Below are 84,373 nucleotides of genomic sequence, written 5' to 3' on the forward strand. Positions count from 1 at the left end.
CAGATCACCGATGCTTTCCAGAATATTGGCGGCGGGTTCTGCCAGATAGTTTATACCGGCGTGCAGGTCCGTATGGATGGTGGTTACGGAAATATACGGACGAAGGGGGTCGTGATGTCCGGTGGTAATGTCAGGTCAGCCTACAACAAAGTCTTTGCTAACCACAACTCCGGTTCATGGGATATGAGCCGGAACAGAAATATCAACATGCCCATTCTCATTATTCCGAACATGTACTGAGGAAACCCCATGTCAGCAGGAACCTTAACCCTTAACAATAACTCAGCCTCGGTTGCCGGAACTGACACCACTTTCACCACTGAGTTAGCTGCAGGTGATTTTATTGTGGTTGTCGTGGGTGGTGTGCCTTTCACACTTCCCGTACTGGAAGTTAACAGCAATACACGGCTGACGCTGGTCAGTAATTACACCGGGCCGCGAGCGACAGGAGCCGCCTGGTCTGCCGTTCCCCGCGTGGCGCTGAATATGGTCACTGCCGCAATGGTCGTTCAGAATACCCAGGCGCTTCTCGGTCTGAACTACGACAAACAGAACTGGCAGCAGGTATTCAGTGGTACCGGGACAATAACTGTAAAGTTACCCGACCAATCAACGTTTACAGGCCCATCCTGGAAATACCTTGCTGATAATATGGCCACAAAAGTTGACGGCGTGGTGCCAAAAGCACAGGGCGGGACGGGGCTGTCCAGTCCCTTTGGGGCAGGGTCAGGTTCTTTCTGTGAGGGGAATGATGTCCGCCTAAACACCATTGGCGGCAAATCCGGAGGCCAGATAACCAGCCCGTTTGGAAAGGTCAACGCATTGCCGGGAAGCTTTGACTCCCTCTATGCCGGAAACCGCAACTACGGTCTCTACCAGGAACAGATGAATGTACAAGGTGCAGGCTATCTGTATCCTCACTCCAGCTTCAAACTGTACTGGCCTGGCAACTATGGCGGAGTGTTTACATGGTCCGCGTGGGCTAACAGCAATAATCCGGAGTATGTGCTCTCCTGGACTTATGAAGCGGGAACCACGCCACATATGTGGCGGTTTAATGGCACTAATGGTAACGCCACCGCTACCGGAAACTGGGTTAACGGCGGCTCGACAGTCAAAATTAAAGAGAAAGTCGAAGACATCCAGAATCCGCGCGAAACGATGCGGATAATCCGCGCATGTACCTGGCGACTGAAAACAAAAAATGCTGACGGGCGTTTCGGTATCGGTGTTCTGGCTGAAGGGCTGTATGAGGCGTACCCGGAGGCGAAAGTCACTGCCGGCGATATTGAACTTCGGGACGGGACTGTTGTTAAGGATGCCTTATCTGTACAGGCTGGCGATTCCGGCGTACTGGCCGCTGTTCACCACGCAACCATTATTTCTCTGATGGATGAAAACGAAGCGCAGCAGAAAGAAATCAATCAACTGAAAGCAGACATGGAGGCGCTGAAGAAAATGGTTGAACAACTCGCCGCCAGATAATTCTGCTCCGGACCATCAGCGTGCAATGTCATAAAGCGAAATAACATGGGGGAGCTGCCACAACCATACCGTATGCATGAGCATGGCTGCGGCCGACTGGCGGACGTCCGATAGTGCGAGTATTGAATGATTGCCAGCCGTGAAGGATTTTATCAGTCTAAAACCAACTGACAATAAACAGTTATACAACGTTACGTACAATTTTCGTTGCTGCTGTTATGGCATGAGCCGGTTCTTTATAAAATGCAGATGAAGCCAGTTCCCACCTTCCTTCGCGGTGAATCAATAACAGATATTCTTTAATAGTATCGGCGTCACGCACTACGGCGAATGTGAGCATATCTGAAGATGGCGAGGGCAACTGGTTATCCGGAGGAAAGTAAATCCGGGCACCAGAAATGATAATGTTATCCATGCTCATCATTCGTTCACCAGCCACATATCAGCCTCTTCAAACATTTCCTGAACAGTACGGCTTATCTGTTCCTTCTCATGCTTGCTGGCGTCTGTATTGATTGCCGGCAGTGTCATCATCGGTTTAACCCGAACATCAGCATCTGGGAAAATCCGGTGAACCCTCCTGGTCAACTCGCCCAGAATGATATCTTTTGCCCCGGGCAGACCATCAAAATTCCTTTTGTCATAAACGAGTTCCACGAACATTGCTCATTGCCTCTTTACTGGATGGATGTACAGTATTTATACTGTGTTTTTTTCCTGTATTCAAGAGGGGCTAAATGATGCCACGACGTAGCGATATTGAAATGGCCTGGCATGCTTCGATACAGCAAGAACCGAATGGCCGGAAGACCGTCACCACACAAAGGTTTGTTCAGGAACTGAGCAAGGTTAACTGGAACTGGACGATGAAACAGGCCAACGAATGGGTCGAGTGGTATGTGACAACATTCCGCGATGTATCAACGCAGGAAGGGGAGAACCGTACCTTCCAGCTTTTCAATCCAAACGGAGGACTATAGCCATGGGCTTCCCTTCACCTGCCAGTGATTACGTTGAAACAAGGATCTCCCTCGATCAGCAGCTAATCAGCCAGCCCGCAGCGACTTATTTCATGCGGGCATCGCGTTCACATTTCAGGGAAGGGATAATCCAGGGGGCGCTACTTGTTGTGGACGCGTCACTTACTGCCTGTGATGGCTCCCTGCTGATATGTGTTATAGACGGGGAATTCCAGATCAAGCGATATCGAACTCACCCTCAACCCCATCTGATAAATCTGGAGAACGGGAGAAGGGAAGCGCACCCTATTGATGATGGCTTCACGTTATTTGGAGTGATCACCTATATCATTAATGATGCTAGGAACGCCGAGTATGATGACTTCCCTGTTATGAGGTGACAAAAAAGCCCGCACGGGCGGGCAATGATATGCTTATTTTGTATTCAATTTTTTTATAGACGAGTTGAGTATCGGCATTAACAATGGCTAATTTAGTGTTGAGTAAAAATTATTAGCGAAGAAATTAATTTTAAGTGATTACGGAGAGTGACAGTTTCTATGTCTGAAGTGTTTTACTTTTTCAAGAGCAATGCCTTCGCAAAAGCAGCAAAGAAAAGAAGTAGTCCATCTGATTTAAGGATTGGTTTTTTTTAAATCCATTTAAAAACAGATGGTTATTGAGATTAAAAAAAATAGTAAAGTTTAATTGATTGATGACGATAACTTGAATGACACAGGCAAGCCTGGCGTAATAACCCAAAAGGAATATTTTATGGCACAAGTTATCAATACAAACAGCCTGTCGCTGTTGACCCAGAACAACCTGAACAAATCTCAGTCTTCTCTGAGCTCCGCTATCGAGCGTTTGTCTTCCGGTCTGCGTATCAACAGCGCGAAAGACGATGCTGCAGGTCAGGCGATTGCTAACCGTTTCACCTCTAACATCAAAGGTCTGACTCAGGCGTCCCGTAACGCCAACGATGGTATCTCCATCGCGCAGACCACTGAAGGTTCTCTGTCTGAAATCAACAACAACCTGCAGCGTGTTCGTGAGCTGGCGGTTCAGTCTTCTACTGGTACCAACTCCCAGTCTGACCTCGACTCTATCCAGGCTGAAATCACTCAGCGTCTGAACGAAATCGACCGCGTATCCGGTCAGACCCAGTTCAACGGCGTGAAAGTGCTGGCGAAAGACAACACCCTGACCATCCAGGTCGGTGCCAACGATGGCGAAACCATCGATATCAACCTGAAAGAAATCAACTCCAAAACGCTGGGTCTGGATAGCCTGAGCGTGCAGAATGCTTATACTCCTAAAACAACTGATGTCGGCACTCCTGCAGTTACTAAAGATGTTGCTATTGTAGCACCTAACCAGGCAGCAATTAATACCGCAGCAACAGGTACTACCGGGAAAATTGATAGCTTCGAATTAAAAGATGGCAAGTATTACGCCAATATTACGGGTACCGGTGTTACTGCTACTGATACTGAAGGCGATGGTCTGTATGAAGTTGATATCGATGATACTGCCGGTACAGTAACCATCAAAACTAAAGACAAAGATATCACCACTGCTGACACCACTGCTGTAACAGCTAAACAAGTAGAAGTTACGCCTGCAGTGAAACCGTCTACTGAAAAAGCTGCTGAAGCATTAGTGGCCGCAGGTGTTGCTGGCGCAACGAAAGACAATACCACTCTGGTCAAAATGTCTTTCGAAGACAAAAATGGCAAAGCGATCGACGGTGGTTATGCTCTCAAAGTTGGTGACAAATACTACGCTGCTGATTATAAAGACGGCAAAATCACTGCTAAAACTGTTGCATATACCGACGATAAAGGTGTTAGCAAAGAAGCTGCTGTTCAGTTTGGTGGTGTAAACGGCAAAACTGAAGTGGCAACTGTTGGCGACAAACAGTATCTGGCGTCCAGCGTTAAAGGTCACGACTTCAAATCTGGTGCAGCGCTGAACGAAGTGGCTACCACCAAAACCGAAAGCCCGCTGGCTAAAATCGACGCGGCGCTGGCGAAAGTTGCTGACCTGCGTTCTGACCTGGGTGCGGTACAGAACCGTTTCAACTCTACCATCACCAACCTGGGTAACACCGTAAACAACCTGTCTGAAGCACGTAGCCGTATCGAAGATGCTGACTACGCGACCGAAGTGTCCAACATGTCTCGTGCAAACATTCTGCAACAGGCGGGTACTTCTGTTCTGGCGCAGGCAAACCAGACCACGCAGAACGTTCTGTCTCTGCTGCGTTAATTTACATTTATCGCGCAAACCCCGCTACGGCGGGGTTTTTTTCGTTTAGAATAATGCTTTCAGGATTGAATGGATGTTCTGGTAATGAATGATATTTCTTATGGGCGAGTGGCTGAAAAGTGGCCACGTGACTATTCAATGCTCGCTCGTCGGATACAGTTTCTGCGTTTTCATGATTGTCCGGTTAAGATGGTTAGCTGCAATGGGCAGTCGATCATTGGTTACATCTCAAAATTCAATCAGAATGAGAACTTAATTCTGGCGTCAGATGTTCCCAAAGGAAGCAACAGAATCGAAGTAAAACTCGAGTCTCTTGCCTCTCTTGAAGAGCTAAACGATAACTCTGATATTTGTATGGCGTTAGTGATGAATGGGGTATTCAATACCCAGCCATATGAGCCAACAAAGCAGGATTTCTTTTCAATATGCAATAAGTGTTTCAAGCAAGGGGTAGGCATCAGGGTTAATATGCTCGATGGCAGAATTATTGTAGGGGATACCACAGGGGTTAATGCTTGTCATGTTGGAATTAAAGTACCTGAAGGCAACCATATGCAAATCATGTTTGATTGGGTTAGCAGGATTACTTCATCAGATTATGTTGAATAGGGCGCAGGTAGTCACGCACAATGGATCTTCACGACTGTAAAAACTTCACCATTGGGGCTAGGTAACTAACGGTAACCTTTTGAATATTCTGATAAGAAAAAAATAAAATAATGGTGAAATAATCCTTTAACTTTTTGATTTATTTCGATAACACGCATGATTTAAAATCCCTCGGCGTTCGCGCTGTGTGGGTTCAAGTCCCACTCCGGGTACCATGGGAAAGAACAGAATAATCAAAGCAATAAGCAGTGTCGTGAAACCACCTACGGGTGGTTTTTTTGTGCCTGTTTTTTACGAACCACCGTTACCTTGCGTCAAGTCACCCGCCAGATACGTAAATTGTCCTCTACACACTCACTATTGCCAGTCATTCTATCGACGAATCGGTGCGTTAAACATAAAGCTCCCTCGGGCAGGGTTGTTAATAAACCCATCGCGGGCGGGATTATAGTTGTGGTCCTGGAAACTATTCATCAGGATGGGATCGCCAAAGCCATCCTGTATCGCCAAATGTCTGTGGATTCGGTTTCGTGCCCTGAGCGTGAAAGCGAAATCATCCGTCCCGCCAATGATGATGACGCCATTACCGGCTCGGAGTGCCGCGCTTAACTCTTGCTCTCTGACGGCCTGGTTTTGTAACGCGCTGGCTGTGGCAGACGATGACGCCAGCAGCAGTAATATGAGCACGGTGCATGAAAATACCGATGGCAGTTTCATGATTAATACCTGTTAAATGTATGGCTATTAAAGTATAGCTTTATGGTGTCATCTCAACTGAAAAGAAAACCAACTTTAAACCTGCTGCCCATACTGATTCAGTGGGGCCGGGAGAGTAGTGCCGCGCAGTTAAGAACTATAATAAAAACAGTCGACAGGTGATGGCTTCTGTTTACAGATAGTACAGATACAGGGGGCGGTCATGCGCGTCTCATTTTCTCCGCTAGTTGCGTTCACCGCTTTGCTCGTTTTTAGCTGCACAATATGCCCGGCGGAAAAGAGAGGGGCATTTTTGCCGGATGTTGGGACCGCGGATCCAATTGCGTTTGCACAGCAGTCATTTAATAACATGGCCTCTTATCAGGTGATGATGCGATCCTCATCTGCACAGGGTGAGAATAAAATCATTCGCTACAGCTATCAGAAACCCGGCTATGTACGAATGGATTTTACCCAGCCGCATTCAGGCGCGGTGCTTATCTTTAATCCTGTCAGCGGTAAAGTGACGTTATGGCCATTTGGTGTGGGTACGTTGCCCATTTTGCACCTGTCGCCCACCAATTCATTGATCCAGGATGAGCGCGGTCATCGGGTGGATTGCTCTGATATCGGCGTGTTGTTGGGCAATATTCGCTATCTGCAACGTGGGGGAACAACGACGGTTGTCGCTAAGGAGCGCCTTGCGAGGCGGGAGACGACGCTCGTGTCCGTGGTTGGACAGGGAAGACTGGCCGTTGATGGCGTTCACCGTTACGACGTCTGGCTGGATAATTACCACGGATTCCCTGCCAAAGTGATCAGCTATGCCCCAGATGGGCAGCGATTAGAAACCGTTATTCTGGAAGCGATGGTTATCAACATCCATTTTCCCACTCATTTCTTTACGCCTTGAGGGGGCCTTTATTGTGGCTGAGTATCAGTTTTCCACCGTCTGGCGGGTTGAGGCCTCAATCCAGGAGGTATGGGATATTTTTTCCCATCCGGACCAGTGGCCGGAATGGTGGGGAAGTCTGGAACGCATCGTTGAGCTAAAGAAAGGCGATCTACAGGGGATTGGGGCGCGGCATCGTTATACCTGGAAAGGGGCGCTTCCTTATCGCTTAACCTTTGATATCAACGTACTGAATATAGCACCTTACTCGCTGCTTGAAGGACAAGCCAGTGGCGCGGTGGAAGGGCGAGGCGTGTGGTCTTTTTCTGCAAGTGGTGCAGAAACTATCGTCAGATATGACTGGAATGTGCGTACCACGATCCGCTGGATGAATTATCTTGCCCCGCTGGCAGCGCCTGTATTTCGCTGGAATCACAATACGGTCATGCGCGAGGGGGCAAGAGGGTTAGCCCGCAAACTGGCTACGCATGTGTATATATACTGAACTCGTTCCCACTGCTGTACTTTTTTGCCTGTAAATGGCTTAATAGCAACCTTGTAGTATCTCATTTCATTCACAGTTAACAGGTCTGTTATTGATGAATAGCCTCCATCGACTCGCCTTATTATGCCAGCCTCTGTCTGCTGTGATGATCGCATGCGGCTTCCCATTTAGCCGTAGCTCAACTCTTACAACATGGACAGACAGCAATGCAACGTCGACAGTTTCTCAAAAATAGCGTTCTCCTTTCCGCCGCCGGTTTAGTCGGTCCTGCCGTCATTAGTCAGACGGTCCGTGCCGCTGAGCCATCCGTTGCGCCAGTCGCTCGTCGACGTTTTGTCTTATCTCAAACGTATAAACTCAATCCTCCTAAGGGATCGAGCGGCGTAGTGAAACTGTGGATCCCGCTGCCGGTAGATACCGCATTTCAACAAATGACGGCGCTTGCCTTTAGCGGAAACTTTAAGCAAGCATACGTCACCACCAATAATACCTATGGTGCGAAAACGCTGTTTGCCACCTGGCCTGACTCGCAGGGCGAATTGTTGATTAACGTTGATATCGACATTGAAACCGCCGACTGGGAACCTCTGAAGCAGGATGCGCTGAAAACCTGGCAGGCACCCGAGCAGATTATTTATCCGCTGGATGTAAAACCGTATCTGTTGCCAACAGCACATACCCCAGTTGATGGGCTTGTTCTGGAAACTGCGCGTAAAATCACCGGTAATGAGCAGGATCCGCTGAAAAAAGCGCGCCTGATTTACGAATGGGTCAGCAGCCATATGGAGCGCGATAACGACGTCATTGGCTGCGGCACGGGGGATGTGGCGGAGATCTTAAAAAGCGGTAAGCTCAAAGGAAAATGCACCGACATGAGCTCCGTTTTTGTGGCTCTGGCGCGGGCCAGCGGTATTCCGGCGCGCGAACTGTTTGGCATCCGTCTGGGCAAAGCCAATAAACTCGAACGTTACTCGAAAAGCGCTTTTGGCAAAGCAGACGGTGCAGGCGTCGCCGATGTGAGCGGTGGACAACATTGCCGAGCCGAATTCTATCTTGCTGGTTACGGTTGGTTACCGTGCGATCCCGCTGACGTGACCAAAATGCGTCTGGCAGAGAAAAAATCGCATCAGGACGCCGATGTCCAGGCGGTAAACACTTACCTGTTTGGTAACTGGGAAATGAACTGGGTTGGATTCAACTACGGGCGTGATTTCGAGTTGTATCCGGCAACGGAGCAGGGAGCCATGAACAACTTTGGCTATCCTTACGCTGAAGTCGATGGCGACCCGATCAATTTCTATGATCCTAAAGCGTTCTCCTACAGCTATGTCGCCACAGAACAACGCTAAAGGGGCGGGACTCACCCTGTTGACGGCCGCTGCGGCTGCCGTCACCGCGGGCTTGTGCTGTATTGGACCGCTGCTCTACCTGCTGTTTGGTATTTCTGCGGCAAGCTTTGCTGTTTTCACCCGGTTTGAGTTTTTGCGAATGCCTTTGATGCTGCTGTCCCTGGGCTTATTGCTGCGGGTCTTCTGGCGGCTCTATTTTTCCAAACGGTTGTGGTGCTCCGGATGGCTAACGCTGAAGCAGGCGCGCATTCTCTACTGGTGTGCACTGGCGTTGATTTTGCCAGTGTTATTTTACCCAACGCTCGTCGCCTGGTTTTATGAGGTATTTGAATGAAGATCTTCACGTTAGTTGTATGTTTGCTGCTGCCGGTGTGGGCTCAGGCGACCAATCAAAAAGTGGTGCTGGATATACAAAATATGACCTGCTCGCTATGCGTTATTTCAGTCAATCAGGCGCTGCGTGAAACCGACGGCGTGATAAAAGCAAAATCCTCCCTAAAAACCCGGCAGGCAGAAGCGATCGTGCCAGAAGGTTTCCCAACCGATACTTTACTAAATGCTGTAGCGAAAACGGGCTATACCGCAACGCTCAACCGCATTGAGCAACAGTAAACCACCTGCGGGTGGTTTTATTGTGTTTTCCCGGTATGATGCCCGGCGGCTTAGTGTTCTCTTTTGTGCGTTAACTACCGGAATTCCCCTCGTTTCCTGTTAACCTGAACAGGCGGCAACTGATGCCGCATATGCCCATTTGTATCTGTTATCCCTCCAGCCATGTAGGATGATCACAGGCAAGATTTTTTGACTAAGGAAAAGCGTTATGAAAACGGGACCATTAAACGAGAGCGAACTGGAATGGCTGGATGATGTATTGACTAAGTACAATACGGACAAGGCTATTCTGGATGTATCAGAACTGGATGGTTTACTGACGGCGGTGCTGAGTTCTCCGTATGAAATTGAACCGGAGCAGTGGCTGGTCGCTATTTGGGGCGGCGCGCAGTATGTTCCTCGCTGGTCCTCCGAAAAAGAAATGACGCGTTTCATGAACCTGGCGTTTCAACATATGGCGGATACGGCCGACCGTCTGGATGAATATCCTGAGCAGTTTGAGCCGCTGTTTGGTTTACGTGAAATTGACGAACATGAACTGACTATCGTTGAAGAGTGGTGCTTCGGCTATATGCGCGGCGTTGCTTTGTCAGACTGGTCCGCGTTACCAGACACGTTAAAACCTGCGCTTGAGGCTATTGCGCTGCACGGTACGGAAGAGAACTTTGCGGTGGTTGAGAAGCTGACGCCAGAAGCGTTTGAAGAGAGCGTGGATGCCATTCGCCTGGCGGCGCTGGATCTGCATGCTTACTGGATGGCGCATCCCCAGGAAACGCCGGTCAAGGTACCGGTAAAAGTGGATGCCAAAGTAGGGCGTAATGACCCTTGTCCGTGTGGTAGCGGCAAGAAATATAAGCAGTGCTGTTTGCATTAACAGAAAGGGGCGAAAGCCCCTTTTGTTTTAACCCACTTCCGGTAGTAGTCCTGCAGCAATAGAAAACTGTACTGCTATCACCACAATGCCGCACAAAAATACCAGCGCCAGCGCCGGAGCTCCGCCCGCCACACGGTAGGTAGCCTGCGGATTTTGTTTTCTGCTCTGCCAGACCAGCATCGAGGGAATGAGCAGCGCCAGCACAGCCAGGGCAACGCCTGCATACCCCAGCGCCATGACGAAACCACGCGGATAGAACAGTGCAAATGCCAGCGGTGGCAGGAAGGTCACCACGCCAGTTTGTACTCTTCCCGCAGCGGTATTACGGCGTTGGAAGAGGTCGGCCAGGTAGTCAAATAATCCCAGCGCCACGCCGAGGAAAGAGGTCGCCAAAGCGAGGTCGGCAAACAGATGCACCGCCAGCTCGACGTGCGGCGAAGCCACGACTTCACGCAATGCCTGCAATAAACCGTTTAAGCCAGCGTGGTTGGCTAACAGCCCCATGAACGTGGACGAGTTAATACTGCCAAGCGTGGCCAGTTGCCAGAAGATATAAGCGACCAGCGGAATGGCGCTACCGGTGATAAACACCCAACGCAATTTACGGATGTTGCCATTCATATAGCTGACGATACTGGGGACGCTACCGTGAAAACCGAACGAAGTGAAGATAACCGGGATTGCGGACAATGCCAGTCCCTGCTGAAGCGGTAGCGTAAGCAGGTTTACTTTATGGATATGCGGCATCAACAGAGCCAGCATCGCCACCAGGAAGATTATCTTGGCGCTGAATAACAAACGGTTGAACAGATCGACCAGCGAGGTTCCTACGCAAACCACACCACCGGCAACAAAGGTGAACAGCAGCACGCCTGTTGTCGGTGATAGAGTTGTTCCGGTCCAGTCGCTGATGCTGGAAGCCAGCAATTCACCCGCGCCACTGATATACGCCGCCGTCAGCGCGTACATTAAAAACATCATGCTAAAACCCGTTACCCATTGTCCGTAACGACCAAGATAACGTTTTGCCAGCGTACCCAGCCCGGTATCAGCCGGTACGTGTTGATACACTTCAAGCAGCAACAGCGCGGTGTAGCACATCAACGCCCAAAGACTCACTAACAACACCAGCGTGACGCTAAACCCCACGCCTGCCGCAGCCAGCGGCATTGCCAACATACCGGCACCAATCGTGGTTCCCGCCACGATAAAAATACTACCCAGGGTTCTGTTTTTCACGCTTTCCTCTGTCCCAGAGATAATCAACGGTTATATCTGCGGCGCAGGTTAAGGCAAAACGCTATTTTCGTCAAATCACCGTTACAATGTATGTACATTAATCTTTACGATACTTCGCGCCTTAAGATGTATGACAAATGACATTTATCTGCGACTAAACCTGCGTTAGCGCAAAGCAGCGCCGTGCGGTTCACATTAGGCTACGGACTTTATTGAGGAGGTAGTATGGAATCTATTCACGGTCACGAAGTGCTCAACATGATGATTGAATCTGGCGAGCAGTATTCGAATGCCAGCCTTGAGGCGGCGATTACGGCACGGTTTGGCGAGCAGGCGCGTTTTCACACCTGTTCTGCTGCGGATATGACGGCAGCCGAGCTGGTGGCGTTTTTAGCGGCGAAGGGAAAGTTTATTGCACAAGAAGACGGCTTCTCTACGCACGAAAGCAAGATCTGCCGTCACTAATTGTCACGGGTAATGATGGCGGGTTGCCTTCATTACCCAGAGACATTAATTCTGTGTATCAAGCGTAGCCAGTTCTTTATCGATGAAATAAAGACCTTCGCCACTTTTCCCTGCCAGTGATAACTTATCAATAACAGATTTAAATAATTTCTCTTCTTCATGCTGCTCGGCAACATACCATTGCAGGAAATTAAACGTCGGGTAATCCTGGTGAGTCATTGCCGCGTGTGCCAGCTCATTAATTTTCTGGGTGATCAGTTGCTCGTGTTCGTAAGTGACACGGAACAATTCGTCCAGAGACGCATATTCAGCAAAAGGGGAAGAGACGGTATTAATACACGGCAAGCTGCCTGTATCGGTCAGGTAGTCAAACAGACGCTGCATATGCGTCATCTCTTCCTGGGCGTGACGGCGCAAAAACGCAGCGGCACCTTCGAAGCTGTGATAGCTGCACCACGCGCTCATCTGTTGGTAGAGCAGAGAAGAATATAATTCAAGGTTCATCTGCTCATTCAGTTGGTCGATCATTTCTGTTTTCAGCATGGTTCTGCTCCACAAACGTTATTATATATTGACGTGGCGCCACTATAATTTGTTATTTAATTATTTGCAAAAGGTAAAATAATAAATTTATTTATTAAAAATGCGAATGGGAATAAAACGCATTAACGCTATTAATCGGAGAATAAATAACGAGAAGGCAGAAGACCAGCAATAATGTGCTGGTCGAAAATATTAATAATTAAAGGAAGTGGATGGTGATACCGCGACGCCGTGACACTGCCAGGCGAGGGTGATTTTGGTATTTAAGCACAAAGAACCGGCGTACAGGCTACAGGTTGACACCGGCTGACCAAACGCCATTGCGCTGGCATAACCCAGGCGCTGACACTCTTTGGTGGCTGTCCCCTGGGTAACGTAGTCATCGGTACGCGCCGACTGTAACATGGCCTGGTTGTAGGTCAGGCGAACCACGCCGGTGATGGCGCTGGCTTCACTGACCTGCGCCTGTTTAGTTATAGTGCATCCTGTCAGCACGAGCGGCAAAAGGGCAAGGATAAAGGTCTTCATGTGATCGCTCTGAGAGTTCTGAGATAAACTATCATGGCATACGTGTTGACGTATCAATGGCTTGAATAACCTGAAAATCACCTGCGATTAATCGCAACGACGTCAATTTCTTGAGGCCATTCTCAGCTTTCGAAGGAAAAATGTGAGCACTTCATTATTTTATAAAACAAAATTTCATTAAATTTGAAAGTGAGTTTGCAAAATAGTAATGTGGCCTGAATGTTATGACTTTCTGCGGGCCCCCGCAGCGCATTCAGGAGATTACAGAATGAAAATTGCATTGATGATGGAAAACAGCCAGGCAAGCAAAAACGCCATCATTCATAACGAGCTTAAAGCCGTCGCGGATGAGAAAGGTTTTCCAGTGTACAACGTCGGGATGAGCGACGAAAATGACCATCATCTGACCTACATCCATTTAGGGATTATGGCCAGCATCCTGCTCAATTCCAAAGCCGTGGATTTTGTTGTCACGGGTTGCGGTACGGGTCAGGGGGCAATGATGTCGCTGAATATTCATCCGGGCGTGGTGTGTGGTTACTGTCTTGATCCGGCTGACGCGTTCTTATTCTCTCAGATCAACAACGGTAATGCGCTTTCTCTGGCATTCGCCAAAGGTTTTGGTTGGGGCGCTGAGTTAAATGTGCGCTATATGTTTGAAAAAGCGTTCACTGGTCGTAACGGCGAGGGTTATCCGCCTGAGCGTAAAGAGCCACAGGTGCGTAACGCTGGTATTCTGAACCAGGTGAAAGCGGCGGTGGTAAAAGAAAACTATCTGGATACGCTGCGCGCTATCGATCCTGAGCTGGTGAAAACCGCCGTATCGGGTCCGCGCTTCCAGCAGTGTTTCTTTGACAACTGCCAGGACAAAGCGATCGAAGCGTTTGTTCGCGAGATAATTGGCTAACCCCTGTTGGCCCGGCGGTGTTCACCTGTCGGGCTATCTGTTCTTATCAGACACCGCGCTTCCAGCATCACGGGCAAGCCGCAGCGTATCCACCATGCCGACCAGGCAAATAATGGCAATAGCGACAAAGGCTAGCCGGAAACTGATTCCTGGAATATTCCCCAATGTCAGCCACTTACTCACCTCATCGCCGATACGGATCCCGATAGCGGCCAATGAAATGCCTAAGCCTACCGCTAATTGTGTTGCCGTACTGAACAACGTATTGGCGTAGCTCATTTGTGACGCGGGGACATCCGCAAAAGCAAGCGTGCTGACGCCGGTAAACTGAATTGAGCGGAATACGCCGCCCAGATACAACACCAGCAAAATAACCCACACGGGAGTCTGTGGCGTAATTAATGCGCAGGCCAGCAGCGCCAGGACGTTAAGCGCACCATTGATTAATAGCAGTCTCTTAAAGCCGAGCCAGCGTATTAACGGCGTAGTGGCAGGTTTTATCGTCAGATTGCCCACAAAAACCGCCAGTACCAGCGAGCCTGCATGAAAAGCATTCATGCCAAAACCGACCTGGAACATTAACGGCAGCAGAAATGGCACCGCGCTGATAGAAGCGCGAAACAGCGACCCGCCGTACATGGTGACGCGAAAAGTTGGGACGCTCATGGCATCAAGACGAATCATCGGCCAGGTAGCACGACGAAAATGATGCAGGGCAAAAAGGAAGGTCACCGTCCCTAGCGCCAGAAGCCCGGCGGTTAGCCAGCCCTGCGGCTGCCGGGTTCCCAGTAACTCCATGGCATACACCAGACTTACCATCGCAACAGAGGTCGCGATAAAACCCGCTATATCAAACGGACGACGCTCGTCGTCATGAATATCCGGGATAAACCTTAGCGCCAGCGCGATCGCCAGTATTCCCAGCGGTACGTTAATAAAGAATATCCAACGCCAGTTGGCATAGCTGGTAATGAATCCCCCAAGGGGAGGCCCAATGATCGGTGCGACTAATGCGGGCCAGGTCAGGGTGGCAATAGCGGTGATCAACTGATGTTTAGGCGTGGTGCGCAGTACCGCAAGACGGCCAACAGGAACCATTAATGCGCCACCGACGCCCTGCAAGATTCGCATGGCGACAAAACCCTCAAGGCTTTCGGACAAACCGCATAAAACCGACGCGAGGGTGAAAATCGCCAGCGCCAGGGTAAACACCTTTCTTGCACCGAAGCGATCCGCAATCCAGCCGCTGGCGGGGATAAGCACCGCAAGGGTTATCAGGTAGGCGCTGATGCCAATGTTCAGGTCTACCGCCTGCACACCAAAGCTTTTAGCCATATCAGGCAGGGCGGTGGCAATCACCGTGCCGTCAATAAATTCCATAAAGAAAGCCCCGGCAACAAGTAATGCCGCCGGTGAAAGACCGCGTTTGTTCTCGACCGCTAACTGTTCACTCATGTTGTGCTTGCCATCTCAAAAGAAACTGACTGGAACTATTTTTATTTCCAACGCATTCGTTATGCGTGAGCGGCTATCGTTTCGAGCGCTGAATGGGTACTATGACGACCTTTCAATAAGGAGCTCACCATGTCCCAAACACTGAATGCCGATCAGGAACTGCTCTCGGACGTTGTTGCCTGTCAGCTGGTTATCAAGCAAATTCTGGATGTTCTTGATGTTATTGCCCCAGTAGAAGTTCGGGAAAAAATGTCCAGCCAGCTGAAAAGCATCGATTTTTCCAGCCACCCTGCAGGTGCCGATCCGGTCACTATGCGCGCAATACAAAAAGCGGTTGCCTTGATCGAGCTGAAATTCACGCCGCAGAATGAATCCCACTAAAATAAACCGTTGTTTCAGGTTTTAGAAAGGTTTTTTTGCGCCTCGCAGAATGGAGGCGCGTGCATAGGGAAAATCAGAGGTTGGCCGGATAAGGCGCATCACATTACTATCCGGCATTAACGCTTTGAAAACTGAAGATTAGTGATGCTGGTAATTCACGACGTTGAGCAAGTGCTTATCGGTTTGCGCCATGCACAGCCCCGCGCGTTTGGCGCTGCGGACTTCGTCAAGTATCGTCTGTAACAGCACGCCATCCTGCTGCTGCTCTTTTTCCAGGTCGTGAAGAAAATCGATGGTTGGCGCATCGTTTAACGCTTCTGCTTCATTGGTTAAACGTGAGAGCCTACTCGAGCGCTGTTGATATTCATCCAGCGTTTTCTGAAACAATTCTTCAAGGGAAGTCAGTTCATCACCCGGAACATCAATGGCCTTGACGATGGGGTTAGCCCCGGCACTTTTCATAAAATTGAACATCCGCATCATTTGAGTCACGTTACCTTGTGCCTGAGTGCGAAGAAACGTGGCGGTACCCGTCAGGCTATGCTCGTAGCACCATTCGCTCAGATGCAGGTAAAGATTCGATGCGTAGAACTCGAGGTTCATTTGCGTGTTGAGTTTATGAACAATTCCAACTGCAGCCATATCAATATCCTTATTTCCAGAAAGGGGAATGTACGTTACTAACGCCAGTACAGCGGGCTGCCGCTGCACTTCACCTCTACGTACAATTAAAACTGTTAGCAGAATAAATCCGTTCCGCCGGTCCTTTAGTGATCACGAATTATATTCGCTCCCGATCGAGATTCAGCATAACGCTTGCTATGACATAAGAAAATCCTTAAATCCGTGTATTTATGTTTTTTTACATATTGTCATAACAGTACTTGTGCTTCTGCCGTTTTGGCATATAGGTGATATGAATATAACGAATTGATATTTATGCCATTAAACACACTTGCTCAATAATGAAATGGTGTTTTAAATCACAAAATTAATTTCCACAATAAGGTATTGTCTGGCACCTGATGATTATCTGCTCATGTTGTGAAGCAATTTCACGATTGGGCTGAATCAGTACTAATTATCTGATGACTAATTTTTTGCGCCAGATCAGTTTTAATCAAATTAAGAAAATTAACGGCCTGAACTATTCGTCATTAATTGTGTTGTGAATTTGGATAACGCGAGGAGTTACATATGAAGAAGGTTGCGGTGCTGCTGGCACCTGGTTTTGAAGAGGCGGAGGCGATTGTTACCATTGATATTCTGCGTCGTCTGAATATCGAAGTCGAAACGCTGGCCTGTGCAGAGTCACGTGCAGTGGTGAGTTATCATGACGTACCGATGGTGACAGACAGCACGCTGGCCGCGCGCCAGGCATATCTCTACGACGCCATCGTGCTGCCCGGCGGGCCGCAGGGCAGCGTTAATCTTGCTGCCAGTGAGATGGTCATCCAGTTTGTCGCCCGACATGATCAGGCGGGGAAACTCATTTGTCCGGTGTGTTCTGCGGCTGCGCGCGTGCTGGGCGGCAACGGCCTGCTGAAAGGACGTCGCTACGTGTGCTCGGGAGATCTGTGGCAAAACGTCACGGATGGGGAATATATTGATGCGCCGGTAGTTGAAGATGGCAATCTGATTAGCGGCAAAGGGCTGGGGCATATTTTTGATTTTGCATTAACACTTTCGGCACGTCTGCTGGGAGATGACATTCCGGTCCGCGATCACGCTGACCATATTTATTATCGATGGTAATCATTTTCCCGAATGCTTCGGTATTCGGGAACAAGGATTCGTTGGCTGACGTTATGGACTAATCTGCTATTTCTCTTTTTTCCCGTCGACAAAATCGCGTTTTTTTATGTCATTTCCCGCTGAATTTATGTACGCAATTACTGTAATTCTGTGGTGTGATGCCGCTCTCTTATGGAGAATCAATTTCCCGCTAAAAATACTCTCAGCACTGGCATTGATCTTATCAATAAAAGGTAATGCCTTGTTTTACGTCAGAATTACAAAAAATCGTCTGATTTTACCCTACATAAAAGAACGTTAAAGCTGGAGTTAACCATGCACAAATTCACTAAAGCGTTGGCTGCCATCGGTCTGGCTGCCATTATGTCACAATCCGCTATCGCTGAATCCATGAAGCTCGGTTTCCTGGTCAAACAGCCGGAAGAACCGTGGTTCCAGACTGAATGGAAATTTGCCGATAAAGCCGGTAAAGACCTTGGTTTTGAGGTGATTAAAATTGCCGTCCCGGATGGTGAGAAAACCCTCAATGCCATCGACAGCCTGGCTGCAAGTGGAGCAAAAGGGTTTGTGATTTGTACGCCGGACCCCAAACTCGGGCCTGCCATTATGGCTAAGGCGCGAGGCTACGATATGAAAGTCATTGCCGTCGATGACCAGTTTGCCAACGCCAAAGGTAAGCCGATGGATACCGTGCCGCTGGTGATGATGGCTGCAACCAAAATTGGTGAGCGCCAGGGCCAGGAGCTGTATAAGGAGATGCAAAAGCGCGGTTGGGATGTGAAATCCAGCGCCGTCATGGCCATTACCGCCAACGAACTTGATACCGCGCGTCGCCGTACGTCAGGTTCAATGGAAGCGCTTAAAGCCGCAGGCTTCCCGGAAAAACAGATCTACCAGGTTCCAACAAAATCAAATGATATCCCCGGTGCATTCGATGCCGCTAACTCCATGCTGGTTCAACATCCTGAAGTCAAACACTGGCTGATTGTCGGCATGAACGACAACACCGTGCTGGGCGGCGTACGTGCGACTGAAGGGCAGGGCTTCAAAGCGCCAAACGTAATTGGTATCGGTATTAATGGCGTTGATGCCGTGAGTGAACTGTCCAAAGGCGAAGCGACCGGGTTCTACGGCTCACTGCTGCCAAGCCCGGACGTTCACGGCTACAAATCAAGTGAAATGCTTTACAACTGGGTAACGAAAGGTGCAGAGCCACCGGCGTTTACTGAAGTGACGGATGTGGTGCTGATTACCCGCGATAACTTCAAAGAAGAGCTGGCGAAGAAAGGCTTAGGCGGTAAGTAACATAAATGCCGGATGCGACGTCAAAGCGTCTTATCCGGCCTACGAATCGCGTCCTCAGAAGGCCGGATGAGGCAAAGCCGCCATCCGGCTTAAAGATCTGACTCACGGAGACGTTATGCAACAGTCTACCCCGTATCTCTCATTCCGCGGCATTGGCAAAACATTCCCGGGCGTTAAAGCGCTTACGGATATCAGTTTCGACTGTTACGCCGGTCAGGTGCATGCGCTGATGGGCGAAAATGGCGCCGGAAAATCAACACTCTTAAAAATTCTCAGCGGTAACTATGCGCCAACGACGGGATCTTTGACGATCCGCGGACAGGAAGTTTCGTTTGCAGACACCACGGCCGCGCTCAACGCCGGTGTCGCCATTATTTACCAGGAGCTGCATCTCGTCCCGGAAATGACCGTTGCCGAGAATATTTATTTAGGCCAGTTGCCGCACAAAGGTGGGATTGTAAATCGCTCGCTGCTGAACTATGAAGCGGGGCTACAGCTTAAGCATCTGGGCATGGATATCGATCCCGACACGCCATTGAAATATCTCTCCATCGGTCAATGGCAGATGGTGGAGATAGCAAAAGCGCTGGCGCGTAATGCCAAAATTATCGCGTTTGATGAACCGACCAGCTCCCTGTCTGCACGCGAAATTGAGAATCTGTTTCGCGTCATCCGTGAGCTGCGCAACGAAGGACGCATCATCCTGTACGTATCGCACCGTATGGAGGAAATTTTTGCTCTCAGCGATGCCATCACCGTGTTTAAAGATGGGCATTACGTCACAACGTTCACGGATATGCAGCAGGTCGATCACGATGCGTTGGTGCAGGCGATGGTTGGACGCGACCTCGGTGATATTTATGGATGGAAATCCAGACCGTATGGCGCAGAGCGGCTGCGTTTGCATGAGGTCAAAGCTCCCGGTGTGCGTACGCCGATCAGTTTATCGGTACGCAGCGGTGAAATTGTCGGATTGTTTGGCCTGGTAGGCGCCGGGCGTAGCGAATTGATGAAAGGACTGTTTGGCGGCACACGCATCACGGCAGGCCAGGTGTTTATTGATGAGCAGCCTATTGATATTCGTAAACCGAGCCATGCCATTGAAGCGGGAATGATGCTGTGCCCGGAGGACCGCAAAGCGGAAGGGATCATTCCGGTCCATTCGGTGCGTAACAACATCAACATTAGCGCCCGTCGTAAACATGTTCTGGGCGGATGCGTGATCAACAACGGCTGGGAAGAGACCAATGCCGATCACCATATTCGCTCACTCAATATTAAAACGCCGGGTGCGGAACAGCTGATTATGAACCTCTCCGGCGGTAATCAGCAGAAGGCTATTCTTGGCCGCTGGTTATCGGAAGAGATGAAGGTGATTTTGCTGGACGAACCTACACGCGGCATTGATGTAGGCGCCAAGCATGAAATTTATAACGTGATTTATGCCCTCGCGGCGCGCGGCGTGGCCGTGCTGTTTGCTTCCAGTGACCTGCCAGAAGTGCTCGGTGTCGCCGATCGTATCGTGGTGATGAGAGAAGGCGAAATTGCCGGTGAGTTGCTTCATGAACAGGCGGATGAGCGCCAGGCCTTGAGCCTTGCTATGCCTAAAGTCAGCCAGGCTGTAGCCTGAATAAGGAGAGAATGATGTCTTCCGTTTCTACATCGGGTTCTGGCGCAGCAAAATCGGCGCTAAATCTTGGTCGCATTTGGGATCAGTACGGGATGCTGGTGGTGTTCGCCGTGCTGTTCCTGGTTTGTTCCCTCTTTGTGCCAAACTTTGCCACTTTCATCAATATGAAAGGGCTGGGGCTGGCGGTATCGATGTCGGGTATGGTCGCGTGTGGGATGCTGTTTTGCCTGGCATCCGGTGACTTCGACCTGTCCGTTGCGTCCGTGATTGCCTGCGCCGGGGTCACGACTGCCGTGGTCATTAACATGACTGAAAGCCTGTGGATTGGCGTGGCTGCCGGGCTGCTGCTCGGTATTCTCTGTGGTCTGGTCAATGGGTTTGTGATTGCGCGTTTAAAAATTAACGCCCTGATCACCACCCTTGCGACGATGCAGATTGTACGTGGTCTGGCCTATATTATTTCCGACGGTAAGGCGGTGGGGATTGAAGATGAGCGCTTCTTTACCCTCGGCTACGCGAACTGGTTTGGTCTGCCGGCACCTATCTGGATCACGGTTGTCTGTTTTATCGTCTTCGGTTTACTGCTGAATAAAACTACGTTTGGTCGCAACACGCTGGCTATTGGGGGCAATGAAGAGGCGGCACGTCTGGCTGGGGTTCCGGTCGTTCGTACCAAGATTATTATCTTTATTTTGTCTGGGCTGGTATCCGCCATTGCCGGGATCATCCTCGCATCACGTATGACCAGCGGCCAACCAATGACCTCAATCGGCTATGAGCTGATCGTGATTTCCGCCTGCGTGTTAGGGGGCGTTTCGCTCAAAGGCGGCATCGGAAAAATCTCATATGTAGTGGCCGGGGTGTTAATTCTGGGAACGGTTGAGAATGCGATGAACCTGCTGAACATCTCTCCGTTCGCCCAGTATGTCGTACGTGGTCTAATCCTGCTGGCGGCGGTGATCTTCGACCGTTACAAGCAAAAAGCGAAGCGTACCGTTTGATGATTTAAACCCCAACTTTTTAGTCTAGCTTTAGCTCATCGCCAGCCGCTACCCGGCTGGCGATTGTTTTTGCAAATGGCGAGCATGGTCACACTGTCTATACTTATATCCGTCGTACATCATATATACGGCGCGATCCGCGCGGCGTACAGACCATGATGAGGAGGATAACCGGGTGACAGCATCACTGATCATACCCCCTGAACAATCTGCAAACTGTGCTTATTTTTTTGATCTCGATGGGACATTGGCTGAGATCAAACCTTATCCAGACCAGGTCGTCGTCCCTAAGACAATCCTGCAGTTATTACATCAGCTGGCTACGCGTAATGCGGGGGCGCTGGCATTGATTTCAGGGCGCTCGATGGCTGAGCTTGATGCGCTTACCACTCCCTTACGTTTTCCGCTCGCCGGAGTGCATGGGGCTGAGCGCCGTGATATCAATGGCCAAACTCATATAGTGCGCCTGGCTGAGGCAATAGAGCGCGAAGCAGGAGAGTTATTACAAACCGCGCTGGCGACGATGCCGGGTACAACGCTTGAAGCAAAAGGAATGGCTTTCGCGCTGCATTACCGCCAGGCCCCGGAACATGAAGCGGCGCTAATTAATCTGGCTGAGCGTATCACGCACAGATGGCCGCAACTGGCTTTACAGCATGGAAAATGCGTTGTGGAGATAAAACCAAAGGGGACCAATAAAGGCGATGCAATTGCCGCATTTATGCAGGAAGCCCCTTTTGCCGGTCGGATCCCCGTTTTTTTCGGAGACGATCTGACGGACGAAACAGGGTTTGGCGTGGTTAATCGCGCTGGCGGGATTTCCGTGAAGGTGGGGAACGGAGCGACGCAGGCGACATGGCGTCTGGATGGCGTGAGTGATGTCTGGCACTGGCTGGAACAAATTAACTCTTCGCAGCAAGAATCGAAAGCAACGAATAACAGAAGAGGTGGCTATGAGTCGTTTAGTCGTAGTATCTAATCGTATCGCCTCACCAGATGACAAAGGGAGCGCAGGTGGGCTTGCTGTCGGCGTGCTGGGCGCGTTGAAGGCTGCTGGTGGCCTGTGGTTTGGCTGGAGTGGCGATACGGGTAATGAGGACAAACCATTAAAAAAAGTCACGCGTGGCAATATTACCTGGGCTTCGTTTAATTTGAGTGAGCAGGACTACGAAGAGTATTACTGCCAGTTTTCAAATGCTGTTCTATGGCCTGCGTTTCATTATCGTCTGGACCTGGTACAGTTTCAGCGTCCTGCATGGGAAGGCTATCAGCGGGTGAATGCCTTACTGGTAGATAAACTGCTGCCGCTGCTTAGCGATGACGACATCATCTGGATTCATGATTACCATCTGCTGCCGTTTGCCAGCGAACTGCGTAAACGCGGTGTGAATAACCGTATCGGCTTTTTCCTGCATATTCCATTTCCGACGCCGGAAATTTTTAATGCGCTACCTCCACATCAGGCGCTACTTGAGCAGATGTGCGATTTTGATTTGCTCGGTTTCCAGACCGAAAACGACCGTCAGGCTTTTCTGGATTGCCTGGCAGCCCAGACGCAGGTATCCACGCAGAGCGATAATCACCACCGGGCATGGGGAAAAGCGTTTCGCACCCAGGTGTATCCTATTGGTATTGAGCCAGATGAGATCGCCCGGCAGGCCTCCGGACCTTTGCCGCCGAAGCTGGCGCAACTGAAAGCGGAACTCAAAAATGTGCAGAATATATTTTCAGTTGAGCGTCTGGATTACTCTAAAGGGTTGCCAGAGCGATTTCAGGCCTATGAGGCTCTGCTGGAACACTATCCGCAGCACCACGGTAAAATTCGCTACACGCAGATAGCGCCAACGTCGCGTGAAGAGGTACAGGCCTACCAGGATATTCGTCACCAACTGGAGACTGAAGCGGGGAGGATTAACGGTAAATATGGCCAACTGGGCTGGACGCCGCTCTATTATCTGAATCAGTACTTTGATCGTAAATTGCTGATGAAGATCTTCCGCTACTCTGATGTAGGACTGGTGACCCCGCTGCGCGATGGTATGAACCTGGTGGCGAAAGAGTTCGTGGCCGCGCAGGATCCTGCCAACCCTGGCGTGCTGGTGTTATCACAATTTGCCGGGGCCGCAAACGAGCTAACTGCCGCCCTTATTGTTAATCCTTACGATCGCGATGAAGTCGCTGGCGCATTAAACCAGGCGCTGACGATGCCGCTTGCCGAGCGTATCTCTCGCCACGCTGAGATGCTCGAGACTATCATTAAAAACGATATCGACAACTGGCAGGCGATGTTCATTTGCGATCTGGAAAAAGTCATCCCGCGCCAGAGTAAACAGCCATTGCCAGACAACGTTTCATCCTGCTCTAAGCTGGCGTAACGCTCAGAAAGTGAAGATCAATCTCCAGCCAGTGGAACCAACAGAACATCCACCTGGCTGGCACCGATCACGCTTTTCGCTGAGCAGGACGCGCGTGAAAAGAAACTGTGGTTATGGTTGCCATAAATGACCAGATCGACCGCGTGCTTCCGGCATACGTCCAGAATATGTTCATTCAGGGCCCCATAGGTGATAAAGGTATGCTCAATGGGGTACTGCGCGTCTTTGCTGAGCTTGTCGATAAAATCCTGAGTCTCTTCTTGCATCACTTCTCGCAGGTCTTCAAGCATAGGCGCTGCAAACTGATTATACAGTTCTGGGTCTGAGACCAGGGTTATCAGGCTAATACGGGCATTAACAGGACGAGCGATTGATACCGCCCTGGCTAACAACTGCTGGCTTTCTGGAGTCGCGGCAACGGCCACAAGAATGTGTGTATAGCTCATAACTCGCTCCTTTTTTTCAAGAATTATGAGAGGATTTTTCAGCATTACTTAGCTTACTCCATACTGCAACGTTTCCTTCCCTGATAGTGTGAATGTCATCATGGTTATTCATTAATTATTCTTATAAATAGAATAATTGCTTCATATAACTTCTAATTACGTTCAGCTTCCTTAAGTAAAACTCACTGCTAATGAAAACAATGTGTTAATAAAAAATAAACATATTTTAACATTTGAGCGGTTATCACAGCCTGGTATTAATTAATCACCCTTAATATTTAAGTCTTTGTTTATAAAGCGTTTAATCAAAATGATGTTTTACATTAAATATGTGATCAAGCTCGCTATTTCACGACGTGATATTAACGTTCGTGAACAAAATACTATTCGCTTTTAATGCAAGAATATTCGTACGCCAGGAATTGAAATGGAGAATATGGGGTTAAAAAACATGCAAAGTAAAAGCTGTGCTGATGGATTTATGTTAAGTGTTTAGCTGGTTTATGTGATCTGTGTCACATATTCTTCAAATTCGCAGCATAGCTACGTTGTATGTGTAACTTGTGGCGGGTAGAGTTGCGTCGAATTAGGAAAAATCTTAGACAATTGTAAGAATTGATGTGAGCTTGTAAGGAGCGCGGCCTTCTGAAAAGGGAATGTTTAGACAACGCGTAAGTGCCGTCACGCTGCTATGTATTTGACCTTTTGCTTTTTTTTACCGGGCCTTCCCGGCGACATCACGGGGTGCGGTTTCACCGCATGAAAACAATGTTGGTTATTATGGATGCAAATAATGCATACATCCGAGTTGCTGAAACACATTTATGACATCAATCTGTCATATTTATTGCTTGCACAACGTTTGATCGTTCAGGACAAAGCATCTGCGATGTTTCGCCTTGGTATCAGCGAAGAGATGGCGGACACGTTGGCAACATTAACACTTCCTCAAATGGTCAAACTGGCTGAAACAAACCAACTGGTATGTCATTTCCGCTTCGACGATCACCAGACGGTTACTCGCCTGACGCAAGACTCCCGCGTTGACGATCTTCAGCAAATTCATACCGGTATCATGCTTTCAACGCGGCTGTTAAGCGACATCGATGATGCAGCGCGCAAGAAAAGGGCTTGATGATGAGCGAAAAAAGCATTGTTCAGGAAGCGCGTGATATCCAGCTAGCGATGGAATTAATCACATTGGGCGCCCGTTTGCAAATGCTGGAAAGCGAAACGCAATTAAGCCGTGGCCGACTTATCAAGTTGTACAAAGAATTACGCGGTAGTCCTCCGCCAAAAGGGATGCTGCCTTTTTCCACCGACTGGTTTATGACGTGGGAACAAAACATTCATGCTTCGATGTTTTGCAACGCCTGGCAATTCCTGCTCAAAACCGGTTTGTGCAGCGGCGTGGATGCCGTAATCAAAGCGTATCGTTTATACCTTGAGCAGTGTCCGCAGCCGGAAGAGGGGCCGCTGCTGGCGCTAACTCGCGCATGGACGCTGGTACGTTTTGTCGACAGCGGATTGCTGGAGTTATCCCAATGCAATTGCTGCGGTGGGAATTTTATCACCCACGCACACCAACCCGCAGGTAGCTTTGCCTGCAGTTTATGCCAACCGCCATCACGGGCCGTAAAAAGACGTAAACTTTCCCAGAATGCTGCCGATATTATTCCACAACTGCTGGATGAACAGATCGAACAGGCTGTTTAACTGATACGGTGTGGACAAACACTCCAGCAGCGGTAAGCGATTACCGCTGCTTTTTTTTGTCCTGACCTTAAGTTAACTGCCCGACTGCGCATCCTGTCATAGTCAATTGCGAAAGGATGATGTCGTGCTTATCTTATTAGGTTACCTGGTTGTTATTGGTACAGTTTTCGGCGGGTATATGATGACCGGCGGACACCTTGGGGCACTCTATCAACCGGCTGAGCTGGTGATTATCGGTGGCGCGGGTATTGGGGCATTCATCGTCGGCAATAACGGAAAAGCCATTAAGGGGACGATGAAAGCGATCCCGATGCTTTTTCGTCGTTCAAAATATACCAAAGCGATGTATATGGATCTGCTGGCGCTGCTGTATCGCCTGATGGCCAAGTCACGTCAGCAGGGCATGTTCTCGCTTGAACGCGACATTGAAAACCCTAAAGAGAGTGAAATCTTCGCCAGCTATCCGCGCATTCTTGCGGATGCCGTAATGCTTGATTTCATTGTCGATTATCTGCGTTTGATCATCAGCGGCAACATGAACACGTTTGAAATTGAAGCGCTGATGGACGAAGAAATTGAGACTCACGAAAGTGAGGCCGAAGTCCCGGCTAACAGTCTGGCGATGGTGGGTGATTCATTACCGGCGTTCGGGATCGTGGCGGCGGTCATGGGGGTTGTTCATGCGCTGGCTTCTGCCGATCGTCCGGCGGCTGAACTGGGTTCGCTGATTGCTCATGCGATGGTAGGGACATTCCTCGGTATTTTACTGGCCTATGGATTTATTTCTCCGCTTGCCAGCGTTCTGCGGCAGAAAAGCGCTGAAACCACCAAAATGATGCAGTGTGTGAAGATAACACTGCTCTCCAATCTGAATGGTTACGCGCCGCCAATTGCCGTCGAATTTGGTCGTAAGACTCTGTATTCCAGCGAACGTCCATCGTTTATCGAGCTGGAAGAGCATGTGCGTGCGGTAAGAAATCCAACTGCGCAGCAGACGACCGAGGACGCATGAAAAATCAGGCCCATCCCATTATCGTTGTAAAGCGACGCAAACATAAAGGTCACGGTGGTGGGGCGCATGGTTCGTGGAAAATCGCCTACGCCGATTTTATGACCGCGATGATGGCCTTCTTTCTGGTGATGTGGCTCATTTCCATCTCCAGCCCTAAAGAATTGATCCAGATTGCCGAATATTTCCGTACGCCGTTGGCTACCGCGGTGACTGGGGGAAATCGAATTTCGAATAGCCAAAGTCCAATTCCAGGCGGTGGGGACGACTACACCCAGCAGCAGGGAGAAGTGAACAAGCAGCCGAATATCGACGATCTGAGAAAACGCATGGAACAAAGCCGGTTGAGCAAACTTCGCGGCGATCTCGATCAGTTGATTGAATCTGACCCTAAACTGCGTGCGCTGCGCCCGCACTTGAAAATTGATTTAGTGCAGGAAGGACTACGGATACAGATTATCGACAGTCAGAACCGCCCAATGTTTAAAACCGGTAGCGCTGAGGTTGAGCCGTATATGCGCGACATCCTGCGAGCCATCGCGCCAGTGCTTAACGGCATTCCTAACCGAATCAGCCTTTCCGGCCATACGGATGATTACCCTTACGCCAATGGTGAAAAAGGGTATAGCAACTGGGAGTTGTCCGCCGATCGCGCTAACGCGTCGCGTCGCGAACTGGTTAGCGGCGGTCTGGATGATGGAAAAGTATTACGAGTGGTCGGTATGGCCGCCACGATGCGTCTGAGCGATCGCGGTCCCGAAGACGCAATCAACCGCCGTATTAGCCTGCTGGTTCTTAATAAGCAGGCGGAAGAGGCCATTTTGCATGAAAACGCTGAAAGCCAGAATGAGCCGGTAAGTGTCTTACAACAGCCAGCGGAACTTCCGCCGGCAAGCGTTCCCACATCGCCACCAGCCAATCCGAGGTGATAGCGTGAGCATGGATATAAGCGATTTTTATCAAACATTTTTTGATGAAGCTGACGAACTGTTGGCTGATATGGAGCAACACCTGCTTGATTTGGTTCCTGAAGCCCCGGATTCCGAACAGCTGAATGCGATTTTTCGTGCCGCGCACTCGATAAAAGGCGGGGCGGGCACCTTCGGCTTTACCATTTTGCAGGAAACGACCCATCTGATGGAAAACCTGTTGGATGAAGCGCGGCGTGGCGAAATGCAGCTTAATGCCGACATTATCAACCTGTTTTTGGAAACGAAAGATATTATGCAGGAACAGCTCGACGCCTATAAAAACTCAGAAGAGCCGGATGCCGCTAGCTTTGAGTACATTTGTAATGCGTTACGACAGTTAGCGCTCGAAGCGAAAGGTGAAACCGCACCGGCAGTCGTCAACACCGCAAAATTGAGCGTTGTTGACAGCGCTGCAATGCAGGAAGAGGCGGTTGCCATTTCTGAATCCGCCAGTGAGGAGAGCAAGAAACGCATTATTCTCTCGCGCCTGAAAGCCAGTGAAGTCGATTTACTGGAAGAGGAACTGGGGAATCTGGCGACCTTAACCGATGTGGTGAAAGGAAGCGACACGCTGTCGGCAACGCTTGATGGCAATCTCGCAGAAGATGACATCATTGCAGTGCTTTGTTTCGTGATTGAAGCTGACCAGATTGAATTTGAAACCGTCAGCGCAGCGCCCGTAACCGTTGAAACTGAAGCCGAGGCCGAAGCCGAAGCGGTAGCCGTTGTCGCGAAGCCGCAGCCGGCCGCCGTTGCGCCAGTGGTGAAAGCCGCCGCCAGTGAAGCGCCACACGGACGCGCGGAACGTGACAAACCCGCCCGCGCCAGCGAGTCGACCAGCATCCGCGTAGCGGTTGAGAAGGTCGATCAGCTCATTAACCTGGTTGGTGAGTTGGTGATCACCCAGTCAATGTTGGCACAACGCTCAAACGAACTGGATCCCGTTAATCACGGCGATCTGATCACCAGTATGGGTCAGTTACAACGTAACGCCCGCGATTTGCAAGAGTCGGTGATGTCGATTCGTATGATGCCGATGGAGTACGTGTTCAGCCGTTTCCCACGCCTGGTCCGCGACCTGGCCGGTAAATTGGGTAAACAGGTTGAGCTGACGCAGGTGGGGAGTTCAACAGAACTCGATAAAAGCCTGATTGAACGCATCATCGATCCGTTGACGCATCTGGTGCGTAACAGCCTGGACCACGGCATTGAACTGCCGGAAAAACGCATGGAAGCGGGGAAAAGCCCGGTCGGTAACCTGACGCTTTCCGCAGAGCACCAGGGCGGGAATATCTGTATTGAAGTGACCGATGATGGCGCTGGTCTGAACCGCGAACGCATCCTCGCCAAAGCGATCTCTCAGGGGATGCCGATCCACGAAAACATGAGCGATGACGAAGTGGGTATGCTGATCTTCGCGCCAGGCTTTTCGACCGCCGAACAGGTGACGGATGTCTCCGGACGCGGCGTGGGTATGGATGTAGTGAAGCGAAATATCCAGGAGATGGGCGGCCATGTTGAGATCCAGTCCAGACAGGGACAAGGGACAACGATTCGAATTCTGCTGCCGCTGACGCTGGCGATCCTCGACGGGATGTCGGTGCGCGTAGCGGATGAAGTCTTTATTCTGCCGCTGAATGCCGTTATGGAATCACTGCAACCGCGTGAAGAAGATTTGCATCCGCTGGCCGGAGGAGAGCGCGTTCTGGAAGTGCGCGGCGAGTATTTACCGCTGGTTGAGTTGTGGAAAGTCTTCGAAGTTGAAGGCGCAAAAACTGAAGCGACTCAAGGGATTGTGGTGATTTTACAGAGTGCAGGGCGTCGCTACGCGCTGCTGGTCGATCAGTTAATTGGCCAACACCAGGTGGTGGTCAAAAACCTGGAAAGTAACTACCGCAAAGTGCCAGGCATTTCTGCAGCAACGATCCTCGGCGACGGCAGCGTCGCGCTGATTGTCGATGTCTCTGCATTGCAGGGATTGAACCGCGAACAACGTGTGGCGATCACAGCCGCCTGATTGAGTGAGAAGGGAATAATATGACCGGTATGAGTAATGTAACTAAACTGGCCGGCGAACCGTCAGGTCAGGAATTCCTCGTGTTTACGCTGGGGGATGAAGAGTACGGTATCGATATCCTGAAAGTGCAGGAAATCCGCGGCTATGATCAGGTGACGCGCATTGCTAACACGCCTGCGTTTATCAAAGGCGTTACGAACCTGCGCGGTGTGATTGTGCCGATTGTTGACCTGCGCGTGAAGTTTAGCCAGAGCGATGTGGATTACAACGAAAACACCGTGGTGATTGTGCTGAACCTGGGTCAGCGCGTAGTCGGGATTGTAGTAGATGGCGTCTCGGATGTGCTGTCGCTGACGACGGATCAAATCCGTCCGGCGCCGGAGTTTGCGGTAACGCTGTCGACGGAATACCTGACGGGACTGGGGGCGCTGGGTGACCGGATGCTGATTCTGGTCAACATTGAGAAGCTGCTGAACAGCGAAGAAATGGCGCTGCTGGATATTGCCGCTTCCCACGTCGCATAATCTTTAAACATGTTATCCGGCCTACAATGCTCGCTGTTGTAGGCCGGATAAGCGTAACGCATCCGGCAGATTTCCCTCTTATGCTTCCCGCTCAACCAGGTCCGGCTCTTCTTCCAGTAAACCTTCATCCTGTGCCAGCATCGCCGTTGCAATCCCGTTTCCTAATACGTTGATCGCAGATCGTCCCATATCCAGGAAGTGGTCAATCCCCATTAGTAACAGGATCCCGGCGACCGGAATGTTAAAGCTCGGAATGGTTGCCGCCAGCACCACCAGCGCTGAACGCGGCACGCCGGCAATCCCTTTGGACGCCAGCATCAGCGTCAGCATCAGGACGGTGATTTGGGCAAAGGAGAGGTGAATATTATAGGCCTGCGCGATAAACATAGAGGCAAATGAACAGTAGACCATCGAGCCGACCAGGTTAAACGAATAACCGATAGGCAGCACGAAAGACACGATGTTGGGTGAGCAACCAAATTTGGTTAATTGCTCCAGCGTTTTCGGATAAGCGGCTTCAGAGCTGCTGGTGGTGAATGCGACCAGGACCGGATCCTTCAGCATGCTCAGCAGGCGAAATACCTCTTTTTTCAGCATCACATAACCCACCGCCAGCAACGCCAGGCAGGTCAGCAAAATAGCCACATAGTAGCCGCCGATGAACGATGCATAGTTGAGCAGGATCCCCAGACCCTGGGTAGAGATAACGGAGGAAATGGCGGCAAAAATAGCCAGCGGCGCGACGTACATCACATAGCCAGTCACCTTCAGCATAATGTGGGAGACCACATCCAGCGCGGCAACCAGCGGGGCGTTGAATTTCTCACCAAGCGATGCTCCGCCAATACCGAAGAACATCGAGAACACCACAATTTGCAGGATCTCATTATTGGCCATCGCCTCGGCGATGCTGGTTGGAATGGTATGCGTCAGAAAACCTTTCAGGCTCATGCCGCCCACGGCCAGGCCGGTATCTGCGGCCTCCAGCGGGATCGCCAGGTTCAGTCCGCTGCCGGGTTGCTCAAGAGAAACCACAAACAGACCGACCAGGATAGACAGTATGGAAGAGCTGATAAACCAAATCATTGCTTTCCCGCCTACGCGCCCGATGGTGGATGTTTCTCCCAGGCGCATAATTCCGACGGTCAGGGTACTGAATACTAAAGGCGCGATGACCATTTTAATCAGGCGCAAAAAGATGTCGGTGAGAAGCGTAATATTATCGGCCCAGGCGGTCACAACGCCGGGGGAGGCATAAGAGTGGATCACCGCACCCGACAGGATCCCCGCCAGCATGAAGATCACGATAAACAACGTGAGTTTGTTTGCATTTGCCACTAAAAAGCCCTCAGTAAAGATTTAACATTTATTGATCGGTTACTCATTTTTTATACTTATTAAGTGGTAACGAAGTATTCATCATATAAATTGAATTAAAGCGCCAGCTGATACAACTTTTTTTAATTTTTTATCCATTTTGTTGTGGTATTTACGATGAGTATGTGTGATCTCAATCACACATAATTAAGTGTTTCGGCCATTCTGAGCATGCTGACCGATGAAAATAAATGTTATTCACATGATAATTATGGTGTTTTTATGTGAATGACTTGTGGTTGCCGTACACCCGTTTTGCCGCCCTCCCGCCAGGCTGCACGCCCCTTGAGGATTTCCTTTTCGCAAACGTAAAGTTATCTCAGCGACTGCCGATAACGTTGATAACTCGTTTTCAGGAAGGTGCCTTATGTTTAACCGTATCCGCGTTGTCACAATGCTGATGATGGTGCTGGGGGTTTTCGCACTGCTACAGCTTGTTTCCGGTGGTCTGTTGTTTTCCTCATTGCAGCAGAATCAGCAAAGTTTTGTTATCTCTAACGATCTACGACAGCAGCAAAGTGAACTCACCTCAACATGGGATCTGATGCTGCAAACACGAATCAATTTAAGCCGTTCTTCTGCACGCATGATGATGGATGCGTCAAACCAGCAAAGCAGCGCGAAAAACGATCTGCTGAAGAATGCCAAAGCATCGCTGGCGCAGGCTGAAACGCATTACGCAAAATTTAAAAACATGACACCGTTGCCGGAGATGGTAGAGGCCAGCGGCAACGTTGAGGAGAAATATCAGCAATACCATGCGGCCTTAGCAGAGCTGGTTCAGTTTCTGGAAAATGGCAATATGGACGCCTATTTTGCGCAACCTACCCAGGGAATGCAAAACGCGCTCGGCGAGGCGTTGGGCAAATACGCCAGCGTTAGCGAAAAGCTTTACGTTCAGGCATTTGATCAAAGCGCGCGGGATTACCATTTCGCCCAATGGCAGCTTGGCGTGCTGGCTGTCGTGCTGGTGCTGATTCTGGTAGTGGTGTGGTACGGCATCCGCCATACCCTGCTTAATCCTCTGTCTCGGGTCATTGCCCATATTCGCGAAATCGCCAGCGGTAACCTGACCGCCACCCTGGCCGTTAGTGGCCGTAACGAAATCGGCGAGTTGGCCAGTACCGTTGATCATATGCAGCGTTCGCTGACAGAAACCGTCACCCTGGTGCGTGAAGGCTCTGATGCGATTTATTCCGGTACCAGTGAAATTGCCAGCGGGAACACTGACCTTTCATCTCGCACGGAACAGCAGGCGTCTGCGCTGGAAGAAACCGCAGCCAGCATGGAACAGTTGACCGCAACCGTTAAGCAAAATGCGGACAACGCGCGTCAGGCCTCGCAACTGGCAAAAAGCGCCTCCGACACTGCACAACATGGCGGCAAAGTGGTTGATAGCGTGGTGAATACCATGCACGAAATCGCCGATAGCTCGAAGAAAATCGCCGATATCATCAGCGTCATCGATGGCATTGCCTTTCAGACCAATATTCTCGCACTGAACGCAGCGGTTGAAGCCGCACGCGCCGGTGAGCAAGGCCGCGGCTTTGCTGTGGTTGCGGGCGAAGTGCGTAATCTGGCAAGCCGCAGTGCGCAGGCGGCGAAAGAGATTAAAGCGTTGATTGAAGATTCTGTTTCCCGAGTGGATACCGGTTCAGTTCTGGTAGAAAGCGCAGGCGAAACAATGAACGACATCGTCAATGCCGTGACGCGGGTGACCGACATTATGGGCGAGATTGCCTCGGCCTCCGATGAGCAAAGTCGGGGGATTGATCAGGTTGCGCTCGCGGTCTCCGAAATGGATCGCGTTACGCAGCAGAACGCCTCGTTGGTCCAGGAATCGGCTGCCGCTGCCGCTGCACTGGAAGAACAGGCCAGCCGTCTGACGCAGTCGGTGTCGACCTTCCGTCTGGCGTCACGTCCGGCGTCGACAAAACCACGCGATACTCGATTACCTGCAGCGTCGAGCGCGTCCTATCCGCGCCAGAGCATTGAACAAGATACGAATTGGGAAACATTTTGACTGGTAGTTAAACCGCGGCCAGTGCCGCCCGATGGGAGCGTTGATGTTTAATCGTATTCGAATTTCGACCACGCTGTTTTTGATTTTAATCCTCTGCGGTGTTTTGCAGATTGGCAGTAATGGCTTGTCCTTCTGGGCATTTCGGGACGGTTTTCAGAACCTGAATCAGGTCGAACGGAGTAATCAGCAACGCGCTGCGCTGGCCCAAACCCGCGCTGTGTTATTACAGGCCAGTACGGCCCTTAATAAGGCAGGGACGCTGACCGCCCTGAGCTATCCGCCAGAGGACATCAAAACGCTGATGACCCTCGCGCGCGATAGCCTGGCGCAGTCTGAATTGATGTTTAAACGCTTTATGGCGACGTCGGATCCGTCGAAACAAGGCAAGGCGCTGTTTGGCGCAACGGAGAATAGTTTCAGTCAGTGGCACAGCGCGCTCGCGCATCAGGCCACCTGGCTTGAAAACAATCAGTTGTCAGATTTTCTGACCGCGCCGGTGCAGGCGGCTCAAGATGCTTTTGATGCGAATGTGAATGCCTGGCAGAGCAACATCGACAGCGTGTTGCAAACGGCAGGCGAACAGAGCCAGCGAAATTACCATATGTCGGGGGTGATTTTTGCCACCATGGTGGTACTGGCGGCACTGCTCACCAGCGGTGCGTTGTACTGGTCGCGCAAGATGATTGTTCAGCCGCTGGCGATTGTTGGCAGTCATTTCGACAGCATTGCTGCAGGTAATCTGGCCAGGCCAGTAGCGGTTTATGGGCGCAATGAGATCTCGGCTATTTTTGCCAGCCTGAAGAAGATGCAGCAGGCGTTACGTGAAACGGTCAGTGAGGTACGCCAGGGCAGCTCAGCCATGCATAGTGGCATTTCAGAAATCGCGATGGGCAATAACGATTTATCTTCGCGAACTGAACAGCAGGCGGCCGCGTTGGCGCAAACGGCAGCCAGCATGGAACAACTGACCGCCACCGTCGGGCAGAATGCGGATAACGCGCGCCAGGCGTCAGGAATTGCCAAAAGTGCGGCCGACACCGCGCATAAAGGCGGTGAACAGACGACCCGGGTGGCCAGCACCATGCATGAGATTTCCGCCAGCTCGCAGAAAATTGGCGACATCATCGGCGTGATTGACAGCATTGCCTTCCAGACCAATATCCTGGCGCTGAATGCCGCGGTAGAGGCTGCCCGCGCAGGTGAACAGGGGCGCGGTTTTGCCGTTGTCGCGGGTGAAGTGCGCAATCTGGCAAGTCGTAGCGCGCAGGCGGCGAAAGAAATTAAAGGACTCATTGAAGAGTCTGTCACCCGAGTGCATCAGGGTTCGCAACTGGTTGATATGGCTGCACGCACCATGACGGAAATTGTCAGCTCGGTTACCCGGGTTAACGACATCATGGGCGAGATCGCCTCTGCTTCTGATGAACAGCGCAGAGGCATTGAGCAGGTGGCGCAGGCCGTCAGCCAGATGGATTCAGTGACGCAGCAAAACGCCGGGCTGGTGGAAGAAGCCGCATCCGCCACCGGACAACTCGCCACACAGGCCGATAATCTTTCCGCCTGCGTCGCATTTTTCAAGCTTGAAGAGCAAACCGTAACAAAACAAGAGTTGGCGCAGCCGCAGGTTGTGCCCGTTGTATCCTGAATGTGATTGAGAAGGCGCTATGACATCATCTCTGCCCACCGGGCAAACGTCATTATTGTTACAGATGACACAGCGCCTCGCGCTGTCTGACGCGCATTTTCGTCGGATATGTCAATTAATCTACCAGCGTGCGGGGATCGTACTGGCCGACCATAAGCGGGACATGGTTTATAACCGCCTGGTCCGTCGTTTACGTACCCTGGGACTGGATGACTTTGGTCGCTATCTCAGCATGCTGGAAGCTAACCAGAACAGTGCTGAGTGGCAGGCTTTTATTAACTCCCTGACCACCAACCTGACCGCGTTTTTTCGCGAAGGGCATCATTTTCCGGTGCTGTCAGATCATGCTCGTCGGCGCAACGGTGAATACCGGGTCTGGAGCGCAGCGGCGTCAACCGGTGAAGAGCCGTATAGCATTGCGATTACGCTCGCCGATACCCTGGGTATGGCACCGGGCCGCTGGCGTGTTTTTGCCAGCGACATTGATACCGAAGTGCTGGAAAAGGCCAGAAGCGGCATTTACCGTCTTGATGAGCTGAAGACGCTGTCACCCCAGCAGTTGCAGCGTTATTTCATGCGTGGCACCGGGCCGCATGAAGGTCTGGTCCGCGTTCGTCAGGAACTGGCGGGGCATGTTGAATTTTCCAGTGTGAATTTACTGGATAAGCAGTACAACGTGCCAGGACCCTTCGATGCCATATTTTGTCGTAACGTGATGATCTATTTCGATAAAACGACGCAGCAGGATATTTTGCACCGTTTTGTTCCACTTCTAAAACCAGATGGGCTGCTGTTTGCAGGTCATTCAGAAAACTTTAGCAACCTCGTGCGCGAGTTTAGCCTGCGTGGACAGACCGTGTATGCGCATGCGCCAGGTAAGGATAAAGCATGAGTAAAATCAGGGTGTTGTCGGTTGATGATTCTGCATTGATGCGTCAAATCATGACCGAAATTATTAACAGCCACAGTGATATGGAAATGGTAGCAACGGCGCCTGATCCGTTGGTCGCGCGGGATTTAATCAAAAAATACAATCCTGACGTCCTGACGCTGGATGTGGAAATGCCACGCATGGATGGCCTCGACTTTCTTGAAAAGTTGATGCGTCTGCGTCCGATGCCGGTGGTTATGGTCTCTTCACTCACGGGTAAAGGTTCAGAGGTCACGCTGCGGGCGCTGGAGCTGGGGGCGATTGATTTTGTCACTAAACCACAGTTGGGGATCCGTGAAGGGATGTTGGCCTACAGCGAAATGATCGCTGAGAAGATCCGCACCGCGTCGCGGGCAAAACTGGCGGCCCATAAGCCTATGGCGGCACCGGCGACCTTGAAAGCGGGGCCGTTACTCAGTTCGGAAAAACTGCTGGTGATTGGCGCGTCAACCGGAGGAACAGAGGCAATTCGCCATGTACTCCAGCCATTGCCGCTTTCAAGTCCCGGTATTCTTATTACCCAGCATATGCCGCCAGGGTTTACCCGTTCATTCGCCGAACGTCTGAACAAACTGTGTCAGATAACCGTGAAAGAGGCAGAAGATGGGGAGCGTGTGCTTCCGGGGCATGCGTATATCGCCCCAGGTGACAAGCATATGGAACTGGCGCGCAGCGGGGCGAACTACCAGATCAAAATTCATGATGGTCCGCCGGTTAACCGGCATCGGCCATCAGTGGATGTGCTGTTCCATTCGGTGGCAAAACACGCGGGGCGTAATGCCGTGGGAGTGATCCTGACAGGTATGGGCAACGATGGTGCCGCCGGAATGTTAGCGATGAACCAGGCGGGTGCCTGGACCATTGCGCAAAACGAAGCAAGTTGTGTGGTGTTCGGCATGCCGCGCGAGGCCATCAATATGGGTGGCGTAAGCGAAGTGGTCGATCTTAGCCAGGTAAGCCAGCAAATGCTGGCGAAAATCAGTGCCGGACAGGCAATACGTATTTGAATCAGGAGTTTATTTTTTATGGCGGATAAAGAGCTTAAGTTTTTGGTTGTGGATGACTTTTCCACCATGCGTCGCATTGTACGTAACCTGCTCAAAGAGCTGGGTTTCAACAATGTTGAAGAAGCTGAAGACGGTGTGGACGCGCTGAATAAGCTGCAGGCTGGGGGATTTGGTTTTGTCATTTCCGACTGGAACATGCCGAACATGGATGGCCTCGAGCTGCTGAAAACCATTCGTGCAGATGGCGCAATGTCCGCCTTACCGGTGCTGATGGTGACGGCGGAAGCGAAGAAAGAGAACATCATTGCGGCAGCACAGGCAGGCGCCAGTGGCTATGTCGTGAAACCGTTCACGGCGGCAACGCTGGAAGAGAAACTCAATAAGATCTTTGAGAAACTGGGCATGTGAGGGTGTGACAATGATGATGCAACCACAAATTAAACCTGCTGACGAACACTCTGCAGGGGACATCATCGCGCGCATCGGTAGTTTGACCCGAATGCTGCGCGACAGCCTGCGTGAACTGGGGCTGGATCAGGCCATTGCCGAAGCGGCGGAAGCGATTCCCGATGCCCGCGATCGTCTCGATTACGTTGTGCAGATGACCGCACAGGCGGCAGAGCGCGCGCTGAACAGCGTGGAGGCTTCGCAGCCGCATCAGGACGCGATGGAAAAAGGGGCCAAAGACCTGACCAAACGCTGGGATGAATGGTTCGAAAATCCGATCGAGCTATCCGACGCCCGTGAACTGGTCACCGATACCCGCCAGTTCCTTGGCGATGTGCCAGGACATACCAGTTTTACTAACGCTCAACTGCTGGACATCATGATGGCGCAGGATTTCCAGGACCTCACCGGTCAGGTCATCAAACGCATGATGGATGTTATCCAGGAGATTGAACGTCAGTTGCTGATGGTTCTGTTGGAAAACATCCCGGAGCAGGGTGCTCGTCCAAAACGTGAAAACGAAAGCTTGCTTAACGGCCCGCAGGTTGATACCTCAAAAGCCGGCGTGGTGGCAAGTCAGGATCAGGTTGACGACCTGCTGGACAGCCTCGGTTTCTGATGAGTATTTGCCGGATGTGGGGCGTGACCTCTCATCCGGCTTACGCGCAATTCTGCTTAAAGCCATAAATCCCGTCTTTTTTACCGCTTACTCTTCCCATTGCTGGATGGACGTTCTGGCATCATTCTCGCCTATATCTCTATCCAGGGTCTGATGCGTGGCAGAAGAAAGCGACGACGACAAAACAGAAGCCCCCACACCCCACCGACTTGAAAAAGCACGGGAAGAAGGGCAGATCCCCCGATCCAAAGAGCTGACCTCGCTGCTTATTTTGCTGGTGGGTGTGTGCATTATCTGGATTGGCGGGGAGTCGCTCGCCCGCAGGCTGGCCGGCATGCTGTCTGCCGGATTACGTTTTGACCACAGTATGGTCAACGACCCTAATCTGATCCTCAGTCAAATCATCCTGCTGATTAAAGACGCGATGATTGCGCTGTTACCGTTGATTACCGGCGTTGTTCTGGTGGCATTAATCTCCCCGGTGATGCTCGGCGGCTTGATCTTCAGCGGTAAATCTCTGCAGCCCAAGTTCTCTAAGCTGAATCCGCTGCCGGGCATTAAACGCATGTTCTCCGCGCAAACCGGGGCAGAACTGCTTAAAGCGATACTGAAGTCCACGCTGGTAGGCAGCGTGGCTGGGTTTTACCTCTGGCATAACTGGCCAGCGATGATGAGACTGATGGCGGAATCTCCGATTACGGCGATGGGCAACGCCCTGGATTTAGTGGGTATGTGCGCGCTGTTGGTGGTGCTGGGCGTCATTCCGATGGTGGGGTTTGACGTCTTTTTCCAGATTTACAGCCACCTGAAAAAACTGCGTATGTCGCGTCAGGATATCCGGGACGAATTTAAGCAAAGCGAAGGTGACCCGCACGTTAAGGGAAAAATACGTCAAATGCAGCGTGCGGCCGCACAGCGTCGCATGATGGCGGATGTGCCGAAAGCGGACGTTATTGTTACTAACCCCACGCACTATTCGGTGGCGTTGAAGTATGACGAGAACAAAATGAGCGCGCCGAAAGTTGTCGCCAAAGGCGCGGGGCTGGTGGCGCTGCGCATTCGTGAGATTGGCGCCGAGCATCGTGTCCCTACGTTAGAAGCGCCGCCGTTGGCGCGTGCGTTATATCGCCATGCTGAGATTGGTCAGCAAATACCGGGTCAATTATATGCCGCCGTTGCCGAAGTACTGGCATGGGTATGGCAGCTAAAACGCTGGCGTCTCGCCGGCGGCAAGCGTCCACCACAACCTGAAAACCTTCCGGTGCCTGAAGCACTGGATTTTTTGAACGAGAAGACTACTGATGGCTAATCTGGTCGCGATGCTGCGCCTGCCCAGCAACCTGAAATCCACGCAATGGCAAATCCTTGCCGGACCGATCCTCATCCTGCTGATCTTGTCGATGATGGTGCTGCCGCTGCCGGCTTTCGTCCTCGATTTGCTGTTCACATTTAACATCGCGCTGTCGATCATGGTGCTGCTGGTGGCGATGTTCACCCAGCGTACGCTGGAGTTTGCCGCATTCCCGACGATTTTGCTGTTTACCACATTATTACGCCTCGCCCTGAACGTCGCGTCGACGCGTATCATTTTAATGGAAGGTCATACCGGCGCGGCGGCGGCGGGGAAGGTGGTTGAAGCCTTTGGTCACTTCCTGGTGGGGGGTAACTTTGCGATCGGCATCGTGGTCTTCGTTATTCTCGTCATCATTAACTTTATGGTAATCACCAAAGGTGCAGGGCGAATCGCTGAGGTTGGCGCGCGTTTTGTGCTGGATGGTATGCCCGGCAAGCAGATGGCGATTGATGCGGATTTGAATGCCGGTCTGATTGGCGAGGATGAAGCCAAAAAACGGCGCTCGGAAGTGACCCAGGAAGCGGATTTCTACGGCTCTATGGACGGTGCGAGTAAATTCGTACGTGGAGATGCCATCGCCGGTATTCTGATCATGGTTATCAACGTGGTCGGCGGCCTGTTAGTTGGGGTGTTGCAGCATGGTATGAGCATGGGCAGCGCTGCGGAAAGTTATACCCTGCTGACCATCGGTGACGGGCTGGTGGCACAAATTCCTGCTCTGGTTATCTCCACCGCGGCGGGGGTTATCGTGACCCGCGTGAGTACCGACCAGGACGTAGGCGAACAGATGGTGACCCAACTGTTCAGTAATCCCAGCGTTATGCTGCTCAGCGCGGCGGTGCTTGGGCTTTTGGGTCTGGTTCCGGGCATGCCGAACCTGGTGTTTCTGATGTTTACCGCTGCGTTACTGGGTCTGGCCTGGTGGATGCGCGGTCGTGAGCAAAAAGCGCCAGATGAACCGCAGCCGGTGAAAATGCCGGAAAACAACTCCGTGGTGGAAGCGACGTGGAATGACGTACAGCTGGAAGACTCCCTGGGAATGGAGGTCGGTTATCGCCTGATCCCGATGGTAGACTTTCAGCAGGATGGCGAGTTGCTGGGGCGAATTCGCAGTATTCGTAAGAAATTTGCCCAGGATATGGGCTTCCTGCCGCCGGTGGTGCATATCCGTGACAATATGGATCTGCAGCCAGCCCGCTATCGAATTTTGATGAAAGGGGTGGAAATTGGCAGTGGTGACGCCTATCCGGGACGCTGGCTGGCCATTAACCCGGGTACCGCCGCCGGGTCGCTGCCGGGTGAGAAAACGGTCGATCCGGCTTTCGGACTGGACGCTATCTGGATTGAAAGTGCATTGAAGGAACAGGCGCAGATTCAGGGCTTTACGGTAGTTGAAGCGAGTACCGTTGTCGCGACGCATCTTAACCACCTGATTGGGCAGTTCGCTGCTGAGCTATTTGGCCGTCAGGAGGCACAGCAGTTACTGGACCGTGTCTCGCAGGAGATGCCAAAGCTGACGGAAGATTTGGTGCCGGGCGTTGTGACGCTCACCACGCTGCATAAAGTGTTGCAGAACTTACTGGATGAGAAAGTACCGATTCGCGATATGCGCACCATTCTTGAAACGCTGGCTGAACATGCGCCGCTGCAAAATGATCCGCATGAGCTTACCGCGGTCGTCCGTGTAGCCTTAGGACGCGCTATCACTCAGCAGTGGTTCCCGGGTAATGAAGAGGTTCAGGTTATCGGCCTTGATACCCCGCTCGAGCGTTTGCTGCTGCAAGCGCTGCAGGGCGGCGGCGGCCTGGAGCCAGGGCTGGCAGACCGATTGCTGGCCCAGACTCAGGAAGCGCTGTCCCGGCAGGAAATGTTGGGCGCGCCGCCAGTCTTGCTGGTTAACCACGCGTTGCGTCCGTTACTGGCACGCTTTTTACGTCGCAGCATACCGCAGTTGGTGGTGTTATCGAACATGGAGCTTTCCGATAACCGCCATATCCGCATGACGGCGACTATTGGAGGTAAATAATGCGTAAGTTACTGTTGCTGTTGTTGTTTCCTCTGGCGGTACAGGCTGCCGGGGAAGGGGCGTGGCAGGCAAGCGGGATGGGGATCACCTTAAACCACCGCGGTCAGTCAGCCTCGTCCGCTCCTCTGGTACCCAGCCAGCCGGTCTCGGGGTTGATGACGCTGGTGGCCTGGCGCTATGAACTTAATGGCCCAACGCCCGCGGGTTTACGGGTGCGTTTATGTTCTCAGTCCCGCTGTGTCGAGCTGGATGGGCAGAGTGGAACCACCAACGGATTCAATAATGTTCCCGCCATCGAACCGATGCATTTTGTCTGGGAAGTCCCCGGTGGTGGTCGTCTGATCCCTGCCTTACAGGTTCAGAGTAATCAGGTGATCGTGAACTATCGTTAACACCTTCCTTCAGTCATGCCAGCAGTAGAAACTGCTGGCTGCTTCGCACTTTTAGCCTGCCTCTTTGATTAAATAGAAACGCTGTTTTATAAAATAGGTGACATACGTTGCCGGACTCTTTGTGCTGTTGCCAGTTTGCGAACCCCCTTGGCAGAAATAGAAAGGTTTCACTTCCTGTTAGCTTTTACTGTGACCCGGTAAGGATGCCCAATGTCAAAGCGAGGATTGCGGGGCCTCCTAATAATGTGCAGGGGTAACGGCAATGAAGACACGTAAAATCGGACTGGTTAACTATTTTGCCTACGGTTCGGGAGATTTTCTAGGCGCAGGCACCACGGCGTTAACTGCGGCGTGGTTACTCTATTTCTACACCACGTTCTGTGGTCTGACGCCTATCGAAGCGACCTTTATTTTTGCCACAGCCAGGGTGCTGGATGCCGTCGTTAGCCCATTAATGGGTTTTTTGACCGATAACTTTGGCTCAACCTGGCTTGGCAAACGCTTTGGGCGGCGTAAGTTTTTTATTCTGTTGGGGATTCCCTGTGTCTTTAGCTACTCGCTGATGTGGGTCGGCGACATGGGATTCTGGTATTACCTGCTCACCTATCTGATTTTTGACGTGGTCTACACCATGATTCTGGTGCCTTACGAAACGCTGGTACCCGAAATGACCGATGACTTTAAACAGAAAACCAAATTCTCCGGCGCGCGTATTTCGATGGCGCAAATGTCAGCCATTCTGGCCTCATTCTTACCCGGCGTTCTGCTGACGCTATTTGGCAAAGATAACCCGGTGTCTTTCTTCTACGCCAGTCTGGTGTTCTCTGTGCTGTGCGCGCTGATGCTGACGTTCGTCTGGTTTTTTACCTGGGAGCGACCGCGAGAAGAGTGGACTGAAGCCGCCCTGCGAGCCGAAGAAGAGAAGAAAAGCCTGACCTTTAGCCAGAGTATGAACCGCTTGTTTGTTGAACTGAGTTCAACTCTACGCATCCGTATATTTCGCCAGCATTTAGGAATGTATCTTGGCGGCTATATTGCTCAGGACGTCTTTAACGCCGTCTTTACTTACTATGTGGTGTTTGTGCTGATGCAGGAAGCATCAATGGCATCCAACCTGCTGGGTACGATGGCTATCTTCCAGTTCATTGCTGTTATCGCCATGATCCCATTGTGCATTCGTTTCGGACCTGCGCCGTCTTATCGCATGGTGGTCGTCCTGTTTGGCCTCAGTTCACTCTCCTATGCGGGGCTGTATTACGCCGGACTCAGCGATGTTTATTCTCTGCTACTGCTGGTATCTGCCGTGGCGGGTCTGGGGCGTGGGGGGATCAATTACGTTCCCTGGAATACCTACACCTATATTGCGGACGTTGACGAAGTGATTACCGGTCAGCGTCGGGAAGGGATCTTCGCCGGGATTATGACGTTAACGCGCAAAGCGTCGCAGGCGGGCGCGGTGATGCTGGTGGGGATCGTCATGCAGTTGTCCGGTTTTGTCTCCGGCCAGAGCGCACAGCCCGCGGCGGTTAGCCATACCATCCTGTTAATTCTGAGCTGCGGAACGTTAATTGTTCTGGCGCTGGGTTTCCTGGTTTCCCTGCGCTTCAAACTGAACCTGCACACGCACAGCACCCTGCGTGAAGAGACCGCAAAAATGCGTGAGTCCGGGCGGCCTGTGCTGGAAGGACTTTCCGCTGAGGGACGCGCCACCGTAGAGATGCTGTCCGGCATGCCATATGAATCACTTTGGGGTAACAACAATATTGGTTACCTGAATCGTAATAAACCAGCGGCACCCAAACTGGAAAAAGGCGCCGCATTGAATTCGACATTGACAGAGGTTAAGTAAATGATTGTTTACCCGGTTAAACATAGCCCATTGTTGCGCCAACCAGAACATTTTATTGCCAGGGATGAATTAAAAGCGTTGATCAAAAAGGTGACGCATAACCTGGTCAATATTCATGACGAAACCGGTGAGTTCTTACTGCGTCTGGACGACGGACGCGTGATTGATACCAAAGGCTGGGCAGGATGGGAGTGGACGCACGGCGTCGGATTGTATGGTATGTATCAGTATTATCAGCAAACCGGCGATGAAACGATGCGCGATATCATCGACAGTTGGTTTGCCGATCGTTTTGCCGAAGGCGCAACCACCAAAAACGTTAACACCATGGCGCCGTTTTTAACGCTGGCGTATCGCTATGAAGAGACGCGTAATCCAGCGTACCTTCCGTGGCTCGACAGTTGGGCAGAGTGGGCAATGCATGAGATGCCGCGTACAGACTATGGCGGTATGCAGCACATTACGCTGGCGGAAGAGAATCATCAGCAGATGTGGGATGACACATTGATGATGACGGTTTTACCGCTGGCGAAAATTGGCAAGTTGCTTAATCGTCCCGACTATATTGAAGAAGCAACCTATCAGTTCCTGCTGCACGTGCAAAACCTAATGGATAAAGAAACGGGGCTGTGGTTCCACGGCTGGAGCTATGAAGGACAACATAACTTCGCCAACGCTCGCTGGGCGCGCGGCAACAGCTGGTTAACTATCGTCATTCCGGATTTCCTCGAATTGCTTGATTTGCCACAGAATAATGCAGTGCATCGCTATCTGGTACAGGTTCTGAATGCGCAAATCGCCGCGCTGGCGAAGTGCCAGGATGAAAGCGGATTGTGGCATACCTTGCTGGACGACCCACAGTCGTATCTGGAAGCGTCGGCAACCGCCGGCTTCGCCTATGGGATCCTCAAAGCGGTTCGTAAACGCTATGTTGGGCAAAACTATGCGTCGGTAGCCGAAAAAGCCATCAGAGGTATTGTGCAACATATTTCAGCCGAAGGTGAACTGCTGCACACCTCGTTTGGAACCGGAATGGGTCACAATCTCGATTTTTACCGCAACATCCCACGGACCTCCATGCCTTACGGACAAGCGATGGCGATGCTGTGCCTTACCGAATACTTGCGTAAGTATTTTTGATATCGGCGTCCGATGGCGCAGCTGCTATCGGACCTGATTGTTCCGGTGTCTCTGTTTGCTCGGCGTTGTCCTGCGGCGCAAACAGATGATCCATGATTTGACGCATAACCGGCGCGGCGGTGACGCCATCGCTGCCGCCGTTTTCGAGAATTAACGCTACGGCGACTTTCGGGTTTTTATACGGTGCAAATGCGGTATAGAACACATGGTCGCGCAGGCGCACGGGGATCATTTTCGCATCGTAGGTTTGATTTTCTTTCAGGCTAAAGACCTGGGATGTGCCACTTTTCGCCGCAATGCCGTAAGATGCGGTGTGAAAGAACTTATAGCCCGTGCCGTTTGGTTCATTCGCCATGCCGAACATCGCCTGACGCACCAGTCCCCAATAAGGTGACGAGGCAGACGCGATTTGCGACGGTGCTTCGGAAGCCTGATACGGTGTAATAGTTTTTCCGCTCTCTTCATCAAGTAGCAGGTGAGGAGCGATAACTTTGCCATTGTTAATCAGCGCGACCATGGCTTTTACCATCTGAATAGGCGTGGCAATCCAGTAGCCCTGACCGATGCCAACCGAAATGGTATCTCCCTGATACCAGGATTTTTTATGCACTTTCTGCTTCCATTCGCGACTTGGGAGCAGGCCGTTATACTCCTCATCAAGATCGATACCAGTCGGTTTGCCATAGCCAAACTGGCTGAGCATGCTGTTAATCCGGTCGATCCCCATCATAAACGCCACCTGATAAAAGAACGTGTCCGCAGACTCTTCAATCGCTTTGGTGACATCCAGCATACCGTGGCCCGTTTTTTTCCAGTCGCGGTAATGTCGTTCTGTGCCGGGAAGCGTCCAGGTGGGAGCGCCGAAGAAACTGGTCTGCGGCGTGATCACGCCGTCCAGTAAAGCTGACATCGCCATGTACGGTTTGACCGTGGAGGCGGGAGGATACAGCCCCTGGGTGACGCGGTTGATCAATGGCAGGTCTTTATCCTGCAGCAGTTTGTTATAGTCCTGATAGCTGATGCCTTTGACAAACGGGTTCGGGTCATAGCTGGGATTAGAGACCATTGCCAGCACGGAGCCGTCGTGCGGATCCTCAACCAAAACAGCAGCCCGCTGGCCCGCTAACAGGCTCTCAATGTATTGCTGCAAATGTAGGTCCAGCGTCAGATGGATATCTTTTCCGGCAACGGGCGGCACATCCTTGATCAGGCGTACGATGCGTCCGTGGTTATCCACTTCCACCTCCTGATAACCGGTTTTCCCATGCAGCTCATTTTCGTAATAATGCTCGATCCCCTGCTTACCGATGTTGTGATCGGCGGCATAATTCTCTGCCAGGCCTTTCTTATCCAGCGCTTTAAGGTCGCTATCGTTGATTTTTGATACATAGCCAAGGACATGCGCCAGCGCGGCGCCATAAGGGTACTGGCGGTCTTCATAGCTGTTGATAGTGACGCCGCTGAAATGAAACTGGTTAACCGAGAAACGGGCGATTTCCACATCGGTCAGCGCATTTTTCAGCACGACAGGGCGATAGCGACTGCTGGCTTTCAGCTCATGGCGAAACTGGTCAATGTCATCAGGAGTGAGGTCAACGATGGGCGTGAGCTGCCTGATCAGCGCGTTCATATCGCTGATTTTGTACGGCGTAACGGAAATATCGTACCAGGTCACGTTGCGCACCAGCGGAATGCCGTTGCGATCGTAAATCATGCCACGCGTTGGGGCGACGGGCAGCATTTTGATGTCGTTTGCATTCGACCGGGTGGTGTAATACTGGTGCTGACAAATTTGTAAGTTGTAGAGATTGTAAATCAGGATGCCAAAACAGATGACTACAAGGCCGAAGGCCACCAATACACGCCGTTGGAAGAGTTTTTCTTCCGCCTCAAAATCTCTGAATGTCATTGACCCGTACCCGATTAATTTGCCGCCTAATGATACGGAGGCTTAAACGGGATGACAGGCAAAAAATGTTCCATATCTCTACGGAAATGTGTCATTCCTTGTGGGTTGTAACAAATTACAATGCACGTAGCCGTTTATCGTAGGCTGGATAGCGGTCATTCGGGAAAAAAAAAGCCCGCGACATAGCGCGGGCTTTCACAGTACTGGAGGTGATTACATACGTTCTACGGTTTCGATACCCAGCGTATCCAGACCCAGCTTCAGGGTTTTCGCCGTCAGCTGCGCCAGTTTCAGTCGGCTGTTACGAATCTCTTCGTTTTCGGCACTGAGGATAGGGCAGTGCTCGTAGAAGCCGGAGAACAGACCGGCAACGTCGTACAGGTAAGCACACATCACGTGCGGCGTACCTTCACGTGCAACGACAGTCAGCGTTTCTTCAAACTGCAGCAGACGCGCAGCCAGTTGGGCTTCACGATCTTCGCTGATAATCACCTGCGCATTTGCCAGCGCGCTTTCGTCGATATCTGCTTTACGGAACACGGACAGTACGCGGGTATAGGCGTACTGCATATAGGGTGCGGTGTTACCTTCGAACGCCAGCATGTTGTCCCAGTCGAAGATGTAGTCGGTAGTACGGTTTTTGGACAGGTCCGCATATTTCACCGCGCCGATACCGACCGCATTTGCCAGTTTTTCCAGCTCGTCGGCAGGCATGTCCGGATTCTTCTCAGCGACCAGACGACGTGCGCGCTCCAGCGCTTCATCCAGCAGATCGGCCAGTTTCACCGTGCCGCCCGCGCGGGTTTTGAACGGCTTGCCGTCTTTGCCCAGCATCATACCGAACATGTGGTGTTCCAGCGGTACGGAGTCCGGCACATAACCGGCCTTACGCACGATGGTCCAGGCCTGCATTAAGTGCTGATGCTGACGGGAGTCGATGTAATAAAGTACGCGATCGGCATGCAGCGTTTCATAACGATACTTGGCGCAGGCGATGTCGGTTGTGGTGTAGAGATAGCCGCCATCTTTCTTCTGAATGATTACGCCCATCGGTTCGCCTTCCTTGTTTTTATACTCATCAAGGAATACGACGGTAGCGCCTTCGCTTTCAACAGCCAGGCCTTTAGCTTTGAGATCGGCCACGATGCCAGGCAGCATTGGGTTGTACAGGCTTTCGCCCATTACATCGTCACGGGTCAGGGTAACGTTGAGGCGATCGTAGGTTAACTGGTTTTGCGACATGGTAATGTCGACCAGTTTGCGCCACATCTCACGGAAGTATTCATCGCCGCCTTGCAGCTTCACGACATAACTACGAGCGCGTTCTGCGAAGGCTTCATCTTCATCGTAATGTTTTTTCGCATCACGGTAGAAACCTTCCAGGTCAGCCAGCGCCATCTCTCCGGCATTTTCCTGCTGCTGTTTTTCCAGCCACGCGATAAGCATACCGAACTGAGTACCCCAGTCGCCGACGTGGTTGGCGCGGATAACCTTGTGGCCGAGGAATTCCAGCGTACGCACCGCAGCATCACCGATGATGGTGGAACGCAGGTGACCAACGTGCATCTCTTTCGCTACGTTAGGTGCGGAATAATCAACAACAACGGTTTGTTTCGCCGGTTGAGTGACGCCCAGACGATCGGAGGCCAGCGCCTGCTGAACGTGCTGCGCCAGAAATGCCGGATCGAGAAAAATATTGATAAAGCCCGGGCCGGCAATTTCAACTTTGCTGGCGATCCCGTTGAGATCCAGATGAGTCAGCACCTGCTCAGCCAGTTGTCGCGGCGCCATACCCAGTTTTTTAGCGACAGCCATCATGCCATTAGCCTGATAGTCGCCGAACTGTACTTTTGCTGACTGACGAACCTGTGGTTCGCAATCTGCAGGCGCGCCTGCAGCAATCATGGCCTGACTGACTTTTTCTGAGAGAAGAGCCTGAATATTCACCGGAATACCTTACATTTATGAAGCGGGGAAAAATTCACCGCACCAGTTTAAGAATTAAGGGCGGGAGTATACTGCAAATGCCCGTTGCCGTCAGCACTGCGAGTCGCGTGCGCAGTCTAAAATTCAGTCAATGCAATGACGTTTTAGTCTTCATGTTACGTTCGAAGAAAACAGCGGTTGGATGGCGCAGCGCAACAGAGTAAATTAGCGGCTTTGAACATAGATATGAGCTTTTAATATGGCGAACTGGCAGACCGTTGCAGAACTACAGGATATTTCTGCAGATTTACCGCATTTCACGCAGGCATTAACGGAACTTTCCACCCGTCTTGGGCTGGATATTTCAGGGCTGGAAGCCGACCACATTTCCTTGCGTTGCCACCAAAATACCACCGCAGAGCGCTGGCGTCGTGGCTTTGAACAGTGCGGTGAATTGCTGTCAGAAAACATGATTAACGGCAGACCTATTTGTCTTTTTAAGCTGTATGAGCCGGTTTGTGTGCAACATTGGCAATTTTCCATCGTTGAACTGCCGTGGCCGGGCGAAAAACGCTATCCGCATGAAGGCTGGGAACATATTGAAATTGTTCTGCCGGGTGAGGCACAAACGCTGAACGCCAGAGCGCTGGCGCTGCTTTCAGATCACGGTCTGAGCCAGCCGGGCATATTTGTAAAAACCAGCTCGCCAAAAGGCGAGCGCGAACGTTTACCGAATCCGACGCTGGCGGTCAGCGATGGCAGCGTAACGATAAAATTTCATCCGTGGTCGATTGAAACCATAGTGGCAAGCGAACGTCAGGAGTGAGCATGGCTTTACTGGAAATCTGCTGTTACAGCATGGAGTGCGCGCGTACGGCGCAGCAAAACGGCGCGGATCGCATTGAGCTTTGCGCAGCACCTAAAGAAGGCGGCTTAACGCCGTCTCTGGGCGTCCTGCGTTCTGTTCGCCAGCATGTTTCGATTCCCGTCAATCCCATTATACGACCGCGTGGAGGCGACTTTTGCTATACCGACGGTGAATTCGCTGCAATGCTGGATGATATCGCGATGGTCCGGGAACTGGGGTTCTCAGGGCTGGTAACTGGCATTTTAAATGCGGATGGCGATGTCGATATGCCGCGCATGGAGAAAATAATGATCGCCGCCGGTTCACTGCAAGTCACTTTTCATCGTGCCTTTGATATGTGTGCTAACCCACTCAATGCGCTAAAAAAATTAGCTGATTTGGGCATCGCCAGAGTGCTGACTTCCGGGCAAAAATCAGATGCGGCGCAAGGTTTAACAAAAATAATGGAACTTATTGCGCAGGCGGATGCTCCAATCATTATGGCCGGAGCGGGGGTTCGCGCCTCGAATTTGTCCCTGTTCCTTAATGCTGGAGTGCAGGAAGTCCACAGTTCTGCCGGAGTATGGCTGGCTTCACCAATGCGTTATCGCAATTCGGGGTTGTCGATGTCTTCGGATACGCAGGCGGATGAATATTCACGCTATGCGGTAGACGGGGCGGCGGTTGCGGAAATGAAAGCAATCATTGCACACCATCAGGCCAGCTGATTTTTACCGTTGCATCATGTCGCCCAATATGATGCTTGCTCGTACCAGGCCCCTGCCAATTCAACAGGGGCCTTTTTTTATCCTTCATATTTCAAGCCGCAGCAGCGTTGGCCGCCTTGCTGCAACTTGAACTATTTTGGAGAAACGGTGCTATACGTAACGGTCATCCGGCAATCCATCACGGCTTACGCGCAATCAATACCGCGCGTAATGGGGCGGGGTAGCCTTCCACCGTTTTGCTGTGGTCGTTCGGGTCGAGGAAGTCGGCCAGCGACTCGGTTATCATCCATTCGGTGCGGCGCTGTTCTTCGGTAGTGGTGACGCAGACATCGGCGATACGCACATCAACAAAACCGCATTTTTCCAGCCAGTTTTTTAGCGCCAGCGCAGATGGAATAAAGTAGACATTACGCATCTGCGCGTAGCGGTCGCCCGGAACCAGTACGGTATTTTCATCACCTTCGACGACCAGCGTTTCCAGCACCAGTTCACCATCTTTAACCAGTTGATCCTTCAACTGCCACAGGTGTTCCAGCGGTGAACGTCGGTGATAAAGCACTCCCATGGAGAATACGGTATCAAAGGCGTTGAGCGCTGGAAGCTGTTCAATGCCCAGCGGCAGCAGATGAGCGCGCTGGTCATTGCCCAGCAGTTTACGCACCGCCTCAAACTGGCATAGAAACAGTTGCGTAGGATCGATACCAACCGCCAGATGCGCCCCCGCGCCAATCATGCGCCACATGTGATAACCACTGCCGCAGCCGACATCAAGAATGGTACGGCCGGTGAGGTCAGACAAGTGCGGCAGAACGCGATCCCACTTCCAGTCTGAGCGCCACTCGGTGTCAATATTGACGCCATACAGCGAGTACGGTCCTTTACGCCATGGCATCAGGTTACGCATCAGAGTGTCGATACGTTTGAGTTGACCTTCGCTGAGCGGCTCTTTGCTTTCTGCTGTAACGCTATGAAGTAAGTCCAGGCGATGCGGCGTTAGCTCGGGCAGAAACTCGACGGCGTTTGACCACTGCTTAAACAAGCCGTGCTGATCGCGCTGCCAGGTAGCGATTTGCGCCGGAAGCGTTTCCAGCCAATGGGAGAGATGGTTTTTGGCAATCAGCTGATAAAAGTTACCAAAGTCGATCATGCGCTTACCCCAGCTTTCAGCGCCACCAGAGAACCAAAGTTGAAGCACTGGAACCACAATTCGCTGTGCTCGAAACCAGCCTGATGCAGTCGCGCTTTGTGCGTTTCGACCGAGTCGGTCAGCATCACGTTCTCCAGCATGCTGCGCTTCTGGCTGATTTCCAGTTCGCTATAGCCATTTGCCCGTTTGAAGTCGTGGTGCATGTTGAACAGCAGCTCGCCAACGTTAGCGTCTTCGAAACTGAATTTTTCAGAAAGAACCAGCGCGCCGCCGGGATTCAGCCCCTGATAAATCTTATCCAACAACGCCTGGCGCTCAGGTGGCTCAAGGAATTGCAGGGTAAAATTCAGCACCACCATCGAGGCGTTTTCGATAGTAATGTTGCGGATATCGACTTCGACAACCTCAACCGGGGTCGGTGCCTTATAGGCGTCAATATGACGACGGCAGCGCTCAACCATCGCCGGAGAGTTATCGACAGCAATAATTTTGCAATTCTCGTGATGAATATTGCGACGCACCGAGAGCGTCGCCGCGCCCAGAGAGCAGCCCAGATCGTAGACCTGCGTGTTGGGTTGTACGAAACGTTCGGCCAGCATACCAATCATAGAAATGATATTGGAATAACCAGGAACGGAACGCTGGATCATATCCGGGAAGACTTCAGCTACCCGTTCATCAAAGGTCCAGTCACCCAGACTGGCGATAGGCGCAGAAAAAAGCGTGTCGCGGTGAGACATAACGTAAAAATCCGGGAAAAATAAAGTGGCGTATTGTGCGCTAATGCAGGGAGAAAACCAACTCCCAGGGCATATACCAAAGATTCGCCAGCACCATTAGCAACAGCGAACACCAGGTTGCGCTCATGCCTGAACGGCGCCAGCGGAAGAGCCGGTGGTGAAATCCGTAATAATGCATCAGTCGTCCGGCAATCAACATCAGCCCGCAAATATGCACCATCCACGTCTCTGCGCCGTTCATTTCCATAAATAACAGCAGCACTAACGCGACGGGAATATACTCCACCGCATTACCGTGAATGCGGATAGCGCTTTGCAGTTCGCTAAAACCTCCGTCGCCATAGGCAACGCGGTATTGCATGCGCAGGCGAACGACGTCAAAGGAGAACTTTATTAACAATAACGCACCCAATACGGCATAAAGCGCGCTTACCATACAAACTCCCTTTAAAATGGCAGATGGCACTGTCTATGATAGGTGGCAATTTCAGAAAAGAGAAGATTGCTGTGGAATAGACGGTGCTGATCCGATCTCTGGCAGGACGTTACGTAAATCTGCCCATAGCGTGTCTACAAGCTCCGGGGCCTGTGCGATGTCCGGCGTATGCAAAAAAAGATACGGCGTCGTGGTGTGTTGCCATCGCGACAGCTTGGTCAGCCAGACGGCAAAAAGCTCGCTATTTTGTGCCATATCATCGCTGCCGATAAAGCGTACCATCGGATGGTTTGCCGTCACTACTGCATGTACCGGCACCTTTGGCTTCTTGCGCTGGGCGTCACGTATCGCTTCAGTATGCGGGATTGCGGCATGCACCGGGCGGCTGTCCAGAATTACCCGGTTTACGCCACGCTCGTGTAAGCCCCGATTAAATAGCAGCTCGGCTTCGCCCTTGGCAAAGAAGTCTGGATGGCGAACTTCCACACCGTAGGTAAAGGCTTTGGGGAGCGCATCGAGAAACTGCCACAGGGCAGGCAGGTCACGCGGACCAAAAGTCGCGGGTAATTGCAGCCAGTACTGTCCAATGCGCGATTCCAGCGGCGACATGCGCGTGAAAAACTCCTGTACCAGGTCATCGCAATTACGCAGCGCGGCCTGATGCGAAATGGTGGCCGGAAACTTAAAGCAAAATCGAAATGCATCGGTGGTCTGTGCATGCCAGCGGGCAACAATGTCCGCTTTTGGCAGCGCGTACAGCGTGGTGTTGCCCTCCACACAGTTAAAGTGGCGGGCATACTCTTCAAGGTTTGAGATCCCCAGACGCACCCATTTAGGATGCGACCACTGGGGTAAACCGATATAAATCATAGCGCTTGCAGGATCTCGTCCACGCTGCGTACGCGTGCGATACGCGGGAAAATATGCGTCATGCTGCCCCGGTGCTGATCGGCGCTGGCGGCGCTACAGGCGTCTTCTGCAACAATCAGATTAAAACCCAACTCCCACGCATTTCGCGCCGTCGACTCTACGCCAATGTTTGTGGATATGCCGCACAAGACGATAGTATCAATGCCCCGACGACGCAGCTGTAGTTCCAAATCGGTACCGTAAAACGCGCCCCACTGGCGTTTGGTGACTTCGAGATCGCTGGCGCATTTTCCCAGAGCCGTCGGGTAATCCCACCAGTTTTCGGGCAACGCTTTTGCCGGAGTCTGAGCATCTACCGGTTGTTTCAGCGCTTCGGCGTAATCGTCAGACCAGCCGACGCGCACCATTACTACCGGGGAACCGTGGGCACGGAATTTTTCCGCCAACTGCGCGGCGCGGGTAACCACATCGTGTGCCGTATGAGGCCCGCCAGCGAAAGACAGGATCCCTTCCTGTAAGTCAATCACGACAAGGGCGGTTGTTTTTGCGTTCAGTTCCAGCATGGTCACTCCAGTAAAAAATAGATTTCCGTTACACCTTAATCGCGAATCAGTGTGAAAGGGGCGACAATTTTTGTTATTTTTTGTGAGATTACGCAATGCCCGTCCAGGAAACAGGCGTACAGTCAGTACCGGACTAAGAGTCTATCCCAGTAGGCTCTTATCGTGCGGCAGAATTTCCAGTATAATAGCCGCCTTTTTTCATTCAGTTGTGACATTCAGCTAAAGCTGCGACTTCGTCACCTGCGAGACAGGTGACAATCCGCCTGCGGCAAAGTTAAGGGATATCTCATGCGTACAGAATATTGCGGACAGCTACGTCTGTCCCACGAGGGGCAGCAGGTGACTCTGTGTGGTTGGGTCAACCGTCGTCGTGATCTTGGTAGCCTGATCTTTATCGATATGCGCGACCGCGAAGGTATCGTGCAGGTATTTTTCGATCCGGACCGTGCGGACGCGTTAAAGCTGGCCTCCGAACTGCGTAATGAGTTCTGCATCCAGGTTACGGGCACCGTGCGTGCGCGTGATGCGAAAAACGTCAACGCCGATATGGCGACGGGCGAAATTGAAGTACTGGCCTCCGATCTGACCATCATCAACCGTTCAGACTCGCTGCCGCTTGACTCAAACCACGTCAACACCGAAGAAGCGCGCCTGAAGTATCGCTATTTGGATCTGCGTCGTCCTGAAATGGCGCAACGCCTGAAAACGCGTGCCAAAATTACCAGCCTGGTGCGTCGTTTTATGGACGACCACGGCTTCCTCGACATCGAAACGCCGATGCTGACCAAAGCGACGCCGGAAGGCGCACGCGATTACCTGGTACCTTCTCGCGTACATAAAGGTAAGTTTTACGCGCTGCCGCAGTCTCCTCAGCTGTTTAAACAGCTGCTGATGATGTCGGGTTTTGACCGCTATTATCAGATCGTAAAATGCTTCCGTGATGAAGACTTACGTGCTGACCGTCAGCCTGAATTTACCCAGATCGACGTTGAGACTTCCTTCATGACCGCACCGCAGGTGCGTGAAGTGATGGAAGCACTGGTACGCAATCTGTGGCTGGAAGTTAAAGGTGTGGATCTGGGTGATTTCCCGATCATGACTTTTGCCGAAGCCGAGCGTCGTTACGGTTCCGATAAACCAGACCTGCGTAACCCGATGGAGCTGGTTGACGTTGCCGATCTGGTTAAAGGCGTTGAGTTCGCGGTGTTCTCTGGTCCGGCGAACGATCCGAAAGGCCGCGTGGCTGCCCTGCGTGTACCGGGCGGTGCTGCACTGAGCCGTAAGCAAATTGACGATTACGGTAACTTTATCAAGATTTACGGCGCGAAAGGTCTGGCTTACATCAAAGTCACCGAGCGTGCGAAAGGCCTGGAAGGTATCACCAGCCCGGTTGCTAAGTTCCTGAACGCAGAAATCGTGGAAGCGATTCTGGCGCGTACCGGTGCGCAAGACGGCGACATGATTTTCTTCGGTGCCGACAACAAGAAAGTCGTTGCCGACGCGATGGGCGCGCTGCGTCTGAAACTGGGTAAAGACCTGAGCATTACTGACGAAGCCAAATGGGCGCCGCTTTGGGTTATCGACTTCCCGATGTTTGAAGACGATGGTGAAGGCGGTCTGACCGCAATGCACCACCCGTTCACCGCGCCGAAAGATATGACTGCCGCTGAGCTGAAAGCTGCGCCGGAAGAGGCGGTTGCCAACGCGTACGATATGGTCATTAACGGCTATGAAGTGGGCGGTGGTTCCGTGCGTATTCACAACGGTGATATGCAGCAGACCGTATTCGGTATTCTGGGCATTAACGAGCAAGAGCAGCGCGAGAAATTCGGCTTCCTGCTGGATGCGCTAAAATACGGTACACCGCCGCATGCGGGCCTGGCGTTTGGTCTGGATCGTCTGACTATGCTGCTGACCGGTACTGACAACATTCGTGACGTTATTGCTTTCCCGAAAACCACGGCTGCAGCGTGTCTGATGACTGAAGCGCCGAGCTTTGCCAACGAAGCAGCGCTGGCGGAACTGAGCATTCAGGTTGTTAAGAAGGCCGAGAATAACTGATATGACATACAAACAGCCTGTCTCGGTGTTAGTCGTGATTTATGCAAAGGACACCGGGAGAGTGCTGATGTTACAGCGACGCGACGATCCTGATTTCTGGCAGTCGGTCACCGGCAGCCTTGAAGAGGGTGAAACCGCGTCGCAAGCCGCGATGCGCGAAGTAAAGGAAGAGGTCGCCATTGATGTTGCGTCTGAGCAACTGACCTTAATTGACTGTCAGCGCACGGTGGAGTTCGAGATTTTTAGCCATTTACGTCATCGCTATGCGCCGGGAGTTGAGCGTAATACTGAATCCTGGTTTTGCCTGGCACTTCCCTCAGAACGAGAGATCGTGTTCACCGAACATCTGACCTATCGTTGGGTTAATGCGGCTGAAGCCGCTCAGTTAACCAAGTCGTGGAGTAACCGGCAGGCGATTGAAGAGTTTGTAATTAACGTCGCCTGAAAAGGCGCGCTTTTTGGAGATATTATTTATGGCAGGTCATAGTAAATGGGCCAACACCAGACACCGTAAAGCAGCGCAGGATGCTAAACGCGGTAAAATTTTCACCAAAATCATTCGTGAGCTGGTGACGGCGGCTAAACTCGGCGGCGGCGATCCGGATGCTAACCCGCGTCTGCGTGCAGCGGTTGATAAAGCGCTGGCTAACAACATGACCCGTGACACCCTGAACCGTGCAATCGCGCGCGGCGTGGGCGGTGATGAAGATTCCAACATGGAAACCATCATCTATGAAGGTTACGGTCCTGGCGGTACAGCCGTTATGATTGAATGTCTGTCTGACAACCGTAACCGTACCGTTGCGGAAGTGCGTCACGCATTCACGAAAACGGGCGGTAACCTCGGTACTGACGGTTCCGTAGCTTACCTGTTCAGCAAAAAAGGCGTGATCTCCTTTGAACAAGGCGACGAAGACGCCATCATGGAAGCTGCGCTGGAAGCAGGCGCTGAAGACGTTGTGACCTTCGACGACGGCGCGATTGATGTTTACACCGCGTGGGAAGAGATGGGCAAAGTGCGTGATGCGCTGGAAGCGGCAGGTCTGAAAGCGGACGCGGCTGAAGTGTCGATGATTCCATCCACCAAAGCGGATATGGATGCAGAAACAGCGCCGAAGCTGATGCGTCTGATCGATATGCTGGAAGACTGCGACGACGTGCAGGAAGTTTACCACAACGGTGAAATCTCTGACGAGGTGGCAGCGACCTTAGAATGAGGTGGCTGTGCCGTAACCTGACTGGAGGTGCGTGATGTCTATTATTCTCGGCATTGACCCGGGGTCGCGCATCACCGGTTATGGCGTAATCCGTCAGGTCGGCAGACAGCTGACCTACCTCGGCAGCGGTTGTATTCGTACCAAAGTCGACGATCTTCCGTCCCGTCTGAAGTTGATTTATGCGGGCGTGACGGAAATCATCACCCAGTTTCAACCGGACTATTTTGCCATTGAGCAGGTCTTTATGGCGAAGAACGCCGACTCGGCGCTAAAGCTGGGGCAGGCGCGCGGCGTGGCAATCGTTGCGGCGACCAATCAGGATCTTCCGGTCTTTGAATACGCGGCCCGCCAGGTAAAACAGACCGTGGTGGGTATCGGTAGCGCGGAAAAAAGCCAGGTTCAGCATATGGTGCGCACGCTGCTAAAACTTCCGGCAAACCCGCAGGCAGATGCCGCGGATGCGCTGGCGATTGCCATTACCCACTGTCACGTCAGCCAGAACGCCATGCAAATGAGCGAGTCGAGGCTGAATCTGGCGCGAGGTCGGTTACGTTAGTGACAAATGAGGCTGGATATCTATCCAGCCTTTTTTTATGATAGCGCATTACCTTTTAGCCCTTAACGCAGGAGCGTCATGTGATAGGCAGACTCAGAGGCATCATTCTTGAAAAACAACCCCCGCTGGTTCTTCTGGAGACGGGCGGGGTAGGCTATGAAGTGCATATGCCGATGACCTGTTTCTACGAGCTGCCGGAAGCCGGGCAGGAAGCGATTATCTTCACCCATTTTGTGGTGCGTGAAGACGCTCAGTTGTTGTATGGCTTTAACAACAAGCAAGAACGTACGCTGTTTAAAGAGTTAATTAAAACCAACGGCGTGGGGCCGAAGCTGGCGCTGGCAATCCTCTCTGGTATGTCTGCACAGCAGTTCGTTAATGCCGTTGAGCGTGAAGAACTTGGCGCGCTGGTGAAATTACCGGGCATTGGTAAGAAAACCGCAGAACGTTTGATTGTTGAAATGAAAGACCGCTTTAAAGGTCTGCATGGCGACCTCTTTACCCCGGCAGCGGATCTGGTCCTGACCTCTCCGGCTAGTCCGACAACGGACGACGCCGAGCAGGAAGCGGTTGCTGCGCTGGTGGCGTTGGGCTATAAACCACAGGAAGCCAGCCGCATGGTGAGCAAGATTGCCCGCCCTGATGCCAGCAGTGAAACCCTGATTCGTGAAGCGCTTCGCGCGGCATTGTGAGGTAAAGGATGATTGAAGCAGATCGCCTGATTTCGGCTGTCAGCACTACCCCTGAAGATTTGGTGGATCGTGCGATCCGTCCTAAATTACTGGAAGAGTATATTGGCCAGCCTCAGGTACGTTCGCAGATGGAGATTTTTATCCAGGCGGCGAAGCTGCGCGGTGACGCTCTCGATCACCTGCTGATTTTCGGTCCTCCAGGTCTGGGTAAAACCACGCTTGCCAATATTGTGGCCAATGAAATGGGCGTTAATCTGCGTACCACTTCCGGTCCGGTACTGGAAAAAGCGGGCGATCTGGCGGCAATGCTGACCAACCTTGAACCCCACGATGTGCTGTTTATCGATGAAATCCATCGCCTGTCACCGGTGGTGGAAGAGGTGCTGTATCCGGCGATGGAGGATTATCAGCTGGATATCATGATTGGCGAAGGACCGGCTGCACGTTCGATCAAGATCGATCTGCCACCGTTTACGCTCATTGGGGCGACCACGCGTGCCGGGTCGTTAACCTCTCCGCTGCGTGACCGCTTCGGTATTGTGCAGCGCCTGGAGTTCTATCAGGTGGCTGACCTGCAGCATATTGTTGGGCGCAGCGCACGCTATATGGGGCTGGAAATGAGCGATGAAGGCGCGCTGGAAGTGGCGCGTCGGGCCCGCGGTACGCCGCGTATTGCCAACCGTTTGTTACGCCGGGTACGCGATTTCGCCGAAGTGAAGCATGACGGCACAATTTCAGCAGACATCGCCGCTCAGGCACTGGATATGCTCAATGTGGATGCGGAAGGATTCGATTATATGGACCGTAAGCTACTACTGGCGGTTATCGATAAATTCTTCGGCGGACCGGTTGGCCTGGATAACCTGGCGGCGGCGATTGGGGAAGAGCGTGAAACCATTGAGGACGTGCTGGAGCCGTATCTGATTCAGCAAGGTTTTTTGCAGCGTACGCCGCGCGGAAGAATGGCAACGGTGCGCGCATGGAACCATTTTGGCATTACGCCGCCAGAGATGCCTTAGTGCCTGATGTCGCTACGCTCATCAGGTTTGTAGGCCCGGTAAGCGCAGCGCCACCGGGCAACCCACGTTTAACTTGCCTGCTTTTTCATCATGCTGAAGATAAACAACAGCGCAGCACACAGCACCACGGAAGGACCTGCCGGGGTGTCATAGAAGGCCGAGAAGGTCAGTCCGCCTGTAACCGCTATCATTCCCACACCAACGGCAACCCCTGCCATCTGCTCCGGCGTACGGGCAAAGCGGCGGGCGGTCGCCGCGGGGATGATAAGCAGCGAGGTGATGATCAGCGCCCCGACAAACTTCATCGCCACGCCAATAGTTAACGCCGTAACCAGCATCAGCAGTAGCTTGACGCGTTGCAGTTTCACGCCATCGACAAATGCCAGATCCGGGCTGATGGTCATCGACAGCAGGTTGCGCCACTGCCAGAACAAAATCGCCAGAACGATAACCACGCCAATGGCGATAGAGATAAGATCTTCTGGCGTCACGGCAAGCAAATCACCAAACAGGTAGGCCATCAGATCCACACGGATGTTAGACATCAGGCTAACGACAACCAACCCCAATGACAGCGCACTGTGGGCCATAATGCCCAGTAAGGTATCGATCGCGAGGTGAGGGCGCTTCTCCAGCCATACCAGACCGCCAGCCAGCAACAAAGTGACGGCGATGACCGCATAGAAGGGGTTTACATCCAACAGCAGGCCGAAGGCGACGCCCAGCAGCGAAGCGTGAGCCAGCGTATCACCGAAGTAAGACATTCGACGCCAGACCACAAACGAGCCGAGTGGGCCAGCGGCACAGGCCAGCATGATCCCGGCTAACCAACCGGGTAATAACAATTCAATCATGAGTGACCATTTCCCCGGCGTAAGACGATACGACCCTGTAAATCGTGGCGGTGATTATGATTATGACGGTAAATTCCGAGTTGTTCGGCACCGCGTTGCCCGAACATTGAGATGAATTCCGGGTGCATGGAAACCACTTCCGGCGCACCAGAACAACAAATATGATGGTTCAGACACAGTACTTCATCGGTTTTTGCCATCACCAGATGCAGGTCATGGGAAACCATCAGTACGGCGCAATCCAGTTCACGTCGCAACTGGTCGATAAGATCGTACAGTGCAACCTGCCCATTGACATCCACACCCTGGGTTGGCTCATCAAGTACCAGTAGCTGAGGTCTATTCAATAAAGCACGGGCCAACAGCACGCGTTGCGTTTCTCCGCCGGAGAGTTTTTGCATCGGCGCATTCATCAGATGCCCGGCCTGAACGCGTTTCAGTGCCGGGAGGATATCCTCTTTTTTGGTGCCGGGACGTAAACGCATAAACCGGCTTACCGTCAGCGGAAGCGTAGTATCGAGGTACAGTTTTTGCGGCACATAGCCGATCCGCAATTGACCATTACGCTTGATAACTCCCTCATCAGCCGCTACCAGGCCTAATACAACGCGCACCAGCGTAGATTTCCCGGCACCGTTTGGGCCGAGTAGCGTTAATATTTTACCGGGTCGAAGTTCAAGCGAAACGTCAGAGAGGACGCGGCGTTGACCATAAGAGACCGAGACATTTTCCAGTGAAACCAAAGTCGTCATATCAATTTTAGTCTTGCAGAAGTTATAGAATGTTATAATATCACATTTCTTACATTCATTACGATGATTGGTCGCATTATGTTACATAAAAATACGCTTCTTTTCGCAGCATTATCCGCTGCTCTTTGGGGTAGTGCAACACAGGCAGCAAATGCCGCTGTCGTCGCATCTCTTAAGCCGCTGGGGTTTATCGCTTCAGCCATTGCAGACGGGGTCACTGACACCCAGGTTCTGCTGCCCGACGGGGCTTCCGAACACGATTACTCATTGCGTCCTTCAGACGTAAAACGCTTACAGGGCGCGGACTTAGTCGTTTGGATCGGACCTGAGATGGAAGCGTTTATGGAAAAATCAGTCAAGAATATTCCTAACGCGAAACAGGTAACGATTGCGCAGCTCAATGACGTGAAACCGTTACTCATGAAAGGTGCGGATGACGACGACGACGATCATGGACACAATGATGCTGGCAGTGAAAAAAGTGACGAGCATCACCATCACGGCGATTACAACATGCATCTTTGGCTTTCCCCAGAGATAGCGCGGGCCTCAGCGGTTGCAATCCATGAAAAATTAGTGGAACTTATGCCGCAAAGTCGAGCCAAACTTGACGCCAACCTGAAGGATTTTGAGGCACAATTAGCCGCAACCGATAAGCAGGTAGGTAACGAGCTCGCACCGCTCAAGGGAAAAGGTTATTTCGTTTTTCATGACGCCTATGGCTACTACGAGAAACACTACGGACTAACACCGCTTGGTCACTTTACCGTGAACCCTGAGATTCAACCTGGTGCGCAGCGTTTACATGAAATAAGAACACAGTTGGTTGAGCAAAAAGCAACCTGCGTTTTTGCTGAGCCACAGTTCAGGCCAGCGGTCGTTGAAGCCGTCGCGAGAGGGACATCCGTTCGAATGGGAACGTTGGATCCGCTCGGTACGAATATCAAACTGGGTAAAACAAGCTATTCAGCGTTTTTAAACCAATTAGCCAACCAGTATGCGAGCTGCCTGAAAGGAGATTAATGAGGAAGTGAATACGTGCAACAGATAGCCCGCTCTGTCGCTCTGGCATTTAATAATCTGCCGCGACCCCATCGCGTTATGCTGGGGTCGCTTACCGTACTGACATTGGCCGTCGCCGTCTGGCGGCCTTATGTTTACCATCCCGATTCCGCACCTATCGTTAAAACTATCGAGCTGGAAAAAAGCGAGATTCGTTCACTGTTGCCAGAGGCCAGCGAACCTATCGATCAGGCCGCTCAGGAAGACGAAGCTATCCCACAGGATGAACTGGATGACAAAACGTCTGGTGAGGCTGGCGTGCATGAATATGTCGTCTCCACGGGCGATACGCTGAGCAGTATCCTGAATCAGTACGGCATCGATATGGGCGATATCAGCCAGCTCGCTGCTTCCGATAAGGAACTGCGTAACCTGAAAATTGGTCAGCAACTTTCCTGGACGTTAAGCGCGGAAGGTGACCTGCAGCGCCTGACCTGGGAAGTGTCTCGCCGAGAAACCCGTACTTACGATCGCACCGCGACGGGTTTCAAGATGAGCAGCGAAATGCAGCAGGGAGATTGGGTTAACAGCCGAATCAAAGGCACCGTGGGCGGAAGCTTCGTCGCCAGCGCCAAAGAAGCCGGACTCACCAGCTCTGAAATCAGCGCGGTGATTAAGGCCATGCAGTGGCAGATGGATTTCCGCAAACTGAAAAAGGGCGATGAGTTCTCGGTGCTGATGTCTCGCGAAATGCTGGACGGCAAGCGTGAGCAAAGCCAACTGCTGGGCGTACGTTTGCGCTCTGAGGGCAAAGACTATTACGCCATCCGTGCTGAAGACGGTAAGTTCTATGACCGTAACGGTACCGGGCTGGCGAAAGGCTTTATGCGTTTCCCGACGGCGAAGCAGTTCCGCATCTCCTCAAACTTTAATCCGCGTCGCCTGAACCCGGTGACCGGACGCGTTGCACCGCACAAAGGTGTCGACTTTGCGATGCCACAAGGCACGCCGGTGTTGTCGGTGGGGGATGGCGAAGTAGTGGTAGCGAAGCGCAGCGGTGCAGCCGGATACTATGTTGCGGTACGTCATGGTCGCACCTACACCACGCGTTATATGCACCTGCGTAAGCTGCTGGTCAAACCAGGACAAAAAGTGAAACGTGGCGATCGTATCGCGCTGTCAGGCAATACCGGTCGTTCAACGGGTCCGCATTTGCATTATGAAGTTTGGATCAACCAGCAGGCTGTTAACCCTCTGACGGCGAAACTGCCGCGCACAGAAGGTCTGACCGGCTCGGATCGCACCGATTACCTGGCGCAGGTGAAAGAAGTTATGCCTCAGCTACGTTTTGATTAATTAGCACACTGATAAAGCCGGTACGCTATGCGTGCCGGCTTTTTTATTTTGTACGGCGCATCGTGCGCCGCTACACTATCAGCAGATCTACTTTTCGCCGCACCAGACACTGGAAGAGCATGGAAACGAAAAAAAAGAATATTGAGTATATCCCTGAGTTTAATAAATCATTTCGCTATCCGCGCTACTGGGGCGCCTGGCTGGGCGTGGCGGCGATAGCAGGGATTGCGTTAACGCCGGCATCATTTCGCGATCCTGTTCTGGCAAAGCTCGGACGCCTGGCCGGACGATTGGGCAAAAGCTCACGTCGCAGAGCGCTGATCAATTTATCCCTGTGTTTTCCTGAACGTAGCGAAGCTGAGCGCGAAGCCATTGTCGATGACATGTTTGCGACTGCGCCTCAGGCAATGGTGATGATGGCGGAACTCGCCATACGTGGTCCGGAAAAAATTCAGAACCGGGTTGACTGGCAGGGTCTGGAAATCATCGAAGAGATGCGTCGCAACGATGAAAAAGTGATTTTTCTCGTTCCTCATGGCTGGGGCGTAGATATCCCGGCGATGTTGATGGCTTCCCAGGGACAGAAAATGGCAGCGATGTTCCACAATCAGGGGAACCCGGTATTCGATTATGTGTGGAACACGGTGCGCCGTCGTTTCGGTGGTCGATTACATGCGCGTAATGACGGCATCAAACCGTTTATTCAGTCTGTCCGTCAGGGATATTGGGGATACTACCTGCCGGATCAGGACCATGGTCCTGAGCACAGTGAGTTTGTCGATTTTTTTGCTACCTATAAAGCAACGTTACCGGCAATTGGTCGCTTGATGAAGGTCTGTCACGCCCGCGTGGTACCGCTGTTCCCGGTCTATGATGGGAAAACGCACCGTCTGACGATTCAGGTCCGTCCTCCGATGGATGACATCCTGACGGCGGATGACCACACCATTGCCAGACGAATGAACGAAGAGGTGGAAATCTTTGTGACGCCGCACCTTGAGCAATACACCTGGATTCTGAAACTGCTTAAGACGCGTAAGCCTGGTGAAATTGAGCCCTATAAGCGTAAAGATCTCTATCCGAAGAAATAAAAAAAAGCCTCTCAAACGAGAGGCTTTTTTACATCAAACGTTGGCGTTACTCGACGGTCAGAATACGCGTGGTGTTGGTTGAGCCAACGGTGCTCATCACATCGCCCTGGGTCACAATCACCAGGTCGCCGGAAACCAGATAGCCTTTATCTCGCAGCAGGTTCACTGCTTCATTGGCGGCAACGACGCCATCTGTTTCGCTGTCAAAGTGAACCGGGGTGACGCCGCGATACAGAGAGGTCAGATTCAGCGTACGTTCATGACGAGACATCGCGAAAATTGGCAGGCCGGAACTGATACGAGACGTCATCAGCGCAGTACGACCGGACTCTGTCATTGCGATGATAGCGGTCACTCCTTTCAGGTGGTTAGCGGCATACATCGCTGACATGGCAATCGCTTCTTCAACGTTATCAAACTGCACGTCAAGGCGGTGTTTAGAAACGTTGATGCTCGGGATTTTCTCGGCACCCAGACAGACGCGCGCCATGGCCGAGACGGTTTCCGCCGGGTACTGACCTGCTGCTGTTTCTGCAGAGAGCATGACGGCATCGGTACCGTCGAGAACGGCGTTAGCCACGTCCATCACTTCCGCACGGGTTGGCATTGGGTTGGTGATCATCGATTCCATCATCTGCGTAGCGGTAATAACCGCACGGTTCAGCTGACGTGCGCGACGAATCAACGCTTTCTGAATACCTACCAGCTCAGGATCGCCAATTTCAACGCCCAGGTCGCCACGTGCGACCATCACCACGTCGGAAGCCAGAATGATGTCATCCATCGCATTCTGGTCGCAGACGGCTTCAGCACGCTCTACCTTGGCGACAATTTTCGCATCGCAACCTGCGTCGCGCGCCAGACGGCGGGCATAGTTCAGGTCTTCGCCGCAGCGCGGGAAGGAGACGGCCAGATAGTCAACGCTGATTTGCGCAGCGGTGATGATGTCAGCTTTGTCTTTTTCGGTCAGGGCTTCAGCAGAGAGACCGCCGCCCAGTTTGTTTATGCCTTTATTGTTAGACAGCGGGCCACCGACGGTGACTTCGGTGAAGACCTTCATACCCTGAACTTCCAGCACTTTAAGCTGTACGCGACCATCATCGAGCAGCAGGATATCGCCTGGCACGACGTCAGCAGGGAGACCTTTATAATCAATACCGACTTTTTCTTTGTCGCCTTCGCCTTTACCGAGATTGGCGTCTAACAGGAACTTGTCGCCAACGTTAAGAAATACTTTACCTTCTTTAAAGGTAGATACGCGGATTTTAGGTCCCTGCAGGTCACCCAAAATAGCTACATGACGTCCCAGTTTTGCGGCAATTTCACGGACCTTATCCGCCCGCAGTTTGTGATCTTCTGGAGAGCCGTGAGAAAAGTTCATACGTACGACGTTTGCACCCGCGGCGATAATCTTTTCAAGGTTGTTATCGCGGTCAGTTGCCGGGCCTAACGTGGTTACGATTTTGGTTCTGCGAAGCCTTCTGGACATGTAATACTCCGTTGACTGAAACAACTTGGTGTTGCGTGAACATTAATCCGGCCGTTCTCAAACATTAACGGTAAATGAACGACCCGGATGATAAAAGGGTAGAACATTGTTATTGCTTTTAGCGGTCATCACTCTTGATGAGTAATTCTTTATCAAAACGCGATTCCTTGAGCGCTTCCTTGACACGCTTCAAGTTATCTCTAAATTTTGCCCCACGGCGCAAAGTAAATCCTGTAGCCAGCACATCTATCACGGTCAGTTGAGCAAGTCGAGAGACCATGGGCATATAAATGTCAGTATCTTCCGGTACATCGAGGGTAATTGCCAGCGTTGCTTCACGCGCCAGTGGCGTGCCGGGAGAGGTGAGGGCGATAACCATGGCGTCGTTTTCCCGCGCCAACTGCGCCAGTTCAACCAGGCTTTTGGTCCTTCCAGTATGGGAAATAAGCACAATGACGTCGTCGTCGCTACAATTCATACAACTCATGCGTTGCAGAACAATATCGTCGGAATAGATGACCGGTACGTTAAAGCGGAAAAATTTATTCATCGCGTCATGCGCTACCGCGGCCGAAGAACCCAGGCCAAAGAAAGCAATTTTCTTCGCCTGGGTTAATAAATCTACCGCCCGATTTACCGCCGCGTTATCCAGCGACTGGCGAACGTGATCGAGGCTTGCCATCGCTGATTCGAAGATTTTCCCTGTGTAAGATTCAACGCTGTCATCCTCATCCACATTACGATTAACATAAGGGGTGCCATTTGCCAGACTTTGCGCCAAATGCAGTTTAAAATCAGGAAAGCCACGGGTATCCATGCTGCGACAGAAACGGTTCACCGTCGGCTCGCTGACGTTGGCTTCTACAGCTAGTGCGGCGATGCTTGAATGGATTGCTCGCTCGGGAGAGACAAGAATAATGTCGGCGACTTTACGCTCTGACTTGCTCAACTGTTCCAGTTTTAACTGGATTTTTTCCAGCATATTCATGATGTAGGTAGACTCATGGGTCATGGGCAAAAACGATTTCAGCGATATGGGGAAACCGGGGCTTGATTCAGTGTATAGATAGTACCCCCGCTGATGCAGCAACGGGGCAAAATGGACAGAATAGTTGTTGTTTTTTTTCATTACATGATCAGAGTCTGGTTTTCTTACTTCTTCATGGGTACGAAAAAAGACGACTTTTTTGTCCATTTTGCGACGGGAAATGGTAATAAAGCGGCTGTTCACGGTAACAGCACGGCTGGATAAGCGTTTACGGTTTCCGGATTCACGTAAAAGCAGTACAGTGCAGTGTAATAAAATTACAACCAGTGTCTGGCAAAAGCACCAGGCACTTAATTGAGGAGAATGACATGGCGGTAACGCAAACAGCCCAGGCATGTGATCTGGTCATTTTCGGCGCAAAGGGCGACCTGGCGCGGCGAAAATTGCTGCCTTCCCTGTATCAACTGGAAAAGGCCGGACAGATTAACCCTGAAACCCGCATCATTGGGGTTGGGCGTGCCGACTGGGACAAAGCAGCCTATACCAAGGTTGTGCGCGAAGCGCTCGAAACCTTCATGAAAGAAAAAATCGATGAAGGTTTATGGGAGACCCTCAGCGGTCGTCTGGAGTTTTGTAATCTGGACGTCAATGACACAGCCGCGTTTAAACGTCTGGGCAAAATGCTGGATCAAAAATCGCGTACCACCATCAACTATTTTGCGATGCCGCCGAGTACCTTCGGCGCGATCTGCAAAGGTCTGGGTGAAGCAAAGCTGAATGCTAAACCAGCCCGCGTCGTGATGGAAAAACCGCTGGGTACGTCACTGGCAACATCCCGTGAAATCAACGATCAGGTTGGCGAGTATTTCGAAGAGTGTCAGGTTTACCGCATCGACCACTATCTCGGCAAAGAGACGGTTCTGAACCTGCTGGCACTGCGTTTTGCCAACTCCCTGTTTGTGAACAACTGGGATAACCGCACTATCGATCACGTAGAAATTACCGTGGCGGAAGAGGTGGGTATTGAAGGGCGCTGGGGCTATTTTGACCAGGCTGGTCAAATGCGCGATATGATCCAGAACCACCTGCTGCAAATTCTGTGCATGATCGCGATGTCTCCACCGTCCGATCTGAGCGCTGACAGCATCCGTGATGAAAAAGTGAAAGTACTGAAATCACTGCGTCGCATCGATCGTTCGAACGTACGGGAAAAAACAGTTCGCGGCCAGTACACCGCCGGTTTTGCCCAGGGCAAAAAAGTTCCGGGATATCTGGAAGAAGAAGGCGCGAACAAGAGCAGCAACACGGAAACGTTTGTGGCGATCCGTGTGGATATCGATAACTGGCGCTGGGCGGGTGTTCCTTTCTACCTGCGTACCGGTAAACGTTTGCCGACGAAGTGCTCTGAAGTCGTGGTTTACTTCAAAACGCCTGAGCTGAACCTGTTCAGAGAGTCCTGGCAGGATCTACCGCAGAACAAGCTGACCATCCGTTTGCAGCCTGATGAAGGTGTCGATATCCAGGTACTGAACAAAGTACCGGGTCTGGATCACAAGCATAATCTGCAAATTACCAAGCTTGATCTGAGCTATTCCGAAACCTTCAACCAGACGCACCTTGCCGACGCCTACGAGCGCCTGCTGCTTGAAACGATGCGCGGCATCCAGGCGCTGTTTGTGCGCCGTGATGAAGTTGAAGAAGCCTGGAAGTGGGTCGACTCCATTACCGAAGCATGGGCGATGGACAACGACGCGCCGAAGCCGTATCAGGCAGGCACCTGGGGACCGGTTGCTTCTGTGGCCATGATCACCCGTGATGGTCGTTCCTGGAACGAGTTTGAGTAAAATATCATCTAGCCCATAGGTGTTATTTTACCGGTAACATGATCTAACACAGATTGTAGAATAATTTTTGCACTTTTAAGCTCCGCGTGGATTCACCCGCGGGGCTTTTTTTATTACACTGCCTGAAACGATTTTGCCCCTGAGCTGCGGCTAACAAGCGATTCAGCCATTTTTAACCCAACTGAAACACATTGTTGATCCAACGCTCTGACAGATAAATTTTAGGAGCCTCTATGAATCCGAATTTGTTACGCGTAACACAACGTATCGTCGAACGTTCTCGTGACACACGTTCCGCCTACCTCGCCCGTATTGAACAAGCGAAATCAACTACCGTTCATCGCTCACAGCTGGCATGCGGTAACCTGGCGCATGGTTTTGCTGCGTGTCAGCCGGACGACAAGGCTTCGCTGAAAAGCATGCTGCGTAACAATATCGCGATCATTACCTCCTATAACGACATGCTCTCCGCGCATCAGCCGTATGAACACTATCCGACCATCATTCGTAAAGCGCTACATGAAGCCAATGCTGTAGGCCAGGTTGCGGGCGGTGTGCCTGCCATGTGCGACGGTGTGACCCAGGGCCAGGATGGGATGGAGCTTTCCCTGCTGAGTCGTGAAGTGATTGCGATGTCGGCTGCAGTAGGCCTTTCCCACAATATGTTCGACGGCGCGTTGTTCCTCGGCGTGTGCGACAAAATTGTCCCGGGCCTGGTGATGGCGGCGCTGTCATTTGGTCATCTGCCTTCAATCTTTATTCCTTCCGGTCCGATGGCGAGCGGTCTGGCGAATAAAGAAAAAGTGCGTATCCGTCAGCTGTATGCTGAAGGTAAAGTCGATCGCATGGCGCTTCTAGAATCCGAAGCGGCGTCTTATCACGCACCGGGTACCTGTACGTTCTATGGCACCGCGAACACCAACCAGATGGTGGTGGAGTTTATGGGGATGCAACTGCCAGGCTCCTCATTCGTGCACCCGGATGCGCCATTACGCGAAGCACTGACCGCGGCGGCAGCCCGTCAGGTCACGCGCCTGACTGGAAACGGCAATGAATGGATGCCGATCGGTAAGATGATTGATGAAAAAGTTGTGGTGAACGGTATTGTCGCGCTGCTGGCGACCGGGGGCTCAACTAACCATACGATGCACCTGGTAGCGATGGCGCGTGCAGCCGGGATACTGATTAACTGGGACGACTTCTCCGATCTGTCCGATATCGTGCCGCTGATGGCGCGTTTGTACCCGAATGGTCCGGCAGATATTAACCACTTCCAGGCCGCGGGTGGTGTGCCGGTGTTAATGCGAGAACTGCTTAACGCGGGTCTGCTGCATGAAGATGTTAACACCGTTGCCGGGTTCGGTTTATCACGTTACACCATGGAACCCTGGCTCAACGAGGGTGAACTGGACTGGCGTGAAGGGGCGGCGAAGTCGTTGGACAGCAATGTGATTGCCACCTTTGACCAACCGTTCTCCCACCATGGCGGCACCAAAGTGCTGAGCGGAAACCTTGGTCGAGCAGTGATGAAAACGTCGGCGGTCCCGGTAGAGAATCAGGTAATTGAAGCACCGGCAGTCGTTTTTGAAAGTCAGCATGATGTGTTACCGGCCTTCGATGCGGGTCTGCTTGATCGGGATTGCGTGGTGGTTGTGCGCCATCAGGGACCAAAAGCGAACGGAATGCCAGAATTACATAAACTCATGCCGCCACTTGGTGTATTATTGGACCGTTGTTTCAAAATTGCGTTAGTTACAGATGGACGACTTTCAGGTGCTTCAGGTAAAGTGCCTTCAGCAATCCATGTAACCCCGGAAGCCTATGATGGCGGGTTGCTGGCAAAAGTACGCGATGGCGACATCATTCGTGTGAATGGACAGACAGGTGAATTGACGCTGCTGGTTGATGAAGAGGAACTTGCCTCTCGTCAGCCTCACATTCCTGACCTCAGCGCATCGCGCGTGGGTACAGGCCGTGAAATGTTCAGCGCGTTGCGTGAAAAGCTGTCCGGTGCGGAGCAGGGCGCAACCTGTATCACTTTTTAAGACTTATTTTGTAATCAGGCGAGAGAAAACTCTGATGAAAAACTGGAAGACAAGTGCAGAAGCAATCCTGACCACTGGCCCGGTTGTACCGGTTATTGTGGTTAATAAACTGGAACACGCGGTGCCGATGGCAAAAGCGCTGGTTGCAGGGGGCGTGCGCGTTCTGGAAGTGACCTTACGTACCGCATGTGCGATGGATGCCATTCGCGCGATCGCCAAAGAAGTTCCAGACGCTATCGTTGGCGCGGGTACCGTACTGAACCCACAACAGCTGGCTGAAGTGACCGAAGCCGGTGCGCAGTTTGCTATCAGCCCGGGCCTGACCGAGCCGCTGCTGAAGGCTGCAACCGAAGGCACTATTCCGCTGATCCCTGGTATCAGCACCGTTTCTGAACTGATGCTGGGTATGGACTACGGTTTGAAAGAATTCAAATTCTTCCCGGCGGAAGCGAACGGTGGTACTAAAGCACTGCAGGCGATTGCGGGTCCGTTCTCTCAGGTCCGTTTCTGCCCAACTGGTGGTATTTCCCCGTCTAACTACCGCGATTACCTGGCACTGAAAAGCGTGCTGTGCATCGGCGGTTCCTGGCTGGTTCCGGCAGATGCGCTGGAAGCGGGTGATTACGATCGCATTACTAAGCTGGCTCGTGAAGCAGTAGAAGGCGCGAAGCAGTAATCCGTTAATGCGTAAACCGTAGGTCAGATACGGCAGCAATGCTTTATCCGACCTACGGGTCTGGTTTTTATCCTGCGACTTTCACCTGTGCGGCTGCGTCTGTCGCGCGTATCACCGCATCTTCAATGCTCTGTGCTGTGGCCAGCACAACGCCCAGACGACGGCTCCCGTCGATTTCCGGCTTGCCAAAGAAACGCACTTGCATACCCGCACCTACAGCGGCCTGCACGTTATCAAACGTGATATTCTGGCTGGTAAGTTGCGGCAGGATAACGGCGGAAGCAGAAGGTCCATACTGGCGGATTGCGCCAACGGGCAGACCGAGAAATGCGCGTACGTGTAGGGCAAACTCGGACAGATCCTGCGAAATCAAGGTCACCATACCCGTGTCGTGAGGGCGAGGGGAAACTTCGCTGAAAATCACCTCATCACCGCAGACAAACAGCTCCACGCCAAACAGTCCATGGCCGCCCAGTGCCAGCACCACCTTACGGGCAATCTCCTGCGCGCGCATCAGTGCCAGGTCACTCATCTGCTGCGGCTGCCAGGATTCACGATAATCGCCATCTTCCTGACGATGTCCTACCGGCGCGCAGAAATGGACGCCATCAACTGCGCTGACGGTAAGCAGGGTGATTTCAAAATCAAAATTCACTACGCCTTCGACGATAACGCGTCCGGCGCCTGCCCGGCCTCCCTGCTGAGCATAGTCCCAGGCCTCGGTGAGCCGATCGGCGGAACGAATAAAGCTTTGTCCCTTACCGGAGGAACTCATTACCGGCTTCACAATGCAGGGGTAGCCGATTTCGGCGACGGCCTCACGAAAGCGGGCTTCGCTGTCAGCAAAGCGGTAAGAAGAGGTCGGCAAAGACAATTCTTCGGCGGCCAGTCGACGGATCCCCTCGCGGTTCATGGTCAGTTGCGTCGCCCTGGCACACGGCACGACGCGTTGGCCTTCCTGTTCCAGTGTTACCAGCATATCTGTGGCAATCGCCTCTATTTCGGGCACGATATAATCTGGTTTTTCACGCTCCACGAGCTGGCGTAATGCATCGCCATCCAGCATGTTGATTACGTATGAACGATGGGCAACATGCATAGCTGGCGCGTCGGGGTAACGATCCACGGCAATGACTTCCACGCCCAGGCGTTGGCATTCAATCGCCACCTCTTTACCCAGTTCACCTGAACCTAATAACATCACTCGCGTTGCTGCGGGACGCAGCGCTGTGCCTAATAACGTCATAAATTATTCCCCTGTTTTATCTGGGCGCAGTATATACGAAAACGTTTGCGTCTGTCTTTATTACCAGGTTGATTTCGAGGCGTAAAAAGAATATACTGTACATAAATACAGGTAATTTGAGAGGCTGCAAAAATGGCGGTTGAAGTTAAATACGTAGTCATTCGGGAAGGTGAGGAAAAAATGTCGTTTACCAGCAAAAAGGAAGCCGATGCGTATGACAAAATGCTGGACACAGCGGATTTGCTCGACACATGGCTGGAACAATCGCCGGTAGCGCTCGAAGACGAGCAGCGTGAAGCACTTTCCCTGTGGCTGGCTGAGCAAAAGGATGTGCTGAGCGCCATTCTGAAAAATGGCAAACTGCCATCGCCGCAGGCGGTCGAAAACGACGCGCACACTGAGGATGATACTCAGGCTGCCTGAAACGACTTGCGCTCCTGACGTTTTGTACCATGCTTTTCCCTGAATCATTGTGCAATCCCTGACGTCATTTCACGTTGCTACAGGCAACATGAATGGCGAAGGGGAGATTAAGGAGAAAAGAATGTATAAAAAAAGAGCGTTACTGAGCCTGCTGTTGTTGTCCGCCAGCGTATCTGTGTTTGCGGCAAATACGGAAAGCAAGAATGTTCAGTTCCCCAAGTGTGAAGGACTGGATGCAAACGGCATTGCGGCGAGCGTGAAACGTGATTATCAGCAAAATCGCATCTCCCGCTGGGCTGACGATCAAAAACGCGTTGGTCAGGCCGACCCTGTCGCCTGGGTCAACACGCCCGATATTACGGGCAAAGACGGGAAATGGTCAGTTCCCCTGACGGTTCGCGGTAAAAGCGCGGATATTCACTATCAGGTAAAAGTCGACTGCAAGGCCGGAACGGCGAAGTATAAGCCGCAATAACGAAGGTATTTGCACATCTTTTGATGACCTGAACACTTCCTGACATCCCCTCGGGTACGCTTTGATGATTATTCGTCTGTACTTGAGGGGCAAAATGGCTAACTGGCTAAATCAACTACAATCTCTTCTTGGGCAAAAAGGATCCTCCGCGTCATCTTCTGGCGAGCAAGGGCTGAGTAAACTTCTGGTTCCGGGCGCGTTAGGCGGTCTGGCAGGATTACTGGTTGCCAATAAATCTTCACGTAAATTACTGAGTAAATACGGCACCAGCGCGCTTTTAGTTGGTGGTGGGGCAGTTGCTGGTACCGTGTTATGGAACAAATACAAGGATAAGGTTCGCGCTGCGCATCAGGATGAACCGCAGTTCGGCGCACAAAGCTCACCGCTGGATGAGCGAACTGAACGTCTGATCCTCGCGCTGGTTTTTGCGGCGAAAAGCGATGGCCATATTGATGCTAAAGAACGTACCGCCATTGAGCAGCAACTCCGCGAAGCGGGCGTTGAAGAGCAGGGTCGAGTTCTGATTGAGCGCGCCATCGAACAACCGCTAGATCCTCAACGCCTGGCACAAGGTATCCGCAACGAAGAAGAAGCGCTGGAAATTTACTTCCTGAGCTGTGCGGCGATTGATATCGACCACTTTATGGAGCGTAGCTATCTGAACGCGCTGGGCGATGCGCTGAAGATCCCGCAGGATGTTCGTGAAGGCATTGAACAGGATCTCAAAGAACAAAAACAGGCTTTACCGGGTTAATTACTTACCGCTAAGGCGCATGTTTCGCTTGCATCATTGCTGTCTTTTGCCACCCTTATAGGATGATTAAGCAAAAGAACAATGACATGCTACCAAAAGCTTCTCGTATTCCCCACGCCATGACGCAGCATGGCGATACTCGTGTTGATAATTATTACTGGTTGCGAGATGACACCCGCTCGCAGCCGGAAGTACTGGATTATCTGCAACAAGAAAATGCGTATGGCCGACAGATTATGGCCTCGCAACAGGCCTTGCAGGATCGCATCCTGAAAGAGATTATCGACCGAATCCCGCCCCAGGATGCATCCGCCCCTTATGTGAAGAATGGTTATCGCTACCGGCATATTTATGAACCGGGGTGCGAATATGCCATTTACCAGCGTCAGTCTGCCTTCAGTGAAGAGTGGGATGGATGGGACACCTTGCTGGATGGTAACCAGCGAGCAGCCCACAGTGAGTTTTATACGCTGGGAGGGCTGGCGATATCACCGGATAACACTATCATGGCACTGGCCGAAGATTATCTCTCTCGTCGGCAATATGGCGTGCGTTTTCGCAATCTGCAAAGCGGCAACTGGTATCCTGAAGTGCTGGACAACGTTGAAGCAGACCTGGTCTGGGCAAATGACTCACAGACCTTCTATTACGTGCGCAAACATGCAACCACGCTGCTTCCGTATCAGGTTTGGCGGCATACCGTCGGCTCGCCATCGTCACTGGATGAGCTGGTGTATGAAGAAGCCGATGATATGTTTTATGTCAGCCTGCATAAAACCACCTCGCTTCACTATGTGGTTATTCATATCGCCAGTGCGACCACCAGTGAGGTTTTGCTGCTTGATGCAGAACTGGCGGATGCCGAGCCGTTAGTCTTTTTAGCCCGGCGCAAAGACCACGAATACAGCCTCGATCACTATCAGCATACGTTTTATCTGCGCTCTAACCGTCAGGGTAAAAATTTTGGTTTGTACCGTACCCGTGTGCGAGATGAACAAGCCTGGGAGACGCTGATTCCGCCGCGCGATAGCGTCATGCTGGAGGGTTTTACGCTGTTCACAGACTGGCTGGTGGTGGAGGAGCGCCAGCGAGGCTTAACCAGCCTGCGACAGATTAATCGTAAAACGCGCGAAGTAGTCGGCATCGCTTTTGACGATCCAGCGTATGTGACCTGGCTTGCCTATAATCCAGAGCCGGAGACATCGCGGCTGCGCTATGGCTATTCCTCCATGACCACCCCGGACACGTTGTTTGAACTGGATATGGACACCGGGGAACGTCGCGTACTTAAGCAGACGGAGGTCCCCGGATTTGATGCGGCGAATTACCGCAGCGAACACGTATGGATCACCGCGCGTGATGGCACCGAGGTTCCGGTTTCACTGGTTTATCATCAAAAGTATTTCCTGAAAGGAAAAAATCCGTTACTGGTTTACGGCTATGGTTCGTATGGCGCCAGCATGGACGCCGATTTCAGCAGTAGTCGCTTGAGCCTACTGGATCGCGGCTTTGTCTATGCCATTGCCCATGTGCGTGGCGGTGGTGAGTTAGGACAGCAGTGGTATGAAGACGGTAAGTTTCTGCTCAAGAAAAATACCTTCAATGATTACCTTGACGTCTGCGATGCGCTGCTAAAAATGGGCTACGGTGCGCCTTCACTCTGTTATGGCATGGGGGGGAGTGCCGGAGGAATGTTAATGGGCGTCGCCATTAATGAGCGCCCGGAACTCTTCCATGGCGTCATTGCGCAGGTGCCATTTGTCGATGTGGTAACTACGATGCTGGATGAGTCAATTCCCCTGACGACCGGTGAGTTTGAAGAGTGGGGTAATCCGCAGGACGAAGAGTATTACACCTACATGAAAAGCTACAGCCCGTATGACAATGTTACAGCACAGGATTATCCGCATCTGCTGGTTACGACGGGATTACACGACTCCCAGGTGCAATACTGGGAACCGGCAAAATGGGTGGCAAAACTGCGTGAGCTGAAAACGGACGATCGTCTGCTGTTGCTCTGCACGGATATGGATTCCGGGCACGGCGGTAAATCCGGGCGTTTTAAATCTTACGAAGGCGTGGCCCTGGAATACGCATTTTTGGTAGGACTGGCGCAGGGAACACTGCCTGAACAGGCGTAAACTCAGGCGTTATCCAGATAGTGTTTCAGCGTTAAGCGCAGCTCCGGGCTCATACTGTCGAGGTTATTAAATAACCAGCGCAAGTAGCCCGGATCGCGTTCAGCCACTTCTGATACCGGTTTTCCGCGGTACTTACCAAAAGTGAACGTAGTGAGTAACGCAGGACGACCGGTAATATCGACCATCTGTTCTGCTGACCAGCCTGACGTCTGCATAATGTCGATCAGCAGTGCCGCAGTGATGTAGCAGTCATACAGGGCGCGGTGATGATGCAGACCTGACGGCGTCTGGACGCTCAACTTACGTGATTTATACAGCGCCATATTGCTGTATTTGATCCCCGGCCACAAACGACGGGAGAGCTTCATGGTGCAAATCCACTCCCCGGGCATGTCGGGTAACACGCGGCGGTCAAAGCTGGCATTGTGCGCCACGTACCACTCGCTGCCGTAGTATTGCGGGATGACATCTTCAATCCACGGCTTATCGGCTACCATCGCTTCAGTAATACGATGGATAGCCATCGCCTGAGGGCTGATAGGGCGGTCAGGACGCACCAGGTGGCTCATTGGATTGACTATTTTTCCGTCAACCACATCGACAGAAGCAATCTCAACAATGCCTCCCTGCAGACCACAGGTTTCTGTATCTATTATGCGCAACATGCCATGCTCCTGACTCAAAACGATTAGCGTAATGGAATGATATCACCTTGCCAACCCCGTGGCGTGCGTTGACCCGTTAAGAGTAAGGAACCGCTGTCTGCACGAACAATCAATCGACCGCGCTCATCCCATAATGCGCTGCTGCCACGCGCATTAGCCATTAATACCGCAATGGCAAACTTATGCGAGAAACTCTGTAGACGAGATGTGGAGGAGAGCAATTCGGGTTCGCTAACGGACTGACTGCTGGTGAACAGGGAATAAGCCGGGTCGATATCGATACCTTCCGGTTGGCTATCCACAACGCTAATGGCATTTCGCTGTCTGGCGATACAGGCCCCGTGACTCTGATGAAACGTTAAGGGCGAGGTCATCCAGGGAGAGAAAAGTGCGATCCCTTTTACGAAACGATTGTTATGCTCTACCGGCAATCCCGCAATAATCGTCATGCGATAAGTCGCGGCGGCATGCGCGAGAGGTTCTAACAACGATAAATCGGGTGGGGCTGGGAGCGTGTCATGCTCATCAACACAACCCAATAGCGAAAGGGAGGGGAAAACCAGCAATTCACATTGGCATTGAGCTGCTGCCTGAATGAATTGCAGGTGATGCGCGACATGTTCGGTAACTGAGGTGTGAAGAGGTTCGTACTGCGCTGCTGCGATTTTCCAGTGTGACATAATGATTTCCTTTTCATAGTGTCTACAACCATCCTTAAATTATAGATTAAGGATATACTTATACTGTAGCAGGCATCATGTAAGGAATCGTAACGTTATATAAGTTTTATTTAACTTTAGGCTCGTAGGGTAAACGCGAAAGGGAAACGGATGCCAAACGGTGCGCGATGAGTCTTTCCCGAAACCAGTCGCGCAAATGTTCGGGTTGTTCACGTTCAACCACTTCGGCAACAACCGGCATATTGTATCGCTCCTTAAATGCGACACCCGCCGCGGCCAGGTCAACATTGACCTTATCCATTTCAGCTTGTTCAAGTTTGGCCAGATTGATGTTCATGGGCTTCTCCTTTTCTCTGTCTTTCGGCGCGCAAAGTTACTAAGAGTGTGCATTAATGGCAAGACCGAAATGATGATTCTCGACTCGATCATTGTAGAAGGTTATTCTCTATAGATTAGACATAACAAAAAGGAATAGTTGAAATGGCTTCATCTGCATCTATGCTTCGCAACGCTCTCATCGTACTGGCCAGCGTTCTGGTCACGCCTGCCGCCCTGGCTCATGCTCACCTGACGAAACAAAGCCCGGCGGCTAATGCCGAGGTTGCGGCATCTCCTCAGGCGTTGACGCTGAATTTCTCTGAAGGCGTAGAGCCAGGATTCAGCGGTGCAACGTTGACCGGTCCAAACAAAGAACAGATCAAAACGGGCAAGGCGTCGCGCAGTGAGCAGGACAAAACGCAACTGATTGTTCCGCTTGCTCAGACGCTGGAAGCTGGAAAATATACGGTCGACTGGCATGTCGTCTCCGTGGATGGTCATAAAACGAAGGGGCAATATACCTTTAGCGTGAAATAACCGATGCTGGCATTTACCTGGGTTGCACTACGGTTCATCCATTTTACCACTTTGATGCTGGTGTTTGGCTGTGCGCTTTACGGCGCATGGCTGGCTCCCGTTTCGGTTCGTCGTTTAATGATGCGTCGTTTTTTACGTCTGCAACGGCATGCCGCAACGTGGAGTTTTATCAGCGCGACGCTGATGCTGGCGATCCAGGGTGGGCTAATGGGCTCAGGCTGGCGGGATGTTATCTCTACAGATGTATGGGGCGCGGTGTTGCAAACGCAGTTTGGCGGCGTCTGGTTATGGCAGATTATCCTCGCGCTGGTCACGCTGGTGGTGGTTATTATCGTACCGCGTAGCATGCCGCGACGGCTGTTAATGCTGACGATTGCGCAGTTTATTTTGCTGGCTGGCGTCGGGCATGCGACGCTGCACAGTGGCATTACTGGGGCATTCCAGCAGGTTAACCATGCCTTGCATCTGATATGCGCTGCCGCCTGGTTCGGTGGCCTGCTCCCCGTACTTTACTGTATGCGAATGGCGCATGGCCGCTGGCGAGAACAGGCCATCAGCACCATGATGCGTTTCTCCCGCTACGGGCATCTTTTCGTTATCGGTGTTTTACTTACCGGTATTATGAATGCGCTGTTTATTGTCGGTTTTTCTGTTCCCTGGCACATGGCTTACGGGCAACTGCTTTTGTTAAAAGGTGCTCTGGTAATGCTAATGGTGGCGATTGCGCTGGTGAATCGGTATGTTCTGGTACCACGCATGCGGCAGGATAACCGCAGTATGACACTCTATTTTATTTGGATGACTAAGCTGGAATGGGGAATTGGGGCCGTTGTGCTGGCGATTGTCAGCCTGTTTGCAACTCTCGAACCTTTCTGATTGATGGACTGGCAAAACGCATGAAAAAAATCATTATCTCGTTAGTACTACTGGCAAGCTCCGGGGCCGCACTGGCTGCGCCACAGGTCATCACCGTCAGCCGTTTTGAGGTTGGTAAAGATAAGTGGGCGTTTAATCGGGAAGAGGTGATGCTGACCTGCCGTCCGGGTAACGCGCTGTATGTCATCAATCCCAGTACGCTGGTGCAATACCCGTTAAATGATGTCGCCAGACAGCAGGTGGAGAGCGGGAAAACCACGGCAAAGCCGATCGAGATTATCCAGATTGATGATCCGGCGAAACCGGGCGAAAAAATGAGCCTGGCGCCGTTTGTGGAGCGTGCAGAAAAGCTCTGCTAATTGTCAGATGTAGCACTCTGATTTCCAATAAAAAACCGCAAGGATCTCTCAGGAGAACTTGCGGTTTTTACGTTTGGGTGCGTGACAATCGTCCTTTTTTTCAGGCCACTTTAGTCGCGGACTGGAAAACCTGGCGCTGTCATCTATTCTTAAATGGCAGGGTAACTTAGCCTGCATTAATGCCAACTTTTAGCGCACGGCTCTCTCCCAAGAGCCATTTCCCTGGACCGAATACAGGAATCGTATTCGGTCTCTTTTTATCTGGCTTTAATTTCAGTCACTTAGGACCACACGTCCGAAAATGTCCGAAATTTGTCCGAATTCTAATATTCGGTCTTTATTCGTTATACCACACCATTTTTAACATTCACAATTCATTTACGAAGAAAAATTAGATCAGCACATACTCTTTTTTTCTCGTATCAAGATACTTCTCAGTCATTTTTTCTGACTTATGCCCCAGCAGTTTTTGCGCAAAATCCTTCCCGAATTCCTTCTCATACATCCTTCCCGCCAGACTCCGAATTTCATGAAATGAAGGTGGGTTTTCTGAAAACTTTAAACCAGAAAAATTTCGTGCTTTCACAAAACCTTTTGTCAGACTGTCCAGGTTTATGCTTCCGTCTTCACTATTTTTTCTGATCCCGGGGCTTATCAAGAAATCGCATCGACTGACAAGCCGGCAGCGATCGATGACGGTCGACAGTCTCAGGCCGGATGCTTTCAATGTCAGTGAAAGTGGGATCGCCAGGCAGGACCCGGTTTTTTGTTGTTCGATGTACAGTCGGTCATCTTTAATGTCACTGAAGCGCATCCGGGCGACGTCCTCACGACGCTGACCGGTGACCAGGGCGAGATCCATCGACAGGCCGAACCATGCTGGCATTCGCTCTGCACCAGCACGAACGGCCATAAACATTTCATATTCCAGGCGCTCGCGCAGCACTTTAATTTTCGGTGCTCGAGTTGGGTCAACGGGATTGGAATCAACACGCCCTTCCACAACGGCCTCACGGAAAACATCAGACAGTACTGATCGCATGGTTCCTGCCATTGTTGTTTTGCCGCACTCCGTCCAGCGCTCAATAAACTCGGCCACATCGCGGGTGGTTATGCTGGCCAGTATCATTACGCCAAAGTATTCTCTAATGGTCGCCAGCTGCCCGGCACGAACTTTGTAAGTATTGGCCGCCAGCTTGCGTCGCTGCAGGATAATTTCGTACCGATCGAGCCAGTTGCCCATGGTGTATTCATTAGTACCTTTCAGCTGTTCGAGTAGGGCGATTGGAGTGTAATTTTTATCGATGTAGTGATTTGCTTCGATGGCCTGGGCGATCGCATCCCTGCGCGAAATTTTACCCAGAGATATCTCTTTTCCGTCGACGGGATTGCGCCAGGAATATGACTTCCTGGCTTTACGATAGGTCAGATTCTTAGGCAAATTAGCGTCATATTTGTCCGGCCTCGCCATCGATAATCCTCTCTATCAATCGCCCTTTTAACGGGTATCTGCTCTGATTTGTGTTAACAGTCTTACAGTATTTGTTTGGCCTGATAAAAATGGCATCGGGCCTGACTTTGTACTCTGTACCCTCTTTTTCCGGAGGCGGGTAAATATTACCGTTACGCGCCCATTTTCTGAGGGTTCCTATCTGCGGAGGCTCTTCATAGCGTTCTTCCGCCCAGCGCTCGAGTGATAAAAGTTTCATATGCACCTCGATAGCCAGCTGCGATCATACGTGACGCAGCTGGCGCAGGTTGATTGTCAAAAATCAGTCAGGTTTACCGCTGGTTTAACCCGGCGCCGCTTTTTCCTGGCTTTCGGCCTTATCGTTGGCTTTACGATTTGTGGTAGTACTGGCGGTAAAGAATGGGCATGTTCGCTAATACGCTTACGATCCCCCATCATCCACACGAGTCTTGCTGTCCAGTCTCGCCCGTCATCACAGACGTGCAGAGAGCGAATCAGGGCTTCATCGCCGGTTAAGTTCTCTGTCACTGCTGCGCCTCCGCACTTATAACCCCAGCGGCCAACGCTGCGGCCATGTGCGGCAATTCTTCGAAATCGCCGCGGTATGACGGGTTTGCACACATCCCCTGCAGAGCTGCGAGCGTCAGTTGCTGGCGATAGGTCAGGGCGGTAAACGGTTCACCATTGGTGAATTCGCTACCCGGTGTGGAAACAGGCAATTCTGGTTCTTTCTTCGGTTTGGCGGTGACAACTGGTGGAGCTATCACTATCGGTTTGGGTGGCTCTGGTCGGCGATATTGCACTATCGCATCGAGGGCGATCTTCTGACGCGAGGCGGCATCCTCAGACCAGCCATCGAGAATTGTCGTTGCGACATCATGAACTTCTTCGTCGCTGAAATTGGGCGACAGACAAAATTCAGTGGTGGCGATATCGATGATTAGCAGAGGAAGAACGTCAGCGATAATATGACCGGTGCATGCCACAACGCCTTCCGCTTCTTCTTTACCCATAATGTCAGTACGTCCGGAAAGCAGATCGTTCAGCGCGTGGGCAATCTCAATTTCATGATCATCCAAAAGTTGGCGATCGTCTTCCTGTTCGGTCACTTCCTTTTTTTCACCCTCATTTGAGGCGCTATTTGCAAATGCTGCATCCAGTTCCCTGTCGAGTTCTGTAGCGCGAGCAGGGCAGACTGCTGGTGGTAAATTTTCGTCCTGTAACGTCTGTTCGGTTTTACCATCAGATTTTGCTCCATCATTTTTTTGTGGCAGTGGTGCTAATGTGCGGCCACAGGCGATATCAATGACCAGCTGTGGTGGATTAACGCAGTCAAAACCCGCAATGCAGTTATCGATGTATTGGCGAAGTTCACCGGGGTAAATATGAAGTTTTTCCTCAGCGGTTTTGATGATGGCCACGATGGACGCCGGGTGATAATCATGAATACCCGGTGTACGTGAAAATGGCGCACACCAGTCATCAATCTCGACATCTTTACTGCACAGCATGGTATTGATGCGCATTTCAATGCCAACTGGAGGGTTGCACACGTCGAAATCCATGGATCGGGATAATTTTCCCATGGCTGTGTGATAGCGCAGTCTGGTAGCAAGTTCGCTCATGGTCGGCTTGTCACTGCTCCTGGTGCCAGTCTGAACACACTTTACTGGCTCGCGTTTATCGGGCGGGGTATCAGCCCATTGGGTAAACAGGTTTTTATAGTCTGGCCATTTAGCATTGTCGCGCGCCTTCTGACGCACCCAGGCCAGGCATTCGGTCTGTTTTTCAGGAAGCATGGCAAGAATGCGGGGTTCTTTGGCAAGACCCTCTGCCTGTTCACGTAAAGGGCTAAATTCATCATCATTCAGCATGTCGATTAACTGGCCATACTGAGAAGGGGTGATTTCATCAATGGCACCAAACACCGCAAGGCAGTATGCGCGGGCCAGCACATCCAGCTCTTTCACTGGTTTCATTTTGTCTTCTGTCGAGTCAGCATTAAGTTGTTCATTTCCGCCAGCAAGCTCTGGCCCAACGATGATGCGCTCTGGTTCGCCTTTCTCAGCATTCCAGATAATGTCACCGGTGAAGAGGTCGGTATAGAACTGCCCTTCAACAGTGCAGAACATTCCTTCCTCTACTTCCCATACCTTGGGAGCAAAATAATCATCAGCATAATCTGGCGCGAACTGTATAAAATCCGCATGCAGTAATGTTTTTGCTATTGTTTTATTCTTGGCTTGTTTAAAAGCAACATAAACCGGAAGCGTACTATCTTTTTCAAGCGC

The 84,373-nt window shown here is 51.7% G+C and carries 86 protein-coding genes and 1 pseudogene; 58 read left to right on the top strand and 29 right to left on the bottom strand.

Annotated elements, in window-relative coordinates; translation table 11 throughout:
• Together OGV77_RS18475 and OGV77_RS18480 are read left to right on the top strand one after the other, a co-directional pair.
• A partial coding sequence (locus tag OGV77_RS18475) for a DUF6453 family protein (protein ID WP_286502940.1) occupies positions 1 to 240 on the top strand: 240 nt, incomplete at its 5' end.
• A gap of 9 nt (positions 241 to 249) precedes the next feature.
• The gene (locus OGV77_RS18480) at positions 250 to 1,485 is read left to right on the top strand and encodes a tail fiber domain-containing protein (protein WP_286502949.1); all 1,236 of its coding nucleotides are present in this window, start codon (positions 250 to 252) and stop codon (positions 1,483 to 1,485) included.
• A gap of 181 nt (positions 1,486 to 1,666) precedes the next feature.
• Here OGV77_RS18480 and OGV77_RS18485 read toward each other — a convergent pair whose 3' ends face one another.
• The 3 genes and pseudogenes from OGV77_RS18485 to OGV77_RS18495 all read right to left on the bottom strand — a co-directional run.
• On the bottom strand, positions 1,667 to 1,909 hold the full coding sequence (locus OGV77_RS18485; RefSeq protein WP_286502950.1) for a hypothetical protein: 243 nt from the start codon (positions 1,907 to 1,909) through the stop codon (positions 1,667 to 1,669).
• On the bottom strand, positions 1,906 to 2,148 hold the full coding sequence (locus OGV77_RS18490) for a DinI family protein (protein WP_286502951.1): 243 nt from the start codon (positions 2,146 to 2,148) through the stop codon (positions 1,906 to 1,908). Before OGV77_RS18490 ends, OGV77_RS18485 begins: the two co-directional genes overlap by 4 nt.
• Positions 2,149 to 2,243: 95 nt before the next feature.
• Positions 2,244 to 2,321 (bottom strand): annotated as a pseudogene (locus OGV77_RS18495) (DinI family protein); the annotation flags it as partial.
• Between the two features lie 146 nt (positions 2,322 to 2,467).
• Between OGV77_RS18495 and OGV77_RS18500 the strand changes: the two are divergent.
• From OGV77_RS18500 to OGV77_RS18510, 3 genes are all read left to right on the top strand, one after another.
• The gene (locus OGV77_RS18500; RefSeq protein ID WP_502873706.1) at positions 2,468 to 2,845 is read left to right on the top strand and encodes a HumD family translesion DNA polymerase; all 378 of its coding nucleotides are present in this window, start codon (positions 2,468 to 2,470) and stop codon (positions 2,843 to 2,845) included.
• A 373-nt stretch (positions 2,846 to 3,218) separates the two neighbouring features.
• Entirely contained in the window at positions 3,219 to 4,715 is a 1,497-nt protein-coding gene (locus OGV77_RS18505) for a FliC/FljB family flagellin (RefSeq protein WP_286502952.1), read from the top strand.
• 84 nt (positions 4,716 to 4,799) lie between these two features.
• Positions 4,800 to 5,324: a phase 1 flagellin transcriptional repressor gene (locus tag OGV77_RS18510; protein ID WP_286502957.1), complete on the top strand. Its 525-nt coding sequence runs from the start codon at positions 4,800 to 4,802 to the stop codon at positions 5,322 to 5,324.
• A gap of 372 nt (positions 5,325 to 5,696) precedes the next feature.
• Here OGV77_RS18510 and OGV77_RS18515 read toward each other — a convergent pair whose 3' ends face one another.
• Positions 5,697 to 6,041 carry a hypothetical protein gene (locus OGV77_RS18515; RefSeq protein WP_072033346.1) on the bottom strand — a complete coding sequence of 115 codons (345 nt, stop codon included), beginning with the start codon at positions 6,039 to 6,041 and terminating at the stop codon, positions 5,697 to 5,699.
• A 202-nt stretch (positions 6,042 to 6,243) separates the two neighbouring features.
• Here OGV77_RS18515 and OGV77_RS18520 point away from each other — a divergent pair, with 202 nt between their 5' ends.
• The 6 genes from OGV77_RS18520 (at position 6,244) to OGV77_RS18545 (ending at position 10,252) form a co-directional block, all read left to right on the top strand.
• On the top strand, positions 6,244 to 6,933 hold the full coding sequence (locus OGV77_RS18520; protein WP_087051728.1) for a DUF1571 domain-containing protein: 690 nt from the start codon (positions 6,244 to 6,246) through the stop codon (positions 6,931 to 6,933).
• A 13-nt stretch (positions 6,934 to 6,946) separates the two neighbouring features.
• A complete protein-coding gene (locus OGV77_RS18525) occupies positions 6,947 to 7,417 on the top strand; it encodes an SRPBCC family protein (RefSeq protein WP_087051727.1) in 471 nt (156 codons plus the stop codon).
• A gap of 206 nt (positions 7,418 to 7,623) precedes the next feature.
• On the top strand, positions 7,624 to 8,766 hold the full coding sequence (locus OGV77_RS18530) for a transglutaminase-like domain-containing protein (protein ID WP_043016764.1): 1,143 nt from the start codon (positions 7,624 to 7,626) through the stop codon (positions 8,764 to 8,766).
• Positions 8,744 to 9,100 carry a mercuric transporter MerT family protein gene (locus OGV77_RS18535; protein ID WP_043016763.1) on the top strand — a complete coding sequence of 119 codons (357 nt, stop codon included), beginning with the start codon at positions 8,744 to 8,746 and terminating at the stop codon, positions 9,098 to 9,100. The genes OGV77_RS18530 and OGV77_RS18535 overlap by 23 nt, the downstream gene beginning before the upstream one ends.
• Positions 9,097 to 9,378: a heavy-metal-associated domain-containing protein gene (locus tag OGV77_RS18540; protein ID WP_043016762.1), complete on the top strand. Its 282-nt coding sequence runs from the start codon at positions 9,097 to 9,099 to the stop codon at positions 9,376 to 9,378. Before OGV77_RS18535 ends, OGV77_RS18540 begins: the two co-directional genes overlap by 4 nt.
• A gap of 208 nt (positions 9,379 to 9,586) precedes the next feature.
• On the top strand, positions 9,587 to 10,252 hold the full coding sequence (locus OGV77_RS18545; RefSeq protein ID WP_003034581.1) for a YecA/YgfB family protein: 666 nt from the start codon (positions 9,587 to 9,589) through the stop codon (positions 10,250 to 10,252).
• Between the two features lie 27 nt (positions 10,253 to 10,279).
• On the opposite strand, the gene tyrP is transcribed toward OGV77_RS18545, so the two are convergent.
• Positions 10,280 to 11,491 carry a tyrosine transporter TyrP gene (gene tyrP, locus OGV77_RS18550; RefSeq protein WP_043016761.1) on the bottom strand — a complete coding sequence of 404 codons (1,212 nt, stop codon included), beginning with the start codon at positions 11,489 to 11,491 and terminating at the stop codon, positions 10,280 to 10,282.
• Between the two features lie 225 nt (positions 11,492 to 11,716).
• On the opposite strand from tyrP, the gene OGV77_RS18555 reads away from it, so the two are divergent.
• Complete coding sequence (locus tag OGV77_RS18555; RefSeq protein WP_043016760.1) at positions 11,717 to 11,956, top strand: YecH family metal-binding protein; 240 nt, start codon at positions 11,717 to 11,719, stop codon at positions 11,954 to 11,956.
• A 45-nt stretch (positions 11,957 to 12,001) separates the two neighbouring features.
• On the opposite strand, the gene ftnA is transcribed toward OGV77_RS18555, so the two are convergent.
• Both ftnA and yecR read right to left on the bottom strand, forming a co-directional pair.
• Positions 12,002 to 12,499, bottom strand: coding sequence for a non-heme ferritin (ftnA, locus tag OGV77_RS18560; protein ID WP_043016759.1), 498 nt, complete (start codon positions 12,497 to 12,499; stop codon positions 12,002 to 12,004).
• A gap of 192 nt (positions 12,500 to 12,691) precedes the next feature.
• Positions 12,692 to 13,027, bottom strand: coding sequence for a YecR family lipoprotein (gene yecR / locus OGV77_RS18565; protein ID WP_043016758.1), 336 nt, complete (start codon positions 13,025 to 13,027; stop codon positions 12,692 to 12,694).
• Positions 13,028 to 13,295: 268 nt separating this feature from the next.
• On the opposite strand from yecR, the gene OGV77_RS18570 reads away from it, so the two are divergent.
• The gene (locus tag OGV77_RS18570) at positions 13,296 to 13,934 is read left to right on the top strand and encodes an RpiB/LacA/LacB family sugar-phosphate isomerase (RefSeq protein ID WP_043016757.1); all 639 of its coding nucleotides are present in this window, start codon (positions 13,296 to 13,298) and stop codon (positions 13,932 to 13,934) included.
• A gap of 33 nt (positions 13,935 to 13,967) precedes the next feature.
• Here the strand turns inward: OGV77_RS18570 and OGV77_RS18575 are convergent, their stop codons facing one another.
• The gene (locus OGV77_RS18575; protein WP_043016756.1) at positions 13,968 to 15,389 is read right to left on the bottom strand and encodes an MFS transporter; all 1,422 of its coding nucleotides are present in this window, start codon (positions 15,387 to 15,389) and stop codon (positions 13,968 to 13,970) included.
• Positions 15,390 to 15,518: 129 nt separating this feature from the next.
• On the opposite strand from OGV77_RS18575, the gene OGV77_RS18580 reads away from it, so the two are divergent.
• On the top strand, positions 15,519 to 15,770 hold the full coding sequence (locus tag OGV77_RS18580) for a DUF2766 family protein (protein WP_003034595.1): 252 nt from the start codon (positions 15,519 to 15,521) through the stop codon (positions 15,768 to 15,770).
• Positions 15,771 to 15,908: 138 nt separating this feature from the next.
• Here OGV77_RS18580 and OGV77_RS18585 read toward each other — a convergent pair whose 3' ends face one another.
• Positions 15,909 to 16,412 (bottom strand): non-heme ferritin-like protein, encoded by a 504-nt coding sequence (locus OGV77_RS18585; protein ID WP_043016755.1) that lies wholly within the window; start codon positions 16,410 to 16,412, stop codon positions 15,909 to 15,911.
• A gap of 555 nt (positions 16,413 to 16,967) precedes the next feature.
• Here OGV77_RS18585 and OGV77_RS18590 point away from each other — a divergent pair.
• The 6 genes from OGV77_RS18590 (at position 16,968) to otsA (ending at position 23,836) form a co-directional block, all read left to right on the top strand.
• Positions 16,968 to 17,525 (top strand): DJ-1/PfpI family protein, encoded by a 558-nt coding sequence (locus OGV77_RS18590; RefSeq protein WP_080625002.1) that lies wholly within the window; start codon positions 16,968 to 16,970, stop codon positions 17,523 to 17,525.
• A gap of 315 nt (positions 17,526 to 17,840) precedes the next feature.
• Positions 17,841 to 18,830: an arabinose ABC transporter substrate-binding protein gene (locus tag OGV77_RS18595; protein ID WP_043016753.1), complete on the top strand. Its 990-nt coding sequence runs from the start codon at positions 17,841 to 17,843 to the stop codon at positions 18,828 to 18,830.
• A gap of 115 nt (positions 18,831 to 18,945) precedes the next feature.
• Complete coding sequence (gene araG / locus OGV77_RS18600) at positions 18,946 to 20,460, top strand: arabinose ABC transporter ATP-binding protein AraG (RefSeq protein WP_087051726.1); 1,515 nt, start codon at positions 18,946 to 18,948, stop codon at positions 20,458 to 20,460.
• Positions 20,461 to 20,474: 14 nt separating this feature from the next.
• The gene (araH, locus tag OGV77_RS18605) at positions 20,475 to 21,461 is read left to right on the top strand and encodes an L-arabinose ABC transporter permease AraH (RefSeq protein WP_003034609.1); all 987 of its coding nucleotides are present in this window, start codon (positions 20,475 to 20,477) and stop codon (positions 21,459 to 21,461) included.
• Between the two features lie 175 nt (positions 21,462 to 21,636).
• The gene (gene otsB / locus OGV77_RS18610) at positions 21,637 to 22,440 is read left to right on the top strand and encodes a trehalose-phosphatase (protein ID WP_087051725.1); all 804 of its coding nucleotides are present in this window, start codon (positions 21,637 to 21,639) and stop codon (positions 22,438 to 22,440) included.
• Entirely contained in the window at positions 22,415 to 23,836 is a 1,422-nt protein-coding gene (gene otsA, locus OGV77_RS18615) for an alpha,alpha-trehalose-phosphate synthase (RefSeq protein WP_080625004.1), read from the top strand. The genes otsB and otsA overlap by 26 nt, the downstream gene beginning before the upstream one ends.
• Before the next feature lie 17 nt (positions 23,837 to 23,853).
• On the opposite strand, the gene uspC is transcribed toward otsA, so the two are convergent.
• Positions 23,854 to 24,282, bottom strand: a complete 429-nt coding sequence (gene uspC / locus OGV77_RS18620) for a universal stress protein UspC (protein WP_043016749.1) — start codon at positions 24,280 to 24,282, stop codon at positions 23,854 to 23,856.
• A gap of 793 nt (positions 24,283 to 25,075) precedes the next feature.
• Between uspC and flhD the strand changes: the two genes are divergently transcribed.
• From flhD to cheW, 6 genes are all read left to right on the top strand, one after another.
• Complete coding sequence (gene flhD, locus OGV77_RS18625) at positions 25,076 to 25,417, top strand: flagellar transcriptional regulator FlhD (RefSeq protein WP_003034622.1); 342 nt, start codon at positions 25,076 to 25,078, stop codon at positions 25,415 to 25,417.
• The gene (flhC, locus tag OGV77_RS18630; RefSeq protein ID WP_008785071.1) at positions 25,414 to 25,998 is read left to right on the top strand and encodes a flagellar transcriptional regulator FlhC; all 585 of its coding nucleotides are present in this window, start codon (positions 25,414 to 25,416) and stop codon (positions 25,996 to 25,998) included. The genes flhD and flhC overlap by 4 nt, the downstream gene beginning before the upstream one ends.
• A gap of 124 nt (positions 25,999 to 26,122) precedes the next feature.
• The gene (motA, locus tag OGV77_RS18635) at positions 26,123 to 27,010 is read left to right on the top strand and encodes a flagellar motor stator protein MotA (protein ID WP_016153442.1); all 888 of its coding nucleotides are present in this window, start codon (positions 26,123 to 26,125) and stop codon (positions 27,008 to 27,010) included.
• Positions 27,007 to 27,936, top strand: coding sequence for a flagellar motor protein MotB (gene motB, locus OGV77_RS18640; protein WP_016153441.1), 930 nt, complete (start codon positions 27,007 to 27,009; stop codon positions 27,934 to 27,936). The genes motA and motB overlap by 4 nt, the downstream gene beginning before the upstream one ends.
• A 4-nt stretch (positions 27,937 to 27,940) precedes the next feature.
• Positions 27,941 to 29,995, top strand: coding sequence for a chemotaxis protein CheA (gene cheA / locus OGV77_RS18645; protein ID WP_043016748.1), 2,055 nt, complete (start codon positions 27,941 to 27,943; stop codon positions 29,993 to 29,995).
• A gap of 20 nt (positions 29,996 to 30,015) precedes the next feature.
• Entirely contained in the window at positions 30,016 to 30,519 is a 504-nt protein-coding gene (gene cheW, locus OGV77_RS18650) for a chemotaxis protein CheW (RefSeq protein WP_003034638.1), read from the top strand.
• A 78-nt stretch (positions 30,520 to 30,597) separates the two neighbouring features.
• Here cheW and OGV77_RS18655 read toward each other — a convergent pair whose 3' ends face one another.
• Entirely contained in the window at positions 30,598 to 31,857 is a 1,260-nt protein-coding gene (locus tag OGV77_RS18655) for a dicarboxylate/amino acid:cation symporter (RefSeq protein ID WP_080625005.1), read from the bottom strand.
• 406 nt (positions 31,858 to 32,263) lie between these two features.
• Here OGV77_RS18655 and tar point away from each other — a divergent pair, with 406 nt between their 5' ends.
• The 11 genes from tar (at position 32,264) to bglB (ending at position 45,329) form a co-directional block, all read left to right on the top strand.
• A complete protein-coding gene (gene tar, locus OGV77_RS18660; RefSeq protein ID WP_043016746.1) occupies positions 32,264 to 33,919 on the top strand; it encodes a methyl-accepting chemotaxis protein II in 1,656 nt (551 codons plus the stop codon).
• A 43-nt stretch (positions 33,920 to 33,962) separates the two neighbouring features.
• Positions 33,963 to 35,564: a methyl-accepting chemotaxis protein IV gene (gene tap / locus OGV77_RS18665; protein WP_075146010.1), complete on the top strand. Its 1,602-nt coding sequence runs from the start codon at positions 33,963 to 33,965 to the stop codon at positions 35,562 to 35,564.
• Positions 35,565 to 35,583: 19 nt separating this feature from the next.
• Positions 35,584 to 36,456 (top strand): protein-glutamate O-methyltransferase CheR, encoded by an 873-nt coding sequence (cheR, locus tag OGV77_RS18670; RefSeq protein WP_043016744.1) that lies wholly within the window; start codon positions 35,584 to 35,586, stop codon positions 36,454 to 36,456.
• Entirely contained in the window at positions 36,453 to 37,502 is a 1,050-nt protein-coding gene (locus OGV77_RS18675) for a protein-glutamate methylesterase/protein-glutamine glutaminase (protein ID WP_043016743.1), read from the top strand. The genes cheR and OGV77_RS18675 overlap by 4 nt, the downstream gene beginning before the upstream one ends.
• A gap of 18 nt (positions 37,503 to 37,520) precedes the next feature.
• Positions 37,521 to 37,910: a chemotaxis response regulator CheY gene (cheY, locus tag OGV77_RS18680; RefSeq protein ID WP_043016742.1), complete on the top strand. Its 390-nt coding sequence runs from the start codon at positions 37,521 to 37,523 to the stop codon at positions 37,908 to 37,910.
• Positions 37,911 to 37,923: 13 nt separating this feature from the next.
• The gene (gene cheZ / locus OGV77_RS18685) at positions 37,924 to 38,568 is read left to right on the top strand and encodes a protein phosphatase CheZ (RefSeq protein ID WP_029139578.1); all 645 of its coding nucleotides are present in this window, start codon (positions 37,924 to 37,926) and stop codon (positions 38,566 to 38,568) included.
• Positions 38,569 to 38,725: 157 nt separating this feature from the next.
• The gene (flhB, locus tag OGV77_RS18690) at positions 38,726 to 39,877 is read left to right on the top strand and encodes a flagellar biosynthesis protein FlhB (protein WP_043016741.1); all 1,152 of its coding nucleotides are present in this window, start codon (positions 38,726 to 38,728) and stop codon (positions 39,875 to 39,877) included.
• A complete protein-coding gene (flhA, locus tag OGV77_RS18695) occupies positions 39,870 to 41,948 on the top strand; it encodes a flagellar biosynthesis protein FlhA (protein ID WP_003034666.1) in 2,079 nt (692 codons plus the stop codon). The genes flhB and flhA overlap by 8 nt, the downstream gene beginning before the upstream one ends.
• Positions 41,948 to 42,340: a flagellar protein FlhE gene (gene flhE / locus OGV77_RS18700; RefSeq protein ID WP_043016740.1), complete on the top strand. Its 393-nt coding sequence runs from the start codon at positions 41,948 to 41,950 to the stop codon at positions 42,338 to 42,340. The genes flhA and flhE overlap by 1 nt, the downstream gene beginning before the upstream one ends.
• Positions 42,341 to 42,602: 262 nt before the next feature.
• The gene (locus OGV77_RS18705; RefSeq protein ID WP_286502954.1) at positions 42,603 to 44,189 is read left to right on the top strand and encodes an MFS transporter; all 1,587 of its coding nucleotides are present in this window, start codon (positions 42,603 to 42,605) and stop codon (positions 44,187 to 44,189) included.
• Positions 44,190 to 45,329 carry a beta-galactosidase BglB gene (gene bglB / locus OGV77_RS18710; protein ID WP_080625007.1) on the top strand — a complete coding sequence of 380 codons (1,140 nt, stop codon included), beginning with the start codon at positions 44,190 to 44,192 and terminating at the stop codon, positions 45,327 to 45,329.
• Here the strand turns inward: bglB and mrdA2 are convergent.
• Together mrdA2 and argS are read right to left on the bottom strand one after the other, a co-directional pair.
• Positions 45,301 to 47,238 carry a peptidoglycan DD-transpeptidase MrdA2 gene (mrdA2, locus tag OGV77_RS18715; RefSeq protein ID WP_087051723.1) on the bottom strand — a complete coding sequence of 646 codons (1,938 nt, stop codon included), beginning with the start codon at positions 47,236 to 47,238 and terminating at the stop codon, positions 45,301 to 45,303. The genes bglB and mrdA2 overlap by 29 nt on opposite strands.
• Before the next feature lie 213 nt (positions 47,239 to 47,451).
• Entirely contained in the window at positions 47,452 to 49,185 is a 1,734-nt protein-coding gene (gene argS / locus OGV77_RS18720; protein WP_043016736.1) for an arginine--tRNA ligase, read from the bottom strand.
• Between the two features lie 238 nt (positions 49,186 to 49,423).
• Between argS and OGV77_RS18725 the strand changes: the two genes are divergently transcribed.
• Both OGV77_RS18725 and cutC read left to right on the top strand, forming a co-directional pair.
• Entirely contained in the window at positions 49,424 to 49,990 is a 567-nt protein-coding gene (locus tag OGV77_RS18725) for a VOC family protein (RefSeq protein ID WP_043016735.1), read from the top strand.
• A 2-nt stretch (positions 49,991 to 49,992) separates the two neighbouring features.
• On the top strand, positions 49,993 to 50,739 hold the full coding sequence (gene cutC, locus OGV77_RS18730) for a copper homeostasis protein CutC (protein WP_043016734.1): 747 nt from the start codon (positions 49,993 to 49,995) through the stop codon (positions 50,737 to 50,739).
• Positions 50,740 to 50,917: 178 nt separating this feature from the next.
• Here cutC and cmoB read toward each other — a convergent pair whose 3' ends face one another.
• The 5 genes from cmoB to OGV77_RS18755 are packed head-to-tail and all read right to left on the bottom strand — an operon-like array spanning position 50,918 to position 54,495.
• A complete protein-coding gene (cmoB, locus tag OGV77_RS18735) occupies positions 50,918 to 51,886 on the bottom strand; it encodes a tRNA 5-methoxyuridine(34)/uridine 5-oxyacetic acid(34) synthase CmoB (RefSeq protein WP_043016733.1) in 969 nt (322 codons plus the stop codon).
• Positions 51,883 to 52,626, bottom strand: coding sequence for a carboxy-S-adenosyl-L-methionine synthase CmoA (gene cmoA / locus OGV77_RS18740; RefSeq protein ID WP_087051721.1), 744 nt, complete (start codon positions 52,624 to 52,626; stop codon positions 51,883 to 51,885). The genes cmoB and cmoA overlap by 4 nt, the downstream gene beginning before the upstream one ends.
• Positions 52,627 to 52,666: 40 nt before the next feature.
• Complete coding sequence (locus tag OGV77_RS18745; RefSeq protein WP_003833847.1) at positions 52,667 to 53,062, bottom strand: MAPEG family protein; 396 nt, start codon at positions 53,060 to 53,062, stop codon at positions 52,667 to 52,669.
• A gap of 51 nt (positions 53,063 to 53,113) precedes the next feature.
• The gene (locus OGV77_RS18750) at positions 53,114 to 53,932 is read right to left on the bottom strand and encodes a DUF72 domain-containing protein (protein ID WP_075146014.1); all 819 of its coding nucleotides are present in this window, start codon (positions 53,930 to 53,932) and stop codon (positions 53,114 to 53,116) included.
• Positions 53,929 to 54,495: a hydrolase gene (locus tag OGV77_RS18755; protein WP_043016730.1), complete on the bottom strand. Its 567-nt coding sequence runs from the start codon at positions 54,493 to 54,495 to the stop codon at positions 53,929 to 53,931. Before OGV77_RS18755 ends, OGV77_RS18750 begins: the two co-directional genes overlap by 4 nt.
• 288 nt (positions 54,496 to 54,783) lie before the next feature.
• Between OGV77_RS18755 and aspS the strand changes: the two genes are divergently transcribed.
• The 6 genes from aspS (at position 54,784) to ruvB (ending at position 60,040) form a co-directional block, all read left to right on the top strand.
• The gene (gene aspS, locus OGV77_RS18760; RefSeq protein ID WP_043016729.1) at positions 54,784 to 56,556 is read left to right on the top strand and encodes an aspartate--tRNA ligase; all 1,773 of its coding nucleotides are present in this window, start codon (positions 54,784 to 54,786) and stop codon (positions 56,554 to 56,556) included.
• A gap of 1 nt (position 56,557) precedes the next feature.
• Entirely contained in the window at positions 56,558 to 57,001 is a 444-nt protein-coding gene (nudB, locus tag OGV77_RS18765) for a dihydroneopterin triphosphate diphosphatase (protein ID WP_043016728.1), read from the top strand.
• A gap of 28 nt (positions 57,002 to 57,029) precedes the next feature.
• Positions 57,030 to 57,773, top strand: a complete 744-nt coding sequence (locus OGV77_RS18770; RefSeq protein ID WP_003833836.1) for a YebC/PmpR family DNA-binding transcriptional regulator — start codon at positions 57,030 to 57,032, stop codon at positions 57,771 to 57,773.
• Positions 57,774 to 57,807: 34 nt separating this feature from the next.
• Positions 57,808 to 58,329, top strand: coding sequence for a crossover junction endodeoxyribonuclease RuvC (gene ruvC, locus OGV77_RS18775; RefSeq protein WP_003034867.1), 522 nt, complete (start codon positions 57,808 to 57,810; stop codon positions 58,327 to 58,329).
• Positions 58,330 to 58,409: 80 nt separating this feature from the next.
• Entirely contained in the window at positions 58,410 to 59,021 is a 612-nt protein-coding gene (ruvA, locus tag OGV77_RS18780) for a Holliday junction branch migration protein RuvA (RefSeq protein WP_043016727.1), read from the top strand.
• 8 nt (positions 59,022 to 59,029) lie between these two features.
• Complete coding sequence (gene ruvB, locus OGV77_RS18785) at positions 59,030 to 60,040, top strand: Holliday junction branch migration DNA helicase RuvB (protein WP_043016726.1); 1,011 nt, start codon at positions 59,030 to 59,032, stop codon at positions 60,038 to 60,040.
• A 68-nt stretch (positions 60,041 to 60,108) separates the two neighbouring features.
• On the opposite strand, the gene znuB is transcribed toward ruvB, so the two are convergent.
• Together znuB and znuC are read right to left on the bottom strand one after the other, a co-directional pair.
• Positions 60,109 to 60,894, bottom strand: a complete 786-nt coding sequence (gene znuB / locus OGV77_RS18790) for a zinc ABC transporter permease subunit ZnuB (RefSeq protein WP_003034874.1) — start codon at positions 60,892 to 60,894, stop codon at positions 60,109 to 60,111.
• Positions 60,891 to 61,646, bottom strand: a complete 756-nt coding sequence (gene znuC, locus OGV77_RS18795) for a zinc ABC transporter ATP-binding protein ZnuC (protein WP_047410527.1) — start codon at positions 61,644 to 61,646, stop codon at positions 60,891 to 60,893. Before znuC ends, znuB begins: the two co-directional genes overlap by 4 nt.
• A gap of 78 nt (positions 61,647 to 61,724) precedes the next feature.
• Between znuC and znuA the strand changes: the two genes are divergently transcribed.
• From znuA to lpxM, 3 genes are all read left to right on the top strand, one after another.
• Positions 61,725 to 62,669, top strand: a complete 945-nt coding sequence (gene znuA / locus OGV77_RS18800; RefSeq protein ID WP_043017940.1) for a zinc ABC transporter substrate-binding protein ZnuA — start codon at positions 61,725 to 61,727, stop codon at positions 62,667 to 62,669.
• Positions 62,670 to 62,684: 15 nt separating this feature from the next.
• On the top strand, positions 62,685 to 64,004 hold the full coding sequence (gene mepM, locus OGV77_RS18805; RefSeq protein WP_003833825.1) for a murein DD-endopeptidase MepM: 1,320 nt from the start codon (positions 62,685 to 62,687) through the stop codon (positions 64,002 to 64,004).
• A gap of 119 nt (positions 64,005 to 64,123) precedes the next feature.
• Positions 64,124 to 65,095, top strand: a complete 972-nt coding sequence (gene lpxM / locus OGV77_RS18810; protein WP_075146017.1) for a lauroyl-Kdo(2)-lipid IV(A) myristoyltransferase — start codon at positions 64,124 to 64,126, stop codon at positions 65,093 to 65,095.
• 46 nt (positions 65,096 to 65,141) lie between these two features.
• Here the strand turns inward: lpxM and pyk are convergent, their stop codons facing one another.
• Entirely contained in the window at positions 65,142 to 66,584 is a 1,443-nt protein-coding gene (pyk, locus tag OGV77_RS18815) for a pyruvate kinase (RefSeq protein WP_087051719.1), read from the bottom strand.
• Between the two features lie 118 nt (positions 66,585 to 66,702).
• Complete coding sequence (locus OGV77_RS18820; protein ID WP_043017934.1) at positions 66,703 to 67,572, bottom strand: MurR/RpiR family transcriptional regulator; 870 nt, start codon at positions 67,570 to 67,572, stop codon at positions 66,703 to 66,705.
• Between the two features lie 368 nt (positions 67,573 to 67,940).
• Between OGV77_RS18820 and zwf the strand changes: the two genes are divergently transcribed.
• The 3 genes from zwf to kdgA all read left to right on the top strand — a co-directional run bounded on the left by zwf (position 67,941) and on the right by kdgA (position 72,137).
• Positions 67,941 to 69,416 carry a glucose-6-phosphate dehydrogenase gene (zwf, locus tag OGV77_RS18825; RefSeq protein WP_043016695.1) on the top strand — a complete coding sequence of 492 codons (1,476 nt, stop codon included), beginning with the start codon at positions 67,941 to 67,943 and terminating at the stop codon, positions 69,414 to 69,416.
• 233 nt (positions 69,417 to 69,649) lie between these two features.
• Complete coding sequence (gene edd / locus OGV77_RS18830; protein ID WP_043016694.1) at positions 69,650 to 71,461, top strand: phosphogluconate dehydratase; 1,812 nt, start codon at positions 69,650 to 69,652, stop codon at positions 71,459 to 71,461.
• Positions 71,462 to 71,495: 34 nt separating this feature from the next.
• Positions 71,496 to 72,137 (top strand): bifunctional 4-hydroxy-2-oxoglutarate aldolase/2-dehydro-3-deoxy-phosphogluconate aldolase, encoded by a 642-nt coding sequence (gene kdgA / locus OGV77_RS18835; RefSeq protein ID WP_043016693.1) that lies wholly within the window; start codon positions 71,496 to 71,498, stop codon positions 72,135 to 72,137.
• Positions 72,138 to 72,204: 67 nt separating this feature from the next.
• Here the strand turns inward: kdgA and purT are convergent, their stop codons facing one another.
• Positions 72,205 to 73,383: a formate-dependent phosphoribosylglycinamide formyltransferase gene (gene purT / locus OGV77_RS18840; RefSeq protein WP_043016692.1), complete on the bottom strand. Its 1,179-nt coding sequence runs from the start codon at positions 73,381 to 73,383 to the stop codon at positions 72,205 to 72,207.
• Between the two features lie 132 nt (positions 73,384 to 73,515).
• Between purT and yebG the strand changes: the two genes are divergently transcribed.
• The 4 genes from yebG to ptrB all read left to right on the top strand — a co-directional run bounded on the left by yebG (position 73,516) and on the right by ptrB (position 77,176).
• Positions 73,516 to 73,806 (top strand): DNA damage-inducible protein YebG, encoded by a 291-nt coding sequence (yebG, locus tag OGV77_RS18845; RefSeq protein ID WP_032943780.1) that lies wholly within the window; start codon positions 73,516 to 73,518, stop codon positions 73,804 to 73,806.
• Positions 73,807 to 73,927: 121 nt separating this feature from the next.
• The gene (yebF, locus tag OGV77_RS18850; protein WP_087051718.1) at positions 73,928 to 74,281 is read left to right on the top strand and encodes a protein YebF; all 354 of its coding nucleotides are present in this window, start codon (positions 73,928 to 73,930) and stop codon (positions 74,279 to 74,281) included.
• A gap of 94 nt (positions 74,282 to 74,375) precedes the next feature.
• Positions 74,376 to 75,035 (top strand): tellurite resistance TerB family protein, encoded by a 660-nt coding sequence (locus OGV77_RS18855; protein WP_043016689.1) that lies wholly within the window; start codon positions 74,376 to 74,378, stop codon positions 75,033 to 75,035.
• Positions 75,036 to 75,121: 86 nt separating this feature from the next.
• The gene (gene ptrB / locus OGV77_RS18860; protein ID WP_087051717.1) at positions 75,122 to 77,176 is read left to right on the top strand and encodes an oligopeptidase B; all 2,055 of its coding nucleotides are present in this window, start codon (positions 75,122 to 75,124) and stop codon (positions 77,174 to 77,176) included.
• Between the two features lie 2 nt (positions 77,177 to 77,178).
• On the opposite strand, the gene exoX is transcribed toward ptrB, so the two are convergent.
• From exoX to OGV77_RS18875, 3 genes are all read right to left on the bottom strand, one after another.
• Complete coding sequence (gene exoX / locus OGV77_RS18865) at positions 77,179 to 77,841, bottom strand: exodeoxyribonuclease X (protein ID WP_043016687.1); 663 nt, start codon at positions 77,839 to 77,841, stop codon at positions 77,179 to 77,181.
• Positions 77,842 to 77,864: 23 nt separating this feature from the next.
• The gene (locus OGV77_RS18870; protein ID WP_087051716.1) at positions 77,865 to 78,521 is read right to left on the bottom strand and encodes a carbon-nitrogen hydrolase family protein; all 657 of its coding nucleotides are present in this window, start codon (positions 78,519 to 78,521) and stop codon (positions 77,865 to 77,867) included.
• A gap of 106 nt (positions 78,522 to 78,627) precedes the next feature.
• Positions 78,628 to 78,858, bottom strand: a complete 231-nt coding sequence (locus OGV77_RS18875; protein ID WP_003034925.1) for a DNA polymerase III subunit theta — start codon at positions 78,856 to 78,858, stop codon at positions 78,628 to 78,630.
• Positions 78,859 to 79,001: 143 nt separating this feature from the next.
• On the opposite strand from OGV77_RS18875, the gene yobA reads away from it, so the two are divergent.
• The 3 genes from yobA to OGV77_RS18890 are packed head-to-tail and all read left to right on the top strand — an operon-like array spanning position 79,002 to position 80,611.
• A complete protein-coding gene (yobA, locus tag OGV77_RS18880; RefSeq protein ID WP_047410546.1) occupies positions 79,002 to 79,376 on the top strand; it encodes a CopC domain-containing protein YobA in 375 nt (124 codons plus the stop codon).
• Positions 79,377 to 79,379: 3 nt separating this feature from the next.
• Positions 79,380 to 80,252 carry a copper homeostasis membrane protein CopD gene (gene copD, locus OGV77_RS18885; RefSeq protein ID WP_043016685.1) on the top strand — a complete coding sequence of 291 codons (873 nt, stop codon included), beginning with the start codon at positions 79,380 to 79,382 and terminating at the stop codon, positions 80,250 to 80,252.
• 20 nt (positions 80,253 to 80,272) lie between these two features.
• Complete coding sequence (locus tag OGV77_RS18890) at positions 80,273 to 80,611, top strand: YebY family protein (RefSeq protein ID WP_043016684.1); 339 nt, start codon at positions 80,273 to 80,275, stop codon at positions 80,609 to 80,611.
• A 391-nt stretch (positions 80,612 to 81,002) separates the two neighbouring features.
• Here the strand turns inward: OGV77_RS18890 and OGV77_RS18895 are convergent, their stop codons facing one another.
• From OGV77_RS18895 to OGV77_RS18905, 3 genes are all read right to left on the bottom strand, one after another.
• Complete coding sequence (locus OGV77_RS18895) at positions 81,003 to 82,082, bottom strand: tyrosine-type recombinase/integrase (RefSeq protein ID WP_286502955.1); 1,080 nt, start codon at positions 82,080 to 82,082, stop codon at positions 81,003 to 81,005.
• Positions 82,060 to 82,320, bottom strand: a complete 261-nt coding sequence (locus tag OGV77_RS18900; RefSeq protein ID WP_220771725.1) for an excisionase — start codon at positions 82,318 to 82,320, stop codon at positions 82,060 to 82,062. The genes OGV77_RS18895 and OGV77_RS18900 overlap by 23 nt, the downstream gene beginning before the upstream one ends.
• Positions 82,321 to 82,606: 286 nt before the next feature.
• Positions 82,607 to 84,373 (bottom strand): RecE-related exodeoxyribonuclease (locus OGV77_RS18905; protein WP_286502956.1); only part of this gene is annotated, 1,767 nt, incomplete at its 5' end.

Source organism: Citrobacter sp. Ce129 (assembly GCF_030334545.1).
Lineage (GTDB): Bacteria > Pseudomonadota > Gammaproteobacteria > Enterobacterales > Enterobacteriaceae > Citrobacter > Citrobacter europaeus.

Excerpts from the sequence above, each read along its gene's own strand:
- OGV77_RS18480 (WP_286502949.1), top strand. The coding sequence starts at position 250 with ATGTCAGCAGGAACCTTAACCCTTAACAATAACTCAGCCTCGGTTGCC.
- OGV77_RS18485 (WP_286502950.1), bottom strand. The coding sequence starts at position 1,909 with ATGATGAGCATGGATAACATTATCATTTCTGGTGCCCGGATTTACTTT.
- OGV77_RS18490 (WP_286502951.1), bottom strand. The coding sequence starts at position 2,148 with ATGTTCGTGGAACTCGTTTATGACAAAAGGAATTTTGATGGTCTGCCC.
- OGV77_RS18500 (WP_502873706.1), top strand. The coding sequence starts at position 2,468 with ATGGGCTTCCCTTCACCTGCCAGTGATTACGTTGAAACAAGGATCTCC.
- OGV77_RS18505 (WP_286502952.1), top strand. The coding sequence starts at position 3,219 with ATGGCACAAGTTATCAATACAAACAGCCTGTCGCTGTTGACCCAGAAC.
- OGV77_RS18510 (WP_286502957.1), top strand. The coding sequence starts at position 4,800 with ATGAATGATATTTCTTATGGGCGAGTGGCTGAAAAGTGGCCACGTGAC.
- OGV77_RS18515 (WP_072033346.1), bottom strand. The coding sequence starts at position 6,041 with ATGAAACTGCCATCGGTATTTTCATGCACCGTGCTCATATTACTGCTG.
- OGV77_RS18520 (WP_087051728.1), top strand. The coding sequence starts at position 6,244 with ATGCGCGTCTCATTTTCTCCGCTAGTTGCGTTCACCGCTTTGCTCGTT.
- OGV77_RS18530 (WP_043016764.1), top strand. The coding sequence starts at position 7,624 with ATGCAACGTCGACAGTTTCTCAAAAATAGCGTTCTCCTTTCCGCCGCC.
- OGV77_RS18535 (WP_043016763.1), top strand. The coding sequence starts at position 8,744 with ATGTCGCCACAGAACAACGCTAAAGGGGCGGGACTCACCCTGTTGACG.
- OGV77_RS18540 (WP_043016762.1), top strand. The coding sequence starts at position 9,097 with ATGAAGATCTTCACGTTAGTTGTATGTTTGCTGCTGCCGGTGTGGGCT.
- OGV77_RS18545 (WP_003034581.1), top strand. The coding sequence starts at position 9,587 with ATGAAAACGGGACCATTAAACGAGAGCGAACTGGAATGGCTGGATGAT.
- OGV77_RS18555 (WP_043016760.1), top strand. The coding sequence starts at position 11,717 with ATGGAATCTATTCACGGTCACGAAGTGCTCAACATGATGATTGAATCT.
- ftnA (WP_043016759.1), bottom strand. The coding sequence starts at position 12,499 with ATGCTGAAAACAGAAATGATCGACCAACTGAATGAGCAGATGAACCTT.
- yecR (WP_043016758.1), bottom strand. The coding sequence starts at position 13,027 with ATGAAGACCTTTATCCTTGCCCTTTTGCCGCTCGTGCTGACAGGATGC.
- OGV77_RS18570 (WP_043016757.1), top strand. The coding sequence starts at position 13,296 with ATGAAAATTGCATTGATGATGGAAAACAGCCAGGCAAGCAAAAACGCC.
- OGV77_RS18575 (WP_043016756.1), bottom strand. The coding sequence starts at position 15,389 with ATGAGTGAACAGTTAGCGGTCGAGAACAAACGCGGTCTTTCACCGGCG.
- OGV77_RS18580 (WP_003034595.1), top strand. The coding sequence starts at position 15,519 with ATGTCCCAAACACTGAATGCCGATCAGGAACTGCTCTCGGACGTTGTT.
- OGV77_RS18585 (WP_043016755.1), bottom strand. The coding sequence starts at position 16,412 with ATGGCTGCAGTTGGAATTGTTCATAAACTCAACACGCAAATGAACCTC.
- OGV77_RS18590 (WP_080625002.1), top strand. The coding sequence starts at position 16,968 with ATGAAGAAGGTTGCGGTGCTGCTGGCACCTGGTTTTGAAGAGGCGGAG.
- OGV77_RS18595 (WP_043016753.1), top strand. The coding sequence starts at position 17,841 with ATGCACAAATTCACTAAAGCGTTGGCTGCCATCGGTCTGGCTGCCATT.
- araG (WP_087051726.1), top strand. The coding sequence starts at position 18,946 with ATGCAACAGTCTACCCCGTATCTCTCATTCCGCGGCATTGGCAAAACA.
- araH (WP_003034609.1), top strand. The coding sequence starts at position 20,475 with ATGTCTTCCGTTTCTACATCGGGTTCTGGCGCAGCAAAATCGGCGCTA.
- otsA (WP_080625004.1), top strand. The coding sequence starts at position 22,415 with ATGAGTCGTTTAGTCGTAGTATCTAATCGTATCGCCTCACCAGATGAC.
- uspC (WP_043016749.1), bottom strand. The coding sequence starts at position 24,282 with ATGAGCTATACACACATTCTTGTGGCCGTTGCCGCGACTCCAGAAAGC.
- flhD (WP_003034622.1), top strand. The coding sequence starts at position 25,076 with ATGCATACATCCGAGTTGCTGAAACACATTTATGACATCAATCTGTCA.
- motB (WP_016153441.1), top strand. The coding sequence starts at position 27,007 with ATGAAAAATCAGGCCCATCCCATTATCGTTGTAAAGCGACGCAAACAT.
- cheW (WP_003034638.1), top strand. The coding sequence starts at position 30,016 with ATGACCGGTATGAGTAATGTAACTAAACTGGCCGGCGAACCGTCAGGT.
- tar (WP_043016746.1), top strand. The coding sequence starts at position 32,264 with ATGTTTAACCGTATCCGCGTTGTCACAATGCTGATGATGGTGCTGGGG.
- tap (WP_075146010.1), top strand. The coding sequence starts at position 33,963 with ATGTTTAATCGTATTCGAATTTCGACCACGCTGTTTTTGATTTTAATC.
- cheR (WP_043016744.1), top strand. The coding sequence starts at position 35,584 with ATGACATCATCTCTGCCCACCGGGCAAACGTCATTATTGTTACAGATG.
- OGV77_RS18675 (WP_043016743.1), top strand. The coding sequence starts at position 36,453 with ATGAGTAAAATCAGGGTGTTGTCGGTTGATGATTCTGCATTGATGCGT.
- cheY (WP_043016742.1), top strand. The coding sequence starts at position 37,521 with ATGGCGGATAAAGAGCTTAAGTTTTTGGTTGTGGATGACTTTTCCACC.
- cheZ (WP_029139578.1), top strand. The coding sequence starts at position 37,924 with ATGATGCAACCACAAATTAAACCTGCTGACGAACACTCTGCAGGGGAC.
- flhA (WP_003034666.1), top strand. The coding sequence starts at position 39,870 with ATGGCTAATCTGGTCGCGATGCTGCGCCTGCCCAGCAACCTGAAATCC.
- flhE (WP_043016740.1), top strand. The coding sequence starts at position 41,948 with ATGCGTAAGTTACTGTTGCTGTTGTTGTTTCCTCTGGCGGTACAGGCT.
- OGV77_RS18705 (WP_286502954.1), top strand. The coding sequence starts at position 42,603 with ATGAAGACACGTAAAATCGGACTGGTTAACTATTTTGCCTACGGTTCG.
- bglB (WP_080625007.1), top strand. The coding sequence starts at position 44,190 with ATGATTGTTTACCCGGTTAAACATAGCCCATTGTTGCGCCAACCAGAA.
- mrdA2 (WP_087051723.1), bottom strand. The coding sequence starts at position 47,238 with ATGACATTCAGAGATTTTGAGGCGGAAGAAAAACTCTTCCAACGGCGT.
- OGV77_RS18725 (WP_043016735.1), top strand. The coding sequence starts at position 49,424 with ATGGCGAACTGGCAGACCGTTGCAGAACTACAGGATATTTCTGCAGAT.
- cutC (WP_043016734.1), top strand. The coding sequence starts at position 49,993 with ATGGCTTTACTGGAAATCTGCTGTTACAGCATGGAGTGCGCGCGTACG.
- cmoB (WP_043016733.1), bottom strand. The coding sequence starts at position 51,886 with ATGATCGACTTTGGTAACTTTTATCAGCTGATTGCCAAAAACCATCTC.
- cmoA (WP_087051721.1), bottom strand. The coding sequence starts at position 52,626 with ATGTCTCACCGCGACACGCTTTTTTCTGCGCCTATCGCCAGTCTGGGT.
- OGV77_RS18745 (WP_003833847.1), bottom strand. The coding sequence starts at position 53,062 with ATGGTAAGCGCGCTTTATGCCGTATTGGGTGCGTTATTGTTAATAAAG.
- OGV77_RS18750 (WP_075146014.1), bottom strand. The coding sequence starts at position 53,932 with ATGATTTATATCGGTTTACCCCAGTGGTCGCATCCTAAATGGGTGCGT.
- OGV77_RS18755 (WP_043016730.1), bottom strand. The coding sequence starts at position 54,495 with ATGCTGGAACTGAACGCAAAAACAACCGCCCTTGTCGTGATTGACTTA.
- aspS (WP_043016729.1), top strand. The coding sequence starts at position 54,784 with ATGCGTACAGAATATTGCGGACAGCTACGTCTGTCCCACGAGGGGCAG.
- nudB (WP_043016728.1), top strand. The coding sequence starts at position 56,558 with ATGACATACAAACAGCCTGTCTCGGTGTTAGTCGTGATTTATGCAAAG.
- OGV77_RS18770 (WP_003833836.1), top strand. The coding sequence starts at position 57,030 with ATGGCAGGTCATAGTAAATGGGCCAACACCAGACACCGTAAAGCAGCG.
- ruvC (WP_003034867.1), top strand. The coding sequence starts at position 57,808 with ATGTCTATTATTCTCGGCATTGACCCGGGGTCGCGCATCACCGGTTAT.
- ruvB (WP_043016726.1), top strand. The coding sequence starts at position 59,030 with ATGATTGAAGCAGATCGCCTGATTTCGGCTGTCAGCACTACCCCTGAA.
- znuB (WP_003034874.1), bottom strand. The coding sequence starts at position 60,894 with ATGATTGAATTGTTATTACCCGGTTGGTTAGCCGGGATCATGCTGGCC.
- znuC (WP_047410527.1), bottom strand. The coding sequence starts at position 61,646 with ATGACGACTTTGGTTTCACTGGAAAATGTCTCGGTCTCTTATGGTCAA.
- znuA (WP_043017940.1), top strand. The coding sequence starts at position 61,725 with ATGTTACATAAAAATACGCTTCTTTTCGCAGCATTATCCGCTGCTCTT.
- lpxM (WP_075146017.1), top strand. The coding sequence starts at position 64,124 with ATGGAAACGAAAAAAAAGAATATTGAGTATATCCCTGAGTTTAATAAA.
- pyk (WP_087051719.1), bottom strand. The coding sequence starts at position 66,584 with ATGTCCAGAAGGCTTCGCAGAACCAAAATCGTAACCACGTTAGGCCCG.
- OGV77_RS18820 (WP_043017934.1), bottom strand. The coding sequence starts at position 67,572 with ATGAATATGCTGGAAAAAATCCAGTTAAAACTGGAACAGTTGAGCAAG.
- zwf (WP_043016695.1), top strand. The coding sequence starts at position 67,941 with ATGGCGGTAACGCAAACAGCCCAGGCATGTGATCTGGTCATTTTCGGC.
- edd (WP_043016694.1), top strand. The coding sequence starts at position 69,650 with ATGAATCCGAATTTGTTACGCGTAACACAACGTATCGTCGAACGTTCT.
- kdgA (WP_043016693.1), top strand. The coding sequence starts at position 71,496 with ATGAAAAACTGGAAGACAAGTGCAGAAGCAATCCTGACCACTGGCCCG.
- purT (WP_043016692.1), bottom strand. The coding sequence starts at position 73,383 with ATGACGTTATTAGGCACAGCGCTGCGTCCCGCAGCAACGCGAGTGATG.
- yebG (WP_032943780.1), top strand. The coding sequence starts at position 73,516 with ATGGCGGTTGAAGTTAAATACGTAGTCATTCGGGAAGGTGAGGAAAAA.
- yebF (WP_087051718.1), top strand. The coding sequence starts at position 73,928 with ATGTATAAAAAAAGAGCGTTACTGAGCCTGCTGTTGTTGTCCGCCAGC.
- OGV77_RS18855 (WP_043016689.1), top strand. The coding sequence starts at position 74,376 with ATGGCTAACTGGCTAAATCAACTACAATCTCTTCTTGGGCAAAAAGGA.
- ptrB (WP_087051717.1), top strand. The coding sequence starts at position 75,122 with ATGCTACCAAAAGCTTCTCGTATTCCCCACGCCATGACGCAGCATGGC.
- exoX (WP_043016687.1), bottom strand. The coding sequence starts at position 77,841 with ATGTTGCGCATAATAGATACAGAAACCTGTGGTCTGCAGGGAGGCATT.
- OGV77_RS18870 (WP_087051716.1), bottom strand. The coding sequence starts at position 78,521 with ATGTCACACTGGAAAATCGCAGCAGCGCAGTACGAACCTCTTCACACC.
- OGV77_RS18875 (WP_003034925.1), bottom strand. The coding sequence starts at position 78,858 with ATGAACATCAATCTGGCCAAACTTGAACAAGCTGAAATGGATAAGGTC.
- yobA (WP_047410546.1), top strand. The coding sequence starts at position 79,002 with ATGGCTTCATCTGCATCTATGCTTCGCAACGCTCTCATCGTACTGGCC.
- copD (WP_043016685.1), top strand. The coding sequence starts at position 79,380 with ATGCTGGCATTTACCTGGGTTGCACTACGGTTCATCCATTTTACCACT.
- OGV77_RS18890 (WP_043016684.1), top strand. The coding sequence starts at position 80,273 with ATGAAAAAAATCATTATCTCGTTAGTACTACTGGCAAGCTCCGGGGCC.
- OGV77_RS18895 (WP_286502955.1), bottom strand. The coding sequence starts at position 82,082 with ATGGCGAGGCCGGACAAATATGACGCTAATTTGCCTAAGAATCTGACC.
- OGV77_RS18900 (WP_220771725.1), bottom strand. The coding sequence starts at position 82,320 with ATGAAACTTTTATCACTCGAGCGCTGGGCGGAAGAACGCTATGAAGAG.